The 115,343-nt window shown below is 72.3% G+C and carries 96 protein-coding genes, 1 tRNA gene and 1 pseudogene (2 of these 98 only partly in view); 61 read left to right on the top strand and 37 right to left on the bottom strand.

Going from position 1 to position 115,343, the window contains the following annotated elements:
• Positions 1–1,442, bottom strand: the 5' portion of a protein-coding gene (locus E2B92_RS06025) for a glycoside hydrolase family 35 protein (RefSeq protein WP_133087416.1). Its footprint begins 313 nt before the window's first position; only the first 1,442 of its 1,755 coding nucleotides appear in the window; its start codon is at positions 1,440–1,442; its stop codon lies beyond the left edge, outside the window.
• Positions 1,443–1,715: 273 nt separating this feature from the next.
• Here E2B92_RS06025 and E2B92_RS06020 point away from each other — a divergent pair, with 273 nt between their 5' ends.
• The 5 genes from E2B92_RS06020 to E2B92_RS06000 all read left to right on the top strand — a co-directional run bounded on the left by E2B92_RS06020 (position 1,716) and on the right by E2B92_RS06000 (position 9,016).
• Positions 1,716–2,603 carry a helix-turn-helix domain-containing protein gene (locus E2B92_RS06020; protein ID WP_126889524.1) on the top strand — a complete coding sequence of 296 codons (888 nt, stop codon included), beginning with the start codon at positions 1,716–1,718 and terminating at the stop codon, positions 2,601–2,603.
• Between the two features lie 11 nt (positions 2,604–2,614).
• Positions 2,615–2,941 (top strand): chorismate mutase, encoded by a 327-nt coding sequence (locus E2B92_RS06015; RefSeq protein ID WP_126889525.1) that lies wholly within the window; start codon positions 2,615–2,617, stop codon positions 2,939–2,941.
• 218 nt (positions 2,942–3,159) lie between these two features.
• Entirely contained in the window at positions 3,160–5,643 is a 2,484-nt protein-coding gene (gene pepN, locus E2B92_RS06010) for an aminopeptidase N (RefSeq protein WP_126889537.1), read from the top strand.
• 419 nt (positions 5,644–6,062) lie between these two features.
• The gene (locus E2B92_RS06005; RefSeq protein ID WP_133087415.1) at positions 6,063–7,580 is read left to right on the top strand and encodes a pyridoxal phosphate-dependent decarboxylase family protein; all 1,518 of its coding nucleotides are present in this window, start codon (positions 6,063–6,065) and stop codon (positions 7,578–7,580) included.
• Entirely contained in the window at positions 7,577–9,016 is a 1,440-nt protein-coding gene (locus E2B92_RS06000) for a lysine N(6)-hydroxylase/L-ornithine N(5)-oxygenase family protein (RefSeq protein WP_126886974.1), read from the top strand. The genes E2B92_RS06005 and E2B92_RS06000 overlap by 4 nt, the downstream gene beginning before the upstream one ends.
• Here the strand turns inward: E2B92_RS06000 and E2B92_RS05995 are convergent.
• Positions 9,013–10,800, bottom strand: a complete 1,788-nt coding sequence (locus tag E2B92_RS05995) for a bifunctional metallophosphatase/5'-nucleotidase (protein ID WP_126886973.1) — start codon at positions 10,798–10,800, stop codon at positions 9,013–9,015. The genes E2B92_RS06000 and E2B92_RS05995 overlap by 4 nt on opposite strands.
• A 154-nt stretch (positions 10,801–10,954) precedes the next feature.
• Here E2B92_RS05995 and E2B92_RS05990 point away from each other — a divergent pair, with 154 nt between their 5' ends.
• The gene (locus E2B92_RS05990) at positions 10,955–11,683 is read left to right on the top strand and encodes an SIMPL domain-containing protein (RefSeq protein WP_126886972.1); all 729 of its coding nucleotides are present in this window, start codon (positions 10,955–10,957) and stop codon (positions 11,681–11,683) included.
• 133 nt (positions 11,684–11,816) lie between these two features.
• On the top strand, positions 11,817–13,247 hold the full coding sequence (gene pyk / locus E2B92_RS05985; protein ID WP_126886971.1) for a pyruvate kinase: 1,431 nt from the start codon (positions 11,817–11,819) through the stop codon (positions 13,245–13,247).
• Between the two features lie 5 nt (positions 13,248–13,252).
• Here the strand turns inward: pyk and E2B92_RS05980 are convergent, their stop codons facing one another.
• Entirely contained in the window at positions 13,253–14,041 is a 789-nt protein-coding gene (locus tag E2B92_RS05980) for a helix-turn-helix domain-containing protein (RefSeq protein ID WP_126886970.1), read from the bottom strand.
• Positions 14,042–14,129: 88 nt separating this feature from the next.
• Positions 14,130–14,212: transfer RNA gene (locus tag E2B92_RS05975), tRNA-Leu, on the bottom strand.
• A 95-nt stretch (positions 14,213–14,307) separates the two neighbouring features.
• Between E2B92_RS05975 and E2B92_RS05970 the strand changes: the two genes are divergently transcribed.
• Complete coding sequence (locus tag E2B92_RS05970) at positions 14,308–14,964, top strand: ANTAR domain-containing response regulator (protein ID WP_126886969.1); 657 nt, start codon at positions 14,308–14,310, stop codon at positions 14,962–14,964.
• 71 nt (positions 14,965–15,035) lie between these two features.
• On the opposite strand, the gene E2B92_RS05965 is transcribed toward E2B92_RS05970, so the two are convergent.
• The 6 genes from E2B92_RS05965 to E2B92_RS05940 all read right to left on the bottom strand — a co-directional run bounded on the left by E2B92_RS05965 (position 15,036) and on the right by E2B92_RS05940 (position 21,614).
• The gene (locus E2B92_RS05965; protein ID WP_126886968.1) at positions 15,036–15,752 is read right to left on the bottom strand and encodes an ABC transporter ATP-binding protein; all 717 of its coding nucleotides are present in this window, start codon (positions 15,750–15,752) and stop codon (positions 15,036–15,038) included.
• Entirely contained in the window at positions 15,749–16,906 is a 1,158-nt protein-coding gene (locus E2B92_RS05960) for an ABC transporter ATP-binding protein (RefSeq protein ID WP_126886967.1), read from the bottom strand. The genes E2B92_RS05965 and E2B92_RS05960 overlap by 4 nt, the downstream gene beginning before the upstream one ends.
• Positions 16,907–16,908: 2 nt before the next feature.
• Positions 16,909–18,735, bottom strand: a complete 1,827-nt coding sequence (locus tag E2B92_RS05955; protein WP_126886966.1) for a branched-chain amino acid ABC transporter permease — start codon at positions 18,733–18,735, stop codon at positions 16,909–16,911.
• A 7-nt stretch (positions 18,736–18,742) separates the two neighbouring features.
• Positions 18,743–19,672 (bottom strand): branched-chain amino acid ABC transporter permease, encoded by a 930-nt coding sequence (locus E2B92_RS05950; protein ID WP_126886965.1) that lies wholly within the window; start codon positions 19,670–19,672, stop codon positions 18,743–18,745.
• A 94-nt stretch (positions 19,673–19,766) separates the two neighbouring features.
• Positions 19,767–20,999 carry a branched-chain amino acid ABC transporter substrate-binding protein gene (locus E2B92_RS05945; protein WP_126886964.1) on the bottom strand — a complete coding sequence of 411 codons (1,233 nt, stop codon included), beginning with the start codon at positions 20,997–20,999 and terminating at the stop codon, positions 19,767–19,769.
• 435 nt (positions 21,000–21,434) lie between these two features.
• Entirely contained in the window at positions 21,435–21,614 is a 180-nt protein-coding gene (locus E2B92_RS05940) for a hypothetical protein (RefSeq protein WP_126886963.1), read from the bottom strand.
• A 396-nt stretch (positions 21,615–22,010) separates the two neighbouring features.
• On the opposite strand from E2B92_RS05940, the gene E2B92_RS05935 reads away from it, so the two are divergent.
• Complete coding sequence (locus tag E2B92_RS05935; protein WP_235023708.1) at positions 22,011–23,984, top strand: Xaa-Pro dipeptidyl-peptidase; 1,974 nt, start codon at positions 22,011–22,013, stop codon at positions 23,982–23,984.
• On the opposite strand, the gene E2B92_RS05930 is transcribed toward E2B92_RS05935, so the two are convergent.
• Entirely contained in the window at positions 23,962–24,468 is a 507-nt protein-coding gene (locus tag E2B92_RS05930) for a PaaI family thioesterase (RefSeq protein ID WP_126886976.1), read from the bottom strand. The genes E2B92_RS05935 and E2B92_RS05930 overlap by 23 nt on opposite strands.
• Positions 24,469–24,531: 63 nt before the next feature.
• Positions 24,532–26,814 carry an FdhF/YdeP family oxidoreductase gene (locus E2B92_RS05925; protein WP_126886961.1) on the bottom strand — a complete coding sequence of 761 codons (2,283 nt, stop codon included), beginning with the start codon at positions 26,812–26,814 and terminating at the stop codon, positions 24,532–24,534.
• Between the two features lie 178 nt (positions 26,815–26,992).
• Between E2B92_RS05925 and polA the strand changes: the two genes are divergently transcribed.
• Positions 26,993–29,647: a DNA polymerase I gene (polA, locus tag E2B92_RS05920; RefSeq protein WP_126886975.1), complete on the top strand. Its 2,655-nt coding sequence runs from the start codon at positions 26,993–26,995 to the stop codon at positions 29,645–29,647.
• A 100-nt stretch (positions 29,648–29,747) separates the two neighbouring features.
• On the opposite strand, the gene E2B92_RS05915 is transcribed toward polA, so the two are convergent.
• The gene (locus tag E2B92_RS05915) at positions 29,748–30,575 is read right to left on the bottom strand and encodes a DUF4184 family protein (protein WP_133087414.1); all 828 of its coding nucleotides are present in this window, start codon (positions 30,573–30,575) and stop codon (positions 29,748–29,750) included.
• 206 nt (positions 30,576–30,781) lie between these two features.
• Here E2B92_RS05915 and E2B92_RS05910 point away from each other — a divergent pair, with 206 nt between their 5' ends.
• From E2B92_RS05910 to E2B92_RS05900, 3 genes and pseudogenes are all read left to right on the top strand, one after another.
• Complete coding sequence (locus tag E2B92_RS05910; protein ID WP_133087413.1) at positions 30,782–32,491, top strand: lytic transglycosylase domain-containing protein; 1,710 nt, start codon at positions 30,782–30,784, stop codon at positions 32,489–32,491.
• A gap of 128 nt (positions 32,492–32,619) precedes the next feature.
• On the top strand, positions 32,620–32,760 hold the full coding sequence (locus E2B92_RS05905) for an SPW_0924 family protein (RefSeq protein ID WP_126888932.1): 141 nt from the start codon (positions 32,620–32,622) through the stop codon (positions 32,758–32,760).
• Between the two features lie 13 nt (positions 32,761–32,773).
• Positions 32,774–33,736: pseudogene (locus E2B92_RS05900) on the top strand (DUF3068 domain-containing protein); the annotation flags it as partial.
• On the opposite strand, the gene E2B92_RS05895 reads toward E2B92_RS05900, so the two are convergent.
• The gene (locus E2B92_RS05895; protein ID WP_126888936.1) at positions 33,726–36,362 is read right to left on the bottom strand and encodes an ATP-dependent RNA helicase; all 2,637 of its coding nucleotides are present in this window, start codon (positions 36,360–36,362) and stop codon (positions 33,726–33,728) included. The pseudogene E2B92_RS05900 and the gene E2B92_RS05895 overlap by 11 nt on opposite strands.
• Positions 36,359–37,153, bottom strand: a complete 795-nt coding sequence (locus E2B92_RS05890) for a class I SAM-dependent methyltransferase (protein WP_126888933.1) — start codon at positions 37,151–37,153, stop codon at positions 36,359–36,361. The genes E2B92_RS05895 and E2B92_RS05890 overlap by 4 nt, the downstream gene beginning before the upstream one ends.
• 350 nt (positions 37,154–37,503) lie before the next feature.
• Between E2B92_RS05890 and rpsA the strand changes: the two genes are divergently transcribed.
• Positions 37,504–39,009 (top strand): 30S ribosomal protein S1, encoded by a 1,506-nt coding sequence (rpsA, locus tag E2B92_RS05880; protein ID WP_126888935.1) that lies wholly within the window; start codon positions 37,504–37,506, stop codon positions 39,007–39,009.
• A gap of 162 nt (positions 39,010–39,171) precedes the next feature.
• Here rpsA and E2B92_RS05875 read toward each other — a convergent pair whose 3' ends face one another.
• Positions 39,172–40,230 carry a right-handed parallel beta-helix repeat-containing protein gene (locus tag E2B92_RS05875; protein ID WP_133087412.1) on the bottom strand — a complete coding sequence of 353 codons (1,059 nt, stop codon included), beginning with the start codon at positions 40,228–40,230 and terminating at the stop codon, positions 39,172–39,174.
• 248 nt (positions 40,231–40,478) lie between these two features.
• On the opposite strand from E2B92_RS05875, the gene E2B92_RS05870 reads away from it, so the two are divergent.
• The 4 genes from E2B92_RS05870 to E2B92_RS05855 all read left to right on the top strand — a co-directional run bounded on the left by E2B92_RS05870 (position 40,479) and on the right by E2B92_RS05855 (position 43,519).
• On the top strand, positions 40,479–41,417 hold the full coding sequence (locus E2B92_RS05870; protein WP_126889456.1) for a PAC2 family protein: 939 nt from the start codon (positions 40,479–40,481) through the stop codon (positions 41,415–41,417).
• Positions 41,418–41,461: 44 nt separating this feature from the next.
• A complete protein-coding gene (gene coaE, locus E2B92_RS05865; protein WP_133087411.1) occupies positions 41,462–42,091 on the top strand; it encodes a dephospho-CoA kinase in 630 nt (209 codons plus the stop codon).
• Positions 42,092–42,292: 201 nt separating this feature from the next.
• Entirely contained in the window at positions 42,293–42,685 is a 393-nt protein-coding gene (locus E2B92_RS05860) for a tetratricopeptide repeat protein (protein WP_126889454.1), read from the top strand.
• Positions 42,686–42,796: 111 nt separating this feature from the next.
• On the top strand, positions 42,797–43,519 hold the full coding sequence (locus tag E2B92_RS05855; RefSeq protein WP_126889453.1) for a hypothetical protein: 723 nt from the start codon (positions 42,797–42,799) through the stop codon (positions 43,517–43,519).
• Between the two features lie 33 nt (positions 43,520–43,552).
• Here the strand turns inward: E2B92_RS05855 and E2B92_RS05850 are convergent, their stop codons facing one another.
• Positions 43,553–43,813, bottom strand: coding sequence for a DUF6343 family protein (locus E2B92_RS05850; protein ID WP_126889452.1), 261 nt, complete (start codon positions 43,811–43,813; stop codon positions 43,553–43,555).
• Between the two features lie 104 nt (positions 43,814–43,917).
• Between E2B92_RS05850 and E2B92_RS05845 the strand changes: the two genes are divergently transcribed.
• From E2B92_RS05845 to E2B92_RS05820, 6 genes are all read left to right on the top strand, one after another.
• Positions 43,918–44,625 carry a class I SAM-dependent methyltransferase gene (locus E2B92_RS05845; RefSeq protein ID WP_133087410.1) on the top strand — a complete coding sequence of 236 codons (708 nt, stop codon included), beginning with the start codon at positions 43,918–43,920 and terminating at the stop codon, positions 44,623–44,625.
• A gap of 64 nt (positions 44,626–44,689) precedes the next feature.
• The gene (locus E2B92_RS05840) at positions 44,690–45,115 is read left to right on the top strand and encodes a DoxX family protein (RefSeq protein ID WP_133087409.1); all 426 of its coding nucleotides are present in this window, start codon (positions 44,690–44,692) and stop codon (positions 45,113–45,115) included.
• A gap of 81 nt (positions 45,116–45,196) precedes the next feature.
• Complete coding sequence (locus E2B92_RS05835; protein WP_126888325.1) at positions 45,197–46,654, top strand: carboxylesterase/lipase family protein; 1,458 nt, start codon at positions 45,197–45,199, stop codon at positions 46,652–46,654.
• Positions 46,655–46,735: 81 nt separating this feature from the next.
• Positions 46,736–49,588 (top strand): DEAD/DEAH box helicase, encoded by a 2,853-nt coding sequence (locus E2B92_RS05830; protein WP_126888326.1) that lies wholly within the window; start codon positions 46,736–46,738, stop codon positions 49,586–49,588.
• Positions 49,585–51,147 (top strand): SWIM zinc finger family protein, encoded by a 1,563-nt coding sequence (locus E2B92_RS05825; RefSeq protein WP_235023706.1) that lies wholly within the window; start codon positions 49,585–49,587, stop codon positions 51,145–51,147. The genes E2B92_RS05830 and E2B92_RS05825 overlap by 4 nt, the downstream gene beginning before the upstream one ends.
• A 341-nt stretch (positions 51,148–51,488) precedes the next feature.
• Entirely contained in the window at positions 51,489–52,256 is a 768-nt protein-coding gene (locus E2B92_RS05820; RefSeq protein ID WP_327437485.1) for a chaplin, read from the top strand.
• 48 nt (positions 52,257–52,304) lie between these two features.
• On the opposite strand, the gene E2B92_RS05815 is transcribed toward E2B92_RS05820, so the two are convergent.
• Positions 52,305–52,973 carry a DUF2293 domain-containing protein gene (locus tag E2B92_RS05815; RefSeq protein WP_126888328.1) on the bottom strand — a complete coding sequence of 223 codons (669 nt, stop codon included), beginning with the start codon at positions 52,971–52,973 and terminating at the stop codon, positions 52,305–52,307.
• 1 nt (position 52,974) lies between these two features.
• Positions 52,975–53,421, bottom strand: a complete 447-nt coding sequence (locus E2B92_RS05810; protein ID WP_126888329.1) for a hypothetical protein — start codon at positions 53,419–53,421, stop codon at positions 52,975–52,977.
• Between the two features lie 58 nt (positions 53,422–53,479).
• On the opposite strand from E2B92_RS05810, the gene E2B92_RS05805 reads away from it, so the two are divergent.
• Positions 53,480–54,217, top strand: coding sequence for a DUF7873 family protein (locus E2B92_RS05805; protein ID WP_126888330.1), 738 nt, complete (start codon positions 53,480–53,482; stop codon positions 54,215–54,217).
• A gap of 391 nt (positions 54,218–54,608) precedes the next feature.
• On the opposite strand, the gene E2B92_RS05800 is transcribed toward E2B92_RS05805, so the two are convergent.
• Positions 54,609–55,820, bottom strand: a complete 1,212-nt coding sequence (locus E2B92_RS05800) for a pyridoxal phosphate-dependent aminotransferase (protein WP_126888331.1) — start codon at positions 55,818–55,820, stop codon at positions 54,609–54,611.
• Between the two features lie 85 nt (positions 55,821–55,905).
• Between E2B92_RS05800 and E2B92_RS05795 the strand changes: the two genes are divergently transcribed.
• Both E2B92_RS05795 and E2B92_RS05790 read left to right on the top strand, forming a co-directional pair.
• Entirely contained in the window at positions 55,906–56,586 is a 681-nt protein-coding gene (locus tag E2B92_RS05795) for a winged helix-turn-helix transcriptional regulator (RefSeq protein WP_126888332.1), read from the top strand.
• A gap of 269 nt (positions 56,587–56,855) precedes the next feature.
• Entirely contained in the window at positions 56,856–57,497 is a 642-nt protein-coding gene (locus E2B92_RS05790) for a uridine kinase (protein ID WP_133087408.1), read from the top strand.
• Between the two features lie 71 nt (positions 57,498–57,568).
• Here the strand turns inward: E2B92_RS05790 and E2B92_RS05785 are convergent, their stop codons facing one another.
• Both E2B92_RS05785 and E2B92_RS05780 read right to left on the bottom strand, forming a co-directional pair.
• Positions 57,569–58,465, bottom strand: coding sequence for a carbohydrate kinase family protein (locus E2B92_RS05785; RefSeq protein ID WP_126887051.1), 897 nt, complete (start codon positions 58,463–58,465; stop codon positions 57,569–57,571).
• Entirely contained in the window at positions 58,462–59,370 is a 909-nt protein-coding gene (locus E2B92_RS05780) for a pseudouridine-5'-phosphate glycosidase (protein ID WP_126887052.1), read from the bottom strand. The genes E2B92_RS05785 and E2B92_RS05780 overlap by 4 nt, the downstream gene beginning before the upstream one ends.
• Before the next feature lie 93 nt (positions 59,371–59,463).
• Between E2B92_RS05780 and E2B92_RS05775 the strand changes: the two genes are divergently transcribed.
• A complete protein-coding gene (locus E2B92_RS05775) occupies positions 59,464–59,820 on the top strand; it encodes a cupin domain-containing protein (RefSeq protein ID WP_126887053.1) in 357 nt (118 codons plus the stop codon).
• 117 nt (positions 59,821–59,937) lie between these two features.
• Here the strand turns inward: E2B92_RS05775 and E2B92_RS05770 are convergent, their stop codons facing one another.
• Both E2B92_RS05770 and E2B92_RS05765 read right to left on the bottom strand, forming a co-directional pair.
• The gene (locus tag E2B92_RS05770) at positions 59,938–61,320 is read right to left on the bottom strand and encodes an MFS transporter (protein ID WP_126887068.1); all 1,383 of its coding nucleotides are present in this window, start codon (positions 61,318–61,320) and stop codon (positions 59,938–59,940) included.
• Between the two features lie 59 nt (positions 61,321–61,379).
• Positions 61,380–61,922 (bottom strand): methylated-DNA--[protein]-cysteine S-methyltransferase, encoded by a 543-nt coding sequence (locus E2B92_RS05765; RefSeq protein WP_126887054.1) that lies wholly within the window; start codon positions 61,920–61,922, stop codon positions 61,380–61,382.
• A 258-nt stretch (positions 61,923–62,180) separates the two neighbouring features.
• On the opposite strand from E2B92_RS05765, the gene E2B92_RS05760 reads away from it, so the two are divergent.
• From E2B92_RS05760 to E2B92_RS05735, 6 genes are all read left to right on the top strand, one after another.
• Positions 62,181–63,056 (top strand): MHYT domain-containing protein, encoded by an 876-nt coding sequence (locus E2B92_RS05760; RefSeq protein WP_126887055.1) that lies wholly within the window; start codon positions 62,181–62,183, stop codon positions 63,054–63,056.
• Between the two features lie 79 nt (positions 63,057–63,135).
• Complete coding sequence (gene uvrB / locus E2B92_RS05755) at positions 63,136–65,301, top strand: excinuclease ABC subunit UvrB (protein WP_126887056.1); 2,166 nt, start codon at positions 63,136–63,138, stop codon at positions 65,299–65,301.
• A 136-nt stretch (positions 65,302–65,437) separates the two neighbouring features.
• Complete coding sequence (locus E2B92_RS05750; RefSeq protein WP_126887057.1) at positions 65,438–66,016, top strand: TerD family protein; 579 nt, start codon at positions 65,438–65,440, stop codon at positions 66,014–66,016.
• 188 nt (positions 66,017–66,204) lie between these two features.
• Positions 66,205–68,115 (top strand): TerD family protein, encoded by a 1,911-nt coding sequence (locus E2B92_RS05745; RefSeq protein WP_133087407.1) that lies wholly within the window; start codon positions 66,205–66,207, stop codon positions 68,113–68,115.
• 262 nt (positions 68,116–68,377) lie between these two features.
• Positions 68,378–69,367, top strand: coding sequence for a TerC/Alx family metal homeostasis membrane protein (locus E2B92_RS05740; protein WP_126887058.1), 990 nt, complete (start codon positions 68,378–68,380; stop codon positions 69,365–69,367).
• A 130-nt stretch (positions 69,368–69,497) separates the two neighbouring features.
• A complete protein-coding gene (locus E2B92_RS05735; protein ID WP_126887059.1) occupies positions 69,498–69,809 on the top strand; it encodes an RNA-binding protein in 312 nt (103 codons plus the stop codon).
• Positions 69,810–69,812: 3 nt separating this feature from the next.
• On the opposite strand, the gene E2B92_RS05730 is transcribed toward E2B92_RS05735, so the two are convergent.
• The 3 genes from E2B92_RS05730 to E2B92_RS05720 form a co-directional block, all read right to left on the bottom strand.
• Positions 69,813–71,096 (bottom strand): MFS transporter, encoded by a 1,284-nt coding sequence (locus E2B92_RS05730; protein WP_126887060.1) that lies wholly within the window; start codon positions 71,094–71,096, stop codon positions 69,813–69,815.
• A 216-nt stretch (positions 71,097–71,312) separates the two neighbouring features.
• Positions 71,313–71,969, bottom strand: a complete 657-nt coding sequence (locus E2B92_RS05725; protein ID WP_126887061.1) for an MBL fold metallo-hydrolase — start codon at positions 71,967–71,969, stop codon at positions 71,313–71,315.
• A 9-nt stretch (positions 71,970–71,978) separates the two neighbouring features.
• Positions 71,979–72,662 carry a maleylpyruvate isomerase family mycothiol-dependent enzyme gene (locus E2B92_RS05720; RefSeq protein WP_126887062.1) on the bottom strand — a complete coding sequence of 228 codons (684 nt, stop codon included), beginning with the start codon at positions 72,660–72,662 and terminating at the stop codon, positions 71,979–71,981.
• 195 nt (positions 72,663–72,857) lie between these two features.
• Here E2B92_RS05720 and uvrA point away from each other — a divergent pair, with 195 nt between their 5' ends.
• Positions 72,858–75,854, top strand: a complete 2,997-nt coding sequence (uvrA, locus tag E2B92_RS05715) for an excinuclease ABC subunit UvrA (protein WP_126887063.1) — start codon at positions 72,858–72,860, stop codon at positions 75,852–75,854.
• Positions 75,855–75,938: 84 nt separating this feature from the next.
• Here the strand turns inward: uvrA and E2B92_RS05710 are convergent, their stop codons facing one another.
• Entirely contained in the window at positions 75,939–76,835 is an 897-nt protein-coding gene (locus E2B92_RS05710; protein WP_126887064.1) for a carbohydrate kinase family protein, read from the bottom strand.
• Between the two features lie 123 nt (positions 76,836–76,958).
• Between E2B92_RS05710 and E2B92_RS05705 the strand changes: the two genes are divergently transcribed.
• The gene (locus E2B92_RS05705) at positions 76,959–77,387 is read left to right on the top strand and encodes a Rieske (2Fe-2S) protein (RefSeq protein ID WP_126887065.1); all 429 of its coding nucleotides are present in this window, start codon (positions 76,959–76,961) and stop codon (positions 77,385–77,387) included.
• Positions 77,388–77,402: 15 nt separating this feature from the next.
• Here E2B92_RS05705 and E2B92_RS05700 read toward each other — a convergent pair whose 3' ends face one another.
• The gene (locus E2B92_RS05700) at positions 77,403–78,329 is read right to left on the bottom strand and encodes a hypothetical protein (RefSeq protein ID WP_126887066.1); all 927 of its coding nucleotides are present in this window, start codon (positions 78,327–78,329) and stop codon (positions 77,403–77,405) included.
• A gap of 223 nt (positions 78,330–78,552) precedes the next feature.
• On the opposite strand from E2B92_RS05700, the gene E2B92_RS05695 reads away from it, so the two are divergent.
• The 16 genes from E2B92_RS05695 to E2B92_RS05615 all read left to right on the top strand — a co-directional run bounded on the left by E2B92_RS05695 (position 78,553) and on the right by E2B92_RS05615 (position 97,438).
• On the top strand, positions 78,553–79,167 hold the full coding sequence (locus E2B92_RS05695; protein ID WP_126887067.1) for a papain-like cysteine protease family protein: 615 nt from the start codon (positions 78,553–78,555) through the stop codon (positions 79,165–79,167).
• Between the two features lie 5 nt (positions 79,168–79,172).
• Positions 79,173–80,015, top strand: a complete 843-nt coding sequence (locus tag E2B92_RS05690; RefSeq protein ID WP_235023704.1) for a hypothetical protein — start codon at positions 79,173–79,175, stop codon at positions 80,013–80,015.
• A 155-nt stretch (positions 80,016–80,170) separates the two neighbouring features.
• Complete coding sequence (uvrC, locus tag E2B92_RS05680) at positions 80,171–82,168, top strand: excinuclease ABC subunit UvrC (RefSeq protein ID WP_126883569.1); 1,998 nt, start codon at positions 80,171–80,173, stop codon at positions 82,166–82,168.
• Positions 82,161–83,129, top strand: a complete 969-nt coding sequence (gene rapZ / locus E2B92_RS05675; protein WP_185923503.1) for an RNase adapter RapZ — start codon at positions 82,161–82,163, stop codon at positions 83,127–83,129. The genes uvrC and rapZ overlap by 8 nt, the downstream gene beginning before the upstream one ends.
• Positions 83,126–84,148, top strand: coding sequence for a gluconeogenesis factor YvcK family protein (locus E2B92_RS05670; RefSeq protein WP_126883571.1), 1,023 nt, complete (start codon positions 83,126–83,128; stop codon positions 84,146–84,148). The genes rapZ and E2B92_RS05670 overlap by 4 nt, the downstream gene beginning before the upstream one ends.
• Positions 84,139–85,128: a DNA-binding protein WhiA gene (gene whiA, locus E2B92_RS05665; RefSeq protein ID WP_064073084.1), complete on the top strand. Its 990-nt coding sequence runs from the start codon at positions 84,139–84,141 to the stop codon at positions 85,126–85,128. The genes E2B92_RS05670 and whiA overlap by 10 nt, the downstream gene beginning before the upstream one ends.
• Before the next feature lie 253 nt (positions 85,129–85,381).
• Complete coding sequence (locus E2B92_RS05660; RefSeq protein ID WP_126883572.1) at positions 85,382–88,345, top strand: M14 family metallopeptidase; 2,964 nt, start codon at positions 85,382–85,384, stop codon at positions 88,343–88,345.
• 231 nt (positions 88,346–88,576) lie between these two features.
• Positions 88,577–89,581 (top strand): type I glyceraldehyde-3-phosphate dehydrogenase, encoded by a 1,005-nt coding sequence (gene gap, locus E2B92_RS05655; RefSeq protein WP_126883573.1) that lies wholly within the window; start codon positions 88,577–88,579, stop codon positions 89,579–89,581.
• Between the two features lie 125 nt (positions 89,582–89,706).
• A complete protein-coding gene (locus tag E2B92_RS05650; RefSeq protein WP_126883574.1) occupies positions 89,707–90,918 on the top strand; it encodes a phosphoglycerate kinase in 1,212 nt (403 codons plus the stop codon).
• Positions 90,919–90,924: 6 nt separating this feature from the next.
• Positions 90,925–91,701 (top strand): triose-phosphate isomerase, encoded by a 777-nt coding sequence (tpiA, locus tag E2B92_RS05645; protein ID WP_126883575.1) that lies wholly within the window; start codon positions 90,925–90,927, stop codon positions 91,699–91,701.
• Between the two features lie 159 nt (positions 91,702–91,860).
• A complete protein-coding gene (gene secG, locus E2B92_RS05640) occupies positions 91,861–92,091 on the top strand; it encodes a preprotein translocase subunit SecG (RefSeq protein ID WP_126883620.1) in 231 nt (76 codons plus the stop codon).
• Between the two features lie 110 nt (positions 92,092–92,201).
• A complete protein-coding gene (locus E2B92_RS05635) occupies positions 92,202–92,537 on the top strand; it encodes an RNA polymerase-binding protein RbpA (RefSeq protein WP_003976875.1) in 336 nt (111 codons plus the stop codon).
• A 190-nt stretch (positions 92,538–92,727) separates the two neighbouring features.
• A complete protein-coding gene (gene pgi / locus E2B92_RS05630) occupies positions 92,728–94,380 on the top strand; it encodes a glucose-6-phosphate isomerase (RefSeq protein ID WP_126883621.1) in 1,653 nt (550 codons plus the stop codon).
• Between the two features lie 4 nt (positions 94,381–94,384).
• Complete coding sequence (locus E2B92_RS05625) at positions 94,385–94,885, top strand: PH domain-containing protein (RefSeq protein WP_126883576.1); 501 nt, start codon at positions 94,385–94,387, stop codon at positions 94,883–94,885.
• Positions 94,882–96,531, top strand: a complete 1,650-nt coding sequence (locus tag E2B92_RS05620) for a PH domain-containing protein (protein WP_126883577.1) — start codon at positions 94,882–94,884, stop codon at positions 96,529–96,531. Before E2B92_RS05625 ends, E2B92_RS05620 begins: the two co-directional genes overlap by 4 nt.
• A 58-nt stretch (positions 96,532–96,589) precedes the next feature.
• Entirely contained in the window at positions 96,590–97,438 is an 849-nt protein-coding gene (locus E2B92_RS05615; protein WP_126883578.1) for a poly-gamma-glutamate hydrolase family protein, read from the top strand.
• An 86-nt stretch (positions 97,439–97,524) separates the two neighbouring features.
• Here the strand turns inward: E2B92_RS05615 and pgl are convergent, their stop codons facing one another.
• From pgl to tkt, 5 genes are read right to left on the bottom strand one after another with little or no spacing between them, the layout of a single operon-like run.
• The gene (pgl, locus tag E2B92_RS05610; protein ID WP_126883579.1) at positions 97,525–98,331 is read right to left on the bottom strand and encodes a 6-phosphogluconolactonase; all 807 of its coding nucleotides are present in this window, start codon (positions 98,329–98,331) and stop codon (positions 97,525–97,527) included.
• Positions 98,328–99,407, bottom strand: a complete 1,080-nt coding sequence (gene opcA, locus E2B92_RS05605; RefSeq protein ID WP_126883580.1) for a glucose-6-phosphate dehydrogenase assembly protein OpcA — start codon at positions 99,405–99,407, stop codon at positions 98,328–98,330. Before opcA ends, pgl begins: the two co-directional genes overlap by 4 nt.
• Positions 99,404–100,936 (bottom strand): glucose-6-phosphate dehydrogenase, encoded by a 1,533-nt coding sequence (gene zwf / locus E2B92_RS05600; protein WP_126883581.1) that lies wholly within the window; start codon positions 100,934–100,936, stop codon positions 99,404–99,406. The genes opcA and zwf overlap by 4 nt, the downstream gene beginning before the upstream one ends.
• A gap of 3 nt (positions 100,937–100,939) precedes the next feature.
• The gene (gene tal, locus E2B92_RS05595; RefSeq protein WP_126883582.1) at positions 100,940–102,058 is read right to left on the bottom strand and encodes a transaldolase; all 1,119 of its coding nucleotides are present in this window, start codon (positions 102,056–102,058) and stop codon (positions 100,940–100,942) included.
• 35 nt (positions 102,059–102,093) lie between these two features.
• Entirely contained in the window at positions 102,094–104,181 is a 2,088-nt protein-coding gene (tkt, locus tag E2B92_RS05590; protein ID WP_126883583.1) for a transketolase, read from the bottom strand.
• A 336-nt stretch (positions 104,182–104,517) separates the two neighbouring features.
• On the opposite strand from tkt, the gene E2B92_RS05580 reads away from it, so the two are divergent.
• From E2B92_RS05580 to E2B92_RS05570, 3 genes are all read left to right on the top strand, one after another.
• Positions 104,518–105,480 (top strand): heme o synthase, encoded by a 963-nt coding sequence (locus E2B92_RS05580; protein WP_126883584.1) that lies wholly within the window; start codon positions 104,518–104,520, stop codon positions 105,478–105,480.
• 44 nt (positions 105,481–105,524) lie between these two features.
• Entirely contained in the window at positions 105,525–105,860 is a 336-nt protein-coding gene (locus E2B92_RS05575) for a hypothetical protein (RefSeq protein ID WP_126883585.1), read from the top strand.
• A 69-nt stretch (positions 105,861–105,929) separates the two neighbouring features.
• Positions 105,930–107,009 carry an amidohydrolase family protein gene (locus E2B92_RS05570; protein WP_126883586.1) on the top strand — a complete coding sequence of 360 codons (1,080 nt, stop codon included), beginning with the start codon at positions 105,930–105,932 and terminating at the stop codon, positions 107,007–107,009.
• Positions 107,010–107,040: 31 nt separating this feature from the next.
• Here the strand turns inward: E2B92_RS05570 and E2B92_RS05565 are convergent, their stop codons facing one another.
• The 3 genes from E2B92_RS05565 to E2B92_RS05555 are packed head-to-tail and all read right to left on the bottom strand — an operon-like array spanning position 107,041 to position 109,757.
• Positions 107,041–108,021, bottom strand: a complete 981-nt coding sequence (locus tag E2B92_RS05565) for a COX15/CtaA family protein (protein WP_126883587.1) — start codon at positions 108,019–108,021, stop codon at positions 107,041–107,043.
• A gap of 45 nt (positions 108,022–108,066) precedes the next feature.
• On the bottom strand, positions 108,067–108,834 hold the full coding sequence (locus E2B92_RS05560; protein ID WP_126883588.1) for an ABC transporter permease: 768 nt from the start codon (positions 108,832–108,834) through the stop codon (positions 108,067–108,069).
• Positions 108,831–109,757, bottom strand: coding sequence for an ABC transporter ATP-binding protein (locus E2B92_RS05555; protein ID WP_126883589.1), 927 nt, complete (start codon positions 109,755–109,757; stop codon positions 108,831–108,833). Before E2B92_RS05555 ends, E2B92_RS05560 begins: the two co-directional genes overlap by 4 nt.
• A 296-nt stretch (positions 109,758–110,053) precedes the next feature.
• Here E2B92_RS05555 and E2B92_RS05550 point away from each other — a divergent pair, with 296 nt between their 5' ends.
• The 6 genes from E2B92_RS05550 to E2B92_RS05525 form a co-directional block, all read left to right on the top strand.
• A complete protein-coding gene (locus tag E2B92_RS05550; protein ID WP_126883590.1) occupies positions 110,054–110,776 on the top strand; it encodes a helix-turn-helix transcriptional regulator in 723 nt (240 codons plus the stop codon).
• Complete coding sequence (gene sufB / locus E2B92_RS05545; RefSeq protein ID WP_126883591.1) at positions 110,773–112,188, top strand: Fe-S cluster assembly protein SufB; 1,416 nt, start codon at positions 110,773–110,775, stop codon at positions 112,186–112,188. The genes E2B92_RS05550 and sufB overlap by 4 nt, the downstream gene beginning before the upstream one ends.
• Before the next feature lie 137 nt (positions 112,189–112,325).
• Positions 112,326–113,507: a Fe-S cluster assembly protein SufD gene (gene sufD / locus E2B92_RS05540; protein ID WP_126883592.1), complete on the top strand. Its 1,182-nt coding sequence runs from the start codon at positions 112,326–112,328 to the stop codon at positions 113,505–113,507.
• Positions 113,507–113,824, top strand: coding sequence for a non-heme iron oxygenase ferredoxin subunit (locus E2B92_RS05535; RefSeq protein ID WP_126883593.1), 318 nt, complete (start codon positions 113,507–113,509; stop codon positions 113,822–113,824). The genes sufD and E2B92_RS05535 overlap by 1 nt, the downstream gene beginning before the upstream one ends.
• Before the next feature lie 7 nt (positions 113,825–113,831).
• Positions 113,832–114,596: a Fe-S cluster assembly ATPase SufC gene (gene sufC / locus E2B92_RS05530; protein ID WP_126883594.1), complete on the top strand. Its 765-nt coding sequence runs from the start codon at positions 113,832–113,834 to the stop codon at positions 114,594–114,596.
• Positions 114,593–115,343: the 5' portion of a cysteine desulfurase gene (locus E2B92_RS05525; protein ID WP_126883595.1), read on the top strand. 506 nt of this gene lie beyond the right edge of the window; the window shows 751 of its 1,257 coding nt (coding positions 1–751); it begins with the start codon at positions 114,593–114,595; the stop codon falls past the right edge of the window. The genes sufC and E2B92_RS05525 overlap by 4 nt, the downstream gene beginning before the upstream one ends.

Below are 115,343 nucleotides of genomic sequence, written 5' to 3'. Positions count from 1 at the left end.
AGCCCCCGCGCCCGCACCCCGTGCACGTACTGCCGCTCGTGCAGCACCCCGCCCGTGACGCCCTTCGCCTCGCCCAGCCGCGGCCCGTAATTGACCCGCCCCAGCGACTCCACCCACAGCTCCACCACCGCCGGCCCCGCCACCGGCTCCGGCAGCACCGCGTCCTCCGCCTCCAGCACCCCCGCCCGGACCCCGTCCACGTACACCACCGCCCGGTCCCTCAGACCCGTCACCCTCAGCGGATACGGCCGCCTCGGCCCCGGCACCCGCAGCCGGTAGCGGACCAGGCCCCGGTCCACCCCCAGTTCCTCGAACGACGGGGGCACCGGCCCGTCCCACTCCTCGTCGCCCAGCACGTCCAGGACGCCGTCCAGCGGAGCCCACTCGTGCGGCACCGCCGCCACCCGGCCCGCCAGTCGCGCGGGCGGCGGCGGAACGGGCGGCAGCGGACCGGTCGCGTACCGCTCCAGCACCGACCGGAACGCCCAGAACTTCGCCGTCGGCAGCCCCGCCTCGTCCACCGGGGCGTCGTAGTCGTACGACGTGACCGTCGCCTCCAGCGGCCCGTCGTGCAGCGCGCCGGCCCGGTTCGCCCCCGCCCACCCGCCGAAGTTCGTCCCGCCGTGCGCCATGTACACATTGACCGAGGCCCCGCACTCCAGGACCTCCGCCAGCGCCGCCGCCGCGTCCCGCGCGTCCCGCCCCGCGGGCGCGTCGCCCCAGTGCGCGAACCAGCCGCACCAGAACTCCATGCACATCAGCGGCCCGCGCGGCTGATGCCGGCGCAGCACCTGGAACGCCTCCCGCGCCCCCGACCCGAAGTTGACCGTGGCCAGCACCCCGGGGACCGACCCGCCCGTCAGCATGTGGTCCTCGGGCCCGTCCGAGGTGAACAGCGGCACGGTCACCCCGCACGCCTCCAGCAGATCGGCGACGTACCGCAGATAGCCGTGGTCGGAGCCGTAGCTCCCGTACTCGTTCTCCGCCTGCACCATGATCACCGGGCCGCCGCGGTCGATCTGCCGCGCCACCACCTCCGGCAGCAGCGTGCGGAACCAGCGGTTCACATGCACCAGGTACTCGGCGTCCTCCGACCGCACCCGCCGCCCCAGCCGCCCCGTCAGCCAGTGGGGGAGGCCCCCGTTCTCCCACTCGGCACAGATGTACGGGCCCGGCCGCACGATCGCCCACAGCCCCGCCCGCGCCGCCGCGTCCAGGAACCGCCCCAGCGCCCCCACGTCCCGGTACCGCCCGGGCTCCGGCTCGTGCAGGTTCCAGGGGACGTAGGTCTCCACGCAGTTCAGACCCATGGCGCGCAGCATCGCCAGCCGGTGCTCCCACTGACCCTCGTGCACCCGGAAGTAGTGCAACGCCCCCGACAGCAGCCGCACCGGCCTGCCGTCCAGCAGAAAATCGCGCTCACCCAGCGTGAACTCGGCCACGACCCCACCCATCTCCCGGTCACGTACTGCGACCAACTGTCGCCCTCTGGCGGTCGGCGGGTCCATGGACAAAGATCAGCGCTGATTGGACGCAAGAACGGTTCGTCGGTGCGCGGTCCGCAACGTGTGCCAGTACGCCGACCTGTCGGTTCGCCGGCAGGCCGGAACGCCGGTACGCCGGTACGCCGACGGGTCGGTTCGTCGGTTCGTCGACGGGTCGGTTCGTCGACGGGTCGGTTCGTCGACGGGTCGGTTCGTCGGGGAGGGCGGAGCATGTACCACACCTGGATGCGCTTCTTCACGCCGAGCCCGCTGCACACACGGCTCGGCCTCACCTGCCTCGGCGTCGGCCTCCAGCACGGCACCCTCCCCACGGTCGGCCCCCGCACCCTCGACCACCACGTCGCCGTCGTGATCAATGCGGGCGGCGGCTGGTACCGGTGCCCCGACGGACGGCGCCTGACCGTCACCGCCCCCGCCCTCCTCTGGCTCACCCCCGGTGTCCCGCACCACTACGCGCCCGACGCCGCCACCGGCTGGGACGAGGGCTTCGTCGACTTCACCGGACCGGTCACCGCCACCTACACCGAGCTGGGCTACATCGAACCCGACCGGCCCGTCGTCCCCCTCGCCGACGCCGGCCCGGCCCGCTCCGTCATCGGCCGCATCGCCCGGGCCGCCCGGCGCGGCAACCCGCTCCTCGAGGTCGAGACCGCCGCCGCCGTCCACGAACTGCTCGTCGCCCTCCGCCGCGCCCGCGCCGACACCAACGCCGACGGCGACCCCGTCCTCGAGGCCCTCGCCCGCGACGCCTTCCAGCCCCTGTCCGTCGCCGAACACGCCGCCCGGCACGGCATGACCCCCGCCGAGCTGCGCACCGCGGTACGCCGCAGCGCCGGATGCAGCCCCAAGGACTTCCTGCTCGGCATCCGGCTCGGCCGCGCCAAGGAGCTCCTCGCCGGCACCGAACTGCCGGTCGCCGCCGTCGCGCGCCGCGTCGGGTACGACGACCCCGCCTACTTCTCCCGGCTGTTCACCCGCCGTGTCGGCATGGCTCCCGTCCGCTTCCGCGAACAGCAGGGCCGCACGGTGCCGGGAGGCTGGAGCACCCGTGTCCCGGATGCCGAACACCCACCGACGATCATCACGGGACACGTCTAAGCTCGCTCACCATGAGCACCAGCGACACCAGCGGCACCGACGAATCCGTACGCGCCGAGCTGAACCGGCTCCGCGAAAGCATCGACAACATCGACGCCGCGGTCGTCCACATGCTGGCCGAGCGGTTCAAGTGCACCCAGCAGGTCGGCCACCTCAAGGCCCGCCACCACCTGCCCCCGGCCGACCCCGAGCGCGAAGCCCGCCAGATCGCCCGGCTGCGGCAGCTCGCCGAGAGCGCGAACCTCGACCCGGCGTTCGCGGAGAAGCTGCTGAACTTCATCATCGCCGAGGTGATCCGCCACCACGAGACGATCGCGGGCGGCCGCCCCCTCCCGTAGGGCGCGCCCCACCCGCGGCCGCCCCCTCCCCTGTGGCCCGCCCCCACACGGCAGGGACGGACCCGCCCACCCCCGGGCGGCCCGCCCCACCCCCGTAGGACGGACCCGGACCACCACCCCGGACGGCCCGCCCCACCCCCGGGGTCCGGCGCGCCACCGGATCAGCCCTGAGATGAACCCCCGTGCCTCGCCCCGGCCCGATCGGGCAGCATGGCCCCATGCCCGTACTGACGCGCGACGAAGCGCAGACCCGAGCCCGGCTCCTCGACGTCCACCGGTACACGGTCGACCTCGACCTGACCACCGGCGAAGAGACCTTCGACTCCACCACCGTCATCCACTTCACGGCCCGCACCACCGGGAACACCTTCGTCGAGCTCAAGCCGGCCACGCTCCGCTCCGTCACCCTCGACGGCGCGCCCGTCGACCCCGAGACCCTCACCGACAACCGGCTGCCCCTCAGCCTCACCGAGGGCGAGCACACCCTCCGCGTCGACGCCGCCATGCGCTACTCCCGCACCGGCGAGGGCATGCACCGCTTCACGGACCCCAGCGACGGCGAGACGTACCTCTACACCCAGCTCTTCATGGAGGACGTCCAGCGCGTCTTCGCCGCCTTCGACCAGCCCGACCTCAAGGCGGTCTTCGAGGTCGCCGTCACCGCCCCCGAGGCCTGGACCGTCCTCGCCAACGGCATCACCACCCACCAGGGCGGCGGACGCTGGCAGGCCGCCCCCACGCCCCCCGTCTCCACCTACCTCGTCGCCGTCGCCGCCGGCCCCTGGCACTCGATCCGCACCGAGCACGCCGGACTGCCCTTCGGCATCCACTGCCGCCGCTCCCTCGCCCCCCACCTCGACGCCGACGCCGACGAGATCCTCGAGGTCACCCGGCAGTGCTTCGACCGGTACCACGAGAAGTTCGACGAGCCGTACCCCTTCGACTCCTACGACCAGGCGTTCGTGCCCGAGTTCAACGCCGGCGCCATGGAGAACCCGGGCCTCGTCACCTTCCGCGACGAGTTCGTCTACCGCTCCGCCGTCACCGTCACCGAGCGCCAGACCCGCGCCATGGTCATCGCCCACGAGATGGCCCACATGTGGTTCGGCGACCTCGTCACCCTCAAGTGGTGGGACGACATCTGGCTGAACGAGTCCTTCGCCGAGTACATGGGCTACCAGATCATCAACGAGGCCACCAGCCGCTACCCCCACACCTGGGTCGACTTCGGCGTCGCCCGCAAGGCATGGGGCTACGACGCCGACCAGCGCCCCTCCACCCACCCCGTCGCCCCCGACCCCGACGCCGTCCCCGACACCGCCTCCGCGATGCTCAACTTCGACGGCATCTCCTACGCCAAGGGCGCATCCGCCCTCCGCCAGCTCGTCGCCTGGCTCGGCGAGAAGGAATTCCTGACCGGCATCAACACCCACTTCACCCGCCACAAGTTCGGCAACGCCACCCTCGCCGACTTCATCGACAACCTCGCCTCCGCCACCGACCGCGACGTCCACACCTGGGCCGAGCGGTGGCTGCGCACCACCGGCGTCGACACCCTCACCCCCGCGTACGACCGGACCGCCGGCACCCTCACCGTCACCCGCACCGGCGCCCGGCCGCACCGCATCACCGTCGGCCTGTACGACCACGACCTCGCCGACGGACGGCGCCTGGTGCTGCGCGACCGCCTCGAGCTCGACGTCCCGCAGGACACCCCCGTGAGCCTGCCCGGCCCCCGCCCGGCACTCGTCGTCCTCAACGACGGCGACCACACCTACGCCAAGGTCCGCTTCGACGAGCACTCCGAGGAACGCGCCCTGCGCAACCTCTCCGGCATCCCCGACGCCCTCACCCGCGCCGTCGTCTGGAACGCCCTGCGCGACATGGTCCGCGACGGCGAACTCGAACCCGTCGCCTACCTGGAGACCGCCCGCGCCCACCTCCCCGAGGAGAAGGACCTCGCGATCGTCCAGGGCGTCCTCGGCTTCGCGTCCGCCCACATCGCCGACCGGTACGTCCCCGCCGACGACCGCCCCGCCGCCCTCGCCCTGCTCACCGACCTCACCCGCGACCTCATCCGCCGCACCGAGGACGGCACCGACCCGGGCCTGCGCCTCACGGCCGTACGCCACTACATCGACGCCACCGACCGGCCCGGCACCCTCCAGGGCTGGCTCGACGAGGGCGGCGTCCCCGGCGGCCCCGAACTCGACCCCGAGCTGCGCTGGCGCATCCTCGCCCGGCTCGCCGTCCTGGGCGCCACCGACGAGGCCGCCATCGCGGCCGAACTCGACCGCGACCCCAGCGCCACCGGCCAGGAGGGCGCGGCCCGCTGCCGCGCCGCCCTGCCGACGCCCGAGGCGAAGGCCGCCGCCTGGGAGCGCATGTTCACCTCGGACGCCCTCTCCAACTACCTGTTCACCGCGACCGCGCAGGGCTTCTGGCAGCCCGAACAGGCAGAGCTGGTACGGGAGTACGTCTCCCGTTTCTACCCCGACGCCACCGCCCTCGCCGACCGCCGGGGCCCCGCCATGGCCGAGGCCGCCGGCCGCTACGCCTTCCCCGCCCACGCCGTCGACACCGCGCACCTCCGCCTCGCCGAGGAGCACCTGGCGTCCGACAGCCTCCTCCCGGCCCTGCGCCGCAAGCTCACCGACCAGATCGACGACCTGCGCCGCGCCCTCCGCGTCCGCAAGTCCTGACCCCGGCCCGCCCCGCCCCCGCCCCCCCGCCCCAGCCGCCACCCCGCCCGGGGCGGGGGACCCCCGGCCAGGCCCCGCGGCACTCCCGGCGCCGCCCCCGGGCCCCGGCCCCCTTCCCGGGCCGATCCCGGGCGCAACAACCCCGCCCGGGGCGGGGGACCCCCGGCCAGGCCCCGCGGCACTCCCGGCGCCGCCCCCGGGCCCCGGCCCCCTCCCCGGGCCGAGCCCGGGCGCAACAACCCCGCCCGCCCCGGGCCCCGGCCCCTTTCCCGGGCCGATCCCGGGCCCCCTCCCGGGCGGGGCCACCCGACCCCCCCATTAGCACGCCCGCACCGTCCCGCGGCGCACTTGTCCCCCTTTCGGGTTGCGCTCGGCCCACCCCGCAACCGCGTTCCGCCGGACGGGGACACGCTGACAGCATGACCAGCAGTCCGCGGACCACCCGGTGCAGCAGCCCATCGAGCACGCCGCCCCTCGCCGGAGGCCCCCAGGGCGCCGACGCCCTGCGGCCGCTCCTCGGCACCGTGCTGGACGCCCTGCGCGACGGCGCCCTCGCACGCGGCGGACCGCTCCCGCCGGGCGGCCCCGAGACCGTCACCGCCCAGGTGCGCAACGCCCTCGCGGAGGTCCTGCCCGAGACGGGCACCGGCGCGGAGGAAGCCCTCCGTACGCTGGTCACCGCCCTGGCGTACGGCGCGGCCGACCCCGCACACCCGCACTGCGCCGCCCACCTCCACACCCCGCCGCTCGCGGTCGCCGTCGCGGCCGACCTCGCCGCCTCCGCGCTCAACCCGTCCATGGACTCCTGGGACCAGGCCCCCGCCGCCTCCGCGCTCGAACACCTCGTCACCCGGGAACTGGCCACCCTGACCCACCCCACCGGCCCGGCCCCCGACGCCCTCGTCACCACCGGCGGCACCGAGTCGAACCACCTCGCGCTCCTCCTGGCCCGAGAGCACCACGGCCCCACCCTCCAGACGGTGTGCGGCGCGAATGCCCACCACTCCATCCGCCGCGCCGCCTGGCTCCTCGGCCTGCCCGAACCGGTCACCGTCCCCGCCCCCGGCGGCAGGATCGACCTGACCGCCCTCGCCGCCGTCCTCACCGACCTCCGCGGGCCCCTCCTCGTCGTCGCCACCGCGGGCACCACCGACACCGGCGCCATCGACCCACTGCCCGAGATCGCCGACCTGTGCGACACCCACGGCGCCGCGCTCCACATCGACGCCGCCTACGGCGGGCCGCTCCTGTTCAGCGACACCCACCGCACCCTCCTCACCGGCCTCGACCGCGCCCGCACGGTCACCCTCGACCTGCACAAGCTCGGCTGGCAGCCGGTCGCCGCCGGCCTCCTCGCCGTACCCGACACCAGGCTGCTCGACGCCCTCGCCCACACCGCGCCCTACCTCAACCCCGACGACGACACCCGCGCCGGCCTCCCCGACCTCCTCGGCCGCTCCCCGCGCACCAGCCGCCGCCCCGACATCCTCAAGATCGCCGTCACCCTCCGCGCCCTGGGACGCACCGGCCTCGGCCACCTCGTCGACCGCGTCCGCACCACCGCCCAGCAACTCGCCGACCTCGTCGAGAAGAGCCCCCACCTCGACCTCTACGAACGCCCCACCCTCACCACGGTCCTCTTCCGCCCCACCGACGCCCCAGGCGCCACCACCCCACCCCCCGTCACGCCCGGCGTCCCCCACCCCGCAGACCCCCCCACCGCCACCAGAAGCACCCCCCACACCACCGCCCCCACCGCGGACGACGCCGCCGTCGCCACCGCCCGGCGCGAGCTCCTCACCCAGGGCCTCGCCGTCCTCGGCCGCGCCCACGCCGACGGCCGCCTCTGGTTCAAGGTCACCCTCCTCAACCCCCACACCACCCCCACCGATCTCGACACCCTCATCGCTCTCGTGGAAGGCAGCACCACCCGATGACCGGCAGCACACCCCAGCGCGACGCCCAGCGCGACCCCGACCAGCCCCACGACCTGGTGGGCATCGGCATCGGCCCGTTCAACCTCTCCCTCGCCGCCCTCGCCCACGGCGTACCGGGAGGCCTCGCCACCGCGTTCTACGAGCAGCGCCCCGCCTTCCACTGGCACCCCGGCCAGCTCATCGACGGCGCCACCCTCCAAGTCCCCTTCCTCGCCGACCTGGTCACGCTGGCCGACCCCACCAGCCCCTGGTCGTTCCTCAGCTACCTCCGCAGCCGCGAGCGCCTCTACCCCTTCTACTTCGCCGAGCGCTTCCACATCCACCGCGCCGAATACGACGCGTACTGCCGCTGGGTCAGCGGCGGCCTCCCCGGCCTCCACTTCGGCCACCGCGTGGACGCCGTCCGCTGGAACCCCGAACGCGACCTCTTCGAAGTCGACCACACCCGCATCGGCACCGACGGCGAAGCCGAAGTCCTCGGCCGCACCCACACCCGCAACATCGCGCTCGGCGTCGGCACCGAACCGCACATCCCCGAGCCGCTGCGCCCCCTGACCGAACAGCCCACCGTCCCCGTCATCCACTCCGCCGACTACCTCCACCACCGCGACCGCCTCCTCGCCGCCGAACACGTCACCGTCATCGGCTCGGGACAGTCGGGCGCCGAAATCTTCCTCGACCTCCTCCGCGCCCGCCCCACCGGAGCCGAGAAGATCCACTGGCTCACCCGGACCGAGGCGTTCGCCCCCATGGAGTACTCCAAGCTGGGCCTCGAACACTTCACCCCCGACTACACCCGCTACTTCCACGCCCTCCCCGAACAGGTACGCGCCGACCTCGTCCCCCGCCAGTGGCAGCTCCACAAGGCCATCGACGCCGACACCATCGCCGCCATCCACGACGAGCTCTACCGCCGCACCCTCCACGGCGGCTGGCCCGACGCCGTCCTCACCCCCGGCGTCCGCGTCCGCACCGCCGGCCGCCTCGCCACCACCAAGGTCGAGCTCCACCTCGAACACCTCCAGCAGGGCACCCGCAGCCGCCTCACCACCGACGCCGTCATCCTCGCCACCGGCTACCGCGAGCGCCCCCTCGGCCGGCTGCTCGCCGGACTCGACCCCTACATGCGCCGCGACTCCGCCGACCGGCCCCGCGTCGACGCCCACCACCGGCTCGTCCTCGACCCGTCGGTCACCGGCTCCCTCTACGTACAGAACGCCGAAACCCACACCCATGGCGTCGGCGCACCCGACCTCGGCCTCGCCGCCTGGCGCAGCGCCGGCATCCTCAACCACCTCACCGGCAAGGAGCCCTACCCCCTCCCGCACCGCACCGCCTTCACCACCTTCGGCCTGGAACGCCAGGAGGCGCCCGGCATTCCCCGCCAGACGCCTCCCCTCCCCAGCCGGCGGACCGGCCGGACCGTGTCCCCCTAGAAGACCGGCACACCGTCCCGGGTCAGCTTCCAGTCCACCGACGCGAACCGGCCCGGGTCGACCGTCCCCTGCGCCTTCACCCACTGGATGATGGTGTTCCGGATCTCGTCCGAGTTCGCCCACACCTGCTTCGCCGCCGCCACGTGCGGGAACGCGCCACCACCGGACGCCCGGTAGTTGTTCACCGCCAGCACGAACTGGGCGGCCGGATCCAGCGGCTTGCCCTGGAACGACAGGTTCACGATCCGCGACCCCGCCGGCCGGGCGATGTCGATCTCGTACGACAGGCCGTACACCGCGTCATAGTTGTAGTCCGGCGTACCGCCCGCGTTCGTCAGCTTCGCCGGATCCACCGGCGCACCCGCCGGAGTCTGCGCGTAGTACCGCGCCGAGAACTCCAGGTAGTCCTTGAGCTGCGCACCCGTCAGCAGCCGCGCCTCCAGCGTGTTCTCGAACGGGTACAGCCCCGCCGCGTCCCGGATGGTCACCTCACCCGCCGGAATCCGCGCCGTACGGGAGAAGCACGACGCCTGCGAGAGCACCGGAAGCGACGCGTACGCGCCACCCGCCAGCGCCGCCTTCACCGTCTCGGCCTGGACGTGGTTGATCAGGTCGATGATCGGCTCGTCCTTCCACGGCGCCTCCGCCGTGGACATCACGGCCGTCGACGTGCCGATGACCTGGTTGACGTACGCCACGACCTTCTCGTGCTCGTCACCCAGCAGCTTGACGATGCCCGGGTCCTCCTCGACGGTGTTCGAGTTCAGCACCGACGCGCCGACCTTCTCGACCACCCAGCGGCCCTTCGACCACACCACCTCGAAGTCGAACAACGTCAGCCGCTGGCCCCACTTCAGCGGCTCCGACAGCACGACGTCCTTGCCGGTCTCCTTGTTCCGCACCCGGTACTCCGGGATCTCCGTGTGCGCGTGACCCACCAGGATCGCGTCGATGCCCGGCACCTGCTCCGCCACCAGAGCGGCCGCGTTCTCGATGTACGGGAGCTGATCCCCGTACGAGGACGTCCCGCTCGACCCCGAGTGCGCCGACACGATCACCACGTCCGCGCCCATCGACCGCAGCCTCGGCACCCACTTCGCGGCCTGCTCCTCCAGCCCGGGGAACACCATCCGGCCGCTGACGTTCGCCTTGTCCCAGATCGCGATGCCCGGGTTCGTCAGGCCCAGCACCGCCACCCGCACATCGCGCCCGCACGGCGTACGCAGCCGGTGCGTGCTGTACGGGGGGAACGCCGGGCGCAGCGTCTTCGCGTCCAGCGCGTTGGCACCCAGCAGCGGGAAGTCGCACTGCTCCTGGAACTTCCGCAGCACGGGTATGCCGTAGTTGAACTCGTGGTTGCCGAGGGCGGCGGCGTCGTACCCGATCGCGTTCATCGCCTGCGCCATCGGATGCACCGGACCGCTCTCGGCGGTGATCGGGTCGACCTTGGCGTAGTAGTACGAGAGCTGGGTGCCCTGGATGGTGTCGCCCGCGTCGATCAGCAGGGTGTTGCGGCGCCCCTTCTCCTCGCGCACCCGCTCCACCAGCGTCGAGATCTTCGCCAGGCCGACGTCGTTGCGGGCCTTGTCGTCGAACTCCTTGTCCGTGAAGTAGTCCCAGTTGAAGACGTTGCCGTGCAGGTCCGTGGTGCCCATCACCGTGAAGGAGTACCGCTTGGCCCGGGGTGCGGCGGCCGCCGCCGGTGCCCCGACCGTCCCGGCGATCGCCACACCGGCGCCGGCCACGGCCGAACTCCCCAGGAACGTCCTTCGATTGAGCGGCATGTGGTCTCCTTCGTTCAGTGCATGACGCGCGTAGATTCTGGCGCAGACACGCTGTTCGCAACAGCCCCGGCAGGTTTCGATCCGGTGACCGCCTGCGGAAGAGTGGAACCACACCGCCCCGGAACCGAAAGCCGAGCGAAGGAGCCCACCGGCGATGACCCAGCCCACCACGCCCACCGCCGCCACGACCACCACCACCGACCTGCCCTACGGCACCCCCCAAGCCCCCCGCGTCGCCGTGCGCGGCGAGGCCCACCTCGAAGTCGACCCCGAAATCGCCCGCATCGGCGTCACCGTCAGCGCACGCGGCACCGACCGGCGCAGCGCCCTCGACGACCTCACCCACCGCAACACCACCGTCCTCGACCTCATCAAGAGCTACGGCGACGCCGTCGAGAACCTCCAGACCGGCGCCTTCTCCATCACCCCCGAACTCTTCCGCCACGGCCGGGCCGAACGCGTCCGCGCCTACCACGGCAGCGTCCACATCACCGCCGAACTCACCGACTTCACCGCACTCGGCGAACTCACCACCCGCCTCGCCGACCTCGACCTCACCCGAGTCGACGGCCCCTGGTGGGCACTGCGCCCCGACTCACCCGCCCACGGCGAAGCCCGCCGGCAGGCGGTCAGGGAAGCCGTCCAGCGCGCCCGCGAGTACGCCGAAGCCCTCGGCACCCGCCTGGCCGCCCTCGTCGAACTCGCCGACCTCGGCGCCGAGAACGCCGCCCCCTCCTACCCGCCCGCCACCGGCGGCACCCGCATGGCCTTCGCCGCCGCGACCACCGAAACAGCCGCCCCGCCGCTCGACCTCGAACCCCAGCGCCAGACCGTCACCGCCCAGGTCAACGCCCGCTTCACCATGCACCCGCCCCAGCTCTGAACCCCCCGCGCACGCTCATCGGAGCAGCACCCCGCACACATTCAACACTTGTCAATAACGTTTCATGGAAAGGTCGTTGAGTAGTCACGCAGGACCAAATCCTCTACCCACCGGTAAGCCATAGGCTCGAACCATGCGCCGAGCCAAAATCGTCTGCACCCTGGGCCCAGCCACCGACACATACGACCAGATCAAGACACTGGTCGAAGCCGGAATGGACGTCGCCCGCTTCAACCTCAGCCACGGCAGCTACGCCGACCACGAGGAGCGCTACCAGCACGTACGCAAAGCCTCCGACGAGACCGGCCGCAACGTCGGCATCCTCGCCGACCTTCAAGGCCCGAAGATCCGCCTCGGACGCTTCCGTGAAGGCCCCGTACTCCTTGAACGCGGCGACAGCTTCACCATCACCGTCGAACCCGGCGTCCAGGGCGACCGCCACACCTGCGGCACCACCTATGAGGGCCTCGCCACCGACGTCACCCCCGGCGAGACCATCCTCGTCGACGACGGCCGCGTCACCCTCCACGTCACCGCCGTCGACGGCCCCCGCGTCCACACCACCGTCCTCGAAGGCGGCATGGTCTCCGACAACAAGGGACTCAACCTCCCCGGCGTCGCCGTCTCCGTGCCCGCCCTCTCCGACAAGGACGTCGACGACCTGCGCTGGGCGCTGCGCACCGGCGCCGACATCATCGCCCTGTCCTTCGTACGCAGCGGACGCGACATCGAGGACGTCCACCGCGTCATGGACGAGGAAGGCCGCCGCGTACCCGTCATCGCGAAGATCGAGAAGCCGCAGGCCGTCGACAACATCGACGACATCGTCGCCGCCTTCGACGGCATCATGGTCGCCCGCGGCGACCTCGGCGTCGAAATGCCCCTGGAACAGGTCCCGATCGTCCAGAAGCGCGCCATCAAACTCGCCAGGCGCAACGCCAAGCCGGTCATCGTCGCCACCCAGATGCTCGACTCGATGATCGACAACTCACGCCCCACCCGCGCCGAGGCCAGCGACGTCGCCAACGCCGTCATCGACGGCACCGACGCCGTCATGCTCTCCGGCGAGACCAGCGTCGGCCGCTACCCCGTCGAGACCGTCCGCACCATGAGCCGCATCGTCGAGGCCGCCGAGGAGGACCTCCTCGCCAAGGGCCTGCCGCCCCTGACGGAACGCAACAAGCCCCGCACCCAGGGCGGTGCCGTCGCCCGCGCCGCCGCCGAGATGGGCGACTTCCTCGGCGCCAGGTACCTCGTCGCCTTCACCCAGTCCGGCGACACCGTACGCCGCCTCTCGCGCTACCGCTCCCCGATCCCGCTCCTGGCCTTCACCCCCGACCCGGCCACCCGCTCCCAGCTCAGCCTCACCTGGGGCGTGGAGACCTTCCTCGGCCCGCACGTCGAATCCACCGACGCGATGGTCGCCCAGGTGGACGAGCACCTCCTCGAGATCGGCCGCTGCCGGAAGGACGACACCGTCATCATCACCGCCGGCTCCCCGCCGGGCGTCTCCGGCTCCACCAACCTGGTCCGCGCCCACCACATCGGCGAACCCCTGGCGTAACCCGCTCAGTACTTCGGCCCGACGTGCGCGTCCATCAACCCCACGGACGCGCGTCGGGCGACCGAGATGTTGTACGGGTTCCCGCTACGAGCGAGGGTCGTCCACTCGACGCCCACCTTGTCCAGCGCATCGGTGAACAACTGCCGGATGTCGTCCGACTTGTTGGAGAAGAAGTACCGGGGATACTCGTACCGCTTCCGCACCCCGCCCACGAGGCGCGTGGTCCAGTTCGTGATCCGGCACCCGTCGGAATGGATGAGCCCCCGGACGAACTCCCAGGGATGCTCGTCCACGATTCTCTGCTGCCAGGCTTCGAGGACGATGCGGCGCTCGTGCTTCTTGCCGGGACCGTGCTGGGGGAAGAGGCACTCCAGATGCTTCGAGTAGACCTTGACGTTGCGGCATCCTGTGCGGCGAACCCGGCACACCGCATTGCCCGGGAATACGGTGCGCATGGCCTTCTCGCAGTCGTCCATCAGCCCCGGCCACGTCTCATCGCAGGTGATCATGAGGTTGGGTACTCGGTGAGCCGAGTAGTGACTGATGTGACCGTCTCCGAGGTACAGGCCCAGAAGGTAGGAGTAGGCGGATGCGTCGAGGTCCCGCCCATGGCAACGTGGGCACTCCGGGTGGTGCCTGCCCGGGCACTCCCCGCGCTTGGAGCGATCCATGTGGAGCCAGTACGCGACCGTCCCGGGGGGTAGGTCGAGCCGTCGCGCCACGTCCGCGTTCCTGGCACCGCCGCGTAGGAGCGTCAGGGCCTGTTGTCGCACTGCTGTTCCGTGAAGGTTCATGCGACAACTCTGCGTGAGCGCGCGTGACAGTGAGCAGCGAAAAGCGGATGTTCACGAGAATGAGAACATCCGCTTGGAGGGTGAGTTGTGCCGGGTGCGGGATTCGAACCCGCACGCCCTTTCGGGCAGATGTGTTTGAGACATCAGCGTCTGCCGTTCCGCCAACCCGGCGAGGGTACTGGTCGGAGTGTACCCGGTGCCCATGATCCCTGACAGCTAGGTAGGCTCATGGGGAGCTGTACCTGCCCTTGGAACGAGGAGCCCACGTGACCGCCCCCGAGTCGCCCCAGCCCGACGCCGCCGACGACGACAAGTCGCACGTCCCGCCGCTGACGACCCGTGTCGTCATCGCCGAGGACGAGGCCCTCATCCGCCTCGACCTCAAGGAGATGCTCGAGGAAGAGGGGTACACGGTCGTCGGTGAGGCCGGCGACGGTGCCCGTGCCGTCGAGCTGGCCCGTGAGCACCGGCCGGACCTGGTCATCCTGGACGTGAAGATGCCCGTCCTGGACGGGATCTCCGCCGCCGAGAGGATCGCCGGCGAGTCCATCGCGCCCGTGCTGATGCTGACCGCGTTCTCGCAGCGCGACCTGGTGGAGCGGGCGCGGGACGCCGGTGCCATGGCGTACCTGGTGAAGCCGTTCAGCAAGAGCGACGTCGTGCCGGCCATCGAGATGGCGGTGTCGCGGTTCGCGGAGCTGAAGGCGCTGGAGAAGGAGGTCGCGGACCTCTCGCAGCGGCTGGAGACGCGGAAGCTGGTGGACCGGGCGAAGAGCATTCTCCAGACGCAGTACGGCCTGTCGGAGCCGGCGGCGTTCCGCTGGATCCAGAAGACGTCGATGGACCGGCGGATGTCGATGCAGCAGGTCGCGGAGGCGGTCATCGAGGACGCCGAGGAGAAGAAGGCCGCGAAGGGTCAGTAGGACGCGGTCGTAGGCGGACGACGAGGAGGGCCCACCCGTGACCGGGTGGGCCCTCCTCGTCCGTGTGCGGCTCAGTCCTCGCCGAGGTAGGCCTTGCGGACGGATTCGTCGTGCAGGAGGTCCCGTCCGGTGCCGGAGAGGACGATCTTGCCGATTTCCATCACGTGGGCCTGGTCGGCGAGCGAGAGCGCGGCCTGGGCGTTCTGCTCGACGAGCAGGATGGTGGTGCCCTGCGACTTGAGCTCGGCGATGGTCGCCATGATCTTCTGCATCATGATCGGCGAGAGGCCCATGGAGGGCTCGTCGAGCATGAGCAGTTTGGGCTGGGACATCAGGGCGCGTCCCATGGCGAGCATCTGCTGCTCACCGCCCGAGAGGGTGCCGGCGGCCTGCTTGCGACGTTCGCCCAGGATGGGGAAGAGGTCGTAGGCGCGCTGGATGTCCTTCTCGATGCCCGTCCGGTCGCTGCGGAGGAAGGCGCCGAGGCGGAGGTTGTCCTCGATCGTCATGCGGGGGAAGATGTGCCGCCCCTCGGGGGAGTGGGCGAGCCCGAAGGAGACGATCTTGTGGGCCGGGTACTTCCTCAGCGGCTTGCCGTCGAACTTGACCTGGCCGCCCACCGGCTTGAGCAGCCCGGAGAGGGTGCGCAGGGTGGTGGTCTTGCCGGCGCCGTTGGTGCCGATGAGGGTGACGACTTCGCCTGCGTCGACGGTGAAGGAGATGCCCTTGACGGCTTCGATCTTGCCGTAGGCGACGCGCAGGTCCTCGACTTCGAGCAGGGCGGTCATGAGTCGTTCTCCTTGCCGGTACCCGAGGTGCCCGAGGTTTCGGCGGCGGTGGTCGGGTCGGTGGTGCGGTCGGTGCCGCCGTCGGTGTCGTCCGCGGTGTCGGCGTCGGTGTCGCCCTCGGTGTCACCGTCGGCGTCCGTGGTGTCACCGTCGCCGTCGTCCGTGGTGTCGGCGTCCGTGGTGGCCTCAGCCTCGGCCTCGGCGTCGGCCGCGTCCGCCTCCGGGGCGTCGTCTCCGGTGCCGGTGCCGGTGCCGGTGCCGGTGGCTTCGTCCGCGTCGGTGGCCGTGGCCTCGGCGGCCTCCTCGGCCGCGGCGACCTCCGCCGCCTCGGCCTCGCCGGGCTCGCCCTCGAAGGGCTCGCCCAGGTAGGCGGCGATGACGCGCTCGTCGCGCTGGACGGTCTGGCCGTCGCCCTCGACGAGCTTCTGGCCCTGGACGAGCACGGCGACGCGGTCGCAGAGGTTCATGATGAACCGCATGTCGTGCTCGATGACCAGGATGGCGATGCCCATGTCCCGGATGGCGAAGACCAGTTCCTCGGTGGCGCGGGTCTCCTGCGGGTTCATGCCGGCGGTGGGCTCGTCGAGGAGCAGCAGGCCGGGCTCGCTGGCGAGTGCGCGGGCGATCTCGAGCTTGCGCTGCTCGCCGTAGGGGAGGTTGCGGGCGAGGTGGTCGGCCTTGGCGCCGAGGCCGACGAACTCGAGGAGTTCCATGGCGCGGGTGCGGGAGGCTGCTTCGGCCTTGTGGAAGCCGGGGCCGCGCAGGAGGGCGGACCAGAGCCCTTCCTTGGTGCGGGTGTGGCGTCCGACGAGGACGTTCTCCAGCACCGTCATGTTGCTGAAGAGCCGGATGTTCTGGAACGTCCGGGCGATGCCGGCGGCGGTGACCTTGAAGGACTTGGGCGGCAGGACCTGGCCCTTGTACCGGACTTCTCCCTCGGTGGGGATGTAGAGGCCGGTGAGGCAGTTGAAGAAGGTGGTCTTGCCGGCGCCGTTGGGTCCGATGAGGCCGACGATCTCACCGCTCTTGACCGTGAGGTCGACCGAGCGTACGGCGGTGAGGCCGCCGAAGCGCATGGTGACGCCGCGGGCGTCGAGGACGGTCTCGCCAGGAGCCGTGGCCGTGGCCGTGGTGGCCGTCTTGGTGGTGGTCATGTTCAGGCACCTGCCTTGGTGAGGGTGGCGGGCGCTTCCTCGTTCTCGTGGAATTCGAGCTGACGGCGGCGGTTGGGGATCATTCCCTCGGGGCGGAAGCGCATCAGCAGGACGAGCGCGACGCCGAAGGCGAAGAGCTGGTAGTCGCCGAGGAACTGCAGCTTGTTGGGGATGAGGAAGAGCAGCGCGCCGCCGACGAGGGGTCCGCTGATGGTGCCCATGCCGCCGAGGACGACGGCGGCCAGCAGGAAGGCCGAGTTGGGCGGGACCACGTGGGCGAACTGGTACTGCTCGGGGGTGACGGTGTAGGTCACGTGTGCCTGGACGGCGCCGGCGAGGCCCGCGAGGGTGGCGCCGAGGGCGAAGGCGACGAGCTTGACGCGGAAGCCGTTGATGCCCATGGCGAGCGCGGCGGTCTCGTCCTCGCGGATGGCGATCCAGGCGCGGCCGATGCGGGACTCGGAGCTGCGGCGGAACACCACGACCACGATCAGGGTGACCAGCAGCATGAGGAAGAAGTAGTTGGCGAACCGGCCGATGGTGAAGCCACCGATGGTGTGGACGGCGCCGAAGTCGAAGCCGAACATGTTGAGGTTCGGGATCGAGGAGATGCCGTTGGAGCCGTTGGTGACGTCGGGGCCGGAGGTGCCGTCGAGGTTGAGCACGGTGATGCGGAAGATCTCACCGAAGCCCAGGGTGACGATGGCGAGGTAGTCGCCGCGCAGCCGGAGCGTCGGGGCGCCGATGAGGACGCCGAAGATCATGGAGACGGTCGCGCCGACGAGGATGGCCGCCCAGAAGGGGAGGTGGACGTCGTAGGGCGAGGAGGGGGAGCCGGACACCATGGCCGCCGCGTAGGCGCCGACGCCGAGGAAGGCGACGTAGCCGAGGTCGAGGAGGCCGGCGAGGCCGACGACGATGTTCAGACCGAGGGCGACGGTGGCGAAGATGAGGATGTTGACGCCGATGGTGGCGTACTGGTCGTCGCTCTGGGTGAACGGGAAGGCCGCGGCGGCGACGAAGGCGCCGATCATGGCCACGTTGCGGTGGCGTGCGGTGAGTGCCGAGACGCGGGCGATGAGGCCGGCCTTGGCGAGCGCCGCGAAGCCGAAGCCGGCGGTCATCAGGAAGCCGAGGAACAGCTCGTCGTACTCGGTGCCGATGCCGTAGGTGAAGACGGTGAGGCCGAGGGCGAGTACGGCGGTGATGATGAGGATCTCGACGTACCCGGGCAGTTTGCGGGCCGGGGTGATCGGGCCGGTGGCGAAGGCGGCCTTGATGGTGGCCCACTGGTTGCCGGCGCGGTGCTTGAACTGGTCCCAGCCGGTGTCCTCCGGGTCGGCGGGCAGCAGGTGCGGCCGTTCGAAGGGGAGGGCCAGGGCGCCGAGGAGCGCCACGAGCGTGGTGAGGGCCGCGACGAAGCCGCCGGGCTCGAGGTTGATCAGGCCGCCGAGCTGGACGCTGATGGCGATGATCGTGTACCAGGCGGTGGCGAACGCGGCGAGGGCCGACAGCTTGATGGCGGAGTCGGCGCCGGCGGGGACGAGCCAGCGGGTGCCCTTGATGCCGTACGAGGCGAGTCCGAACAGGGCGGTCAGGGCGCCGCCGATGAGGACGAGCCACTGGAGGCCGCCGGGGTAGCCGTAGACGGTGAGGTCTCCGGGGAAGGCGGGGGTCCAGGTCCAGGCCAGGAACGCGGAGACGACGGTGAGCGCGCCGCCTGCGGTGGCGGTGGCCCGCGCGATGTGCGGGGGCAGGGCGATGAGCCCGGTGCGCTCGGCGGTCGTGGTGGTGTGCGGGGTGTCCGCGGTGGTGGTCTGTGTGGTCATGGTGGTGTCACGCCCTGTCCGCGACGCGCTCGCCCAGGAGGCCCTGTGGCCGGAAGAGGAGCACGAGGATGAGGAGTACGAACGCCCAGACGTCGGCCCAGGACTGGCCGCCGAGCTGCTGCATGCCGGGGATGTCGGCGATGAAGGCGGTGGCGAGGGTTTCGGCGAGGCCGAGCGCGAGACCGCCGATCATGGCGCCGTAGATGTTGCCGATGCCGCCGAGGACGGCCGCGGTGAACGCCTTGAGGCCGAGGATGAAGCCCATGCGGAAGTTCACTTCGCCGTACTTGAGGCCGTACGCGACGGCTCCGATGGCGGCGAAGGCGGCTCCGAGGGCGAAGGCGACCACGATGATGCGGTCGGTGTTGATGCCCATGAGCTTGGCGGTGTCCGGGTCCTGGGCGGTGGCCTGCATGCCGCGTCCGGTCCGGGTCTTCATGACGAAGTAGCCGAGGATCGCCATGGACAGGGGGGCGGCCAGGAGGAGGAAGACGTCACCGGTCTGGATGGTGACGCTGCCGAGGTGGAAGGGGCCGCCGGGGATTTCGGGGAAGGTGAGGGAGGAGGTGGCTCCCGGGTACCAGGCCCAGACGGCCTGCTGGAGTGCCAGCGAGATGCCGATGGCGGTGATGAGTGGGGCCAGGCGTGGCCCTCCGCGCAGAGGGCGGTAGGCGAATCGTTCGGTTCCGACCGCGATGGTGACGGCGACGATGATCGCCCCGATGATCATGAGTGGCAGGGCGAGCCACATGGTGGTGCCGCTGGGGAGTATCAGCCAGACCGTGAGGGCACCGAAGCCTCCGGTCATGAATATCTCGCCGTGGGCGAAGTTGATGAGCTGGACGATGCCGTAGACCATCGTGTAGCCAATGGCGACCAGCCCGTACATCGATCCGAGTAGCAGGCCGTTGACCAGCTGTTGCGGCAGTTCGTTCACCGCAGGTCCTCCGAAGTCTTTCGCCGGATGTGACACCGCGCGGGGCGCTTTGTGCAGCGTCCCGCGCGGCCAGGGATGTGATGCGGAGTCGTGATCAGCCGGAGTAGGTGCCGGACTTCACGGGCTTCCAGGCGCCGCCCTCGTAGCGGTAGACGGTGAGCTGCTTGTTCGTCGCGTCGCCGTACTCGTCGAAGGAGACCTTGCCGGTGACGCCCTCGAAGGAGACGCCCTTCATGGCCTCGAGGACCTTGGCGCGGGCGTCCTCGGGGAGCTTGCCGCCGTTGTCGTCGACGACCTTCTTGACGGCCTCGATGATCGACCAGGCGGAGTCGTACGAGTAGCCGCCGTAGGCCTCGAAGGCCTCCTTGTAGCCGGCCTTCTTGTAGTTCTCGACGAACTCCTTGGCCGAGGGGAGCGTCTCGACCGGGGCGCCGACGGAGGTGGCGAGGTCGCCCGCGCCCTCCTTGCCGGAGAGCTTGATGAACTCGGCGCTGTAGATGCCGTCGCCGCCGACGAGCGGGATCTTGGCGCCGGAGGCCTTGATCTGCTTGCTCAGCGGGCCGGCGGCGGGGTACTCGCCGCCGTAGTAGACGACGTCGGCGCCCGAGTTCTTGATCTTGGTGACGACCGCGGAGAAGTCCTTGGTGTCGGGGTTGACGTGGTCCTCGCCGGCGACCTTGCCGCCGAGCTTGGTGAACTCGGCCTTGAAGGTGGCGGCCAGGCCGGCGCCGTAGGTCTTCTTGTCGTCGACGACGAAGACCTTCTTCTTCTTGGCGTCGTTGAAGAGGTACTGCGCCGCGAAGGGGCCCTGGATGGCGTCCGTGGTCGCGGTGCGGAAGTAGGAGGCGTACGGCCGCTTCTTGGTGCCGCCGTTCCAGTCCTGGCCCTGGGTGAGGGCCGGGTTGGTGTTGGCGGGGGAGACCTGGACGAGCTTGGCGTCGTCGAAGACCTTCTGCATGGACTCGGCCACGGAGGAGTTCAGCGGGCCGACCACGCCGAGGACGTTCTTGTCGGCGACCAGCTTGGTGGCGTTCTGCTGGCCCGAGGAGGGCTGTGCCTGGTCGTCGAGCGCCTCGATCTTGAAGGTGACGCCGTCGACGTACTTCTTCTCGTTCGCCTGCTTGGCGGCGAGGTCGACCGAGTTCTTGATGCCAAGGCCCAGGGCGGAGAGGTCGCCGGTCAGCGGCGCGTCCACACCGATGACGACGGTGGTGCCGCCACCTCCGGCGGAGTCCCCACTCTTGTCGTCGCGCGAGCCACAGGCAGTGAGGGACAGTGCTCCGGTCGTGAGCACTGCGGTGAGTATGAGCAACGAACGCTGTCGCACGAAGGGGTCCTTTCCCTGGCGCGGCCTCCTCGGGTCGAGGAGCCGTGTCGAGCGCCGGGCCGTACATGGAGTGGTACGGCCGTGCAGTTGACGCGCCCGGCGGCGCGGTGACTGGCCGTGACTCTAAGCGCAGCCGGGGCGGCTCGGGGAGCGCCATCGGCAGGATGTGACTGTCTTGTTATGCCGTGGCCAAACGTTTCCGATGCGTGGCGCCTACACCCTTCATGCGCGATCCCAGGTTCCTCTCACATGTCGAGAACGCCCAGTTCCGCTAAGGGGCTTGGGTCGATCATGGTGCTTACGCGGCGGTCGGCCGCCGACGGTTCGGCGGGGTGCCCGGAGGGGTGTTCGGGCCGTCCGGGACCCGCCGGGGGTGGCGGGTATCACTCCCCTTGATCGTTACTCAGAGTGACGGTCGGCGGGTGGCGGAGCGGATCACTGCCAGGGGTGTCCGGTGGCTCCGCCGCTCCTCTGGCGCTCGGCGCACCGGCGTCGTGTCTCCCTCTCCACCACCCGGCCGGCCGCCTCCGGGCCGGCGCGCCGCAGCTCCTCGCGGGCATCGGCGACGACCGCCAGGAGGATCTCGTTCTGGGCCCCTGAGAGCCCCTTCTGCATGAAGTCCCCTTTCGCCCGCCCCGCGAGCTCTTCGCGGGCCCAGTGTCCGATCAGCGCGACGCAGAGTTCGATAGGTGAAGTGGCTTGTGGCGAGGGTGAGTTGGTCCGACCGTCGGCGCGATCGGTGGAGGCGCAGCCGACGGGCAGAACGGCGGCGACGAGCAGGGCGAGCGGTCGCCCGCGGCGTCGTCCGCGGCGCGGTGCACCGGGCGTCATGTGCCAGACGGTACGCGCGCCCCGGGTGTCCCGGCCAGGGACGTGCACCGTCAACTGTGCGTGAACGGGGCGGGGTTGGGCGGTCTGGTGTGACAGGTGTGCGGACGGTGGAATATGTGGGCGCTTCCCTTGTGCTCGTCACACCCCTCAGAACCCCCGGAGGCAGGCACGATGCCGAGAATGACCGTATTACGCACGACGTGGGCGACCCGCCCGCTCGCCCTGGGCGTGGCCGCGGCCGCGCTTCTGACGGCGCTCCCGCTGTCGTCCGCGCGCGCCGCCGACGAGCGTCCCGCGCTGCGGATCACGGGCGGGGCGACCCAGCCCGTCTTCTCCCGCGCGGAGGCCGTGTACCAGCATGTGGACATCGAGACCGCGACGGACAGCGACCAAGATGGCCGGCGCGACACGGTACGGATGCGCATCCTGCGGCCCCGGGAGACCGACGCCGGGCTGAAGGTCGCGACGATCGTCGAGGCGAGTCCGTACTGGGGCGGGGGCAATGACGTGCCCTTCCACAACGTCGACCTCGAGGAGGACGGACTGCCCGGCGGTAAGGGGCGCACCGGGCTTCCGGGCCTCTACGAGACGGCCGCCGGGGCGGATCCGGCCCCTCTGAACGCCTCCGCCGTGGTCTTCCCCGGGTACACCGACAATTACTTCCTGCCCCGTGGCTACGCCGTGGCCCAGCTCGACAGCGTCGGTACGGGCGGCTCGACGGGCTGCCCGGTGTCCGGGGGCCGCGCCGAGACGCTCGGCGCGAAGGCGGCCGTCGACTGGCTGAACGGCCGCGCGAGGGGCTGGGACCCCGAGGGCCGGCCGGTCGGCGCGGCCTGGTCGACCGGCGACGCGGCGCTCATGGGCATCTCGTACAACGGGACCCTGCCGACCGCGGTGGCCACCACGGGCGTCGAGGGCCTCAAGGCCGTCGTGCCGATCGCGGGGATCAGCTCCTGGTACGACTACTACCGGGCGGGCGGCGGAGTCGTGGCGCCCGGCGGCTACCAGGGCGAGGACGCCGACATCCTCGCCAGGGCCGTCAACAGCCGGGCCGGCCGGGACGTCTGCGCGCCCGTCCTGGACCGGCTCACCGCGGACCAGGGCCGGGCGAGCGGTGACTACACCGCCTTCTGGCGGGAGCGGGACTATCTGAAGGACATCGGGAAGATCAAGGCCGGTGTCTTCCTGGTGCAGGGCCTCAACGACTGGAACGTCAAGACCCGGCACGCGGCCCGGCTGTGGGAGGCGCTGGAGGAGCACGACGTGCCCCGCGCCCTGTGGCTGCACCGGGCCGGGCACAGCAATCCGATGCCGCTGCGGATGGAGGAGTGGCTCGCCAAGCTGCACCAGTGGTTCGACCACTGGCTGTACGGCCTGGACAACGGGGCCCTGGACGGGCCGAGGGCCGAAGTGGAGCAGGCCGACTTCACCTGGCGGCAGGAGCGCGACTGGCCCGCGCCGGGCACGCGGGACGTCGGCCTGCGGCTCACCGCGGACGGCGGCCTGTCGCCGGTGCCCGGCCGGACCGCCCGCCACACGCTCACCGACGCGGGCCGCACCCTGCGGGCGGAGCAGCTCGTGGCCGCTCCGGACGAGCGGAACCCGAACCGGCTCGCCTACACCACCGGGCCGCTCGGCGCCGACCTGCGGATCAGCGGGACGCCCACCGTGTCGGTGCGGGCGTCCCTGGACGGCACGTCCCCCTATGTGACGGCGTTGCTCGTCGACCACGGCACGGACACCAGGGCGACCGCCGGGACGGTGGCGGACACCTCGCAGCTCGTCTGCTACGGCGAGGGCGTCCCCGGCGACACCGGCTGCGCCCACCGGACCCGGCACCGGACGGAGACGGCCGACTTCAAGATCGTGTCGCGGGGGTGGCTGGACGTCCGCAACCGCGACTCCCTCGAGCGGCAGAGCCGGGTCGTGGAGGGCCGGGAGTACCGCCTGGAGTGGGAGATGCAGCCCCAGGACTACGTCTTCAAGAAGGGGCACCGGCTGGGTGTGGTGCTGATCTCGACCGACCACGACTACACCCTGCGGTACCCGGCCGGGACGCGGATGACGGTCCGGGCCGGGCTCAGCGGCATCACCCTGCCGGTCGCCCCGCCGGCGGCCGGTGTGCCGCCGGTCAGTCCTTGGCCGGGGCGGTGACCGCCCCGGGGACGTTCTCCGCGTCCTTGGGGGAGACGTCGCGCAGGAGGCAGGTCAGGCGGGCCGTGCAGACCCGCTTGTCCTGCTCGTCGGTGATGACGATCTCGTACGTCGCGGTGGAGCGGCCGCGGTGGACGGGGGTGGCCACACCGGTCACCAGTCCGCTGCGGACGCCCCGGTGGTGCGTGCAGTTCAGGTCCACGCCCACAGCGATCCTGGAGACGCCGCCGTGCAGCATGGAGCCGACCGAGCCGAGCGTCTCGGCCAGCACGGCGGACGCGCCGCCGTGCAGCAGCCCGTAGGGCTGGGTGTTGCCCTCGACCGGCATGGTGCCGACGACGCGGTCCGCGGACGCCTCGACGATCTGCACGCCCATGCGGTTGCCGAGGTGCCCGGCGGAGAAGAGGGCGGGCAGGTCCACGCCGAGTGAGGCGTACTCGTCGATGACCTCTTGAGGGAACTTCACCTGTGTCTGCTCGCCCATGGGGCCCGGCTCCGATCGTCGTGCGGTCATGTCCCTGGTCTGCGGCGCTTCCTAAGCGAACGCTCAGACGGTGGGTGATTGTTCCAGACGCACGATGACGGACTTGCTGGCGGGGGTGTTGCTGACGTCGGCGGTCGCCTCCAGCGGCACCAGGACGTTGGTCTCCGGGTAGTACGCCGCCGCGCAGCCGAGGGCGGTGGGGTAGTGGACGACGCGGAAGCCGGCCGCGCGGCGCTCGGAGCCGTCCGTCCACTCGCTGACCAGGTCGGCGTACGCCCCGTCGGCCAGGCCGAGCCGGCGGGCGTCGTCGGGGTGGACCAGGACGACGCGGCGGCCGCCCTTGATGCCCCGGTAGCGGTCGTCCAGACCGTAGATCGTGGTGTTGTACTGGTCGTGCGAGCGCAGCGTCTGGAGCAGCAGCCGGCCTTCGGGCACCCGGGGGTACTCGACGGGGGCGGCCGTGAAGTTCGCCTTGCCGGTCTTCGTGGGGAAGCGGCGCTCGTCGCGCGGGGCGTGCGGGAGGGTGAAGCCGCCGGGGTTCGCCGCCAGCCTGGCGTTGAAGTCCTCGAAGCCGGGCACCACGCGCGCGATGCGGTCGCGGATCGTGGCGTAGTCGTGTGCGAACTCCTCCCACGGTGTGGCCGACGCCTCGCCCAGCACCGCCCGCGCCAGGCGGGCCACGATCGCCGGCTCGGACAGCAGGTGCGGGCTCGCCGGCGGCAGGTTCCCCCGTGAGGCGTGGACCAGGCCCATCGAGTCCTCGACCGTCACGAACTGCTTGCCGCTCTTCTGCACGTCCTTGTCGGTGCGGCCCAGCGTGGGCAGGATCAGCGCGCGCGTGCCGGTGACCGCGTGGGACCGGTTCAGCTTGGTCGACACGTGCACGGTGAGCCGGGCGCGCCGCACGGCGGCCTCGGTGACCTCGGTGTCGGGCGTCGCGCCGACGAAGTTGCCGCCCATGGCGAAGAAGACCTTCGCCCTGCCGTCCCGCAGCGCCTCGATGGCACGGACCACGTCGAGACCGTGGTGGCGGGGCGAGGTGATCCCGAATTCCTTGTCCAGCGCGTCCAGGAAGGCGGGCGCCGGGCGCTCGAAGATGCCCATGGTGCGGTCGCCCTGCACGTTGGAGTGGCCGCGGACCGGGCACACGCCGGCCCCGGGGCGGCCGATGTTGCCCCGCAGCAGCAGGAAGTTGACCACCTCACGGATGGTGGGCACCGAGTGCTTGTGCTGGGTGAGGCCCATGGCCCAGCACACGATGGTGCGCCGCGAGGCGAGCACCATGCGCAGCGCCCGCTCGATCTCGCCGCGCTCCAGGCCCGTGGCGGCGAGGGTCTCGTCCCAGTCGGCGGCCCGGGCGGCGGCGGCGAACTCCTCGTACCCGTGGGTGTGCTCCCGTACGAAGTCCTCGTCGACCGCCCCTTCCGTCTCCAGGACCAGCTTGTTCAGCAGCCGGAAGAGGGCCTGGTCGCCGCCGATGCGGATCTGGAGGAAGAGGTCGGTGAGGGCGGCGCCCTTGAGCATGCCCTGCGGCGTCTGCGGGTTCTTGAACCGCTCCAGGCCCGCCTCGGGCAGCGGGTTCACCGAGATGATCCGTGCACCGGAGGCCTTGGCCTTCTCCAGGGCGGACAGCATGCGGGGGTGGTTGGTGCCCGGGTTCTGCCCGGCCACGATGATCAGGTCGGCGCGGTGCAGGTCCTCCAGCGAGACGCTGCCCTTGCCGATGCCGATGGTCTCGTTCAGCGCCGAGCCGGACGACTCGTGGCACATGTTGGAGCAGTCCGGCAGATTGTTCGTGCCGAACTCCCGGGCGAAGAGCTGGAGCAGGAACGCGGCCTCGTTGCTGGTGCGGCCTGAGGTGTAGAAGACGGCCTCGTCGGGGGAGCCGAGGGCGGTCAGCTCCTCCGCGATGATCTGAAAGGCCCGCTCCCAGCTCACCGGCTCGTACCGGTCGGCGCCCTCCGCCGCGTACATGGGGTGGGTGATGCGGCCCTGCTGGCCCAGCCAGTACCCGCTGCGGGTGGCCAGGTCCGCGATGGGGTGGGCGGCGAAGAACTCCGGGGTGACCCGGCGCAGCGTCGCCTCCTCGGCGACGGCCTTCGCCCCGTTCTCGCAGAATTCCGCGACGTGCCGCTTGTCGCCCTCGGGCCAGGCGCAGCCGGGGCAGTCGAAGCCGTCCTTCTGGTTGACCTTGAGCAGGGTGCGCGCGGTGCGGCGCAGCCCCATCTGGGCGTGCGAGACCTTGAGCGTGTGCCCGATCGCGGGGAGCCCTGCGGCGGCGTGCTGCGGCGGCGCGACCTGCGGCGCGTCCTGGACCGGGTCACCTGTGGGCGGCTTGCTGGCCATCACGCTCCCCCTTGAGCGGTTGTGTGGCGGGGTACGTCTCCGATCCTGTCACGTGGCACCGACAGCCGTCGCCGCCCCTCGGGCGGGAGCGGCATTGTCAGTGGGGCGTGGCAGGATCGTCCCCGTGGTAGAGACAGCATCGAAGAAGACCGACGACAACCGTCCGCGCCTGCTCCTCATGGACGGGCACTCCCTGGCGTACCGGGCGTTCTTCGCGCTGCCCGCGGAGAACTTCACGACCGCGAGCGGCCAGACGACCAACGCCATCTACGGCTTCGCGTCGATGCTGGCGAACACGCTGCGTGACGAGTCGCCGACGCACTTCGCCGTGGCGTTCGACGTGTCCCGCAAGACCTGGCGCTCGGCGGACTTCCCCGAGTACAAGGCGAACCGCTCCAAGACCCCCGACGAGTTCAAGGGGCAGGTGGAGCTGATCGGCGAGCTGCTGGACACGATGAACGCGGAGCGGTTCGCGGTCGACGGCTTCGAGGCCGACGACGTCATCGCCACCCTGGCCACGCAGGCCGAGGCGGCGGGCTTCGAGGTGCTGATCGTCACCGGTGACCGGGACTCCTTCCAGCTCGTCTCCGACCACATCACGGTGCTGTACCCCACCAAGGGCGTCTCCGAGCTGACCCGGTTCACCCCGGAGAAGGTCCAGGAGAAGTACGGACTGACCCCCTCGCAGTACCCGGACTTCGCCGCCCTGCGCGGCGACCCGTCCGACAACCTGCCGGGCATCCCCGGTGTCGGCGAGAAGACCGCCACCAAGTGGATCACCCAGTTCGGGTCCTTCGCGGAGCTGGTCGAGCGCGCCGACGAGGTCAAGGGCAAGGTCGGGCAGGCGCTGCGCGACCACCTGGAGTCGGTCAAGCTCAACCGCCACCTGACGGAGCTGGTCCGGGACGTCGAGCTGCCCAAGTCCGTCGCGGACCTGGAGCGCCGGCCCTACGACAGGACCGCGCTGAAGGGGTTCCTGGAGGTCCTGGAGATCCGCAACCCGAGCCTGCGGGAGCGGCTCCTCGCGGTCGACCCGGGCGCGGAGGAGGAAGAGGCGCCGGCCACGGCCGCCGGCGTCGAGCTGGACGGCACGGTCCTGGGCGCGGGGGAGCTGGCGTTCTGGCTGGAGCAGCACGGCAACCAGCCGCTGGGTGTGGCGACCGTCGCCACCTGGGCACTCGGCGTGGGCAACGTCAGCGAGGTCGCGCTCGCCGCCGCCGACGGCAAGGCGGCCTGGTTCGACACCACCCAGCTCGACGAGGCCGACGAGCGGGCCTTCTCCGCCTGGCTCGCCGACCCGGACCGCCCGAAGATCATGCACAGTGCCAAGGAGGCGCTGCGGGTCTTCCCCGAGCACGGCTGGCACATCGAGGGCATCACCATGGACACCGCCCTCGCCGCGTACCTGGTCAAGCCGGGCCGCCGGTCGTTCGCGCTGGACGCCCTGTCCGTCGAGTACCTGCACCGCGAGCTGGCCCCCGCCGCCGCCGACGGGCAGCTCGCCTTCGGCACCGACGAGCAGGCCGAGGCCGACGCCCTGATGGCCCAGGCCCGCGCGGTCCTCGACCTGGGCGACGCGTTCGGCGAGAAGCTCGGGGAGGTCGGTGCCACCGGGCTGCTGCACGACGTGGAGCTGCCCACTTCCCTGCTGCTCGCCCGGATGGAGCGGCACGGCATCTTCGCCGACCGCGCCCACCTGGAGGCCATGGAGCAGCAGTTCGCGGGCGCGGTCCAGCAGGCCGTGAAGGAGGCGCACGCCTCCGTCGGGCACGAGTTCAACCTCGGCTCGCCCAAGCAGCTCCAGGAGGTCCTCTTCGGCGAGCTGAACCTGCCGAAGACCAAGAAGACCAAGACCGGTTACACCACGGACGCCGACGCGCTGGCCTGGCTGGCCGGCCAGACCGAGCACGAACTGCCGGTCATCATGCTGCGCCACCGCGAGCAGGCCCGGCTGCGTTCCACCGTCGAGGGCCTGATCAAGACGATCGCGGCGGACGGCCGGATCCACACCACCTTCAGCCAGACCGTCGCGGCGACGGGCCGGCTGTCGTCCACCGACCCCAACCTCCAGAACGTGCCGGTGCGCACCGACGAGGGCCGCGCCATCCGGCACGGCTTCGTCGTCGGCGAGGGCTTCGAGTCCCTCATGACGGCCGACTACAGCCAGATCGAGCTGCGGGTCATGGCCCACCTCTCCGAGGACGCGGGCCTGATCGAGGCGTTCACCTCCGGCGAGGACCTGCACACCACCGTCGCCTCCCAGGTGTTCTCCGTGGAGCGCTCGGCGGTCGACGCCGAGATGCGCCGCAAGATCAAGGCCATGTCGTACGGCCTGGCGTACGGCCTGTCCGCCTTCGGCCTGTCCCAGCAGCTCAACATCGAGGCGGGCGAGGCGCGTGCCCTGATGGACACGTACTTCGAGCGGTTCGGCGGCGTGCGGGACTATCTGCGCCGGGTCGTCGACGAGGCCCGCGCCACCGGGTACACGGAGACGATGCTCGGCCGCCGCCGGTACCTGCCGGACCTGAACAGCGACAACCGCCAGCGCCGCGAGGCGGCCGAGCGGATGGCGCTGAACGCCCCGATCCAGGGCACGGCCGCCGACATCGTGAAGGTCGCCATGCTCAACGTCGACCGGGCGCTGCGCGAGGCGGGCCTGGCCACGCGCATCCTGCTCCAGGTCCACGACGAAATCGTCCTCGAAGTGGCCCCCGGCGAGCGTGAGCGCGTGGAGGAGATCGTCCGGCACGAGATGTCCACGGCGGTCGAGCTGCGCGCCCCGCTGGACGTCTCGGTGGGCGTCGGCGCGGACTGGGACTCCGCGGCGCACTGACGTGCCCCCGCCCCCGGTCGGCCCAGCACGGGCCGGCCGGGGCGCGGCCAGCCCGCCGCCCCTGCGCCGGCCCGGACACGCCCGCCCGGCCGGGGCGCGGCTAGCCCGCCGCCCCGCGTGCGCCCGCCGTGCGCAGGCGCATCCCCGCGCCGTACAGCAGCAGGCCCGCCGCCAGCCCGGCCCCCGCGCCGAAGCACGCCGTGGGGATGATGTCCAGCGGCGTGTCGATCCGCCCCCAGTACGCGTACCACCGCACGCACCGGTGCACGATCCCGGCCGCCACGCACCCCCCGAGCAGGCCCCCCGCCAGCCACCGCCCCCGCCGGTCCAGCACCGGCACCGACGCCGGAGCCCGCACCGCCGCCTCCGGCGGCACCCGCCGCAGCGCGCCGCCCACGAACCACACCAGCACCACCAGGGCCACGGCGGAGCCGCCGTACTGGGCGTACAGGTACACGGGGAAGCCGGCCACCACGTCGCCCAGTACCGGCAGCACCCTGGTGCCCCACCGGTCCGCGTGCGTGAAGGCGTCCCACCCCACGTGCGTCGCCGCCCCGATGGCGGCCGAGACGTAGAAGCGGACCGCGAGCCCCGCCGGATGCCGCTCGCGCCAGGACTCACCCCGCACCAGGGCGTGCGTCCGTCCCTGCCACCGGCCCGGCACCAGGGCCAGCAGCGGCTCACGCACCATCAGCCACACCGCCACGAGAGCGGCCGTGATCAGAACGTCGACGGTCAGGATGCCCATCAGGCCGTGGGTGACGTCCCCGAAGAGCATCGCCCCGGGGATCACGGTGTCCGCGAAGTACGTCATATCGGGCGAGAAGGACCCCATGACGAGCGCCGAGGCGACCAACGGCCCCCGCCCGGTGCCCGACTTCCGTATCCCCGGCAGGACCGCCGCGGCATGGCTGAGTGTGAACGGCATGGCTGTCGTGCCCCCCGACGTGCGAACCACGGATCAATGCCGCCCAGTATGCGTGACGTTCCTCCACCGGATTCCGGACGTCCAGGAGGTGACGAAAGCGTGAAAAGCGGTCAGGTGCCGGTGTGCCGGGGCGCCGAGTTGACGTAGGGTCGCCTGAGACCGCGCTGGGGAGCGCGAAGGGCCGTCTACGGGGAGGGACCGGACGTATGGCAGGGCACATCGGCCGTCGGTTGCGCAAGGGAGCCACCAGTACGGCGGTGGCAGCGGCGGCGGTGGCGGCGCTCTCCGCCTCACAGGCACCCGGCGTGACGCCCTCGGGCGGCGACCAGCAGCTCTCCGACACGACGCCACCGCCCACGGCCGACGGCTCGGCGACCGGCAACTCCCCGTACTACACCGATCTGCCGCCGCTCAACACCCCCGCCAAGCCCGGCGGTTCCCCGGACGCGCCCGTCGTCACCGGCCCGGCGGAAGCGGGCATACCCGCGACCGTGCTCGCCGCCTACAAGCAGGCCGAGCAGCACCTGAAGACCAACGACCCCGGCTGCAACCTCCCCTGGCAGCTCCTGGCCGGCATCGGCAAGGTCGAGTCCGGCCAGGCGCGCGGCGGCCGGGTCGACGCGAACGGCACGACCTTCTCGCCGATCCTCGGCCCCGTCCTCAACGGCGTCGGCTTCGCCAACATCTCCGACACCGACAAGGGCGCCTACGACGGCGACCGGACGCACGACCGGGCAGTCGGCCCCATGCAGTTCATCCCCTCCACCTGGGCGAGCTGGGGCCAGGACGCCAACGGTGACGGGCGCAAGGACCCGAACAACATCTACGACGCCGCACAGGCGGCCGGCATGTACCTGTGCGCCAACAACCGCGACCTCGCGGTCAAGGCGGACCTCGACAAGGCGATCCTCAGCTACAACCGCTCGACGGAGTACCTGCGCACCGTTCTGTCCTGGTTCGAGTACTACAAGAGCAACAGCCACCAGGTGCCCGACGGCACCGGGGTCCTGCCCGTCGACCGCAGCGACAACGGGACCGGCCGGACCGGCACGACCACGCCGACCCCGACGCCCACCCCCACCCCGACCCCGCCCCCGTCGGTCACGCCCACCCCCACGCCCCCGGCGACCGCGAAGCCCACGCCCACGCCGACCCCCAAGCCCCCGACGACGTCCCCCACCCCGACGCCGACGCCGACGCCGCCCCAGACGCCGACGCCCACCCCGACCCCGCCCTCGGCCACCGTCACGCGCCTCACGGCCGCGGGCACCGGGCCGCTGACCGCGACGGCCGGCACGCAGTTCGCCGAACGCCCCGCCGCCACCGCGCTCAACGCGACGGGCAAGCCGGTGGCCAGGGTCGCCGTGAAGTTCACCCTCGTCGGCGAGACCGACTCCCGCTTCCCGGACGGCGCCACCGGCGTCACCGTCCTCACGGGCACCGACGGCACCGCCACCGCCCCCGCGCTCCAGGCGGGCGAGCGGACCGGCGAGTTCACCGTCCGGGCCACCGTCGTGGGCCGCACGGTCACCCCGCTCGACCGCACCGCCACCGTCACCGCCCGCCAGGCCGACGCCCTCACCAGGACGGACGACAAGGCGCTGACGGCCGCGCCCGGCACCGAGTTCGCCGACCAGGTCCAGGTGAAGGCGACGTACAAGGGCGCCGCCGCCTCCGGCGTCGAGGTGACCGCCACCATGATCAAGGCGGCGGACGACGCGACCGTCACCGACCAGGGGCCCTTCTTCAAGGACGGGCAGGGCAACCCGCTCCGCACCCTGGAGGGCCTCAGGACCGACGCGAACGGCATGCTCACCCTGCCGAAGGTCTACGCCGACGGCCGGACCGGCACGTTCCTCCTGCGCCTCACCACCACCGGCGGCGCGACCCTGACCGTCGAGCTCACGGTCGCCTGACGGCCCACCGCACACCGCACGCACCGCCCCGCCGGCCACCGGCGGGGCGGTGCCGTGTGTTCTCATCTCGCAACGCGGTTGCTACGGTGCCAGCCACCTGACGGAGCATCAGACAGGGAGGCCGGTCCATGCGCGCCCTCATAGCCGCCGCCCTGGGGCTCGTCCCCGTCCTGCTCCTGATGCTGCTGCTGGCCGTCACCGACCCCGCGCCCGAGGGCCACACCTCACCCGAGCCGCTCCTCACCACGGTCCCCGGACCCAAGAAGTAGGAGGGCGACCGCCATGCGCCGCCGAGCCGGCCTCGTCCTCCTCTCCCTCGCGGTCTTCTTCACCGCCATGGCACCCACCCTGCGCTGGTACGCCTTCCCGCGGCTGGCGAAGATCCCGGCCGGCCAGTACCAGGAGATGGTCCTGGAGGCGAAACCGGCGACCCTCCTGGCGTACGACACCATGAAGGCCGAGCGGGTCGACAAGGTCACCATCGTCCAGACCCTCAAGGGCAACGTCGAGGAGTCCCGGCGCATCGAACGCGACGCGGGCCGCGACGTCGTCGTCTGGGACACCCTCTCCCACGTCGTCGGCCCCGACGGCGCGATGGTGTCCCAGATCCCCGAGCGCTACATCTTCGACGCCCACACCCAGCAACCCGTCCACGCCACCGGCGAATCGGTCGACGGCGACCCGGTCCGGCGCGAGGGCATCGAGTTCAAATGGCCCTTCCTCACCGAGAAGCGGGACTACACCTACTTCGACGCCCAGACCCGCACCTCCGCGCCCATCCACTACAAGGGCACCCGCACCTTCCGCGGCCTGGAGGTGTACTACTTCGAGCAGACCATCCCCTGGACCAAGGTGCCCTACCCCAGGAGAATGCCGCTCCCGGGCATCGACGCCACGACGCTCGAAGAGCGGACCGGCACCACCCGCTGGTACACCACCACGCGCATGTTCTGGGTGGAACCGGTCACCGGAGCCCCCGTCAACGGCGAGGAGATCCACCGGGAGGAGCTGCGCGGCGGCACCCTGCTGGGCGGACGCGCCAAGGTCACCGCCTTCGCCGGCCACGTCAGGATGCGCCAGGACTACCTGGAGCACACCGTCGACCTGGTGCGCTCACAGCGCCGCCTGGTGCTGCTGATGACGTCGTACCTCCCCTGGAGCTTCGTCCTCCTCGGTACGGGGCTGGCGGCGCTGTCCCTGTGGCTGGAGGCCCGCGCACGCCACCGCCCGGCCGTCACCGGCGCGCGTTCGTCCGCCGGGTCGGCTCCGCCGTCGCCGGGTCCTCCGGCCACGGATGCCTCGGGTACCGGCCGCGCAGCTCCGCGCGTACGGAGCGGTAACCGTCGCGCCAGAAGGACGCCAGGTCCGCCGTGACGGCAGCCGGGCGCCCGGCCGGGGACAGCAGGTGCACCAGCACGGGAACGCCCGCTATGGAGGGCGTTTCCGACAGGCCGAACATCTCCTGGAGCTTCACCGCCAGTACGGGCTGCTCGCCGCCGTACTCGACCCGCACGCGCGACCCGCTCGGCACCTCGATCCGCTCCGGAGCCAGCTCCTCGAGCCGGGCCGCCTCGCCCGTGGACCACGGCAGCAGCCGCCGAAGGGCCTGCCCCGCGTCGATCCGCCCCAGGTCCGCCCGGCGCCGCGCCCGCGACAGCTCCGGCTCCAGCCACTCCCGCGCACGCTCCAGCAGCGCGGCGTCCGACACGTCCGGCCACGGCGCGCCGAGGACCCGGTGCAGGAACGCCAGCCGCTGCCGCAGCTCACCCGACTCCCGCGACCAGCGCAGCAGGGCAGGCCCCTCGCGCCGCAGCCCCTCCAGGAGCGCCTCGCGCACCAGCGCGGGCTCCGGGTCCCTCAGCGGTCGTACGGCCGTCTCGACGGCGCCCAGCCGCTCCACCGACCGGGCGACCACGTCACCGTCCTCCCAGCGCACCTCCTCGCCCGCCACCAGCAGGTGCCGGGCCGCCTCCCGCGCGGTCTCCTCGTCCACCACGGCGGCCAGCCGCACGCGCGCGGAGGCGGCGTGCGACGGCCGGTCCGCCACCGCCACGGCCAGCCAGGGAGCCGCCCGCAGCCGCGACCCCTCCCCGAGCTCCGCGCCCGTACCCGAAGCCATCAGGAAGGCCCCCTCGCCCCTGGCCCGTGCCACCCGCTCGGGGAACGCCAGCGCGGCGACGAACCCGGTCACGGCATCGTCGTACGTCCCGTCGCCCCCTCCGCCGGGCGTGCCGTGCCGTGTCCCGGCCCTCCCGGGGACCGCCTCGTCGTGCGTCCCGCGCCGTCCGCCGGGCGTGCCGTCGTGCGTCCCGCCCCCGCCACCGGCCGCGCCGTCCCTCCGAGCGGCGTGCGCGGGGGCCCGGCCGGGGCCCGTGCCGCCCGCGCCGGCCGCCTCGAGCTGGCCCACCAGCCGCCGGGCCTCCTGGCGCCAGCGCGCCCCGTACGCGTCGCCGCCCCGCCGCGCCGCGCGCCACGCGGCCGACAGGTCGTCGCCGTACTCGCGCGGCGGCTCCTCGCTCAGCAGGGCCACCACCTCGGCGGCGCGCCGCGCACCGACCACCGGCGCCCCGTCCAGCAGTGCCCGGGCCAGCCGGGGGTGGAGTCCCAGCCGGGCCATCCTGCCGCCCCGCTCCGTCACCCGGCCCGCCCCGTCCACGGCGCCGACCGCCGCCAGCACCGACCGGGCGGCGGCCATGGCGCCCGCGGGCGGCGCGTCCAGCAGGGCCAGCCCCGCCGCGTCCGGATCGCCCCAGGCGGCCGCCTGGAGCGCGAACGCGGCCAGGTCGGCCACCTGGATCTCGGGCGCCGGGAAGCTCGGCAGCCGCCCGTCCTCCGCCTCGCTCCAGCACCGGTAGACCGTGCCCGGCGCCTCGCGCCCGGCCCGGCCCGCGCGCTGCCGGGCGGCCGCCCGGGACGCCCGTACCGTCGTCAGCGAGCCGAGGCCCCGCGCGTGGTCCACGCGCGGCTCCCGGGCGAGGCCCGAGTCCACCACCACCCGCACGCCCGGCACGGTCAGGGACGACTCCGCCACCGCCGTCGCCAGCACCACCCGCCGTCCATCAGCGGGCGAGAGCACCGCGTCCTGCACGGCCGCCGGAGCCCGCCCGTGCACTTGGAGAACCTCCGCCCCCACGGACGACAAGAGCCCCGCCACGCGCGCGATCTCGCCCACCCCCTGCAGGAAGCACAGGACGTCGCCCTCGCGCTCCGCCAGGGCCCGCCGCACCACCGCCGCCACGTGCGCCAGCAGCGCCGGGTCCACGCTCATGCCGTGCGGCGGCCGCACCGAGCCCGCCGGGGGAGCCCACACCACCTCCACCGGATGCGCCGTACCCGGTGCCTCCACCACCGGCGCGCCGCCCAGCAGGCGGGCCCAGCCCTCCGCGTCCGTCGTCGCCGAGGCGGCCACCAGCCGCAGCTCCGGCCGCAGGGCGGCCCGGACGTCCAGCAGGAACGCGGCGGCGGTGTCCGCGTCCAGGTGCCGCTCATGGCACTCGTCGAGGATCACCGTGTCCACCCCGGGCAGCTCCTGGTCCCGCTGGAGCCGCTGGAGCAGCACGCCCGTCGTGACCACCTCGACGACCGTCTCGCGCGAGACGACCCGCTCGCCGCGCACCGTGAAGCCCACCCGGCCGCCCACCCGCTCGCCCAGCAGCCACGCCATCCGCCGGGCGGCCGCCCGGGCCGCGATCCGCCGCGGCTCGGCCACCAGCACGCGCGCGCCCCTCTCCGCGAGCACCAGCGGCACCAGGGTCGTCTTGCCGGTCCCGGGCGGCGCGCACAGCACCGCCGCCCCGTGCTCGTCCAGCGCGCCCTCCAGGGCGGGAAGGGCGGCGCGTACGGGCAGCTCCAGCGCCTCGGCACGCATCACGCGCGCTCGCACACGAAGATCGCCGTCCCCGGGATCAGGTTGCCCCGCAGGGGCGACCAGCCGCCCCACTCCTGCGTGTTCCAGGCGGGCCACTCCGGCTCGACGAGGTCCACCAGCCGGAACCCGCCCGCCACGACGTCCCGCACCCGGTCCCCGAGGGTCCGGTGGTGCTCGACGTACACCGCGTCGCCGTTCTCGTCCTGCTCCACGTAGGGCGTGCGGTCGAAGTACGACGCGGACAACGACAGGCCCTCGGGGCCCGGCTCGTCGGGGAAGGCCCACCGGATCGGGTGGGTCACCGAGAACACCCACCGCCCGCCGGGCCGCAGGACCCTGCGCACCTCCCGGAAGACCCGTACCGGATCGGCCACGAAGGGCACCGCCCCGTACGCCGAGCACGCCAGGTCGAAGGAGCCGTCCCGGAAGGGCAGCGCACCGGCGTCCGCCTCCACCAGGGGCACGTCCGCCCCGATCCGCAGGGCGTGCTGGAGCTGCCGGTGGGAGAGGTCCAGCGCGACGGGACGGGCGCCCCGGGCGGCCAGCCAGCGGGAGCACTGGGCGGCGCCCGCGCCGATCTCCAGCACGTCCCGGCCGGCGACGTCCCCCAGGAGGCCCGCCTCGGCCTCGTCCAGCCCCTCCGGGCCCCACACGAAACGGTCGTCCCCGAGGAAGGCCCCGTGCTCGCTCTGGTACTCGTCCGCGTTCCGGTCCCACCACCCCCGGCTCGCCCGGCTGCTCTCCGTGTCACCGGCATGGCGCCGAGTGGCTTCAGGCTCGTACTCTTGGATCATCCCGCCCGCCGTTGTAGGTTGCGCACGGCTCCTCAGGAAGCGGCAGCCGCGGCCACTATGGCCTTGGCAAACTTTAAATGTGCCGGGTATGCGACGTTCTGCCCCGGGTGTGCGCCTTCGCGCATTGACCGTGTCCGGCCGTCCCCGTATGCTAAAGGTTGCGCTGCGGGCCTGCGCGCCTCAGACGGAGCAGGTCGCGCTCGCATCTGTTGTATGTCCCCTCGGTTCTCGAGGCGCCTCCCCTGGCGGGGTAGGGCGCTTCCTTGGCTGTCCGGCTTCTTCAGCTGCGATACGGGCTCTCGGCGTAGCAGTACCTACGACTTCATGTCCGTACCGGAGCCCTTTCCCACATGACGAGCAGCACCGAGACCACCGCCACCACCCCGCAGGTTGCGGTCAACGACATCGGTAACGAGGAAGCCTTCCTCGCCGCGATCGACGAGACGATCAAGTACTTCAACGACGGCGACATCGTCGACGGCGTCATCGTGAAGGTCGACCGGGACGAGGTCCTGCTCGACATCGGTTACAAGACCGAAGGTGTCATCCCGAGCCGCGAGCTCTCGATCAAGCACGACGTCGACCCGAATGAGGTCGTCAAGGTCGGCGACGAGATCGAGGCCCTGGTTCTCCAGAAGGAGGACAAGGAAGGCCGCCTGATCCTCTCGAAGAAGCGCGCCCAGTACGAGCGTGCCTGGGGCACCATCGAGAAGATCAAGGAAGAGGACGGCATCGTCACCGGTACCGTCATCGAGGTCGTCAAGGGTGGTCTCATCCTCGACATCGGCCTCCGTGGCTTCCTGCCGGCGTCCCTCGTCGAGATGCGTCGTGTCCGCGACCTCCAGCCCTACGTGGGCAAGGAGCTCGAGGCGAAGATCATCGAGCTGGACAAGAACCGCAACAACGTGGTCCTGTCCCGCCGTGCCTGGCTCGAGCAGACCCAGTCCGAGGTGCGCCAGACGTTCCTCACCACCCTGCAGAAGGGTCAGGTCCGCTCCGGCGTCGTCTCCTCGATCGTCAACTTCGGTGCCTTCGTGGACCTGGGTGGCGTCGACGGTCTGGTCCACGTCTCCGAGCTGTCCTGGAAGCACATCGACCACCCGTCCGAGGTTGTCGAGGTCGGCCAGGAGGTCACCGTCGAGGTCCTCGACGTCGACATGGACCGCGAGCGTGTCTCCCTGTCGCTGAAGGCGACGCAGGAGGACCCGTGGCAGCAGTTCGCCCGTACGCACCAGATCGGTCAGGTCGTCCCGGGTAAGGTCACCAAGCTGGTTCCGTTCGGTGCGTTCGTCCGCGTGGACGAGGGCATCGAGGGTCTGGTCCACATCTCCGAGCTGGCCGAGCGCCACGTGGAGATCCCGGAGCAGGTCGTCCAGGTCAACGACGAGATCTTCGTCAAGGTCATCGACATCGACCTCGAGCGTCGCCGGATCTCGCTGTCCCTGAAGCAGGCCAACGAGTCCTTCGGTGCCGACCCGGCGTCGGTCGAGTTCGACCCGACCCTGTACGGCATGGCCGCGTCCTACGACGACCAGGGCAACTACATCTACCCCGAGGGCTTCGACCCCGAGACCAACGACTGGCTTGAGGGCTACGAGACCCAGCGCGAGGCGTGGGAGACCCAGTACGCCGAGGCGCAGCAGCGCTTCGAGCAGCACCAGGCCCAGGTCATCAAGTCCCGCGAGGCCGACGAGGCCGCCGCTGCCGAGGGTGGCGCCGCCGCCGCCGCGGCCGGTGCCCCGGCGGGCGTCTCGGGTGGTTCGTACTCCTCGGAGTCGGACGACAACTCCGGCGCCCTGGCGTCGGACGAGGCCCTGGCTGCCCTCCGCGAGAAGCTGGCCGGCGGCCAGAGCTGAACCAGGCTCACCGCTGAACAGCAGCAGTAGCTGACGACTGTGGCCCGTCCCCGAAAGGGGGCGGGCCTCGGTCGTGCGTCGGGGGCCGTTTCCGGGACGCGCGCCGTCGGGCGCGGGCCGTGTCAGCCGGTGAGGGCCGTGCCGTGCGGACTGTGGGCCGTGTCAGCCGGTGACCGGGACGCCCGGCGTGACCAGGGCGCGGCCGCCGGTGCGGGTGTTGTCCGCGTACACCGTCGTCCGGCACGACGACGAGTGGTGGGGCGCGTGGATCGCGTACCGGTTCGGACCCGTCGCGCCGGTCAGGTCCGACCTGTTGGCGCGGAAGACGGTGCCGCAGCCCCAGCCGCTGAGCTGGGTGTGGACCTCGAAGCCGTTGTTGAGGGTGTCCCGTCCGGTGTTGTTCTCGACCAGGACGTCGTTGCCCTTCACGTCGACCCAGGAGTCGTCGTGGTGGACGCCGGTCATGCCGCGGCCCAGGAAGGTGTTGCCGATGATCCTCGCGCCGGTGGTGCCCTCCTTGATGTCGACGCTCTCCCCGCCGACGTCCGGGCCGATGACGTTGTTGAGGATCTGTACGTGGTCACTGCGGTCCGACACGGTGTTGGCCGTGCCCACGTAGATGCCCTCGCCCATGCCGCGGCCGTCGTTGCCGGTGTCGTGGACGCGGGAGTTCTTGATGACCCCGTTGGTGCTGGACTTGCGGAAGTGGACGCCCTCCATGTCCAGGCCGTGGACGGTGACGGAGTCGATGACGACACCGGTGGCGGTGTCGATCATGATGCCCTTCTGGCCGCCGGTGACGGTGATCCCCTTGACGGTCCAGTGGGACGCGCCGTCGAGGTGGAGGCCGTAGCCGCCGCCCGCCGTGAGGACGGCCCGGGAGGAGCCCGTGAGGGTGATCCGGGCGGAGGAGGCCGCGGGGGTGGTGGCCTTGAAGTTGCCGGTGTAGGTGCCGTCGGCGAGGCGGATCGTGTCGCCGGGGCGGGCGTCAGCCAGCGCCGACTTCAGTTGGGCGGCGGTCGCGACGTCGACGACCGCGGCCGGGGTGGCGCCGACGGCGACGGGGGAGGCCCCGGCGGTGGCCGGGCCGAGGAGGGTGAGCCCGGTGGCCAGGGCCGCGGCCAGGAGGCCGGCGAGGGGTGCGGGCCGGGCCGGAAGGGCGCGGGGCGCGGTGCGGCTTCGGGATGCGGGGTCGCGCGGGGCGGGGGTTCGGGTGCGCATGTGGGGGTGCCTTCCCGTGGGGGAGCTCGCGAGGGCAGATGTTCGCGTATGTGTACGCCGGGCGTGATGCTGAACCGGCGCGTTGCTCCGTGACGGTAGGGATGGGGTGTGGGCATGTCAAGGTCTGGACCAAGGCCGCTCGCGGCGCCCCCAGTCGGAACCGGCGCGCGACGGATCATGGCGCTCGGCGGGAATGCCGGTACGGCCTGTGACGTTCTTCCCTAGGAACACGAGGAGGAGCGGTAATCGTGGCTGATCCGCAGGATTTGTACGCATGGGAGCCGAAGGGCCTGGCCGTCGTCGACATGGCGCTGGCACAGGAGTCGGCCGGCCTGGTCATGCTCTACCACTTCGACGGATACATCGACGCGGGTGAGACCGGCGAGCAGATCGTCGACAGCCTGCTGGAATCGCTGCCCCATCAGGTGGTGGCCCGCTTCGACCACGACAGGCTCGTGGACTACCGGGCGCGCCGCCCGCTGCTCACCTTCCGGCGCGACCGCTGGACCGCGTACGAGACCCCCGCCATCGAGGTCCGCCTCCTCCAGGACGCCACCGGCGCGCCCTTCCTGCTGCTGTCGGGGCCGGAGCCGGACGTGGAGTGGGAGCGGTTCGCGGCAGCCGTGCGGCAGATCGTCGAACGGCTCGGGGTGCGGCTGTCGGTCAACTTCCACGGCATCCCCATGGGCGTTCCCCACACCCGGCCCGTCGGCCTCACGCCGCACGGCAACCGCACCGACCTGATGCCGGGGCACCGCAGCCCGTTCGACGAGGCGCAGGTGCCGGGCAGCGCCGAGGCGCTGGTCGAGTACCGGCTGATGGAGGCCGGGCACGACGTCCTCGGGGTCGCCGCGCACGTCCCGCACTACGTGGCCCGGTCCGCCTACCCGGACGCGGCGCTGACCGCCGTGGAGGCGATCACGGCGGCGACCGGTCTCGTCCTGCCCGGGATCGCGCACTCCCTGCGGACGCAGGCGCAGCGGACCCAGACCGAGATCGAGCGCCAGATCGGCGAGGGCGACGAGGAGCTGACCGCGCTCGTCCAGGGGCTGGAGCACCAGTACGACGCGATGGCCGGGGCCGAGACCCGGGGCAGCCTGGTCGCCGAACCGGTGGACCTGCCGTCGGCGGACGAGATCGGCCGCGAGTTCGAGCGCTTCCTCGCCGAGCGGGAGGGCGACCTCTAGGGGCCGTCCGCGGGGCGCGGAGAACAGGCCCTAGGCTTCGGCCCATGCTGAAGGTTGGGTTGACCGGCGGAATCGGCGCCGGAAAGAGCGAGGTGTCGCGGCTGCTCTCCTCCTACGGGGCGGTGATCGTGGACGCCGACAAGATCGCCCGCGAGGTCGTCGAGCCCGGCACGCCCGGGCTCGCGGCCGTCGTGGCGGCGTTCGGTCCGGAGATCCTGACGGCCGAGGGAACGCTCGACCGGCCCCGGCTCGGCTCGATCGTCTTCGCCGATCCGGAGCGGCTGGCCACCCTGAACGGCATCGTCCACCCGCTTGTCGGGGCCCGCTCGGCCGAGCTCGAAGCCGCGGCGGGGCCGGACGCGGTCGTCGTCCACGACGTACCCCTGCTCACGGAGAACGGCCTCGCACCGCTGTACGACCTCGTCGTGGTCGTCGACGCGTCCCCCGGGACACAACTGGACCGGCTGGTACGGCTGCGGGGCATGACGGAGGACGAGGCGCGGGCGAGGATGGCCGCGCAGGCCACCCGTGACCAGCGGCGCGCCGTGGCCGACCTGATCATCGACAACGACGGCCCGCTGGAGAAGCTGGAACCCCAGGTCCGCACCGTGTGGGCACGGCTCACCGAGCGTGCCGCCGCCACCCCGCCGCCGCCCGGCGGAGCGGACGTGTGAGCGGGCCCGGCAGGGGACAGGCGCCGGGACGAGCGGGCGGCGAACGGCTTCCGGCGGCGCTTGGCCGTGCCCGGCGGTGCCCGGACGGATGACCGCCGGTGGCCCCCGGCGGTGCCCGGCGGGACGGCTGCCGGAGGTGTCCGGAGGAATACCGTCCGCGCCCCGCATGTTGAACCGCCGCAGCGAGGGAAGGATGCGAGCGTGCCCGAGACCAACCCGGAGACCCACGTCATCGACTACCGCGCGGCCGAGCAGCTCCTCGCCGCCCGGGACCCGCGCGGGGCCGTGAAGCTGCTCGATTCCGTGATCGCGGCCCACCCCGAGAACACCGCAGCCCGCCTGCTGCGCGCCCGTGCCTTCTTCGCGGCCGCGCAGCTCCGTCCGGCGGAGCTGGAGTTCGAGCTGGTGCTGGAGCGCGAGCCGGACAACGCGTTCGCGCACTTCGCGCTCGCCCGCACGTTCCAGCGCTCCGGCCGCCCGGAGCAGGCCAAGCGGCACTTCCGCCTCGCCGCCGCTCTGGACCCCAAGCCGGAGTACCTGGAGGCGGCGCGCTTCCCGGTCGAGTTCCCGGCCGACCTCCCCACCGAGGAATAGCCCGTAGCCCCGCCCGGCCCCCTGTCGGCGGTGTTCGCGCAGGTCGGGCTGGTTGTCAGTGCGGCCCCGTAACGTCGTTGACGCAAGCTGACACGGGGGAAGGGCACGACGATGGGATTCACCTCGGCCTGGGCGATCACGGCACACACGGACGATGTCATGGCCGGTCTGCGGGCGCGGGTGCTGCCGCTGATAGAGCGCCACCGCCGGCTCCCGGAGGTCCGGCGGGCCTGGCTGGCCTGGTGCGCCGACCCGCTGCCGGACCACCGGGACTGGGACGAGCTGTGGGGGGTGCCGGAGAAGGGGCAGGCGATCGGCTCGTTCCTCCGCCTCACGTCCGAGGCCCCGCTGGACTACCTCCACTGCTCCCACGACCCCCACTCGTCCGACGACCCTCACTCGTCCGACGACCCTCACTCGTCCGACGACCCCCGCTCCTCCCAGGACGGCTCGGCCGGCTGCTCCGACGACACGGAGGTCCACCTGTACGACCTCTGGGAGACCTCGGCCGAGGAGGTCCGGCCGTACCTGGGCTTCTACCGCAAGGACTACGCCGTGAGCGCGCTGTTCCACGCGATAGGGCCCGAGCGGGCCGCCCTGCTGCCCGGCTGGTGCGGGGACTTCGCGCTGACGGCCGAGGAGGTGCGGCGCAGCCTGCCCGCCGTCGAGCGGGCTCTCGGGCTCACCCCCCTGGAGCGGGTGGCGGCCGAGGAGCGGATATGGCTGGACGCCGGGCCGGACGACGAGCCGGTGCTGGACGGGCCGCTGCGCTGCTGGCGCGAGGCCGCCGAGGCGGGCCTGGGGCTCCTGGGCGCCCACGTCCACCTGTACTGAGCACAGAGGGGGCGCACGGGCCGCGGCGGTGGACTAGGGCGTGTCGTCCGGTTCGTACGGGGGGATGTCGCGGCCCGGCTGGTAGTGCGGGCCCTGGCGGATGTGGCGCACGATGACCGCGAGGTCGACGAGGACGACCACGGCCAGCAGCCCGCAGGCCACCGCCCAGCCGGTGCGGCCCGCCAGGGCGAAGGCCGCGGTCCCGGCGCCCGCCCAGATCAGGCCCCACACGGCCAGCCAGAAGCGGATCCGCAGGGGACTGCGCGCGGTTCTCGGTTCACTGCCCGTACGCATGCCGATCGTTCTCCCACCCGATGTGTACCCGCCAGGGACCGTTCGATCCAGGCCAACGGCGTGCCGGACGGGAACGGGCCCGCACGGCCGGCCGTTCAGGTCGCATGGGCGGACGGACACGCGAGGGACACCGTGGCACGGGCCCGGGGGCGATCACCCCGGACGGTTGTGCCGTCGACCTGTACAGCAGGCTCGTCGCGGGCGCCGAGCCCGGCATCGTCGCCGCCGCCGTGCCGGCGCGGGCGACCCTGCTCGAACTCGGCAGCGGGGCGGGCCGGATGACCCGGCCGCTGGCCGATCACGGCCTGGTGGTGACGGCCGTGGACGAGTCGGCCGAGATGCTGGCACGGGTCCGTGAGCGGGTGCCCGGCATCAGGACCGTGCAGAGCCCGATCGAGACGCTGGACCTGGAAGAGCGGTTCGACGTCGTGCTGCTGGCGTCGTTCCTGGTGCACACGGCCGACCTGCGGGTGCGGGACGGGCTGCTCGCGGCCTGCCGCCGGCACGTCGAGGACGACGGGTGCGTGCTGATCCAGCGCGAGGGCCTGGACTGGCACACCCGGGTGCCGCGTGAGCGCGTGGACCCCTCCGGCTGCACGGTGCGGATCGCGTCGGCGGAACCGGTCGGGGACGGCGTGAACGCGGTGGTGGCCGAGTACGTCTTCCCGGACGCCCGCTGGACGCAGACGTTCCGGTCGCGGCCGCTGACGAAGGAGGAGTTCGAAGGCAGCCTGGACCGGGCCGGTCTCGCCGTAGAGACGTATCTGACGGACGACGGCACCTGGGTGCGGGCACGGCCGAAGGACCGATGAGTTTCGCGCGGCCCCCCGGTCCACCTCCATGACACTCGCGCAACGCCCCCAGGAGGAGACCGACATGACCGCCCCCGCCGCCCCCGCCACCACCACCCCCGTCCTGAGCCGCCGCGCCGACATCGGGGTGTGGGTGCTCCAGATCGTCCTCGCGCTCTTCTTCGCGATACCGAGCGCCGCCCCGAAGCTCGTCGGTCACTCGTCGGCGGCGGAGGCGTTCGACACGATCGGCTTCGGCGACTGGTTCATGTACCTGGTGGGCGCGCTGGAACTGGCCGGGGCCATCGCGCTGGTGGTCCCCGTCCTGTCCGGCGTGTCGGCGCTGGCGCTGATCGGCCTGATGGCCGGCGCGCTCCTGGCGCAACTGGTCTTCCTGGGCGCGGAGTACTGGTTCACACCGGTCATCTTCGCCCTGCTGCTGGCCGTCGTCGCACGGCACCGCCGCCACCACACCGCCCGCCTCCTGGAGTTGCTCCGCGCCGCACGGTGAGCCGCGAGCACGGCGGAGGAGGGCCTTTGCGCCGCGCCGGACGGAACGGTACGAGTGAGTCACCACGACGAAAGGACCCCGATGCGACCGGTGTGCAGGACCAGGCAGGGCGCGGTACGCGGCACCGTCTCGGCCGACGGGACCGCCTCCTTCCTCGGCATCCCGTACGCCGCACCGCCGTTCGGCGCCCTCCGCTTCCGGCCGCCGGCCGAGCCGGCCGCGTGGAGCGGCACCCGGGACGCGACGGCACACGGCCCCACCCCGCCCAAGGCGCCCTACGCCCCGCCGTTCGACGCGCTCATCCCGGAGGTGACGATTCCGGGCGAGGACCACCTCAACCTCAACGTGTGGACGCCCTCGCCCGGGCCCGGCGCCCGGCTGCCCGTCATGGTGTGGCTCCACGGCGGCGCCTTCACCAACGGGGCGGCGTCCTCGTCCGCGTACGACGGCAGCGCCTTCGCCCGGGACGGCGTGGTGTTCGTGTCGCTCAACTACCGCCTGGGCGCGGACGGTTTCCTGCATCTCGACGGCGTCCCGGACAACCGGGGCCTGCTGGACCAGATGGCGGCGCTGGAGTGGATACGCGACAACATCGCCGCTTTCGGTGGCGACCCCGACCGGATCACCCTCTTCGGCGAGTCGGCCGGCGCGATCAGCATCGGCGTCCTGCTGTCCCAGGCGCGGGCGCGCGGCCTGTTCCACCGCGCCATCCTCCAGAGCGGGGCGGCGCACCACTTCCTCCGCCCCGCGTCGGCCCGCCGGATCACCGCCCGCCTCGCCGAGAAGCTCGCGATCGCGCCGACGGCCGACGCCTTCGCCGCCGTACCGCTCGACCGGCTCGTCACCGCGCAGGCCGAACTGCGCAAGGAGATCGGCTCCCGCCCCGACCCCGCCGTATGGGGCGAGGCGGCACTCAACGCCATGCCCTTCGAGCCGGTCATCGAGGGCCCTGCGCTCCCGGGGCCCGACTGCGGCGTCGACCTCCTGATCGGCAGCAACCGCGAGGAGTACCGGCTCTTCCTCGTCCCCACCGAGCGGCTGCACCGCCTGCCGGAGGCGAAACTGCGCGCCACCGCCGAGGCCTACGGCCTGGACCCGGACAAGGCCCTGCCCGTCTACCGGGACGCGCGGCCCGGCGCCGTGCCGGGGGAGGTCTTCGACGCCATGGTGACCGACTGGTTCTACCGGATACCGGCCATCCGGCTGGCCGAGTCGGTGCCGGGGTCGTACATGTACGAGTTCGCCCGGCGCTCCTCCGCCTTCGACGGCCGGCTCGGCGCCTGCCACGGCGGCGAGCTGGCCTACGTCTTCGACCTGCTCGACGACCCGGCACACGCCCCGGTGATCGGCGACGACCCGGCGCAGTCCGTGGCGGACGCGATGCACGGGGCGTGGGTGGCGTTCGCGACGACGGGCGACCCGGGCTGGGCCGCGTACGACCTCCACCGCCGGGCCACCATGATCTTCGACGATGCCCGCCCGGGCGTGGTGGACGACCCGCGAGGGGCGGAGCGCGCCCTGTGGGAGGGCGTGCGCTGACCGCGCTCGGGCCGATTGTCAGACCCTCGCCGTAAGGTCGTAGATCCACGACACGACCAGCGTGAGGGGAGGCGACCGGCCATGGGACAGGTCCCGCTGCACACCTGTGCCGCCGTCTTCCTCCCGGCCGCGCTGCCCCGCGAGGGCCGCGTCGCCTTCTGGTCGCCGGACGGCCGCCCCCTGCCCCCGGGCCCGGCGCACGATCCGTCCCCGGGTGCCGCGGGCCCCGCCCGGCAGGGCGACGCCGACGGCGGCACGATCACGGTGGTGCGGGCGCACGGGGCGGGCGTCAGGAGCCGGACCGTCCCGGCGGTGCTGGTGCCCGTCGCCGACGCCCTGCCCGTGCTGGTCGCCGCGCGGCACGACCCGGCCGCCCACCCGGCCACCGCCTGCTGGGGCGCGGCCGCCCTGCACGCCCTCCACCTGGCCGGGCGCGGCCGGCTCCTGCCCGGGCTCACCGCCGACGACCGGGACGCCTGGCGGGCCGGGCCCCTGGACGCCGACGACATCGCCCACCTGCGGGCGGTCGCGGCGGCGATGCCGTACGAGGCCCATGCCGTGCCCGTCGCCGGCCTTCGCCCGCTCCGGCTTCCGGAGCCGGAGGCGCTGGTGCGGGCGTTCCTCGACGCGGTCGCCGACACCCTGCCCCGCACACCGGCCGCCGCCTACGCCGCCGGGGCGCCCTTCGCGGCCCGCGCGCCGCAGCACCTGCCACGCGCGCGTGCCTGGGCCGCCGAGACGGCCGCGGGCATGGACGCCGGCGTCCGTGTCTCCCTCCGCCTCGACCTGTCCGGGTACGAGCTGTTCGACACCGTCCACCAGGGCGGCGAGGAGCGGCAGGCCGCCGCCGCGCTGGTCCAGGTGCACAGCCTCGCCGACCCCACCCTCGTCGTCGACGCGGCCGCGCTGTGGGCGGGCGACGGCCCCGAGCACTTCGGGCCGCGCGCCCGCATCGACGCCGTACTGGCGCTGCGGCGCGCGGCCCGCGTCTGGCCCCCGCTCACCCGGCTGCTGGAGCGGGACGTCCCCGACGTCCTGTCGCTCACCGAGGACGAGCTGTACGAACTGCTCGGCCCCGCCGCGACCCGGCTCGGCGCGGCCGGCGTGACCGTGCACTGGCCCAGGGAACTGGCCCGGTCCCTCACCGCCACCGCCGTCGTCCGGCCCGCGCCCGGCTCGGCCACCGACGGCACCGCGTTCTTCGACAGCGAGGAACTGCTGAGGTTCAACTGGCAGCTCGCGCTGGACGGCGACCCGCTGACCGAGCGCGAGATGGACGCCCTCGCCGAGGCGCACCGCCCTGTCGTGCGGCTGCGCGACCAGTGGGTGGTCGTCGACCCCGCGCTCGTGCGCAAGGCGCGCAAGCGGGAGCTGGGCCTGCTGGAGCCGGCCGACGCGCTCGCGGTCGCCCTCACCGGCACCGCCGACGTGGACGGCGAGACGGTCGAGGCCGTCCCGACCGGCGCGCTCGCCGCCCTGCGCGACCGGCTCACCGCGGGCGCGGGCACCGTCGCCCCGCCGCCCGGCCTGAACGCCACTTTGCGCGACTACCAACTGCGCGGGCTCGCCTGGCTGGACCAGATGACGTCCCTCGGCCTCGGCGGCTGCCTCGCGGACGACATGGGCCTCGGCAAGACCGTCACCCTCATCGCCCTCCACCTGCGCCGCGCCCGCCGCGCCCCCACCCTCGTCGTCTGCCCGGCGTCCCTGCTCGGCAACTGGCAGCGCGAGATCGCCCGGTTCGCCCCCGGCGTCCCCGTGCGCCGCTTCCACGGCACCGACCGCACCCTGGACGGCCTCGACGGAGGCTTCGTCCTGACCACCTACGGCACCATGCGCACCAGCGCCGAGCGGCTGGCCGCCCATGAGTGGGGAATGGTCGTCGCCGACGAGGCCCAGCACGTCAAGAACCCGTTCTCCGCCACGGCCAGGGCACTGCGCACCATCCCCGCGCCCGCGCGCGTCGCGCTCACCGGCACCCCCGTCGAGAACAACCTCTCCGAGCTGTGGGCCCTGCTCGACTGGACCACCCCGGGGCTCCTCGGCCCGCTCAAGGCGTTCCGCTCCCGCCACGCGCGCGCCGTCGAGAACGCCGAACAGATCGAGAACGACGAGGCGGTCGAACGGCTGGCCCGGCTGGTGCGCCCCTTCCTGCTGCGCCGCAAGAAGTCCGACCCGGGCATCGTCCCCGAGCTGCCGCCCAAGACCGAGTCCGACCACCCCGTGCCGCTCACCCGCGAACAGGCGTCGCTGTACGAGGCGGTGGTGCGCGAGACCATGGCGCAGATCGAGGGCGCCGAGGGCATCGCGCGCCGAGGGCTCGTGATGAAGCTGCTGACGTCCCTGAAGCAGATCTGCAACCACCCCGCCCAGTACCTGAAGGAGGAGCCGGCCCGGCTGGCCGGCCGCTCCGGGAAACTTGCCCTCCTCGACGAACTCCTCGACACGATCCTGTCCGAGGAGGGTTCCGTCCTGCTGTTCACCCAGTACGTGACCATGGCGCGGCTCCTCACCGCGCACCTGGCGGCCCGCGCCATCCCCTCCCAACTGCTGCACGGTGGGACGCCGGTGGCGGAGCGGGAGCGCATGGTGGACCGGTTCCAGTCCGGCGAGGTCCCGGTGTTCGTCCTGTCCCTCAAGGCCGCGGGCACCGGGCTCAACCTCACCAGGGCCGGGCATGTCGTGCACTACGACCGCTGGTGGAACCCGGCCGTCGAGGAGCAGGCCACCGACCGCGCGTACCGCATCGGACAGACCCAGCCGGTCCAGGTCCACCGGCTGATCGCCGAGGGCACGGTGGAGGACCGCATCGCCGAGATGCTGCTGGCCAAGCGCGCCCTGGCGGACGCGGTCCTGGGCTCCGGTGAGGCCGCACTCACCGAGCTGACCGACCGCGAACTGGCCGACCTCGTCTCCCTGAGGAGGCAGTCATGACCCCCCACCCGGACCGCCCCGGTGGCTCCGATTCGCACCGGGACCCGCGCCTCGGCTCCGACCCGCGCCCGCACCCCGGCCCGGACCCGGACCGCCCCGGCGGCTCCGATCCGCACCGGGACCCGCGCCTCGGCTCCGACCCGCGCCCGCACCCCGGCCCGGACCCGGACCGCCCCGGTGGCTCCGACCCGTCCCCGGACCCGCGCACGGGCTCCCCTCCGTACCCCGGCTCCCACCAGGGCTCCGGTTCCGGCCGTCCAGGCCCGGGGGGCGGCCTCCCGCGCGGGGCCGGCCCCGCCTCCCGGCGCCGCCCCGGCACGCGGCGCGTGCCGCTGCACGACGACCGTCGCCGCGCGTTCCCGCAGCTTGCGCCCGCACAGGGCGCGGACGGGAGGTTCGCGGCCACCTGGTGGGGCAACGCCTGGGTGGAGGCGCTGGAGGACACCGCCCTGGACCCGGCGCGCCTCGCGCGCGGGCGGGCGTACGCCGCCACCGGGCACGTCGACGCGATCACCGTGACGCCGGGCCGGATCGTGGCGTACGTCCACGGCAGCCGTCCCCGCCCGTACCGCACGGAGATCCGGCTGCGGGTCCTCGGCGACGACGACTGGGAGCGGTTCCTGGACGCCGCCGCCGCGCGGCCGGACCACATCGCCGCCCTCCTCGACAAGGACGTGCCGCACGCCCTGGCGGCGGCGGTGGACCTGCTGCCCGGCCCCGGCGACCTGATCCCCGACTGCTCCTGCCCCGACCACGGCTACCCGTGCAAGCACGCGGCGGCCCTGTGCTACCAGGCGGCGCGGCTCCTCGACGAGGACCCGTTCGTCCTGTTCCTGATGCGCGGCCGGGGAGAGCAGGAGATCCTCGCGGCGCTCGGCCGGCGCAACGCCGCCCACGAAGCGGCCGAGACCACCGCCGCGCCGCCGCCCATGCCCACCGTGCCCGCCCGCGCCGCCGTCTCCTCGCCGCCCGCCGCGCCCCTGCCGCACCCGTTGCCGGCCCCGGACCGGCCCGGCCGCCCGCCCCTCTACCCCGAGGACCCGGACGCCCCGGACCCGCTGGCCCTCGAGATGCTGGCCACCGAGGCGGCCGCCCGGGCGCACACCTTCCTGACCACGGGGCACGACCCGGTCGCCGCCCTCACCCCCTGGCAGGACGCCGTCCGCCTCGCGGCCGCCCACCCGGGCTCCGGCCTGACCGCCTCCACCCGCGCCCTGTACCGGGACCTGGCCGCCGCCCTGAACCGCACGCCCGCGGACCTGGCCCGCGCCGTCGCCGCCTGGCGCCAGGGCGGACAGGCCGGGCTCGCCGTCCTGGAGGAGCCCTGGGACCCGCCGGCCGGCCCGTTCGACCGTGCCCGCCCGGCCCTGATCGCCGCCGACCTCCCGCACTTCCGCCCCTGGCGCAACCGCCTCTCCACCCGCTCCCTGCAACTGCGTTACGGCCGCGACGGGCTGTGGTACGGGTACGAATCCGACCCCGACCGCGAGGACTGGTGGCCCAGGGGCACCCCGGACGCGGACCCGGTCGGAGCGCTCACCGACCTGCTGGAGCGCTGATCGGTACGCTGCCCCGGTGCGCGGCGCGCGTACCTCCGGGCGAACCGGCGCCTCCGGGCGCCAGGGCGAACCGGCGTCAGTGCCTCCTGGCGCCGGGGCAGACGGGCGTCAAGACGGACGGCCGGAGGCCGAGTTGGCGGCGCCGGCCGACGGTCAGGGGGACGCCCGGTAAAGGGCCTGTGAGGGTTCGAATGAGGCGCCACTCGATGGAGTGAATGGCGGATGCGTCATAACCCCCCTTGGCTGTAACGCGTTAATTCCGGTGCGGGCGGGTGCCCGTGAAAGTCTCCGGAAGGCAGGAAGCCATGAGGCACACTCGCCGAAATGGTCTGGTCACACTGGTGGCCACGGGTGGCGCGCTCGCTATGGCGGCGGGTTATGCGCACGCGGACTCCGACGCGAAGGGCGTCACGGCCGGTTCGCCGGGGCTGATCTCCGGCAACACCGTGCAGCTCCCGGTGGACGTCCCGGTCAACGTCTGCGGGAACACGGTCAATGTGGTCGGCGTGCTCAACCCCGCGGCCGGCAACAGGTGCGAGAACAAGGACGGCGGTCACCACCACAAGGACCGCCCGGGCACGCCGCGCGACGATCACGGCGGCCACGGAAGCAAGAACGGGAAGCACGACGGAAAGCACGACGGCAAGAGCGGCGGAAAGCACGGCAGCGGTGGCGGCGGCGCCTCGGCGGACGGCGCCGCCGTGAAGTCGCCCGGCGTGATCTCGGGCAACGGCATTCAGCTTCCCATCGACCTGCCGGTCAATGTCAGCGGCAATTCCGTCAGCCTGGTCGGCATCCTCAACCCGGCCTTCGGCAACGCGTCCAGCAATGGGGGCAGCAAGCCGCCCGCCACGCCGGACAAGCCGTCGAAGCCGCAGAAGCCGAACGAGCCCGTCGCGCCGCCCGAGCACGACGAGCCCGCCGCCCCGGTGCCCGCCCCGGCCGACCGCGCCCCGTCCGCGCCGCTGCCCCAGACCAGCTCGACGTCGCTGGCCGAGACGGGCGCCGGCGCCGGCCTCATCGGCATGGGCGTGCCCGCCGCCATGGGTCTGATGATCGGCGGTGGCCTGCTCTACCGCCGCTTCCGCCCCACGTCCGACCGCGTGTAACGCCTCCCGGAGGCGGCCGGTCGCCCCGAGCACCGGGCCGCCCCGGAGTCACCGCCGCCAGGCGGCCAGCACCGACTCGATGACCGGTGCCACACGATGACGCGCCTGGCGGCGGGGGACACCGCGCATCAACAGGGCGTCGTACTCGGTGTCGAGGTGCCGCACCGACGCCCGCACCGCCGCCGTGACCGCGCCCGCGTCCAGCGCACGCCCCGCCGCCGTACGGCCCACGCGCCCGCTCCCACGCTCCCCGGCGTGCCCGGCGATCTCGGCCGCGCGCTCCGGGGGACAGCCGGGGAACAGCCGCAGGACCTCCGCCGCCAGGGCGGCCCTGAACCGCTCGTCCTCGGCGGCGCGGCGCACCGCGTCCCGGGCGCGGCGGCGGGCCCGTGCCTCCGCGTCGGCCAGGCACGCCGTCTCCGCCCGCGCCAGGGCGGCCTCCTCCACGAGGATGCCCTGGCGCTCGTACCGGGTGCGCCGCCGGTTGTGGCGTACGACCACCGCCCACAGGCCGCTCGCCTCCCTGGCCCGCCGGGTGAGCGCCGCGTCGCCGCGCGGCAGGTAGACGAGGTGGCCGAGGTCCGCGCAGTCCAGGCAGAGCGGGGCGTGGAACTCCAGGACCAGCCGGGCCAGCGGCCCGACCCGGCACTCCGCGCAGTGCCGCCGCTTGAGCGGCTCGATCACCACGAGCGGAGCCGGCACCACCGGGGCCGCCATGTCAGCGCACGCCGGGGGCGGCGGCCTCGATGAACGCGGCCAGCGCCGCCACGGCCTCGTCCGAGCGGCGTTCCCGCTCCCCCTCGTCCCTCGCCTCGTGCATGCAGTGCGTCACCTCGAAGGTCCTGCGGGCCAGCTCCACGGTCGCCGGGTCGTCGCACACGAGCTGCACCCGCACCAGCGCCTGCCGGGCGGCGGCGCGGCGGTCGTACGACTCCAGGCGCGTCTCCTCGGCGTGCGAACCGTTGCGCCGGTACCAGCGGGCGTTCTGCGCCTGCCGGTACTCGACGACCGCGTCGGCGAACGCGCTGTACGTCGAGATCCGCTCCTGGCGGAGCTGTTCGGCGCGCGTCAGGGCCGCGGTGCGCTGCGCCGCCCGGCCCTGGAAGAAGTGGGTGACGACCGCGCCGAGCAGTGTGCCGATCACGGCTATGAGCGCCGTCTCCATCGCTGCGTACTCCTAAAATCGTTCGATCCGAGCACACCGGTGCTGATTGAATTCCCCCGTGGCAACGACAAGACTCAATCAGATCATCGCCGTTGAGAAGGGCGTCAAGGCGAAGGCCCAGCAGGACCTGACCGCGGCGCACCACGGGCTCGCGAAGCCGGCGCTGCTCGCGGGCATCTCCCGGACGTACCAGCCGAAGGACGAGGAGGGTGAGCAGTTGCCGCCCGAGTCCACCCTGGTGCAGATCAAGGCCGAGGACGTGCTGCGGGACACGGCGAAGACGCTGACGAGGCTGTTCGACGTCACCGCCACCAAGGACTGGGCGAACTGCGCGGCGCGTGCGGACGTCACCGTGGACGGGCGCGTGATCGTCAGCCAGGTTCCCGTCGCGTATCTCCTCTTCCTGGAGAAGCAGTTGACGGACATCGCCGGTTTCATCCGCAAGCTGCCGGTGCTGGACGCGGCCGAGTCGTGGAGCCAGGACCCGTCGACCGACGCGTGGAAGACCGAGCCGGTACGGACGGTGCGGACGAAGAAGGTGCCGCGCAACCACGTGAAGGCGGAGGCGACCGACAAGCACCCGGCGCAGGTCGAGGTGTACTACGAGGACGTCCCGGTCGGCTACTGGACCACGGTCAAGTTCTCCGGCGCGCTGCCCGCGCGGCGCGTCAACGAACTGCTGGAGCGGGTGGACAAGCTCCAGCAGGCCGTGAAGTTCGCCCGCGAGGAGGCCAACAGCGCCGAGGTCACCGACCAGCGTGTCGGCGACGCCGTGTTCGGCTACCTGTTCGGGTAGCCGGGGCGCGGCACACAGAAGACTCCCCGGCCGTACGCACCGTAGGGCCGGGGTGCGCGAGGAGCGCAAAGCTGAAGCTGAAGCTTGTCGTGATGGAGCGGTTCCGGTAAGGCGCCGCCCTCAATCTCAGACTCTTGCTCCAGACTCAGCATTCGCCGCTCATCGCCGACACCGACCGGGCCCGGGCCCCGGTGCGTCGAAATGCCGGTTCGACTCCGGCCCGCGCAGCTCGATGTGCGGTCGTCTAAAGGCAGGACGCGGCGACATAACGACTGACCCGGGCACAACTGTGCCGGCGTGTGATGTGAGCGGTATCCACAGGGCTCGGGGGCCGGCTACGCCCCCGGGCCCGCTCCTTTTCCCGGCAACGGCGGTACCCGCTTCTCCGCGGCTACTGGCGGTACCCGCTCAGGAACCGGCCGATCCGGCTGATCGCCGCGTCGAGATCGTCGGCGTGGGGGAGGGTGAGGATGCGGAAGTGGTCGGGGCGGGGCCAGTTGAAGCCGGTGCCCTGGACGACCTGGATCTTCTCGCGCAGCAGCAGGTCGAGGACGAACTTCTCGTCGTCGTGGATGCGGTGCACCTTCGGATCGAGGCGCGGGAACGCGTACAGCGCGCCCTTGGGCTTGACGCAGGAGACGCCGGGGATCTCGTTGAGCTTCTCCCACGCCCTGTCGCGCTGCTCGTGGAGGCGGCCGCCGGGGGCGGTCAGTTCGCGGATGGACTGGCGGCCGCCGAGGGCGGCCTGGATGGCGTACTGGGCCGGCGCGTTGGGGCACAGGCGCATGGAGGCGAGCATGGTGAGCCCCTCCAGGTAGTTGCGCGCGTGCTGCTTGGGGCCGGTGACGACCATCCAGCCGGAGCGGAAGCCGGCCACGCGGTACGTCTTGGACAGGCCGGAGAAGGTCAGGACGACCAGGTCGGGGGCGAGGGCGGCGGCGGTGTGGTGCACGGCGTCGTCGTACAGGATCTGGTCGTAGATCTCGTCGGCGAAGACCATGAGCTGGTGGCGCCGGGCCAGGTCGAGGATGCCCTCGACGATCTCGCGCGGGTAGACCGCGCCGGTGGGGTTGTTGGGGTTGATGATCACGACGGCCCTGGTGCGGTCGGTGATCTTCGCCGCCATGTCGTCCAGGTCCGGGTACCAGTCGGCGGACTCGTCGCACAGGTAGTGCACGGGCCGGCCGCCGGCCAGGGTCGTCACGGCGGTCCACAGGGGGTAGTCGGGCGCGGGGACGAGTACTTCGTCGCCGTCCTCCAGGAGAGCCTGGACGGCCATGGAGATGAGCTCGGAGACGCCGTTGCCGAGGAAGACGTCGTCGACGTGCACATCCGTGAGGCCGATGGCCTGGTAGCGCTGGGCGACGGCGCGGCGGGCGGAGAGGACGCCCCGGGAGTCCGTGTAGCCGTGGGCGCGCGGGAGCATCCGGATCATGTCCTGGACGATCTCCTCGGGCGCCTCGAAGCCGAAGAGCGCCGGATTGCCGGTGTTCAGGCGCAGGACGCTGTGGCCGGCCTCCTCCAGGGCGTTGGCCTGTTCTATCACCGGGCCGCGGATCTCGTAGCAGACGTCGGTCAGCTTGCTCGACTGCCGGAACTCCATGCGCGACGACCTCCCAGAAGTGGTGTTGCTTGGTTTTACCAAGTACGAGCTTGGAAAGTCCAACAAATTGTCTAGACTGCGTCGCATGCCACGTCGACGAAGCTACGACCAGTACTGCGCCGCCGCCCGTGCCCTCGACGCCGTCGGGGACCGCTGGACGCTGCTGATCGTCCGCGAACTGCTCGCGGGTCCGCGCCGGTACACCGACCTGCACGCCGATCTCCCCGGCGTCAGCACGGACATGCTCGCCTCGCGGCTCAAGGACATGGAGCGCGACGACCTCGTCACACGGCGCCGCCTGCCGCCGCCCGCGTCGGCGTACGTGTACGAGCCGACCGACCGGGCCCGGGACCTGCTGCCGGTGCTCCGCGCCCTGGCGGCCTGGGGCGCCCCGGCGCTCGGCACGCCCGGCCCCACCGACGCCGTGCGGGCGCACTGGTTCGCCCTTCCGTTGCTGGACGCGCTGGAGGCCGCGGCCGCGGGGCCGGGGATCGTCGAGGTCCGTCTGGAGGAGGGGACGTTCCACCTGCGGGTGGGCGGCGCGGGCGGCGGTGCGGCGTACGCGGACGGCCCCGCCACCCAGGAACCGGACGTCGTCCTGCGCATGGACGCGGAGGCGTGCGCGGCCGTGGCGCGGGGGGACCTGCCCCTCGGGGAGGGCGTGCGGGCGGGGCGTATCGAGGTCGTGGCGGGGCGGATCGAGGCGGTGCTGGGCGCCGCGCCCGGAGCCGGCGGGACCGTGGGCGCGGACCCGGTGCGCGCGTGACGCATGGGGCGGGCCCGGCGGGCGTGACGCAGGGGCGGACCCGGTGCGCGCGTGACGCATGGGGCGAACTCGGCGGGCGTGTGACGCGGGGGCGGACCCGGTGCGCGCGTGACGCACGGGGCGGGCCTGCTCACACCGGAGCCGCCGCCCCGGTGGCCGCGGCTGAGGGGGCGGCCTCCAACGACCGGCCGACGCCCGGGACATGGGCGGCGCCGGGCGTGTCGGGCCCCCGTCCCCGGTGGCGCGGCCGGCTCGTGCAGCATGGAGCCGTGCGACTCGAACCGATCACCTGGGAACGGCTGGCCGACACCCTCGCCGCGCACGTGGACGGGCTCGGCCCGGGCGACGGCGGGCCGTGGCTGAAGATCGGCGTCGACGGGGCGCCCGCGTCGAGGCCCGCCGAACCGGCCGGCCTCCTGGCGGAGGCGCTGCGGCTGCGCGGGCGGGCGGTGATGACGGTGGGAACGGACGGGTTCCTGCGGCCGGCGTCGCTGCGGTACGAGTACGGGAAGCAGGACCCGGACGCGTACTACAGCGGCTGGTTCGACACCGGCGCGCTGTGGCGGGAGGTCTTCGGGCCACTGGAACCGGGCGGGAGCGGGCGGGTGCTGCCCGACCTGTGGGACCCGGTCACGGACCGGGCGACGCGCACGCCGTACGCCACGCTGCCCCCCGGCGGGGTGCTCGTCCTGCACGGGCCGTTCCTGCTCGGCCACTGGTTCCCGTTCGACCTGACGGTCCACCTGCGGCTGTCGCCCGGGGCGCTGGCCCGCCGCACGGAGGAGCCGTGGACGCTGCCGGCCTTCGAGCGGTACGAGGCCGAGGTCACCCCCTCGGACACCGCCGACGTCGTCGTACGCGCCGACGACCCCCGCCACCCCGCCTGGACCGGCCTGCCCCGGCCCCGGTGACCCCGCGGGCCGCCCGCCTCCCCCCCGTACCGCCGGCCACCCACCCCACCCCGTACCGCCAGCCGCAAGCCTCACCCCCGTACCGCCGGGCGTCCGCCCACGAATGTGACCGCCGTGGCGCCGGCGCGGCAGCCGGCCTCCGCGGCCGCCGTGGGGTCCGCGCCGGACAGGCGGGCCGCCAGGAACGCGCCGGTGAACGCGTCGCCCGCGCCGGTCGAGTCGACCGCCCGTACCGCGGGGGCCGCCACCCGGGAGACGACCCGCCCCGAGACCGCTACCAGAGCGCCCGACGAGCCGAGGGTCACCGCGACGAGGGGGAAGCGGCGGCTCAGTGCGGCGGCCGCGGCGGCGGGGTCGGCGAGACCCGTCAGCAGCGCCGCCTCGTCGGCATTGGGCAGGAACACGTCCACGCCCTCCACCGCCGTGAGGAAGGGCGCCACGCCCAGCTCCGAGACGAAGCCCGCCGACGCGGGGTCCACGCTCACCGGAACGCCCCGCTCCCGGGCTGTCGCCAGGGCCAGCCGCGCCGTCTCGCGGCTGGACCCGGCAAACAAGAGATACCCGGAGACGTGCAGGTGGGACACCCCGTCCAGCAGGGTTGGCGACCAGTCGCCAACCCCGAGCCGGAGCGCCGCCCCGCTGTCCGTGAGGAACGTCCGCTCGGCGGCCGCGTCGACCAGCGCCACCACCGTCGCGGTGGGCGCGTCCGGGTCCCGCACCAGCAGCGGCCGGACCCCCGCGTGCCGCAGCCGCTCCTCGTGCCAGGCCGCCCGGTCGGTGCCCACCCGCGCCAGTATCCGCACGTCCGCGCAGCCCGAACGCGCCGCCCAGCACGCCACGTTCGCCCCCGCCCCGCCCGGCAGCGTCCGGATGCGCGCGGCCGTGTCGGTGGCCGGCGCGAGCGGGGCGGCGTGCCGGGCCACCACGTCCGTGACCACGTCCCCGACCACGAGCAGCGCACCGCTCACAGCGCGGCCGCGATGCGCGCCGCCAACCGCACGTTGCCGCGCACCGCGGCCAGGTTGGCCTCCAGGGACGCCCCGTCGGTGTGCCGCATCAGGTACTCCAGCAGGAACGGCGTCACGCCCTGCCCGGTGATCCCCCGCTCCCGGCACTCGTCCAGCGCCCGCGCCAGCACCCGGTCGTGCAGGGCCGGGTCCAACTGCTCCTCCTCGGGCACCGGGTTGGCGACGATCAGCGCCGCCTCCGGACCGCCCAGCGCCTCCTGCGCCCGCATCACCGCCGCGACCTCCTCCGGCGACCGCACCGTCCAGTCGACCGGCTCGCCGGAGGACGCCAGGTAGAAGCCGGGGAAGTGCTCCGTCCCGTACCCGAGGACGCCGACGCCCAGCGTCTCCAGCCGCTGGAGCGTCGCGGGCACGTCCAGGATGGACTTGACCCCCGCGCACACCACGGCGATCCGGGTACGGGCCAGCAGCCGCAGGTCCGCCGACTCGTCCTGGGTCTGCGCCCATTCACGGTGGACGCCGCCGAGGCCACCGGTCGCGAAGACCCGGATGCCCGCCCTCGCCGCCAGGAACGCGGTGGCCGACACCGTCGTCGCACCGCTCGCCCCCGACGCCACGGCGGGCGCCAGGTCACGGTGGCCCAGCTTCCGTACGCCCGGACCGGACGCGACCCGCTCCAGTTGCTCCTTGTCCAGCCCCACCCGCGCCACGCCGTCCAGCACGGCGACCGTGGCCGGTACGGCCCCGCCGGCCCGTACGAGCGCCTCCAACTCCTCCGCCACGGCCAGGTTCCGTGGCCGGGGCAGGCCATGGGCGATGATCGTCGACTCCAGGGCGACGACCGGCCGGTGCGCGGCCATCGCCTCCCGTACCTCTTCCGACAGCGTCACTGTGGTCTCCGGCATGTCCCATCCCTGGCGCGACGGAACCCCGCGCAAACGTCCGAACGGTCACCTGTGTCGCAGGCCCCCCACGGGCCCCCGCTACAGTCACCGCCCATGACGACCATGGACCGACCCTCGTTCGCCGTGCACATTCCCGACGCCGAGCTGGAGCCCGAGCCGCTGGACCCCGCGCAGATCGTCTCCGGCGACCCCGTCGTGAGCGGCAAGGTGCTGTGGGAGTCCGCCGACGGCACCCAGGTGCGCGGCATCTGGCAGATCACGCCCGGCGTGGTGACGGACACGGAGGCCGATGAGCTGTTCGTGGTCGTCAGCGGCCGCGCCACCGTGGAGGTCGAGGGCGGCGACACGATGGAGCTCGGGCCGGGCGACGCCTGCGTCCTGCGCGAGGGCGACCGTACGACGTGGACGGTGCACGAGACGCTGCGCAAGGCGTACCACATCTGCCTCTGAGGCCGCCGCCCGTCACAGGGAGCACGGGGAGCACGGGGAGCACGGGGAGCACGGGGAGCACGGGGAGCACGGGGGCACAGCGGGGAGCACGGGGAGCACGGGGCGACCGGCGGCCGGTCAGGCCCGTTTCCGCCGGAGCGCCAGCGCGGCCAGCGGGAGCAGGAGCAGTGCTCCCACGGCGTTCAGCCAGCCGTACCCCGCCTGTGCGACGACCAGGCCGGCCCCCGCGCCACCGATGCCCGCCGCCGTATTCATGGTCAGGTCCGACAGACCCTGCACGGCGGCACGGGCGGCCTGCGGTACGGAGTCCGTGAGCAGCGCCGAGCCGGAGACCAGCCCCGCCGACCAGCCCAGACCCAGCACGAACAGTCCCGCCGCCGTGCGCCCGTGGCTGGACCCGGCCGTACCGGCCAGGAGCGCGGCGACCGCCAGCAGCCCCACCGCCAGCCCGATCACCGACAGCCGGCCGAGCCGGTCGGACAGCCAGCCCATCAGGGGCGAGAACGCGTACATGCCCGCGATGTGACCGCTGATGACGAGCCCGATCAGGGTGATGTCCGCCCCGTGGTGGCTGAGCGCCACGGGGGTCATCGACATGATCGAGACCATCGCGGTGTGCGAGACGGCCACGGTGACCAGCGCCAGTCGGGCGTGCGGCGACTTCCGCACCGCCCGCAGGCCCGCCCGCAGTGACCGGCCCCCGGGGTCGTCGGCCTCCTCGGTGCCGGCCGCCAGGGCCCGCGCGGTCAGCAGCGGATCGGGCCGCAGCAGGACCGCGACCAGCGCCGCCGACACGAGGAAGACCCCGGCCGCCCACAGGAACGGCCCGGCCGCCGCCGGTATCCCCAGCCCCGACACGCTCCGCCCGGCGGGCGCGGCGATGTTGGGCCCCAGCACCGCCCCGATGGTCGTCGCCCACACCACGGTGGAGATGGCCCTCCCGCGCCGCTCCGGCTCCGCCAGGTCCGCCGCCGCGAACCGCGCCTGGAGGTTGGCCGACGACCCGGCGCCGAACCCCGCCATGCCGGCCAGCAGCAGCGGGAAGCTGCCGAGGACGGCGGCCACCACCACGACGCCCGCCCCGGCCGCGCCGATCACATACGCCAGCACCAGCCCGGGCCGCCGCCCGCGCGAGGTCATCAGCGCGGCCAGCGGCACGGACAGCAGTGCCGTCCCGGCGACGGTCGCCGTCGGAGCCAGACCGGACAGCGCCTCCGTCCCGCTCACCTCCTGCGCCAGCACGGAGGCCAGCGCGATGCCGGTCGCCACTCCCAGCCCGCCGAGGATCTGGCTGAGGATGAGGACGGCGGAGATCCGCCGGCGGAGAGCGGGCAGACCGGCGGCCGTGACGGACGATGCGGCGGACGGGGCCCCGTCGGACGGGGGCGTGGGGGACGCAGGCGCGGCCGTCGGGGGCGCGGCCGTCGGACGGGCGCCCGAGGGGACGCCGGAGGACGTGCCGGAGGGGTCGGTCCCCGCCGGTCCGGCGGCCTGCGGCATGTCGGGGTCTGTAGTCACCGCAGCAGTGTGCCACCCCTTACAGCATCCGAACAGCGGCTTCAGAACAGCGGCTGTGGCAGCACCCCCTCCAGCGCGAGCAGCCGGCGCTTGGTCTCCAGCCCCCCGCCGAAACCGCCGATCCCCCCGTCGCTCTCCACCACGCGATGGCAGGGCACCACCACCGGCAGCGGATTGGCGCCCATCGCCATGCCGACCGCCTGCGCGGCGCCCGGCTGGCCCACCCGGCGGGCCAGGTCCCCGTACCCGACGACCGTTCCGTACGGCACGCCGGACGCCAGTTCGCGCAGCACCTGCCGGTTGAACCCGGCCGTCAGCGACCAGTCCAGCGGCAGATCGAAGTCGCGCAACGAGCCCGCGAAGTAGGCCTCCAGCCTGCGTATCGGCTCGGCCAGCCGCCCCGTCGCGCTCTCCACGAGCACCGCGCCGAGCTGCCCCTCCAGCCGCTTCAGCGTCCGGTCGCGCACCGCGTCGCCGGCGTGGAACGCCACACACACCAGCCCCTCGTCCGTCGCGGCGAGGAGCAGCGGTCCGATGTCGCTGCCGACGACGGCCCACTCCACGAACTGCCCGTTGCTGTCCATGCCGACCACCGTACGACCGGCCACTGACAACGCGGCCCGGTCGCGCCGGTCGGCGGGTGGCCGGAATGTGAACGGTGCGGCGCCCGACCCTCACGCCGCGGCCCCTCTGTCGACAAATCTCTGTGCAAATGTTTGTTCGGTCCTTGACGCGCCATAGCCTCGCTCCCGTACCAGCGGGTACACATGGCACCACCGGCGCCGCCGCACGGGCGCGAGGCTTCCGGGCGGCGGGGTACGAGGAGCGAAGGGCGTACGGGCATGCAGGGCACGGTCGACGGTTTCAGCTACGGCTTTGTCACACCCGTGGCCGCCTTTCTCATGGCGTGCCTCGGCGGCGCCCTCGGGCTGCGCTGCACCACCAGGTCGCTGCGCAGGCACGGCCCCGCCAAGCTCGGCTGGCTGGCGCTGGGCGCCACGTCCATCGGCTCGGGCATATGGACCATGCACTTCATCGCCATGATGGGCTTCACCGTCCAGGAGGCACCGGTCGGCTACGCCCCCTCCATCACACTGGCCAGCCTCGCGGTGGCGATCGTGATGGTCGGAGTCGGGATCTTCATCGTCGGATACCGGGGCGCCACGGCGATGGCCCTGGTCACCGGCGGCACCCTCACGGGCCTGGGCATCGCCACCATGCACTACCTCGGCATGGCTGGAATGCGCCTGCCGGGCCGGCTCCAGTACGACACCCTCACCGTCTCCCTCTCCGTCGTGATCGCGGTCGTGGCCGCGACCTCGGCGCTGTGGGCGGCCGTGTCGACCCGGGGCTTCCTGACCAGCCTCGGGGCCGCCCTGGGCATGGGGGTCGCGGTCACCGGAATGCACTACACGGGCATGGCCGCCGTCCGCGTCCACCTGCACGGCGACGGCGCCACGGCGGGCGGCGGCGACACCGCGACCTCGCTGCTGGCCCCCATGCTGATCGGCCCGGCGGTGTTCCTGCTGCTCGCGGCGTTCGTGGTGATGGTCGACCCGCTGCTGGTGACGGGCGGCCGCGACCGGCGGCCGCCCGCCGTCACCGCCTCCGCACGCCCCGGCGCGGCGGCCCACCGGCACAGCCACGCCCACCACGACCGGGCCGTCCGGTACCAGGTCCGCGCGCCCCGGCGCCGGCAGCGCACCGGCGACCGCTGACGGCCGCGACCGGCCGCGGACGGCCGCCGGGAATCCCACGCGACCCCCGACTGTCAGTGCCGGGTCGTACGGTGGTTGCATGCGGCCCGTTTCCAAGATCGAACGCTCGGTGGCGCCCTTCGAGGTCGTCAGCCCCTACCAGCCCAGCGGCGACCAGCCGACGGCCATCGCCGACCTGGCCCGGCGCATCCGCGCGGGCGAGAAGGACGTCGTCCTCCTCGGTGCCACCGGCACCGGAAAGTCGGCGACGACCGCCTGGATGATCGAGCAGCTCCAGCGCCCCACCCTGGTGATGGCGCCGAACAAGACGCTGGCCGCCCAGTTGGCCAACGAGTTCCGCGAGCTCCTGCCGAACAACGCAGTCGAGTACTTCGTCTCGTACTACGACTACTACCAGCCCGAGGCGTACGTCCCGCAGTCGGACACCTACATCGAGAAGGACTCCTCGATCAACGAGGAGGTCGAGCGGCTGCGCCACTCGGCAACGAACTCCCTGCTGACCCGCCGGGACGTCGTCGTGGTGGCCTCCGTCTCCTGCATCTACGGCCTGGGCACCCCCCAGGAGTACGTGGACCGGATGGTGCCCCTCAAGGTGGGGGAGGAGATCGACCGGGACCAGTTGCTGCGCCGCTTCGTCGACATCCAGTACACCCGCAACGACCTGGCCTTCGCCCGCGGCACCTTCCGGGTGCGCGGCGACACCATCGAGATCTTCCCGGTCTACGAGGAGCTGGCCGTCCGGATCGAGATGTTCGGCGACGAGATCGAGGCGCTGTCCACCCTCCACCCCCTCACGGGCGAGGTCATCAGCGACGACCGCGAGCTGTACGTCTTCCCGGCCAGCCACTACGTGGCGGGCCCGGAGCGCATGGAGAAGGCGATCAACGGCATCGAGCGGGAGCTGGAGCAGCGCCTGGCCGAGCTGGAGAAGCAGGGCAAGCTGCTGGAGGCCCAGCGGCTGCGGATGCGCACCACGTACGACATCGAGATGATGCGCCAGATCGGCTCCTGCTCCGGCATCGAGAACTACTCGATGCACTTCGACGACCGCGAGCCCGGCTCCCCGCCCAACACCCTCCTCGACTACTTCCCCGAGGACTTCCTGCTCGTCATCGACGAGTCCCACGTCACCGTGCCCCAGATCGGCGCCATGTACGAGGGTGACGCCTCCCGCAAGCGCACCCTCGTCGACCACGGCTTCCGCCTGCCGTCCGCGCTCGACAACCGGCCGCTGAAGTGGGAGGAGTTCCAGGAGCGGATCGGGCAGACCGTCTACCTGTCGGCGACGCCCGGACAGTACGAGCTCTCCCGCTCCGACGGCTTCGTCGAGCAGATCATCCGGCCCACCGGCCTCGTCGACCCCGAGGTGGTCGTCAAGCCCACCGAGGGGCAGATCGACGACCTGGTCCACGAGATCCGGCTGCGCACCGAGCGGGACGAACGGGTCCTGGTCACCACCCTCACCAAGAAGATGGCCGAGGACCTCACCGACTACTTCCTGGAACTGGGCATCCAGGTCCGCTACCTGCACAGCGACGTCGACACCCTGCGCCGTGTGGAGCTGCTGCGCGAGCTGAGGGCCGGTGAGTACGACGTGCTCGTCGGCATCAACCTCCTGCGTGAGGGACTCGACCTGCCCGAGGTCTCCCTGGTGGCGATCCTCGACGCCGACAAGCAGGGCTTCCTCCGCTCCGGGACCTCACTGATCCAGACCATCGGGCGCGCGGCGCGCAATGTCTCCGGCCAGGTGCACATGTACGCCGACACCATCACCCCGGCCATGGCGCAGGCCATCGACGAGACCAACCGCCGGCGCGAGAAGCAGGTCGCGTACAACACGGCCAACGGCATCGACCCGCAGCCGCTGCGCAAGAAGATCAACGACATCGTCGCGACCATCGCGCGCGAGGAGGTCGACACCGAGCAGCTCCTGGGCAGCGGGTACCGCAAGTCCAAGGACGGCAAGGGCGCCAAGGCCCCCGTCCCGTCGCTCGGCTCCGCCTCGGCCAGGACCGGCGCCGCGGCCGGTGCCAAGGCGGGCACGGCAGGTGGCAAGGCAGGCGGCAAGGGCGCGCTGGTGAGCGACCGTCCGGCGGCCGAACTGGCCGGGATCATCGAGGAGATGACCGAGCGGATGCGGGCGGCGGCCGCCGAGCTCCAGTTCGAGGTGGCGGCGCGACTGCGCGACGAGGTGGGCGAGCTGAAGAAGGAGCTGCGGCAGATGAAGGAGGCGGGCATCGCCTGACGCCGCCGCGGCCGGTGTGTTGCAACACCGCCACAAAAGGGGGCCTGGCCTGATGCCGTCTCGCGGCCCCTGCGTAGGGTGCTGGCAACCGCACTCTTAGACGGTCGCGGGGGTACGCAACGAGAGGGGACAGCGCGTGACGGTCAACATGACCAAGGGCCAGGCCATCAGCCTGCAGAAGAGCGACGGGGGTACTCTCACGGCGGTGCGGATGGGGCTCGGCTGGCAGGCGGCGCCGCGCCGCGGTCTGTTCGGCTCGCGCACCCGGGAGGTCGACCTGGACGCCTCGGCGGTGCTCTTCGCCGAGAAGCAGCCCGTGGACGTGGTCTTCTTCCGCCACCTGGTGAGCGACGACGGCTCGGTCCGCCACACCGGCGACAACCTGGTGGGCGGCGCGGGACAGGGCGGTGACGACGAGGCGATCCTCGTCGACCTGGAGCGGGTCCCAGTCCACATCGACCAGATCGTCTTCACGGTGAACTCGTTCACCGGCCAGACGTTCCAGGAGGTGCAGAACGCCTTCTGCCGCATCGTCGACGAGACGAACGGTCAGGAGCTCGCGCGCTACACCCTGGACGGCGGCGGCCAGTACACCGCCCAGATCATGGCCAAGGTCCACCGGGCGGGCTCCGGCTGGCGGATGACGGCCCTGGGCAGCTCGGCCAACGGCCGTACGTTCCAGGACCTGATGCCGTTCATCCTGCCGCACCTGTAGGCGCACGGCGCCTCCGCCGGCGCCGCACCCGCGGCGCGGTGCCACAGACACCGGCCGACGCACCACCACCACGCACCACCACCACGCACCACCACATGCACCACCACACGCAGCACCACCCGCAGCTCCCGGAGGCCAGGCCGCCGGGAGCTGCGGCCCACACCGAGGCAGCGAAGGGGACACAGGCAATGACGGCCGAGCTGGTCCGGGGGCAGAACCATCCCCTGCCCCACACCCGACTCGAGATCCGGGTGTCGGCCGGCGAACCGGTCATCGCCGGTGCCACGCTCGGCGACGAGAACGGCACGGTGGCCGGCGCCGAGTGGGTCGCCCACCCCGGCTCGCCCGCCCTGCCGGGCCTGGAGGTGTCCAGGCAGGCGGCGGCCGACCACCGGCTCGCCGTGGACCTCGGCGCCCTCCCCGAGGCGTGCCACCGGGTCACCGTGCTGCTCGCGCTGCCCGCCGGCACCGGCGGCCCCGCCCGGTTCGGCGCCGTCGCCGCCCCCTTCGCCGCCGTCACCGCCCTCGACGGCACCGGGGTCGCCAGCTACACCATCACCGGGCTCGACACCGAGTCCGCCGTCGTCGCCCTGGAGCTGTACCGCCGCCAGGGCGCCTGGAAGATGCGCGCCGTCGGCCAGGGGTACGCGGGCGGGCTCACCGCCATGCTCGCCGACCAGGGCATCGACCGCGCGGCCGAACTGGCGGACACCATCCAGGAAGCGGTCAGGGCCGGGCTGACCCGGTCGGTCGCCGCGCCGCCGCCCCGCACCGCCGAGGGGGACCGCGCCAGGCGGGGCGCCTCCCTCACCGCGTCCGGCGGCCCCGCCCCCGCGGCCGACACCGCCCCGGCCGCCCCCGTCTCGACCGGCCCCATCAGCTACGCCCACCCGCGCCGCGACGCCACCGCCCCGCCGCCCCCGGGCGCCGCCACCGGCCGTCCCGGTGTGCCGCCGGCCCCGCCCGGGCAGCCCGCCGCGCCGGTCGCCGGCGACGCCACCGGATGGTCCATGGACGAGCGCCTGTACAACCAGGTCTGGGGCATGTTCGAGGACCTGGCCCGCACCACGGCCGCGTACCGCAGCGCCGTCGACTTCGCCGAGTCGCGCATGGACCAGGAGCTGGACCGTGTGCTCTCCGACCCGCGCAGCCGCATCGGCTCCGCCGGTGACGCCGCCCGCGAGGCGGCCCGCGCCAAGAGCGACGAGCTGACCGCCCGGGCCCGCGCGGCGCTCGACCGGGACCTCGCCCAGCTCACCGCCGAGGCCGAGGTCGTCGAGCCCGCGCTGCCGGTCGCGTACGCGAACTGGGACAACCCGGTCTGGCACGGTTACCGCGTCCCCGCCGAGGCGCCCATGGCCGTGCGCCTCGGCGACCTCCACCTCCCCGAGAGCCCCGATCTGCGCATCCCCATGCTGGTGCGGCTCCCGCTGGAGCGCGGGCTGTGGGTGGACAGCGGCCGCTCCGGCTCCGAGGCCGCCGTCCTGATGGACGACGCCGAGCTGCGCCGGCTGGCGGTGGACACGGCGGTCCTGCACGCGGCCCGGCTGCTCGCGGTCCATCCGCGGGGCGCGTACACCGTCCACGTCATCGACCCGGCGGGTTCCGCGGCCGGGTCGCTCGCCCCGCTGGCCGGCTCCGGTGTGCTGGCCGCACCGCCGGCGGTGGGCGCCGGGGGAGTGGCCTCGGTCCTCGGCCGGCTCACCCAGCGCGTCGAGCTGGTGCGGATGGCCGTCAGCGGTGGCGCGACCGACGCCCTCCCGCCCGACCTGGACACGGCCGACCAGCTCCTGATCGTCAACGACTTCCCGCACGGTTTCGACGACCGGGCCGTCACCCAGCTCCGCTACCTGGCGGACGAGGGGCCGGCGGTGGGCGTCCATCTGCTGCTGGTCGCCGACCGGGAGGACGCCCGTGCCTACGGGCCGGTGCTCGATCCGCTGTGGCGGTCGCTGCTGCGCCTGACTCCCGTCCCGGACGACCACCTCGCCGACCCATGGGTGGGTCACGCCTGGACGTACGAGCCGCCCCGGCTGCCGGCCGGCAGCGGCATCCTCCGTCAGGTCCTGAGCCAGGTGGCAGCGGGCGGCCCCCACTGACCCCCGTACCTCCCTGACCTGCGTGCTTGGAGTTCCTTTTACTTTTCCCTTTACCTTTCTTTGGTCTTTACGGTAACGTTCTTGGTGCGGAGGGGAGTACTCCCGTGCGCGGCGTGCCCGTCAATACGGACGGTCGGACATGAGACCGGTCCCGGGGCGCCGGCCCGTGGCGCGCATCGGCGGACGACGCCGGGCGCCCCGGGTGGAAGAGACCTCCGGCAGCGACGACGCTGATCAGTAGCCGTACGACGCCGGAGGCGCAGTGGACGTTTCGATGAGCCTGTGGGTGGCGACCATTCTTGGTCTGTCCGCCCTGATCGCGGTCGACTTCTTCATCGGGCGCAAGCCCCATGAGGTGTCGATCAAGGAAGCCGGTACCTGGACGGTCGTCTGGATCGTCCTTGCGGCACTGTTCGGTCTGGGACTGCTGTTCTTCGGCGAGAGCCAGGCCTCCGGCGAGTTCTTCGCCGGGTACATCACCGAGAAGTCGCTCAGCGTCGACAATCTCTTCGTCTTCGTCCTGATCATGGCGAAGTTCTCGGTCCCCACCCACCTCCAGCAGCGGGTGCTGCTGATCGGTGTGCTGGTGGCGCTCGTCCTGCGCGCGATCTTCATCGCGGCGGGCGCGGCGATCATCGCCAGCTTCTCGTGGGTCTTCTACATCTTCGGCGCCTTCCTGATCTACACCGCCTGGAAGCTCATCCAGGAGGCGCGCGCCGACGAGCCGGAGGAGGAGTTCGAGGAGAACCGCCTCCTGAAGTCGATCGAGAACCGCTTCGGTGTCGCCGACAAGTACCACGGCACCAAGCTCTTCATCCGCGTCAACGGCAAGCGTGTGCTGACCCCCCTGATGGTCGTCATGCTCGCCATCGGCACCACGGACGTCCTGTTCGCCCTGGACTCCATCCCGGCGATCTTCGGCCTGACGCAGGACCCGTACATCGTCTTCACCGCCAACGCCTTCGCCCTGATGGGTCTGCGGCAGCTCTACTTCCTCATCGGCGGCCTGCTGAAGAAGCTGGTCCACCTGAGCTACGGCCTGTCGGTGATCCTCGGCTTCATCGGTGTGAAGCTGGTGCTGCACGCCCTGCACGAGTCCGGGGTGCACGTGCCCGAGATCTCCATCCCCGTCTCGCTCGCGGTCATCTGCGGCGTCCTGGTCATCACCACGATCACCAGCCTGATCGCCTCCAAGAAGCAGGCGGAGCGCGAGGCCGCCGAGGCGGCCGCGAAGGACAGCGTGGAGGCCTGATCCCCGGCTCTCCGGACACGGACGAACGGCACCGGCCGGTACGGGCTCGCATTGCGGCCCGCACCGGCCGGTGCTTCTTTGGACGGTGAACGCCCCCACCCGCGAGGGGCCGCCCCGGCGTGGAGTAACCATGAGGTTCACGCAGATCATCGACTTCGAGACCGAGCACATCGACGAGCTCGAAGCCTTCCTGGAAGAGCGCAGGACGGCGCTGGCCGACAAGGATTACGGCCCGGTCGACCGCATCCTGCTGCGCGACCGCGACCGCCCCAACCGCTACCTGGCCATCGTGGGCTTCGCGTCCCACGAGGACGCCATGCGCAACAACGACGACCCCGAGACCCAGAAGATCGCCGAGAAGATGGCCACGCTGTGCCCCAAGCCCCCGGTCTTCACCAACTGCGACCTGCTCGAACAGGAGGAGCTGGGCAAGCGCGCCTGAACCTCAGGCGGCGGCCGACTCCATCACCGGTTCCACCGACGGCCCGGGCAGCGTCTCCGGCAGCAGGGCGAAGCAGCCGAGGCTGAGCAGCGAGATCCCGGTCAGATACGCCGCGACGCCCCAGGGCGGCCCCGGGCCCCCGGCCGCGGCGGTGGCCACGATCGGCGTCACCGCCCCGCCCAGCACCCCGGCCAGGTTGTAGCCGACCGCCGCCCCGGTGCAGCGCACCCTGGGTTCGTACAGCTCCGGCAGGTACGCGGCGACCACGGCGAACATGGTGATGAACGCCAGCAGCGCCCCCGTGAAGCCCAGGAACATCAGCAGCGGCCGCCCCGTGTGCAGCAGGCCCACCATCGGGAACATCCACAGCGCGGCGGCCGCGCAGCCGGTCAGGCACAGCGGCCGCCGCCCGTAACGGTCGCCCAGCATCGCGGCGAACGGCGTGACCGCCCCCTTGATCGCCACCGCCGCCATCACGCAGACGAGCATCACCGTGCGGCTCACGCCGAGCTGCTCGGTGCCGTACGCCAGCGCCCACGTGGACACCGCGTAGAAGATCGCGTACCCGACCGCCAGCGCCCCGGCCGTCAGCAGCACCAGCCGCCAGTGGCCGCGCGCCACCTCCACCAGGGGCGCGCTCGCCCGATTGCCGCTCTCGGCCAGCTCCCGGAACTGGGGCGTCTCCGCCAGCGACGTCCGCAGCAGGAGCCCGCCGGCCGCCAGCAGCCCCGCCGCCCAGAACGGCACCCGCCACCCCCACTCACGGAACTGGGCGTCGCTCAGCCCCGCCGACAGCGCCAGCATCACCCCGTTCGCCAGCAGGAAGCCCACCGACGGGCCGATCTGCGGGAAGCTCGCCCACAGCGCGCGCCGCCGCTCGGGCGCGTGCTCCGCCGTCAGCAGGACCGCCCCGCCCCACTCCCCGCCGAGCCCCAGTCCCTGGAGGAACCGCAGCACCAGCAGCAGCACCGGAGCGGCCACGCCGAGCGTCTCGTACGACGGCACGCAACCCACCGCGACGGTCGCCGCGCCGGTCAGCACCAGGGAGGCGAACATCACCGGCCGCCGCCCGTGCCGGTCACCGATGTGCCCGAAGAGGATCGAGCCGAGCGGACGCGACAGGAAGCCGATCGCGAACGTACCGAAAGCCGCCAGCGTGCCGGCGACCGGGGAGAACGTGGGGAAGAACAGCGGGCCCAGGACCAGGGCGGCCGCCGTCCCGTAGACGAAGAAGTCGTAGAACTCGATGGCCGTGCCGGCGAGCGAGGCGGCGGCGAGCCGCACCATGGACGGCGTACGCGGCGGCGTGCCCGCCGAGGTGTCCGCGCACGTGCCCGAAGGCGTGCCCGAGGAGGGGTCCGGAGAGGCGTCCGAGGGAGGGGCCGGCGGTGTACCTGCCGGTGTGCGTTCCGGCGTCGGCGGAGTATGACTCTGGCGCATGTCGCGCCAACTACCCACGGCGCCCCCGGGTTACGGGGGCGCGCGAGGGTCGTACGGGAGTGTCTACCAGCCGCGCTCGCGCCACTCCGGGAGCTTCGGGCGCTCCTCGCCCAGCGTGGTGTCCTTGCCGTGTCCCGGGTAGACCCAGGTCTCGTCCGGCAGCACGTCGAACAGCTTGGTCTCGACGTCGAGGATCAGGCTGGCGAAGGCGTCGGGGTCCTTCCGGGTGTTGCCGACGCCGCCGGGGAAGAGGCAGTCGCCGGTGAAGACGTGCGGGTGACCGTGCGGGTCGTCGTAGACGAGCACGATCGAGCCGGGGGTGTGCCCCACCATCCGGCGGGCGGTCATCTCCACGCGGCCGACCCTGATCGTGTCCCCGTCGTCGACGGCGACGTCCGTCGGGACGTCGATGCCCTCGGCGTCGTACCGCCCCGCGTACGTGCGCGCGCCGGTGGCCGCCACCACCTCGGACAGCGCGTCCCAGTGGTCGCGGTGGCGGTGGGTGGTGACGACGGACGAGATGCCGTCGTCACCGATCAGCCGGAGCAGTGTCGCGGGCTCGCTCGCCGCGTCGATCAGGAGCTGCTCGCCGGTGGCCCGGCAGCGCAGCAGATACGCGTTGTTGTCCATCGGCCCGACCGCGACCTTGGAGATCATCAGGTCCGTCAGCTCGTGCACATCGGCGGGCCCGCCCACCTTCACCGCTCCGCTGTACGTCATGATTCCAGCCTATAGCGGGGGCAGTGCGGGAAGGGCGCCGCCGGTGACCTCCAGGGCGGCGCCGTCTCGGCGGCCCGCGAGCCAGCCGAGCAGGTCCGCCGCCGGGCCGGACACGGTCACGCCGGCGCCCGCGTCGCCGCCCGTGCGCCACTCCTGGCCGGCCGCCAGCAGTCGGGTCGGGGGCACGGTGGGGTGGCCGGTGAAGCGGTCCGCCAGGAACGCGATCTCGCGCCCCGTGAACTCCGCCGGCAGGTCCTCCAGCTCGTAGCCGATGCCCAGGTCCACGTGGTGCAGCTCCACCTCGACGAGGCGGCGGAAGGGCACCCGCAGGGCCTGGTCGGTCACCCCGTTGCGCAGCTCCACCGTGCGCCCCCAGTCGGCCGGCACCTCGCCCTGGGCCCGGAAGCGGGCGGCGCTCTCGCGTACGTCGTCGAGCTGGACCGCCAGCGGGCGGGGGGCGTCGCGCTCGATGTCGGCGTCGCGCGCCTCGGCGCTGACGTACATCGGGCGGCCCTGGAGAACATTTACGAGGGCGTCGGCGTTACGTGAGAGGTGGGCCAGCACATGGCCCCGCGTCCAGCCGGGGAGCCGGGAGGGCGCGGCGACGGCGGCGTCGTCGAGCTTGGCGGCCGCGGTGAGCAGCCGGTCGGTCGCCTCACGTACAGAGGCCAGGTCATGCACATGGTCGATCATGCTGCTGACCCTAGCGCCGCCACACGATCGGGTGAAGGTGGCGGAGCGCGGACGGAAATCGAATGCGCGTGCTATACGCTCGGTGGAGGCATCCTTGAAAGTCAGGCATCCATCCATTTGGCGGCCCCCCGTAGGCTTGAACAGTCTGGGACGGGGGCTGTGCCCCCGCTTCTCTCAAGAAAGGTGCGGACCGGCGTGGCCGACCGTCTCATCGTCCGTGGCGCGCGCGAGCACAATCTGAAGAACGTCTCGCTCGACCTCCCGCGCGACTCCCTCATCGTCTTCACCGGGCTCTCGGGGTCGGGCAAGTCCTCCCTCGCGTTCGACACGATCTTCGCCGAGGGGCAGCGCCGGTACGTCGAGTCGCTCTCCTCCTACGCCCGGCAGTTCCTCGGCCAGATGGACAAGCCGGACGTCGACTTCATCGAGGGCCTCTCCCCGGCCGTCTCGATCGACCAGAAGTCGACCTCGCGCAACCCGCGCTCCACGGTCGGCACGATCACCGAGGTCTACGACTACCTCCGGCTGCTCTTCGCGCGCATCGGCAAGCCGCACTGCCCCGAGTGCCGCCGGCCCATCTCGCGCCAGTCGCCGCAGGCCATCGTCGACAAGGTGCTGGAGCTGCCCGAGGGCAGCCGCTTCCAGGTCCTGTCGCCGCTGGTGCGCGAGCGCAAGGGCGAGTTCGTCGACCTCTTCGCCGACCTCCAGACCAAGGGCTACAGCCGGGCCCGGGTGGACGGCAGGACCATCCAGCTCGCCGAGCCGCCCACGCTGAAGAAGCAGGAGAAGCACACCATCGAGGTGGTCGTCGACCGCCTCACGGTCAAGGACAGCGCCAAGCGGCGGCTGACCGACTCCGTGGAGACCGCGCTGGGCCTGTCCGGCGGCATGGTCGTGCTCGACTTCGTCGACCTCCCCGAGGACGACCCCGAGCGCGAGCGGATGTACTCGGAGCACCTGTACTGCCCGTACGACGACCTGTCCTTCGAAGAGCTGGAGCCCCGCTCCTTCTCCTTCAACTCGCCCTTCGGCGCCTGCCCCGAGTGCACCGGCATCGGTACCCGCATGGAGGTCGACCCGGAGCTGGTGGTCCCCGACGAGGAGCGCTCCCTCGACGAGGGCGCCATTCACCCCTGGTCGCACGGCCACACCAAGGAGTACTTCGGGCGCCTGATCGGCGGCCTCTCCCAGGCCCTCGGCTTCCGTACCGACATCCCGTGGGCCGGGCTGCCCGCCCGTGCCAGGAAGGCGCTGCTGTACGGACACAAGACCCAGGTCGAGGTCCGTTACCGCAACCGCTACGGCCGGGAGCGGGCGTACACCACGCCCGCCTTCGAAGGCGCCGTCTCCTTCGTCAAGCGGCGGCACAGCGAGGCCGAGAGCGACTCCAGCAGGGAGCGCTTCGAGGGCTACATGCGCGAGGTGCCCTGCCCCACCTGTGAGGGCACGCGGCTCAAGCCGATCGTCCTCGCGGTCACGGTCATGGAGAAGTCCATCGCGGAGGTCTCCGCGATGTCCATCAGCGAGTGCGCCGACTTCCTCGGCGAGCTGAAGCTGAACGCCCGCGACAAGAAGATCGCCGAGCGGGTGCTCAAGGAGGTCAACGAGCGGCTGCGCTTCCTGGTCGACGTGGGCCTGGACTACCTCTCGCTCAACCGCGCGGCCGGCACGCTGTCCGGCGGCGAGGCCCAGCGCATCCGGCTCGCCACCCAGATCGGCTCCGGCCTGGTGGGCGTGCTCTACGTGCTGGACGAGCCGTCCATCGGCCTGCACCAGCGCGACAACCACCGGCTGATCGAGACCCTGGTGCGCCTGCGCGACATGGGCAACACGCTCATCGTCGTCGAGCACGACGAGGACACCATCAAGGTGGCCGACTGGGTCGTCGACATCGGCCCCGGCGCGGGCGAGCACGGCGGCAAGGTCGTGCACTCCGGCCCGTTGAAGCAGCTCCTGGCCAACAAGGACTCCATGACCGGCCAGTACCTGGCCGGGAAGCGGTCCATCCCGTTGCCGGACGTCCGCCGTCCGGTGGACCCGGCCCGGCGGCTGACCGTCCACGGCGCCCGTGAGAACAACCTGCGGGACATCGACGTCTCCTTCCCGCTCGGCGTGCTGACGGCGGTCACCGGTGTGTCCGGTTCCGGCAAGTCGACGCTGGTCAACGACATCCTGTACACGCACCTGGCGCGCGAGCTCAACGGCGCCAAGTCCGTTCCCGGGCGCCACACGCGCGTGGACGGCGACGACCTGGTCGACAAGGTCGTCCATGTCGACCAGTCGCCGATCGGCCGGACGCCCCGGTCCAACCCGGCGACGTACACCGGTGTCTTCGACCACGTCCGCAAGCTGTTCGCCGAGACGATGGAGGCGAAGGTCCGGGGCTACCTGCCGGGCCGGTTCTCCTTCAACGTCAAGGGCGGCCGCTGCGAGAACTGCGCCGGTGACGGCACCATCAAGATCGAGATGAACTTCCTGCCGGACGTGTACGTCCCGTGCGAGGTCTGCCACGGTGCGCGGTACAACCGGGAGACCCTGGACGTCCACTACAAGGGCAAGTCCATCGCCGAGGTGCTGGACATGCCGATCGAGGAGGCCCTGGAGTTCTTCGAGGCCGTCCCGACGATCGCCCGCCACCTGCGCACCCTCACCGAGGTCGGCCTCGGGTACGTCCGGCTCGGCCAGCCCGCGCCGACGCTCTCCGGCGGCGAGGCGCAGCGCGTGAAGCTCGCGTCCGAGCTCCAGAAGCGGTCGACGGGCCGCACGGTGTACGTCCTGGACGAGCCGACCACCGGTCTGCACTTCGAGGACATCTCCAAGCTGATCACCGTGCTGTCCAACCTGGTCGACAAGGGCAACTCGGTGATCGTCATCGAGCACAACCTGGACGTCATCAAGACCGCCGACTGGGTCGTCGACATGGGTCCCGAGGGCGGCAGCGGCGGTGGCCTGGTCGTCGCCGAGGGCACGCCCGAGCAGGTCGCGAGCGTCCCCGCCAGCCACACCGGCAAGTTCCTCCGGGACATCCTGGGCGCGGACCGCATCAGCGACGCGGCCGCGACGGTACCGGCCGCCCGGAAGCGGACGGCCGCCAGGAAGACGGTCTCGGCGGCGGACGGCGTGGCCCGCTCGACAGCCACGGCGAAGACGACCAAGCCGAAGAAGCGCACGGCACGGTCCGCCACGTCCTGACCGCCCATCCCCGGCCCGGGCCACCCGGGCCGGGGCCGGGGCGGTCGCCCCGCGTCTGGGCGGGTGAGGGCGGGAGGACCGCCGTCAGAGTTCGGTCGCGTACGGAGGCTCCGCGCCCGGGCGGGAGCAGGTGATCGCCGCCGCCCGGGCGGCGAAGGACAGCAGGTCCGCCCAGGCCGGGGCGTCCAGCGAGGTCAGGGACCGGGCCACCAGCCCGTGCAGCAGCGCGGCGTTCACCGTGTCGCCCGCGCCGATGGTGTCGGCGACGGCCACCGGCACGGCGGGCACCGAGACGGTGAAGCCTCCCGTGTACACCGTCAGCCCCTCGCCGCCCCGGGTCAGCACCACCGCCGTCGGCCCCTTCGCCAGCCACTCCTCCGGCGAACCGCCCAGCCACCGGGCGTCCTCCTCGGACAGCTTCAACAGGGACACGTACGGCAGCAGGCCCAGGAACCGCGCCCGGTGGGCGTCCGCGTCCGGGATCAGCCCCGGCCGGACGTTCGGGTCCAGCAGCGTGAGCACCCCGCGCCCCGCTTCCCGCCGCAGCAGCGCCTCGTACGCGGAGGCGCCCGGTTCCAGGACCAGCGAGCACGTCCCGAAGGCGATGGCCCGTACCGCTTCCGGCAGCCGCTCGGGAAGCTCGAAGAGCCGGTCGGCGGTGCCCTCCGCGTAGAAGGAGTACCGGGCGGAACCGTCCGCCCCCACCGTGGCCACCGCCAGCGTCGTCGGCTCGGGACCGCGCTGGACCAGTCCGGTCGCGACGTCCGCCGCGCGCAGGCCCTCCAGCAGCGCCTCCCCGAAGGCGTCCGTGGAGACCCTCGAGCAGAAGGCGGCCTCGGCGCCCAGCCGGCCGAGCGCCACCGCCGTGTTGTACGGCCCGCCGCCCCGGCGCGGCACCAGGGCGGACAGCGGCCCGGCCCCGTCACGGGCGTCCGTCCGGGGCACGAGGTCGATCAGGGACTCTCCGGCGGCGACGATCACAAGCCCGAACGTAACCCATGGCCCACGCCCACGACAGCCCCCGCACCCGGCCGAAGGGCCGCCGATCTACCCCGGTATCGTCGGTTCCGTCACCGATACCTCCCAGCCCACCGTGGAGCCCCCATGCCCGGCCAGCCGACCGCCCGCCGTACCGTGCTGAAAGGCGCCGCCCTCGCCGGTGCCGCCGGGCTCGGCGCGGCCGCCTGCTCCACCGAGTCGAAGCTGGGGCACGCCAAGAACCCCACCCCGACCGCGCCCGTGGACCTGGGCGCGGCGGACGCGGTGCCGGTCGGCGGCGCCAAGCTCTACCGCGAGCAGCGCCTGGTGGTGAGCTGCCCGGCGAAGGGCCAGTACAAGGCGTTCAGCGCCCAGTGCACCCACGCGGGCTGCGTCTTCGACAAGGTCGAGGGCATCGAGGGCAACTGCCCCTGCCACGGCAGCCGGTTCGACGTCACCACCGGCCAGGCGCTCAAGGGACCGGCCACCGCCGCGCTGCCCGAGGTCCCGGTCAAGGTCACCGACGGCAAGCTCGTCGCCGGCCCCGACGCGTAACCGCGCCGGGCGGCGTCACGCCCAGTCCCAGTCGATCCCCAGGATGCCGGGCCGCACGCCCTGCTCCACGAAGTGGACCGTACGGTGCCGCCCGCTCAGCGTCAGGTCGCCGCGAGCACCGCGCGGCGCGCCCGCCGACGTCTGGGCGAAGCGCCGGCACCGTACCGGCAGGGCGTCCTCGTGGAACCGCACCTGAAGGACGTACTGCCCGCCCGCGAAGCTGAAGCCGCGCACGTACTCGCCGCTCACCCCGCCGGTGCCGTCCTCGAAGCCGTACCCGAAGAAGTACGTCTCGCCCGCCCGCAGCCGCGCGTCGAACAGCAGCTCCGCGACCACCACCCCGGTCTCCCCGTGCCGCCGCACCCGGCCCGTGCGGCAGTTCTCGCCCGCCCGCACCGCCACCCGCTCCGGGTCGCAGCCGGGGTCCCCGTGGTGGATGGCGAGGTAGCGGTCGACGCCGTCCCGGTGGGCCCGCACGACCTGCTGGGAGTCCCGCCCGGCCAGCTCCCGCCCCGCGCCTATCCGCACCCGCTCCTGGTGTCCGACCGTGTGCAGCCCGCCGTCCGCCGGCGCCTCCAGCTCCGCGATCAGTTGCTCCACCGCGCCGGAGGCCTCCACCAGTGACCGGTACGAACGCCCCGCCGGCCTGGTCGCCGTCCCCTCCGGCGCAGGGTCGCCGAGCAGCCGGATGAGGGACTCGCCGGGCAACTGGAGCAGCTCCTCCAGGGCCCGTACCGCCTTCAGCGACTCCGGCCGCTGGGGGCGGCGGGCGCCCTGCTGCCAGTAGCACAGGCTGGTCACCCCGACCTTGATGCCGCGGTGCGCGAGATGGTGCTGGACCCGCTGGAGCGGCAGCCCGCGCACCGCCAGCGCCGCGCGCAGCGCCAGGTGGAAGGGGCCGGTGTGCAGGATCTGCGCCAGGTCGGTCTCGGTGTGTGCCATGGGAGTCCTCGGTGAACGTTCACGACGGGGCGGTGCGACTCCGGGCCGGTGGTGACGGGCGGGCTGGTGGGGGCGGGGATCCGTTCACTCGTCAACCAGTGGCGTTCACAGCGCGGTGTCACCCCGCATTGAAGCGTGTTGACCTGCCCCCGACAACGATCGATGCTCCCAGCAGCGTCCGGACGCGATCCTCCCTCCCCACATCCCCAGCCGGAGGAACGCGATGCGCGATCCGCACAACCCCCCTGGAAAGGCACGGAAGTTCGTCCTCGCGGTGCTCCTCGCCGCCACCACCGTCCTCTCCCTCCCGGTGACCGTGACCGCCGCCACCGCCGAGGGGAACCCCGGGACGGCACTCGCCGCCAAGCGCCTGAACATCACCATGCAGGCGCAGGCCAGGACCAACTGGTGCTGGGCCGCCGGCGGCAACACCATCGCCGCCTGGTTCGGCCGCTCGTACACGCAGAACCAGTTCTGCAACGCCGCCTTCAACCGGCAGCAGGGCACCGACTGCCCCAACTGGCAGGCGACCCTCGGCAACGTGCAGAACGGGCTGCGCTGGGCCGGCGTGACCCCCGGCTCGTACGTCGACGGCTGGCTGCGCTACGCGACGGTGCAGAGCGAGATCAACGCCAACCGTCCCGTCGAGACCCGCATCCAGTGGTCGAGCGGCGGCGGCCACATGCACGTGCTGTACGGCTACGACGACGCCAACGGCTGGGTGTACTGGGGCGACCCGTGGCCCTCCAGCGACCGCTACAACTGGGCGTCGCACGCCTGGTACGTCGACAACGGCTCCTTCTCCTGGACCCACTCGCTCCACCGGATCGGGGCGTGAGACCGATGACCCCACGTCCGCTGCTCGCGGCCACCGCCCTCGCCCCCGCGCTCCTCCTCCTCGCCGCCCCCGCCGCCACGGCCGCCGACACCCCCGGCGCGGCGGTCACCGCCCCGGCGACGCTCGACACCCTGTCCCGGTTCTTCGCCCGTGACGGTGCCGTCGCGCCGGCCGGCGCACGGCCCCGCGTGGAGGGCTCCACCGTCCCCGTACGCGTCCTCGCGCCCGACTTCGTGGCGGGCAGGGCGGGCGCGCCGGTGGCGCGGGTCGCCTTCCACGCGGCGGAGGCGGTCGCCCCGGACGGGCGGAAGGCGTCCGTGTGGACCGTCCGCCGCGGCACCGGGGGCTGGCAGGTGGTGAACATCGCCACCGGCGACGACGAGATGCGGTACGCCCGTGAGGGCGCCCGCAGGCTCCCCGGCGGGACGGTCTTCCGGGAGCCCCAGATCGACGCCTGGTACGTCCACGGGGGAGGCCGGGTGCTGCCGCTGGACGAGGACGCGGTACGCGCGGTCGGCGCGCGGGGCACCACGCTCGCCGCCTACCGGGCCCGGGTCTCGGCGGCGTACGGGGACAAGCTCCCCGGCTCCGCGTACGCCCGCAGGGGCGCCGCTGGCGGCTACGCGGAACCCGCCGCCCCCGCCGCCCCCACCGCCCCCGCCGCCCCAGCGGCCCCGGACGCCGACGGCGCCCGTCCCGCGGCCGGCACCCCGGCCGCCGCCCCCGGCGGGGCCGCCGGTGACGGTGCCGGCGCCCCGCCGGGGCCCGCGGTGGCCGCCGCACTCGCCGCCCTGGCGCTCGCGGTCGCCGCGGGCGCCCGGACACTGCGGCGCCGCCGTCGCGCCTGACCCCCGCCCCGCCGGGCACGGCCCTCCGGGCCCCCGCCCCACCCCCGGCCCCCGGCCGGGGCCGGGCACGGCGGTCACCGTGGAGCGCCTCCGTCCCCACCGGGGGCGCTCCACGGACACCCGTGGTGTCAGTGGACGCCAGTAGGGTGTGAGGCATGGCAGACCCCTCCAGCTACCGCCCCAAGCCGGGACAGATCCCCGACTCGCCGGGGGTCTACAAATTCCGTGACGAGCACCGCCGGGTGATCTACGTCGGGAAGGCGAAGTCCCTGCGCCAGCGGCTCGCCAACTACTTCCAGGACCTGGCGGGCCTGCACCCGCGTACGCGCACGATGGTCACCACGGCCGCCTCCGTCGAGTGGACCGTGGTCTCCACCGAGGTCGAGGCGCTCCAGCTCGAGTACTCGTGGATCAAGGAGTTCGACCCGCGGTTCAACGTCAAGTACCGCGACGACAAGAGCTATCCGTACCTGGCCGTCACCCTCAACGAGGAGTTCCCGCGCGTGCAGGTCATGCGCGGCCAGAAGAGGAAGGGCGTGCGGTACTTCGGCCCGTACAGCCACGCGTGGGCCATCCGCGACACGGTCGACCTGCTGCTGCGCGTCTTCCCCGTGCGCACGTGCTCGGCCGGGGTGTTCAAGAACGCCGAGCGCACCGGCCGCCCCTGCCTGCTCGGGTACATCGGCAAGTGCGCGGCACCCTGTGTGGGCCGGGTCGGGCCGGAGGAACACCGGGAGCTGGCCGAGGAGTTCTGCGACTTCATGGCCGGCCGCACCGGCACGTACATCCGCCGCCTGGAGAAGGACATGATGCTGGCGGCCGAGGACATGGAGTACGAGAAGGCCGCCCGGCTCCGTGACGACATAGGGGCCCTGAAGCGGGCCATGGAGAAGAGCGCCGTCGTCCTCGCCGACGCCACCGACGCCGACCTGATCGCCGTCGCCGAGGACGAGCTCGAGGCGGCCGTGCAGATCTTCCACGTCCGCGGCGGCCGGGTGCGCGGCCAGCGCGGCTGGGTCACCGACAAGGTCGAGGCCGTCGACACGGCGGGCCTGGTCGAGCACGCGCTCCAGCAGCTCTACGGCGAGGAGAGCGGCGACGCCGTCCCCAAGGAGGTCCTCGTCCCGGCCCTCCCCGAGGACCTGGACGCCGTCACGCAGTGGCTCGGCGGACGCCGCGGTTCCCAGGTGTCCCTGCGCATCCCGCAGCGCGGCGACAAGAAGGCGCTGATGGAGACCGTCGGCCGCAACGCCCAGCAGGCCCTCGTCCTGCACAAGACCAAGCGCGCCAGCGACCTGACCACCCGCTCGCGCGCGCTGGAGGAGATCGCCGAGGCCCTGGACCTCCCGGCGGCGCCGCTGCGCATCGAGTGCTTCGACATCTCCCACCTCCAGGGCGAGGACGTGGTGGCGTCCATGGTCGTCTTCGAGGACGGCCTGCCCCGCAAGAGCGAGTACCGCCGCTTCCAGATCAAGAGCTTCGCGGGCCAGGACGACGTCCGCTCCATGCACGAGGTGATCGGCCGCCGCTTCCGGCGCTACCTCGCGGAGAAGGAGAAGACGGGGGAGTGGGCCGTGGAGGAGGCCGACGGCGAGGTGCCCGCGGGGTCGCCGGAGGACGACGGGCGGCCGAAGAAGTTCGCCTATCCGCCGCAGCTCGTCGTGGTCGACGGCGGGCAGCCGCAGGTCGCGGCCGCCCGGCGGGCGCTCGACGAGCTGGGCATCGACGACATCGCCGTGTGCGGCCTCGCCAAGCGCCTGGAGGAGGTCTGGCTGCCCGGCGACGACGACCCCGTCGTCCTGCCCCGCTCCAGCGAGGGGCTGTACCTCCTCCAGCGGGTCCGTGACACGGCGCACGACTTCGCCATCCGCTACCAGCGCACCAAGCGCCACAAGCGGATACGGGTCAGTCCGCTGGACGCGGTCCCTGGCCTCGGCGACGCCCGCAAGCAGGCCCTGATCAAGCATTTCGGCTCGTTGAAGCGGCTGAGGCAGGCGACAATCGAGCAGATCTGCGAGGTGCCGGGGTTCGGCCGGAAGACCGCCGAAGCCGTGGCCGTGGCCCTCGCCCAGGCGGCCCCGGCCGCCCCCGCCGTGAACACGGCGACAGGAGAGATCATGGAAGACGACGACGGGGGAAACGGAAATGTCTGAGCACCACCCGACGGCGGAACCAGAGCCGACAGCGCGAGAAGACGGAGCAGCACACGTGAGTACGGGCACGACGATCGAGGCCGGAGAGGCCGCCGAGGCGGCCATCCCCGAGCTGGTGATCATCTCCGGCATGTCCGGCGCCGGGCGCAGCACCGCCGCCAAGTGCCTCGAGGACCTCGGCTGGTTCGTCGTCGACAACCTGCCGCCCGCGCTGATCCCCACCATGGTGGAGCTCGGCGCCCGTTCCCAGGGCAATGTGGCGCGCATCGCCGTCGTCGTCGACGTGCGGGGCCGCCAGTTCTTCGAGAGCCTGCGCGAGTCGCTCGCGGTCCTCGACGCCAAGCAGGTCACCCGCCGGATCGTCTTCCTGGAGTCGTCCGACGAGGCCCTGGTCCGCCGCTTCGAGTCGGTGCGCCGCCCGCACCCCCTCCAGGGCGACGGCCGGATCGTCGACGGCATCGCCGCCGAGCGCGACCTGCTGCGCGAGCTGCGCGGCGACGCCGACCTGGTGATCGACACCTCCAGCCTCAACGTCCACGAGCTGCGCGCCAAGATGGACGCCCAGTTCGCCGGCGACGAGGAGCCGGAGCTGCGGGCCACCGTCATGTCCTTCGGCTACAAGTACGGCCTGCCCGTCGACGCCGACCTGGTCGTGGACTGCCGCTTCCTGCCCAACCCGCACTGGGTGCCGGAGCTGCGTCCGTTCACCGGCCTCAACGAGGAGGTGTCGGGCTACGTCTTCAACCAGCCCGGCGCCAAGGAGTTCCTCGACCGCTACACCGAGCTGCTCCAGCTCGTCTCCGCCGGCTACCGCCGCGAGGGCAAGCGGTACGTGACGATCGCCGTCGGCTGCACGGGCGGCAAGCACCGCTCCGTCGCCATGTCCGAGAAGCTCGCCGCCCGGCTCGCCTCGGAAGGGGTCGAGACCGTCGTCGTCCACCGGGACATGGGGCGCGAGTGAAGCAGTACCGTCGGCGTACGCGGTCCCTGTCGCCGCGTACGCTCCGCAGACGCGGCGCCCAGCCCAAGGTCGTCGCCCTCGGCGGCGGCATGGGCCTGTCCGCTTCCCTCGCCGCGCTGCGCCGCATCACCGGCGACCTGACCGCCGTGGTCACGGTCGCCGACGACGGCGGGTCCAGCGGCCGCCTCCGCGAGGAGCTCGGCGTGCTGCCGCCCGGGGACCTGCGCAAGGCCCTGGCGGCGCTGTGCGGGGACGACGACTGGGGCCAGACCTGGGCCCGCGTCATCCAGCACCGGTTCCAGTCCCGGGGCGACCTGCACGAGCACGCCGTCGGCAACCTGCTGATCGTCGCCCTGTGGGAGCAGCTCGGCGACCACGTCCAGGCCCTGGACCTGGTCGGCAAGCTGCTCGGCGCGCACGGCCGGGTGCTGCCCATGTCGGCCGTGCCGCTGGAGCTCCAGGCGCTGGTCAAGGGCCATGATCCCGAGCGCCCGGAGGACGTGGACACCGTCCGCGGCCAGGCGACCGTGGCGCTCACGCCGGGCGAGGTCCAGTCGGTGCACCTGGTGCCGAACGACCCGCCGGCCGTGCCCGAGGCGGTCGCGGCCGTGCTGGACGCCGACTGGGTGGTGCTCGGTCCCGGCTCGTGGTTCTCCTCGGTCATCCCGCACCTGCTGGTGCCCGAGCTGCTGGAAGCCCTCGTCGAGACCAAGGCGCGCCGGGTGCTGTCGCTGAACCTCGCGCCGCAGCCGGGAGAAACCGAGGGCTTCTCCCCGCAGCGTCATTTGGAGGTTTTGGGGCGACACGCCCCTAAACTCGCCCTGGACGTGGTGCTGGCCGACGAGGCCGCCGTACCCGACCGCGAGTCCCTCGCAGATGCCGCCAAGCGGCTCGGTGCCGCGGTCGAGCTGGCCCCGGTGGCCAGGAAGGACGGCTCGCCGAAGCACGACCCGGAGCTGCTGGCCGCCGCGTACGACCGTATTTTTCGGATGCATGGAAGGATCGGCCCATGGCGATGACGGCAGCGGTGAAGGACGAGATCTCCCGGCTCCCCGTCACCCGGACCTGCTGCAGAAAGGCGGAGGTCTCGTCGATCCTGCGGTTCGCCGGCGGGCTGCACCTGGTCAGCGGGCGGATCGTGATCGAGGCGGAGCTGGACACCGCGATGGCGGCGCGCCGCCTGAAGCGGGACATCGCGGAGATCTTCGGGCACGGCTCCGAGCTGATCGTGATGGCGCCGGGCGGGCTGCGCCGCGGCTCGCGCTTCGTGGTGCGGGTGGTGGCGGGCGGTGACCAGCTCGCCCGTCAGACCGGACTGGTGGACGGGCGGGGGCGTCCCATCCGGGGCCTTCCGCCGCAGGTCGTCTCCGGTGCCACCTGTGACGCCGAGGCCGCCTGGCGCGGTGCGTTCCTGGCGCACGGCTCGCTGACCGAGCCGGGGCGCTCCTCCTCGCTGGAGGTGACCTGCCCGGGGCCCGAGGCCGCGCTGGCCCTGGTCGGCGCCGCCCGGCGGCTGTCCATCGCCGCCAAGGCCCGCGAGGTGCGCGGCGTGGACCGGGTGGTCGTACGGGACGGTGACGCGATCGGGGCGCTGCTGACCCGGCTCGGGGCACACGAGTCGGTGCTGGCCTGGGAGGAGCGGCGGATGCGCCGCGAGGTGCGCGCCACCGCCAACCGGCTGGCCAACTTCGACGACGCCAACCTGCGCCGCTCGGCGCGTGCCGCGGTCGCGGCCGGCGCCCGGGTGCAGCGCGCCCTGGAGATCCTCGGCGAGGAGGTCCCCGAGCACCTGGCGGCGGCCGGGCGGCTGCGCATGGAGCACAAGCAGGCCTCCCTGGAGGAGCTCGGCGCCCTCGCCGACCCGCCGCTGACCAAGGACGCGGTCGCCGGCCGCATCCGCCGCCTGCTGGCCATGGCCGACAAGCGGGCCCAGGACCTGGGCATCCCCGGCACGGAGTCCAACCTCACGGAGGAGATGGCCGACGGCCTCGTCGGCTGACCCCCTCGTACGGGCCGCCGCCCCCGGGCGGCGGCCGTGCCCAGGCCGGCCCCCGGCGCCCGCCGCCCCCGGCGCCCGCCGCCCCCCGCGCCGACCGGCACCCGCGCCCACCGGCACCCCGCCTCACGTCCCCGCACCACCCCGCCCCCACAGCACACCGGCCATGGCCGCCGAGGCGGTATTGACATGATCATGAGGTGTCACAAGCCTGGCGCCTGTCCACTTCCGTGGCAGACAACAGCAAGGGGGGCACATGAGACGCAGGGCGAGATCGATCCTCGCAGCGGCTTCACTGCTGATGGCCGGACTGGCGGCGGCACCCGTCGCCGGGGCGGAGCAGAAGGACGGGCGGGACAACGGGGGCGGCGACAGCCTCTCCGTGTGGCACGCGAAGGTCGGCAAGGAGCAGGTCCCGCTCCTCCTCGAAGCCGGTGCCGACGGCCATGAGCTGAGCGAACGCGTTCCCGAGAAGGGCACCGCCACCGTCGAGCTGTACCTCACCGACCGGCAGGCACGGGCGCTGCGGGACAAGGGCGTCGGCGTCACCGAGCACGAGCTGACCGCCACCGCCGAGAAGCGCGTCGCGGCCGCCGGCGACGGCGTGTTCCGCCCGTACGGCGGCAAGGGCGGGCTCAAGGAGGAGATCCTGGCGGCCGCCCGGGCCCACCCGGCCCTCACCAAGGTCGTCAGCATCGGCAAGACGGTCAGGGGCCAGGACATCCTCGCCCTCAAGGTCTCCAAGGGCGCCAAAAGGTTCAAGGACGGCTCCAGGCCCGCCACCCTGTACCTCTCCAACCAGCACGCCCGCGAGTGGATCACGCCCGAGATGAACCGGCGGCTGCTCCACCACTACCTGGCCGGATACGGCAAGGACCCGCGCATCACGAAGATCGTCGACACCACCGAGCTGTGGTTCGTGCTCTCCGCCAACCCCGACGGCTACGACCACACCCACGCCGACCCCGCCCACCGCCAGTGGCGCAAGAACCTCCGCGACAACAACGGCGACGGCAGGATCGCCCCCGGCGACGGCGTCGACCTCAACCGCAACTTCTCCTACAAGTGGGGCTACGACGACGAGGGCTCGTCGCCCGACCCCGCCGACGAGACCTACCGCGGCACCGGCCCGATGTCCGAACCCGAGACGAAGGCCCTGGACGCGTTCCAGAAGCGGATCGGTTTCCAGTACGGCATCAACTACCACTCCGCCGCCCAGCTCATCCTCTACGGCGTCGGCTGGCAGGTCGCCACCGACACCCCCGACGACGTCCCGCTCAAGGCGCTGGCCGGCACGCCCGCCAAGCCCGCGATCCCCGGCTACCGCCCGCAGGTCTCCTCCGAGCTCTACACCACCAACGGGGAGGCCGACGGCCACGCGGCCAACGTCAACGGGATGCAGATGTTCACCCCGGAGATGTCGACCTGTGCCACCGCTTCCCGCGTCGACCCGAACGACGCCTGGGAGCCGTCCGACTGTGCCTCCGTCTTCACCTTCCCCGACGACGAGAAGCTGATCCAGCAGGAGTTCGCCAAGAACGTCCCGTTCGCCCTCGCCGTCGCCGAGTCCTCCGCCCGCCCCGACGACCCCGTCTCCCCGGTCGGCGCCGACGCCCCCGCCTTCGTACCGGACGCGTTCACCACGTCGTACGCGTACGACGGCGACGACCAGGAAGTCGCCGTCACCGCCCGCAAGTCGCTGCGCGACAAGGAGCTCAAGTACCGGGTCAACGGCGGCCGCACCCACGACCAGCGCCTCGAGGCGTGGGAGGGCGGCGAGACCTACGGCGGCGAGGACAACCTCTACTACGACGAGTACCGCGCCGAGGTCCAGGACGGCGAGCCCGGCGACACCGTGGAGGTCTGGTTCACCGGCCGGACCCGCGACGGCAGGGCCGTGTCCTCCACACCGTTCACCTACACCATCGCCGAGCGGCCGCGCGGTGACGTCCTGGTGCTCTCCGAGGAGGGCGGCACCGCTCCGGCCCGGCACACCGCCGCGTACACCAAGGCGCTGAAGGACACCGGCCGCGGGGCCGCCGTCTGGGACGTCGCCACCCAGGGCGCGCCGCACCCGCTGGGGGTGCTCGGCCACTTCGGCGCGGTCGTGTGGCACACGGGTGCCGAGCGCCCCTCCGGGCCCACCACGCTCGCCGTGCGCGAGTACCTCAACGAGGGCGGCAAGCTGATCAACGCCGGTGAGCACTCCGGCGGGCTCGTCGACATCGGCCGCGCCGACTCCGACGACTTCGCCCAGTACTACCTCGGCGCCCACCGCCGCACCGGCATGGCGGCCCCCGGCACGTTCGAGGGGACGGGCCGCCTCGCCGGTACGGGCACCTCCCTCACCGACGCGCCCGGCAACCCGCTCGACAGCGCCGGCGCCTACACCGTCACCTCCGACACCCTCGACCCGCGGCGGTTCCCGCAGTTCCGCAGCGCGGCCGCGGGCGACTACCCGGACGTGCGCACGCCCTTCGAGCCGTACGAGGGCGAGACCTTCGCCGCGGCCCGGCACGCCGACAACGCCTGGATGCGGCTCACCCGGACCGTCGACCTGACCGGCACGGCCGCCTCGGCGAAGCCCACCCTCCAGTTCCGGCTCAGCCACGACGTCGAGCCCGGCTACGACAACGTGGTGGTCGAGGCGCACACGGTGGGCCAGGACGACTGGACGACCCTGCCCGACGCCCACGGCCGCTCCTCCAGCGAGGTCCCGGCCGACTGCGCCGAGGGCTTCCACCTCGGTGCGCACCCCTTCCTGGCGCACTACCTCACCGACGGCGGGGACACCTGCACGCCGACCGGCACCACCGGCGCCTGGCACGCCTTCACCGGCACCTCGGGCGGCTGGCAGTTGGTCGCCGTCGACCTGAGCGCCTACGCGGGCAAGCGGGTGGAGCTGTCCGTCTCCTACATCTCCGACTCCGGGGTCGGGGAGACGGGCGTCTTCGTCGACGACACCCGGCTCGTCACCGGCGGCGCGACCCGGGACAGCGAGGGGTTCGAGACCTCGTTCGGCGCCTGGACCGTCCCCGGCCCGCCGGCCGGCAGCCGGGCCAACGCCACCGACTGGACCCGGGCGCCCGCGCTCTACCACTCCCGGGCCGCCGTCACCACCCGTGACACCGTGCTCCTCGGCTTCGGTCTGGAGCACGTACCCGACACCGCGCAGCGCAAGCGGCTGCTCGGCACGGCGCTCGCGGCACTACGGCGCTGACGAGCGCGCCCGTGCACCGAAGAGCGCTCCGGGCTGACGCTCGGTAGCCGGACGAACGCCCCGGTGAACCGTACTGTCCAGTAGGACAGGGGTTGCGGTTCACCGGGCTCGTCCGGGTGCGCTAGATGTCACTCCGCCGCCGGGAGGGAGGTAGGGTCGTAAGCGGTCGGGGACATCCCAATACATCTCGCCGGCGTCGAAACCCGGCGTACCTAACGAGGAGATCGGTTCGTGACGATCCGCGTAGGCATCAACGGCTTTGGCCGCATCGGTCGTAACTACTTCCGCGCGCTGCTGGAGCAGGGTGCAGACATCGAGATCGTGGCTGTCAACGACCTGGGTGACACCGCGACCACGGCGCACCTCCTGAAGTACGACACGATCCTGGGCCGTCTCAAGGCCGAGGTCAGCCACACCGCCGACACCATCACGGTCGACGGCCACACCATCAAGGTGCTCTCCGAGCGCAACCCGGCCGACATCCCGTGGGGCGAGCTGGGCGTCGACATCGTCATCGAGTCGACCGGCATCTTCACCAAGAAGGCCGACGCCGAGAAGCACATCGCCGGTGGCGCGAAGAAGGTCCTCATCTCGGCTCCGGCCACCGACGAGGACATCACCATCGTCATGGGCGTCAACCAGGACAAGTACGACGCGGCCAACCACCACGTCATCTCCAACGCCTCCTGCACCACCAACTGCGTGGCGCCGATGGCCAAGGTCCTCGACGAGAACTTCGGCATCGTCAAGGGCATGATGACCACCGTCCACGCGTACACCAACGACCAGCGCATCCTGGACTTCCCGCACAAGGACCTCCGCCGCGCCCGCGCCGCCGCGGAGAACATCATTCCGACGTCCACGGGCGCCGCCAAGGCCACCGCGCTGGTCCTCCCGCAGCTCAAGGGCAAGCTGGACGGCATCGCCATGCGCGTCCCGGTCCCGACCGGCTCGGTCACCGACCTCGTCCTGGAGCTGGACCGCGAGGTCACCAAGGACGAGATCAACACCGCGTTCCAGAAGGCCGCCGAGGGGCAGCTCAAGGGCGTCCTGGAGTACACCGAGGACCCGATCGTCTCCTCGGACATCGTCAACTGGCCGGCCTCGTGCACCTTCGACTCGAAGCTCACCATGGTCCAGGGCAAGCAGGTCAAGGTCGTCGGCTGGTACGACAATGAGTGGGGCTACTCCAACCGCCTCGTGGACCTCACCGTGTACGTCGGCGGCCAGCTCTAGGAAACTGGTCGGCGAGGGCACAAGGGCAGGCACCTCGATGTGAGCAGCAGGGCTCGGGCAGCGCAACGCCGCGCTGTACGAGCCCTGTCGCTTGCGTCGGTTCTTCCAAGGAGCAACAGGGACAGATGAAGACGATCGACGAACTCCTCCGTCAAGGGGTCGAAGGCAAGCGCGTATTCGTCCGCGCCGACCTCAACGTGCCGCAGGACGGCACCACCATCACCGACGACGGCCGCATCCGCGCCGTGCTGCCGACCGTCAAGGCGCTGACCGAGGCCGGCGCCAAGGTGGTCGTGGCCTCGCACCTCGGCCGCCCCAAGGGCGAGCCGGACCCCGCGTTCACGCTGCGGTTCGCCGCGTCCCGGCTCGGCGAGCTGCTCGGCCGGCCCGTCGCCTTCGCCGGCGACACCATCGGCTCCGAGGCCCACGCGGCCGTCGCGGCCCTGGGCAACGGCGAAGTCGCCGTCCTGGAGAACCTCCGCTTCCACCCCGGCGAGACCTCCAAGGACCCCGCCGAGCGCGCGGAACTGGCCGCCCGCCTCGCCGCCTTCGCGGACGTGTACGTCGGCGACGGCTTCGGCGCCGTGCACCGCCAGCACGCCTCGGTGTTCGAGCTGCCGCGCCTGATGCCCCAGTACGCCGGCTACCTGATCGTCACCGAGGTCGGCGTCCTGAAGAAGCTCACCGACGACGTCAAGCGCCCCTACGTGGTCGTGCTCGGCGGCGCCAAGGTCTCCGACAAGCTGGGCGTCATCGACCACCTGCTGGAGAAGGCCGACCGCATCCTCATCGGCGGCGGCATGGCGTACACCTTCCTCAAGGCCAAGGGCCACGAGGTCGGCATCTCGCTGCTCCAGGAGGACCAGGTCCCGGCCTGCCTGGAGTACCTGGCCCGGGCCGAGAAGAAGGGCGTGGAGTTCGTCCTCCCCGTCGACGTCCTGGTCTCGGCCGAATTCCCGGACCTGAAGACCAAGGCTCCGGCCCACCCGACGCTGGTCGCCTCGAGTGCCATCCCGGCCGACCAGGAGGGTCTGGACATCGGTCCCGAGACCCGCAAGCTGTACGCATCGAAGCTCGCCGACGCGGCCACCGTCTTCTGGAACGGCCCCATGGGCGTCTTCGAGCACCCCGACTACGCCGAGGGCACCAAGGCCGTCGCCCAGGCGCTCGTCGACTCCCCGGCCTTCACGGTCGTCGGCGGTGGCGACTCCGCCGCCGCCGTCCGGACCCTGGGATTCGACGAGAACGCATTCGGCCACATCTCGACCGGCGGCGGCGCGAGCCTCGAGTACCTCGAAGGCAAGACGCTTCCCGGCCTCGCCGCACTGGAGGACTGACCCTCAATGACCGCCCGTACCCCGCTGATGGCGGGCAACTGGAAGATGAACCTCAACCACCTCGAGGCCATCGCCCACGTCCAGAAGCTCGCCTTCGCCCTGAACGACAAGGACTACGAGGCCGTCGAGGTCGCGGTCCTCGCGCCCTTCACCGACCTGCGGTCCGTGCAGACCCTGGTCGACGGCGACAAGCTGAAGATCAAGTACGGCGCCCAGGACATCTCGGCGCACGACTCCGGCGCGTACACCGGTGAGATCTCCGGCGTGATGCTGTCCAAGCTGAAGTGCACCTACGTCGCCGTCGGGCACTCCGAACGCCGCCAGTACCACGGCGAGAGCGACGAGCTGTGCAACGCCAAGGTCAAGGCCGCCTTCCGCAACGGCCTGGTGCCGATCCTCTGCGTCGGCGAGGGCCTGGACATCCGCAAGGCCGGTGACCAGGTCTCCTACACGCTCGCGCAGCTCGACGGTGGCCTCAAGGACCTGCCCGCCGAGCAGGCCGAGACGATCGTGATCGCCTACGAGCCGGTGTGGGCCATCGGCACCGGCGAGGTCGCCACCCCCGAGGACGCGCAGGAGGTCTGCGGGGCGATCCGCGGCCGGCTCGCCGAGCTGTACTCCAAGGAGCTGGCCGACAAGGTCCGCATCCAGTACGGCGGCTCCGTGAAGGCCTCGAACGTGGCCGCGATCATGGCGCAGCCCGACGTCGACGGCGCCCTGGTCGGCGGCGCGGCGCTGGACGCGGACGAGTTCGTCAAGATCGTCCGGTTCCGGGACCAGTGAGTCCGGTTCCGCGACCGGTGAGTATGCGGTAGGGCGGAATCGTCGTACCCTTGCGGGGGCCGGGGCTCTTTCCGTGGGAGCCTGGGCCCCCGTCGTCCGTAGACGTCCGACAGTCCGTGTAATCCGAGAATTGCCAGGAAGTAGGGTCCAGCCGTGGTTATGGGGTTCTCGATCGCCCTCATCGTCTTCAGCGCGCTGCTGATGCTGCTGGTGCTGATGCACAAGGGGAAGGGCGGCGGCCTCTCCGACATGTTCGGTGGCGGCATGCAGTCGTCCGTCGGCGGCTCGTCGGTCGCCGAGCGCAACCTGGACCGCATCACCGTGGTCGTCGGTCTGCTGTGGTTCGCGTGCATTGTCGTACTTGCTCTTCTGATGAAGCTGGACAACTGACGTCTCGGTTCCGCGTCCCGGGGAGGGGTGTAACTCCAATCACTGGACGCGCGTTGGGCCTTACGTAGACTGGGGCATCTTCGAGCACCATCACGCAGGGAGTTACAACCGTGGCAAGTGGCAACGCGATCCGGGGAAGCCGGGTCGGCGCGGGGCCGATGGGGGAGGCCGAGCGGGGCGAGTCCGCGCCGCGACTCCGCATCTCCTTCTGGTGCTCGAACGGGCACGAGACGCAGCCGAGCTTCGCGAGTGACGCACAGGTCCCCGAGACCTGGGACTGCCCGCGGTGCGGGTTCCCGGCCGGCCAGGACCGGGACAACCCGCCGGACCCACCGCGCACCGAGCCGTACAAGACGCACCTCGCGTACGTCCGGGAGCGCCGCAGCGACGCGGACGGCGAGGCCATCCTCGCCGAGGCGCTGGCCAAACTCCGCGGCGAGATCTGAACACTTGAGGGCCCTGTCGGTGGATTCCACCGGCAGGGCCCGCTCCGTTTTTCCGGGCGTTGTCAGTGGCGCCCTTTGCCGGCTCGTGGCGTCGCCCGGGCGGCGGCCTCGTGGGCGCCGCAGATCAATTAGGTTGGAGGGGCAGCGGGGCAAGCAGGCAGGTACGAGAAGAAGTGGGCTGATGTCCGAGATGAATGCAGAAAGCCGCGCGAGGCTCAACCGGATGCCCGAGTGGACGGCCCTCGGCAAGCACCGGGAGCAGCTCGGGCAGACGCATCTGCGCGAACTGTTCGCCGCCGACCCGGCGCGGGGCACCGCGTACACGCTGCGGGTCGGCGACCTGTATCTGGACTACTCCAAGCACCTGGTCACCGACGAGACGCTGCGGCTGCTGCGCGAGCTGGCCGGCGCGACCGGGGTGGCGGAGCTGCGGGACGCCATGTTCCGCGGAGACAAGATCAACACCACGGAGGACCGGGCGGTCCTGCACACGGCGCTGCGCGCCCCCCGTGAGGCCGTGGTCGAGGTCGACGGCGAGAACGTGGTGCCCGCGGTGCACGCGGTGCTCGACCGGATGGCCGCCTTCTCGGAACGGATCCGCTCCGGCGAGTGGACCGGCCACACCGGCAGGCCCATCAAGAACGTCGTCAACATCGGTATCGGCGGCTCCGACCTCGGCCCGGCGATGGCGTACGAGGTGCTGCGCTCCTACACCCGGCGGGACCTGACGTTCCGTTTCGTCTCCAACGTGGACGGCGCCGATCTGCACGAGGCGGTCCGGGACCTGGACCCGGCCGAGACGCTGTTCATCATCGCCTCCAAGACGTTCACCACCATCGAGACCATCACCAACGCCACCTCCGCCCGCGACTGGCTCCTGACGGGGCTGGGAGCCGGTCAGGAGGCCGTCGCCAAGCACTTCGTGGCCCTGTCGACCAACGCCGGCAAGGTCGAGGACTTCGGCATCGACACGGCCAACATGTTCGAGTTCTGGGACTGGGTCGGCGGACGCTACTCGTACGACTCGGCCATCGGGCTCTCCCTGATGATCGCTATCGGTCCCGACCGGTTCCGGGAGATGCTCGACGGCTTCCACCTCGTGGACGAGCACTTCCGCACCGCCCCGCCCGAGGAGAACGCGCCGCTGCTTCTCGGCCTGCTGGGCGTCTGGTACGGGGCCTTCTTCGACGCCCAGTCCCACGCCGTCCTGCCGTACAGCCACTACCTGTCGAAGTTCACGGCGTACCTCCAGCAGCTCGACATGGAGTCCAACGGCAAGTCGGTCGACCGCGACGGCAACCCCGTGGACTGGCAGACCGGCCCGGTCGTCTGGGGCACCCCGGGTACGAACGGGCAGCACGCCTACTACCAGTTGATCCACCAGGGCACCAAGGTCATCCCGGCCGACTTCATCGGCTTCGCCAGGCCGGTCGCCGACCTGGCGCCGGGGCTGGTGCCCCAGCACGACCTGCTGATGGCCAACTTCTTCGCCCAGACCCAGGCGCTCGCCTTCGGCAAGACGCCCGACGAGGTCCGTGCCGAGGGCGTGGCGGAGGAGCTGGTGCCGCACAAGACCTTCCGCGGCAACCACCCCACCACCACGATCCTCGCGGACGAGCTGACGCCGTCGGTGCTGGGCCAGCTCATCGCGCTGTACGAGCACAAGGTGTTCGTCCAGGGCGCCATCTGGAACATCGACTCCTTCGACCAGTGGGGCGTCGAGCTCGGCAAGGTGCTGGCCAAGCGGATCGAGCCCGTGCTGACCGCCGGCGAGGGCGGCGAGCGGCTGGACAGCTCGACCGCGGCGCTGGCCGACCGGTACCGGACGCTGCGCGGCAGGTGATCCGGTGACGGGGGAGGACGCGGTGCGGCTGCGGCCGCCGAAGAACACGCTCGACCGGCGGGCCGTCGGCTGGTGGCGGACGCAGTGGCTGCTGCTGACCGCCGTGGGCGTGGCGGTACCGGCCGTGCTGGGCGCGCTGATCGGGCCGGCCCGGTTCTGGCTGTGGCTGCCCGCCGGGATCGTGGCCGTGGCCGGGCTCGCCTGCACCGCGTTCCTCCCCCGCTGGTGGTTCCGGGTCCACCGCTGGGAGGTCACGGACGACGCCGTCTACGTCAGGACCGGCGCCTTCTGGCAGGAGTGGCGGGTCGCCCCCATGTCCCGCATCCAGACCGTGGACACCGTACGCGGGCCGCTGGAGCAGGCGTTCGGGCTGGCCACGGTCACCGTGACCACCGCTTCCGCCAAGGGCGCCATCCGGATCGAGGGCCTCGACCACGAGCTGGCCGCGGGGCTCGCCGAGCGGCTCACCCGCATCACCCAGGCCACGCCCGGGGACGCGACATGAGCGGCCCGAACACCGGTACCGGCGGCACGGCACGTTACGACGGTACGGCCGGCGCGGGGGCGGCGCGTGACACGGCCGGCCCGGAGGGTACGCGCGGTCCTTCCGGCCCGGGGGAGGGTTCGCATGGGACCGAAGGGTGGCTGCGGCTCGACAGGCGGGCCGTGCCCCTGACCGCGCTGGTCATGGCCGGGGTCGCCTGCGGTGTCTGCGTGCCGGTCCTGTTCGGGCTGAGCGGCGGTGCCTGGTTCGGTGCCGGACACGGCACGCGCACGCTCCTGCTGCTCGCCGGGGGCGTGCTGCTCGTGGTGGGCGGGGCGGCGGTGGAGTACCTGCGCTGGAGCCGCACGCGCTACCGCATCGGCCCCGAGCGCGCCGAGCTCCACACCGGGCTGCTGCTGGTCAAGCGCCGCTCCCTGGCCCGGGAACGCATACGCAGTGTCGACCTGACGGCCAGTCCGCTGCTGCGCGTCCTCGGCCTGGTGAAGGTGCGGATGGGGACCGGCGAGCACACCGGTGGGGGCGAGTCCACGCTGGAACTGCACCCGGTCAGCAGGGCGGAGGGCGAGCGGCTGCGCCGCGAACTGCTCGGGCGGCCGCCGGCGGCGGACGGGGACGGCCACCGGGACGGCGAGCTGGCGGCCCTGGACCCCCGCTGGCTCCGGTACGCCCCGCTGTCCTTCGTCGCCCCGCTGCTCGGCGGTGCGGCGGCGGGTGGCGTGATGCAGGTCAGCGAGTGGTTCGGCGCCCAGGACGAGGTCATCGACTGGGTGGGCGACCGGTTCCGGGGCACGCCCGTCGGGTGGATCGTCCCGGCCGTCGCCGCGGTCGTCCTGCTCGCGGGCGCTGTCGGCGCGCTCGGCCTGTGGGTCGAGATGTGGTGGAACTACCGGCTGGAGCGCGAGCCGGGCGGCACGCTCCGGGTGCGGCGCGGACTGCTCACCACCCGGTCGATATCCATCGAGGAGCGGCGCCTGCGCGGAGTGGAGCTGGTCGAACCGCTGGGCGCCCGGCTCAGCGGGGCCGCCCGGGTCGACGCGGTCGCCACCGGCCTCGCCGAGGCCGAGGAGGACCAGCACGCCGACCACAGGACGCTGCTCCCCGCCGTGCCCCGCGCCGTGGCGGACGACGTGGCCGCGCGGGTGCTCCGCGAGGCGGCCCCGCCCACCGGCGCGCGGCTCACCAGCCATCCCCGCGCGGCCCGCACCCGGCGGCTGCGGTGGGCCGTGGCGGCCGCGCTGCTTCCCGTCGTGGTCCTCGCCGTCCTCGGTGCCCTGCTCACCGATGTCCTGCTGTACGTCGCCGGGGCCTGCGCCCTGGTGCTCCCGCCCCTCGCGGTGCTCCTCGCCCTCGACGCGTACCGCGGCCTGGGCCACGGGCTCAGCGGCGCGTACCTGGTCACCCGCTCCGGGACCGCCCGCCGTGCCACCGTGGCCCTCCAGCGGGGCGGCGTCATCGGCTGGACGGTCAGGCAGTCGTACACCCAGCGCCGCGCCGGCCTGATCACGCTGACCGCCACGACGGCGGCGGGAGCGGGCGCGTACGACGTGCACGACGCGGACGCGGGCGAAGGGCTCGGCTTCGCCGCCACGGCCGTCCCCGGTCTGCTGGAGCCGTTCCTCGAACGGGACGCACCGCACGGCCGGTGACGCACCGCACAGCGCCGGCGGTCCCCGGAACGGGTCCGGTGCGATGATCATGACGGGTATGACCCACACCAACCGTCGTACGGTCCTCGCCGCACTCGCCACCGCCGCCGTCAGCGGCCCGCTGCTGGGCGGCGTGGCCGCCTCCCCGGCGTACGCGACCGACGAGTTCGACCTCTACACCTCCAACACCGACCTCTACACCAAGCTGGCCGGCAAGGAGGGCACCGAGTTCGCCCGCCGCTACAAGCGGCACGAGTGCCTGGACACCGGTCTCGCCGAGAGAAGCCCGTACCAGCGCACCACGATCATGGCCATGCACGGGGGCGGCATCGAGACGGGCACCTCCGAACTGTGCCTCGGCATCGCCGGGTACCACCCCGCCACCCTCGCGCCGCTCCAGGACGGCCTCGGGGTGCACGACTACTGGATGTTCGAGGGCCTGCGCTCCTCCAACAACCGTGAGCTGCACGTCACGGCGAAGAACAACGACGACCACGTCGCCCTCTCCATGGCGCGCGGCAGCCTCAACGTCCTGAGCCTGCACGGCTGCACGGCGGCCCAGGCGGGGACCGCCGACCCGCGGGCGGTGGTCGTCGGCGGGCTCAACGAGCGGTTCAAGACGCTCCTGAAGGCGGAGTTCGGCAAGGCCGGGATCGCCTGGCGGGACGGCAACGACCCCGAGGTCCGCGACCTGGCCGGCATCAACCCGGACAACCCCTGCAACCGCACCATGCTCGCCAAGGGCGGCCAGTTGGAGCTGACCACCGAGCTGCGGGCCGCGATGTTCACCGTCAACACCCGCGCGGGGCGGGCCGGCAGCACGACGGAGGTCTTCGACCGGTTCGTCGGGGCGTGCCGTGCCGCGATCGCCACCCTCGAGAAGGACGCCGACCAGGTCGTCCTCTGACCCCGCCGACGACCGAGGCCCGGCCCGCCACGAAGGGTGAGCCGGGCCTCGTCGCCCACGGGCGAACCACCGTCAGGGACGTACCGTCACGGAGTCGCCGGCGAGTACAGGGCGCCCGGGAGCCGCGCGGCCGCCGCCCGGTCCAGCAGCCACAGCGTCCGCGACCTGCCGTACGCGCCGGCGGCCGGGGCCTGGACCTCGCCGGCGCCCGACAGCGCGATCGCCGCCGCCTGCGCCTTGTCCTCGCCCGCCGCCAGCAGCCACACCTCACGCGCCGCCCGGATGGCCGGGAGCGTCAGCGATATGCGGGTCGGCGGCGGCTTGGGCGCGCCGTGGACGCCCACCACCGTCAGCTCGGTCTCCCGTACCGCCGGAAGCTCCGGGAAGAGGGAGGCCACATGGGTGTCGGGCCCGACGCCCAGCATCAGGACGTCGAACTCCGGCACCGGGGCGCCCGCGGCGGCAGCCGCTGATCGACAGGGCTCCGGCCCGGCCGCGGCGGCCAGTTCGGCCGCGTACGCGGCGGCCGCGGCGTCCGCGTCCATGCCGTGCGCGCCGCCCGCCACCGGCATGGTGTGCACCCGCGCCGGGTCCAGCGGGACGCTGTCGAGCAGCGCCTGGCGGGCCTGGGTGTCGTTCCGGTCGGGGTCGCCCTCCGGGAGGAACCGCTCGTCACCCCACCACAGGTCCAGGCGCGACCAGTCGACCGCGTCCCGGGCGGGGGACGAACGCAGCGCGGCCAGCAGGCCGTTGCCGTTGCGGCCACCCGTCAGGACGACCGAGGCGGTGCCGCGGGCGGCCTGGGCGTCCACGATCCTCGTGATCAGCCGGGCCGCGGCTGCCTGGGCCATCAGCTCCTTGTCGCGGTGCACGACGAGCTGCGGAGCGCTCACTTGGCCGCCGCCTTCTTGGCCGGCGACTTGGCCGCGGCCTTCTTCGCGGCGGGCTTCGCCGACGACTCCTCCGACGGGGCCGACGCATCGTCGGCGGACCCCTCGGGCGCGGACGACCCATCCGGGTCCCCGGGCTCCTCCGGCCGGTCCGCCTGGTCCAGCCGCTCCACGCCGTACCGCAGCACCGACGCGTAGGTGTCGTCCGGGTCCAGGCGCCGCAGTTCCTCGGCGATCAGCTCGGACGTCTCGCGGCGCTTGAGCGCCACCGCGCGGTCCGGCTGCCCCTCGATGCACAGCGTGGCCAGCGAGGCGTCCGGCCGGTGCAGCACGATGGGGCCGCAGGTGGTCTCCATCCGTACGGCGGTCAGACCGGGCCCGGCCGACGCCGAACGCTTCACCCGGATCTTCAGCCGGTCCGCCAGCCACATGGCCAGCAGCTCGACGCTCGGGTTGAACCCCTCGCCCTCCACCTCGGCCGAGGTGACCTCGCAGGTGACCTGGTCCAGGGCCGCCGCCAGCATCGAACGCCACGGGGTGATCCGGGTCCAGGACAGGTCCGTGTCACCCGGCGTGTAGGCGGCGGCGCGCGCCGCGAGCTCGCGCACCGGGTGCTCGGAGGCGTACGTGTCGGTGACGCGCCGCTGCCCGAGGGAGCCCAGCGGGTCCTTCGCCGGGTCGGTGGGCGCGCCCACCGGCCACCAGACGACCACCGGGGCGTCCGGCAGCAGCAGCGGCAGCACCACGGACTGGGCGTGGTCGATGACCTCGCCGTACAGCCGCAGTACCACCGTCTCGCCGGTGCCCGCGTCGGCGCCCACCCGCACCTCGGCGTCCAGGCGCGCCTTGGCCCGGTCGCGCGGCGAGCGCGAGACGCGCTTGATGACGACCAGGGTGCGCGACGGGTGCTCGCGGGACGCCTCGTTGGCGGCCTTGAGCGCGTCGTACGCGTTCTCCTCGTCCGTGACGATGACCAGGGTGAGCACCATGCCGACGGCCGGGGTGCCGATCGCCCGCCGCCCCTGCACCAGCGCCTTGTTGATCTTGCTGGATGTGGTGTCCGTAAGGTCGATCTTCATGGCCGGCGCCAGCTCCGTCCGTCTCGTGCGAGCATTTCGTCCGCCTCGACCGGACCCCAGGTCCCGGACTGGTACTGCGCGGGCTTGCCGTGCCGGTCCCAGTACTGCTCGATCGGGTCCAGGATCTGCCAGGACAGCTCGACCTCCTCCGTGCGCGGGAAGAGGTTGGCGTCACCGAGCAGGACGTCGAGGATGAGCCGCTCGTACGCCTCGGGGCTGGACTCCGTGAAGGACTCGCCGTACGCGAAGTCCATCGACACGTCCCGGACCTCCATCGAGGTCCCCGGCACCTTCGAGCCGAACCGCATGGTCACGCCCTCGTCCGGCTGGACGCGGATGACCAGGGCGTTCTGTCCCAGCTCCTCCGTCGCCGTGTGGTCGAACGGGGAGTGCGGGGCGCGCTGGAAGACGACCGCGATCTCGGTGACCCGGCGGCCGAGCCGCTTGCCGGTGCGCAGATAGAAGGGGACACCCGCCCAGCGGCGGTTGTCGATCTCCAGCTTGATGGCCGCGTAGGTGTCGGTCTTCGACTGCGGGTCGATGCCCTCCTCCTCCAGGTAGCCGACGGCCTTGGCGCCGCCCTGCCACCCGGCGGCGTACTGGGCGCGCACCGTCGACTTGCCGAGGTCCTTGGGCAGCCGCACCGCGCCGAGGACCTTGGTCTTCTCGGCGGCGAGCGCGTCCGCGTCGAAGGAGGCCGGCTCCTCCATGGCGGTCAGCGCGAGCAACTGGAGGAGGTGGTTCTGGATGACGTCACGGGCGGCGCCGATGCCGTCGTAGTACCCGGCGCGGCCGCCGATGCCGATGTCCTCGGCCATCGTGATCTGCACGTGGTCGACGTACGACCGGTTCCAGATCGGCTCGAAGAGCGTGTTGGCGAACCGCAGCGCCAGGATGTTCTGGACGGTCTCCTTGCCCAGGTAGTGGTCGATGCGGAAGACCTGGTCGGGGGAGAAGACCTCGTGGACGATCTCGTTGAGCTCCTTGGCGGAGGCCAGGTCGTGCCCGAACGGCTTCTCGATGACCGCGCGCCGCCAGGAGTCGCCCTTCTCGTCGGCCAGGCCGTGCTTCTTGAGCTGCTGGACGACGACGGGGAAGAACTTGGGCGGTACGGAGAGGTAGAACGCGAAGTTGCCGCCGGTGCCCTGCGCCTGGTCGAGCTCCTCCATCGTCTTCTTCAGGGTCTCGAACGCCTCGTTGTCGTCGAAGTTGCCCTGGACGAACCGCATGCCCTGGCTGAGCTGCTGCCACACCTCCTCCCGGAACGGCGTACGGGCGTGCTGCTTGACGGCCTGGTACACCTCGTCCGCGAAGTCCTCGTCCGCCCACTCGCGGCGGGCGAACCCGATCAGCGAGAAGCCCGGCGGGAGCAGACCCCGGTTGGCGAGGTCGTATACGGCAGGCATCAGCTTTTTCCGGGACAAATCGCCCGTGACGCCGAAGATCACCAGACCCGACGGCCCCGCGATGCGCGGGAGCCGTCGGTCTGCGGCGTCACGGAGCGGATTCGCTCCATGAACTGCGTTCAAGGTTTACGCCTCCGAAGGGGCGAGGCGCTTGAGCTCCGCCTCGGTCGACTTGAGCAGGTCGTTCCAGGACGCCTCGAACTTGTCGACGCCCTCGTCCTCCAGGAGCTGCACGACGTCGTCGTAGCTGATGCCGAGCTTCTCGAGGGCCGCGAGGTCGGCGCGCGCCTGGTCGTACGTCCCCGCGATCGTGTTGCCGGTGATCGAGCCGTGGTCGGCGGTGGCCTCCAGGGTGGCCTCCGGCATGGTGTTCACCGTGCCCGGGGCGACCAGGTCGTCGACGTACAGCGTGTCCTTGTACGCCGGGTCCTTGACGCCCGTCGAGGCCCACAGCGGACGCTGCTTGTTGGCCTGCGCCCTGTCCAGCGCCGCCCAGCGCTCGCCGCCGAACACCTCCTCGTACGCCTCGTAGGCCAGACGCGCGTTGGCGAGGGCGGCCTTGCCGCGCAGCGCCTTGGCCTCGTCGGTGCCCAGGGAGTCCAGGCGCTTGTCGATCTCGGTGTCCACGCGGGACACGAAGAAGGACGCCACGGAGTGGATCTTCGACAGGTCCAGGCCGCGCTCCTTGGCCTTCTCCAGACCGGCCAGGTAGGCGTCCATCACCGCGCGGTAGCGCTCCAGCGAGAAGATCAGCGTGACGTTGACGCTGATGCCCAGGCCGATGACCTCGGTGATCGCGGGCAGGCCCGCCTTGGTCGCCGGGATCTTGATGAGCGTGTTCGGCCGGTCCACCAGCCACGCGAGCTGCTTGGCCTCGGCAACGGTCGCCTTGGTGTTGTGCGCCAGGCGCGGGTCCACCTCGATCGACACGCGACCGTCCTGGCCCTGCGTCGCGTCGAAGACCGGCCGCAGGATGTCGGCGGCGTCGCGCACGTCCGCCGTGGTGATCATGCGGATGGCTTCCTCGACGGTCACCTCACGGGCGGCCAGGTCCGAGAGCTGCTGGTCGTAGCCGTGGCCCTCGGAGATCGCCTTCTGGAAGATCGACGGGTTGGTGGTGACGCCCACCACGTGCTGCTGGTCGATCAGCTCGGCGAGGTTGCCGGTGGTGATCCGCTTGCGGGACAGGTCGTCCAGCCAGATCGCGACGCCTTCGTCGGAGAGGCGCTTGAGTGCGTCTGTCATGAGAATTGCATCTCCTACTAGTTCGTATACCGGCGTCAGCGCGCTGCGGCTTCGATCGATTCCCTGGCCGCGGCGGCGACCGCCTCGGCGGTGAAGCCGAACTCCCGGAAGAGCACCTTGCCGTCGGCCGAAGCGCCGAAGTGCTCCAGCGAGACGACACGGCCGGCGTCACCGACGTACCGGTGCCAGGTCAGGCCGATGCCGGCCTCGACCGCGACGCGCGCCTTGACCGACGGCGGCAGCACCGCATCCCGGTACCCCTGGTCCTGCTCCTCGAACCACTCGACGGACGGCATCGACACGACCCGGGTCGGGATGCCGGCGGCCTGGAGCTCCTCGCGCGCCTGGACGGCCAGGTGCACCTCGGAGCCCGTGGCGATCAGCACCACCTGCGGCTCGCCGCCTTCGGCGTCGAACATCACGTAGCCACCGCGGGCGGCGTCGTCGTTCCACTCGTACGTCGGCACGCCCTGGCGGGTGAGCGCCAGACCGTGCGGGGCGCCCTTGCCGAACTCCTTGGTCCAGCGGCGCAGGATCTCGCGCCAGGCGATCGACGTCTCGTTGGCGTCGGCCGGGCGCACGATGTTCAGGCCCGGGATGGCGCGCAGCGAGGCCAGGTGCTCGACCGGCTGGTGCGTCGGGCCGTCCTCGCCGAGGCCGATGGAGTCGTGCGTCCACACGTACGTCACCGGCAGGTGCATCAGCGCGGACAGGCGGACGGCGTTGCGCATGTAGTCGGAGAACACCAGGAAGGTGCCGCCGAAGATGCGGGTGTTGCCGTGCAGCGCGATGCCGTTCATCTCCGCGGCCATGGCGTGCTCGCGGATGCCGAAGTGGATCGTGCGGCCGTACGGGTCGGCCTCGGGCAGCGGGTTGCCCTCGGGGAGGAACGACGACGTCTTGTCGATCGTCGTGTTGTTCGAGCCGGCCAGGTCGGCGGAGCCGCCCCACAGCTCGGGGATGACCGCGCCCAGCGCCTGGAGCACCTTGCCGGAGGCGGCGCGGGTGGCGACGCCCTTGCCGGTCTCGAAGACCGGGAGCTTCTCCTCCCAGCCCGTGGGCAGCTCGCCCGCGGCGATGCGGTCGAACTCGGCGGCGCGCTCCGGGTTGGCCGCGCGCCACTCCTGGAACCGCTTCTCCCACTCCGCGCGGGCCTCGCGGCCGCGGTCGAGGGCCTGGCGGGTGTGGCCGATGACTTCGTCCGAAACCTCGAAGGACTTCTCGGGGTCGAAGCCCAGGACGCGCTTGGTGGCCGCGACCTCCTCGTCGCCGAGCGCCGAGCCGTGGGCGGCCTCGGTGTTCTGCGCGTTGGGCGCGGGCCAGGCGATGATGGAGCGCATCGCGATGAACGACGGGCGCGAGGTCTCCGCCCGCGCGGCCTGGATCGCTGCGAAGAGGGCCTCGGGGTCGAGGTCGCCGTTCTCCTTCGGCTCCACGCGCTGGACGTGCCAGCCGTACGCCTCGTACCGCTTCATCGTGTCTTCGGAGACGGCGGTCTCGGTGTCGCCCTCGATCGAGATGTGGTTGTCGTCCCACAGCAGGATCAGGTTGCCGAGCTTCTGGTGGCCGGCCGTGGACGACGCCTCCGCGGAGATGCCCTCCTGGAGGCAGCCGTCACCGGCGATGCAGTAGACGAAGTGGTCGAACGGCGAGGTGCCGGGCGCCGCCTCGGGGTCGAACAGGCCGCGCTCGTAGCGGGCGGCCATGGCCATGCCCACCGCGTTCGCCACACCCTGGCCCAGCGGACCGGTCGTCGTCTCGACGCCGACCGTGTGACCGTACTCGGGGTGGCCCGGGGTCTTGGAGCCCCAGGTCCGGAACGCCTTCAGGTCGTCCAGCTCCAGGCCGAACCCGGCCAGGTAGAGCTGGGTGTACAGCGTCAGGGACGAGTGTCCGGCGGACAGCACGAAACGGTCGCGCCCGGTCCAGTCGGCGTCCGCCGGGTCGTGCCGCATCACCTTCTGGAAGAGGGTGTACGCGGCCGGGGCCAGGCTCATCGCCGTACCGGGATGGCCGTTGCCGACCTTCTGTACGGCATCGGCGGCCAGGATGCGGGCGGTGTCGACGGCCCGCTGGTCCAGCTCGGTCCACTCGAGGTCTGTGGTGGTCGGCTTGGTGCTCACCCTGGGTCAGGGCTCCTCTCCACATGTCGAATGCCGGCGGCGTCAGATCCCACCGGCCGCTGTTGAGCCTACCCCCGCGAGAACGTCCAATTTTTCGAGTCATTCCAGAGTGCCGGGATCGGTCACGATCCGCCTCCTGACTGGGCTCCGCGGCTTTCGGCAAGTGAATACGGAGGCGCTCATCCGATCGCTCATCCGAGCGTGGAATCCACCCTTTGCGGTGCCCTCCCCAACACGACCCACCCCCGCGAAGAGCGAGGTATGGGCAACGTCTAGAGTGGCGTGGTACGCGCGAGTCTTTACCGGGCCTTCACGCCCGGGAGGCGACTCGCTGGGATGTCTCTGTCAGGGGTGTGCGTGACGGCCGTCGAATCCCGTCCGGCGGGTGTGCTCGGGACGAGCACGGGGAAGCGGCCATTCGGGGCCCGCGTCAAGGGCTTCGTCGCCCTGACCAAGCCCCGGATCATCGAGCTGCTGCTGATCACCACCGTCCCCGTCATGTTCCTGGCCGAACAGGGCGTGCCCGACCTGTGGCTGGTGCTCGCCACCTGCCTCGGCGGCTACCTGTCGGCCGGTGGCGCCAACGCGCTGAACATGTACATCGACCGCGACATCGACGCCCTCATGGACCGGACGTCGCAGCGGCCGCTGGTCACCGGCATGGTCTCGCCGCGCGAGGGGCTGGTCTTCGGCCTCACCCTCGCCGTGGTCTCCACGCTCTGGTTCGGGCTGACCGTCAACTGGCTGTCCGCCTGGCTGTCACTCGGCGCGCTCCTCTTCTACGTGGTCGTCTACACGATGATCCTCAAGCGGCGCACCTCGCAGAACATCGTCTGGGGCGGCATCGCCGGCTGCATGCCGGTGCTGATCGGCTGGTCCGCGGTGACCGACTCGATGTCCTGGGCGGCCGTCATCCTCTTCCTGGTCATCTTCTTCTGGACGCCGCCGCACTACTGGCCGCTGTCGATGAAGGTGAAGGAGGACTACGCGCGCGTGGGCGTGCCCATGCTCCCGGTCATCGCCTCCAACAAGGTGGTGGCCCGGCAGATCGTCCTCTATAGCTGGGTGATGGTCGCCGTCTCCCTGCTGCTGACGCCGCTCGGCTACACCGGCTGGTTCTACACGGCGGTGGCGCTGGCGACGGGCGGCTGGTGGCTGTGGGAGGCGCACGCCCTCCAGAACCGCGCCAAGGCGGGCGAGACGGGCGTCAAGCTCAAGGAGATGCGGCTGTTCCACTGGTCGATCACCTATGTGTCGCTGCTGTTCGTGGCCGTGGCGGTCGACCCGTTCCTGCGGTAGACGGACCCTGGCGGGTTTTACTACCGGTGGGTAGCATCCTGTTCATGGCAGACACCAAGCAGGGCGACACCAAGCGGGCCGAGGCCAGGGCCTCCAAGCTCGCCAAGCAGATCCAGGCGTTCTCCAAGGAGCACGGCGGCGCCGAGGGCCAGCTCGCGTACATCGGCCAGATGGGCACCCGCATCGTGCTCGTCGGCGAGGACGGCGGCTGGGGCGACCTCGTCGCCCCCACCCACGAGGTCGCGAAGAGCGCCGCCGAGAAGGCGGGCCTCACGCTCCACGAGGCCTTCGACGGCGACTTCGCCGCCAAGGTCCGCACCGGCCCGTACGAGTGGACCCGCATGGCCGGCATCCAGATCGGCGGCCCCTCGAACGACTGAGGCAACACCTTGGGCGGGGCTCACCCGTTAGGACCTGTGACGGTTCAGCCATCGCAGGGAGCCCCCGCAATGATCGACACCCCGACGCTGGTGGACCAGTACTGCCACGGGGTGCTCCGCACGGAGCTGGGCCTGGGCACCTTCGAGACCCTGCTCGGCAGGGCGGAGGGGCCCCCGGCGGCCGGGACGACCTTCTTCGACACCCAGACCGGCTTCGCCGTACGCCGCTGGTGCCCGCCCCTGCTCGGCCTCGAGCCGCACTGCCCGCCCGCCCGCTACCTGGCCCGCCGCCGGGAGCTCGGCGTGCTGGAGTCGGGCCGCCGGCTGCTGCGCTCCACCGGAATCTCCACCTACCTGGTGGAGACCGGGCTGCCCGGCGACCTCACCGGCCCGGTCGAGATCGCCGCCGCGGGCGACGCCCAGGCCCACGAGATCGTCCGCCTGGAGCTGCTCGCCGAGCAGGTCGCCGACACGTCAGGCACCGTCGACGCCCTGCTCGCCAACCTCGCCGAGGCCGTGCACGGGGCGGCCGTCTCCGCCGTCGCGTTCACCTCCGTCGCGGCGGTACGCCACGGGCTCGCCCTCGCGCCCGCGCCGCCCGGGCCCGGTGAGGTGCGGGGCGCGGCAGGGCGCTGGCTGGCCGGCCGCCGGGTCGGCGGGGCGCTCACCGACCCCGTACTGCTGCGGCACCTGCTGTGGATCGCCGTCGCGTCCGGGCGGCCGCTCCAGTTGCACGTGGGCGTGGACGACCCCATGACGCTGCGGGACTTCGCGGCGGCCACCGCCGGGCTCGGCACCGACCTGGTGCTGCTGCACGGCTACCCCCACCACCGGCAGGCCGCCCATCTGACGAGCGTGTTCCCGCACGTGTACGCGGACCTGGGGCCCGCGCTCGCCCGGACGGGCGCGCGGGCGGCGGCCGTGCTCGCCGAGACCCTGGAGCTCGCGCCGTTCGGCAAGCTGCTGTTCTCCAGCGGCGCCCGCGGGCTGCCCGAGCTGCACGTGGTGGGCGCGCGGGTGTTCCGTGAGGCGCTCGGCCGGGTGCTGGCCGACTGGGTCTGCGACGGCTCCTGGTCGCGGCACGACGCCCAGCGGGTCGCCGACATGATCGCGGCCGGGAACGCCCGGCGGGTGTACGGGCTGGGCTAGCCGGCCGGGAACGGCGGGTGTACGGGCCGGGTCAGCCGGCCGGGCTCAGTGCCGCGTCCGGTGCCTGGGCGGGGATGCCGGTGGCCGGCGCCCCGGCCGGGCGCTCGCGCAGGCTCAGGGCGAGGCGGAGCACCGCGATCCACATCAGGGACGAGCCCAGCATGTGCAGGCCCACCAGGATCTCCGGGACGCCCGTGAAGTACTGCACGTACCCGATGCCGCCCTGCGCCAGCAGCACCAGCAGCAGGTCGCGGGCGCGCGCCCGGGTGTCGTCGGGGGCGTCCACCACGCGCAGCACGAAGAACAGCGCGAGCGCCAGGGCGCACACCGCCCAGGCGAAGAGCGCGTGGATCTGGGCGACGGAGGCGTAGTCGAACGGCATGCGCGGCACGTCGCTGCTGTCGCCCGCGTGCTTGCCCGAGCCGGTCACCGCCGTACCCGCCGCGACCAGCAGAGCGGCCACGACCACCAGCGTCCAGCCCAGCTTGCGCACCGGCCCCGGCACCCGCGGGCGCCGGGCACCGTCCCCCTCACCGGTGCGCAGCCAGCTCACCGTGGTCACCGTCAGCAGCGCGTTGGCGGCCAGGAAGTGGACGGCCACGGTCCACGGGTTGAGCTCCAGCCGTACCGTGATGCCGCCGATGACCGCGTTGAGCGCCACGATCCAGAACTGGAGCCAGCCCAGCCGGCTCAGCTCCCGCCGCCACGGCTTGGCGCAGCGCGCCGCGACGATGAACCAGCCCACGGCCGCCGACACCACGTACGTCAGCATCCGGTTGCCGAACTCGATGGCACCGTGGATGCCCTGCTCGGAGGTGGTGAACAGGCTGTCGTCCGTGCACTTGGGCCAGGTGTCGCAGCCGAGCCCCGAACCGGTGAGCCGGACGGCGCCGCCCGTCACGATGATGACGACCGTCATGATCATGGCGGAGAGGGCGGCGCGCCGGACCGTTCGGGGGGAGGGGGTCCAGCGCTGGGCGATAAAGGCGAGGGGGGTCAACACGGACACCATCGTAGGCGGCCGCTTGTGCATCCGTTCACGAGGCCCCCCGCTGCGCTACTCCCAGCGGAAGAACCGCGCCGCCGCGCCCAGCCCGAGCACCGCCCACACCGTAAGGACGCCCACCGCGCCCCACGGCATCGGCGCCCCGCCCTGGAGCACGTCCCGCAGCCCGTCCGACAGCGCCGAGATGGGCAGCAGCTCCAGCACCGCGCGCGCCGCGTCCGGGAACCGGTCCAGTGGCACGATCACCCCGCCCCCCACCAGGAGCAGCAGGAACACCAGGTTCGCGGCGGCCAGCGTCGCCTCGGCCCGCAGCGTGCCCGCCATCAGCAGGCCGAGCCCCGAGAAGGCCGCCGTGCCGAGCAGGAGGAGCACGAGCACCGGCAGGACGCCGCCCCGCGGGGACCAGCCCAGCGCCAGCGCGATCACCGTCAGCAGCGCGACCTGGAGCACCTCGGTGACCAGGACCGCCCCCGTCTTGGCCGTCATCAGCGCCCAGCGGGGCAGCGGTGAGGCCCCGAGGCGCTTGAGCACCCCGTACCGCCGCTCGAAGCCGGTCGCGATGGCCTGCCCGGTGAAGGCGGTCGACATCACGGCCAGCGCGAGCACGCCGGGGGCCAGGAAGTCCACGGCCCTGCCGCCGCCGGTGTCGACGATGTCGACCGTCGAGAACAGCACCAGCAGCAGCGAGGGGATGATGACGGTGAGCAGGAGCTGCTCGCCGTTGCGCAGCAGCATCTTCGTCTCGAACGCGGCCTGGGCGGCGATCATCCGTCCGACCGGTGCCGCTCCGGGCGCCGGTGTGTAGGTCCCGCCGCTCATGGGCGCAGCTCCTTGCCGGTCAGTTCCAGGAAGACGTCCTCGAGGGTGTGGCGCTCGACCGCGATGCCGTCCGGCATCACCCCGTGCTGCGCGCACCAGGTGGTGACCGTGGCGAGGAGCTGGGGGTCGACCGTGCCGCTGATGCGGTACGCGCCCGGGGTCAGCTCGGCGGCGGCGGTGCCGTCCGGGAGGGCCTTGAGCAGGGAGCCGAGGTCCAGGCCCGGGCGGCCGGTGAAGCGGAGGGTGTTCTCGGCCCCGCCCCGGCACAGCTCCTCGGGGCTGCCCTGGGCGGCGACCCGGCCCGCGTCGATGATCGCGACGTCGTCGGCCAGCTCCTCGGCCTCGTCCATGAAGTGAGTGGTCAGGACGGTCGTGACGCCGTCGGTGCGCAGTTCGCGGATGAGCTGCCAGGTGGCGCGGCGGGCCTGGGGGTCGAGGCCGGCGGTCGGCTCGTCGAGGAAGACCAGCTCGGGGCGGCCGACGACGGCCATGGCGAGCGCCAGGCGCTGCTGCTGGCCGCCGGAGAGCCGCCGGTAGGTGGTACGGCCGCAGGAGCCGAGCCCGAGGCGCTCGATCAGCGCGTCCACGTCCAGGGGCTGGGCGTGGAGTTTCGCCATGTGGCGGAGCATCTCGTCGGCGCGGGCGCCGGAGTAGACGCCGCCGGACTGGAGCATCACGCCGACGCGGGGGCGCAGCGCGGCGGCGTCGGCGACCGGGTCGAGGCCCAGGACGCGGACGGTGCCGGCGTCGGGGCGGCGGTAGCCCTCGCAGGTCTCGACGGTGGTGGTCTTGCCGGCCCCGTTGGGGCCCAGGACGGCGGTGACGGTGCCCGCCCGGACGTCGAGGTCGAGGCCGTCCACCGCGGTCTTCGTCCCGTACCGCTTGACCAGGCCCCGGACCTGGACGACGGACTCGTATCGCATGGCAGTGAAGTCTAGGCAGCGGCGCGGCGTCCCCCGTCCGGCGGGTCGTCCCGGGCGCACGGGAGGGGCCCCCGGGCCGGTCCCGGGAGGCTCTTTACCGGGCGCCGCGCCGGGGGGCGACGGTGCCGCCGATCGGGCAAAACGGGCAGGTCAGGCGCGGCCGCGGCCGCTCGCGTGCCGCTCGAGCGCTGATCGTTTCCGCAGGTCAGGTTAGGTTTCCCTTAGTGATGTACGGCACCGTCCACCGGTCGGGACCTCGCTTGTCAGGCTCTGAGGAATTACGCAACAATGGCGTTGTGAAAAACGTCGGTGAGGCTCCCGCGGCTCCAGCGGAGGAACTCGCGACCGGGGAGCGCTCCACGCGCAACCGGGTCGCGCGCTCCATCCTGGATCACGGCCCGTCCACCGTGGCCGAGCTCGCCAAGCGGCTCGGCCTCACTCAGGCCGCCGTCCGTCGGCACCTGGACGCGCTGGTCGCCGACGACGTCGTCGCCCCGCGTGAACAGCGTGTCTACGGCGCCCGCACCCGGGGCCGCCCCGCCAAGGTGTTCGCCCTGACCGACTGCGGCCGGGACGCCTTCGACCAGTCGTACGACGCGCTCGCCGTCGACGCCCTGCGCTGGATCGAGCAGAACGCGGGCGGCGAGGCCGCCGTCGCCGCGTTCGCCCGGGACCGGATCGAGGCCCAGGCGGAGGCGTACCGGGAGGCGGTCGAGGCCGCGGCGCCGGAAGCGCGCGCCGAGGCGCTCGCCAAGGCCCTGAGCGCGGACGGGTACGCTGCGACGGCGCGCAACGCGCCGGTCGGACAGCAGCTCTGCCAGCACCACTGCCCGGTCGCCCACGTCGCCGAGCGGTACCCGCAACTGTGCGAGGCTGAGACGGAGATCTTCAGCCGTCTGCTCGGCACCCACGTGCAGCGACTGGCGACCATCGCGCACGGCGACGGGGTCTGCACGACGTACATCCCGCACACCACACCATCAGCATCTGCAAGCACGGCCGGGAGGAACCCCGCATGACCACCGAGATCAGCCACCCCGAGCTCGAGGGCCTGGGTCGGTACGAGTACGGCTGGGCCGACTCGGACGCGGCCGGTGCCGCCGCCAAGCGCGGTCTCTCCGAGGACGTCGTCCGCGACATCTCCGCGAAGAAGAACGAGCCGGAGTGGATGCTGAAGCTGCGGCTGAAGGGTCTGCGCCTCTTCGACAAGAAGCCCATGCCGAACTGGGGCTCCGACCTGTCGGGCATCGACTTCGACAACATCAAGTACTTCGTCCGGTCCACCGAGAAGCAGGCCGCCTCCTGGGAGGACCTGCCCGAGGACATCAAGAACACGTACGACAAGCTCGGCATCCCCGAGGCGGAGAAGCAGCGCCTCGTCGCCGGTGTCGCGGCCCAGTACGAGTCCGAGGTCGTCTACCACCAGATCCGCGAGGACCTGGAGGAGCAGGGCGTCATCTTCCTCGACACGGACACCGCGCTCAAGGAGCACCCGGAGCTCTTCCAGGAGTACTTCGGCACGGTCATCCCGGTCGGCGACAACAAGTTCGCGTCGCTGAACACCGCGGTGTGGTCCGGCGGCTCGTTCATCTACGTCCCGAAGGGCGTGCACGTCGAGATCCCGCTCCAGGCCTACTTCCGGATCAACACCGAGAACATGGGCCAGTTCGAGCGGACGCTGATCATCGTCGACGAGGACGCCTACGTCCACTACGTCGAGGGCTGCACCGCCCCGATCTACTCCTCGGACTCCCTCCACTCCGCCGTGGTCGAGATCATCGTGAAGAAGGGCGCCCGCTGCCGCTACACGACGATCCAGAACTGGTCGAACAACGTCTACAACCTGGTCACCAAGCGTGCCGTGGCCTACGAGGGCGCGACCATGGAGTGGGTCGACGGCAACATCGGCTCCAAGGTCACGATGAAGTACCCGGCCGTCTACCTGATGGGCGAGCACGCCAAGGGCGAGACCCTGTCCATCGCCTTCGCGGGCGAGGGCCAGCACCAGGACGCCGGCGCCAAGATGGTCCACATGGCCCCGAACACCTCCTCCAACATCGTCTCCAAGTCGGTGGCGCGAGGCGGCGGCCGCACCTCCTACCGCGGTCTCATCGAGATCGGCGAGGGTGCCCCGGGCGCCAAGTCCAACGTGCTGTGCGACGCGCTGCTCGTCGACACGATCTCCCGCTCGGACACCTACCCCTACGTGGACGTCCGCGAGGACGACGTGTCCATGGGCCACGAGGCGACCGTCTCCAAGGTCTCCGAGGACCAGCTCTTCTACCTGATGAGCCGCGGCCTGTCGGAGGACGAGGCGATGGCGATGATCGTGCGCGGCTTCGTCGAGCCGATCGCCAAGGAGCTGCCCATGGAGTACGCGCTGGAGCTCAACCGGCTGATCGAGCTGCAGATGGAAGGCGCCGTGGGCTAGTCCCGCCCCGCCGCATCGATCACGTCCCCGGGCTCACCCGGTGAGCCCAGTGAGCGGCCCGCGGCACGACCGGCCCCGGCCGGCCGTCCCGCGGGCGGCGAACGCACCGAACGCAGAAAGCGAGCAGACCGACAGCCATGGCTGAGGCTCAGAATCTCCCGGCGGGCTCCACCACCGCCGGCTCCATCGCGGTGGCCGCCGAGTCCACCGTCGCGACCCGCATGAGCGCCCCCCCGTCCTTCGACGTCGCGGACTTCCCCGTCCCGCACGGCCGTGAGGAGGAGTGGCGGTTCACGCCGCTGGAGCGCCTGCGCGGGCTGCACGACGGCACCGCGATCGCCACCGGCGACGGCGTACGCGTCGAGGTGGAGGCGCCCGAGGGCGTCACCGTCGAGACCGTCGGCCGTGACGACGCCCGGCTCGGCAAGGCCGGCACGCCGGTGGACCGGATCGCCGCCCAGGCGTACTCCGCCTTCGAGAAGGCCTCGGTCGTCACCGTGCCCAAGGAGACCGTGCTCACCGAGCCGATCCGGATCTCCGTGCACGGCGAGGGCGGCACCGCCTTCGGCCACCAGGTCGTCGAGCTCGGCGCGTTCGCCGAGGCCGTCGTCGTCATCGACCACACCGGTGACGCGGTCCTCGCCGCCAACGTCGACTACCTGCTCGGCGACGGCGCCCGGCTCACCGTCGTCTCCATCCAGGACTGGGACGAGAAGGCCGTCCACGTCGCCCAGCACAACGCGCTGGTCGGCCGTGACGCCTCCTTCAAGTCGGTCGTCGTCACCTTCGGCGGTGACGTGGTCCGCCTGCACCCGCGCGTGAAGTACGCCGCGACCGGCGGCGAGGCCGAGCTGTTCGGCCTGTACTTCACCGACAAGGGCCAGCACCAGGAGCACCGCCTCCTGGTCGACCACAACACCCCGCACTGCAAGTCCAACGTCGCCTACAAGGGCGCGCTCCAGGGCGACGAAGCGCACGCCGTGTGGATCGGTGACGTCCTCATCCAGGCCGCGGCCGAGGGCACCGACACCTACGAGATGAACCGGAACCTGGTGCTCACGGACGGCGCCCGCGTCGACTCCGTGCCGAACCTGGAGATCGAGACCGGCGAGATCGCCGGCGCCGGTCACGCCTCGGCCACCGGCCGCTTCGACGACGAGCAGCTCTTCTACCTGATGGCTCGCGGTATCCCGGAGGCCGAGGCCCGCCGCCTCGTCGTCCGCGGCTTCTTCGCCGAGCTCGTCCAGCAGATCGGCCTGCCGGACGTCGAGGAGCGCCTCATCGCCAAGATCGAGGCCGAGCTGGAGGCGTCCGTCTGATGCCCTTCGTCCGAGCCTGTGGGCTGAGCGAGCTGGAGGAGGACACCCCGAAGCGGGTGGAACTCGACGGCACGCCCATCTCCGTCGTGCAGACCGAGGGCGAGGTGTTCGCGATCCACGACATCTGCTCGCACGCGAACGTCTCGCTGTCGGAGGGCGAGGTCGAGGACTGCCAGATCGAGTGCTGGCTGCACGGGTCCGCCTTCGACCTCCGCACCGGCAAGCCGTCCGGCCTTCCCGCGACGCGCCCCGTCCCCGTATACCCCGTAAAGATCGAAGGGGACGATGTGCTCGTCTCCGTCACCCAGGAGTCCTGAGTCACCCATGGCAACGCTTGAAATCCGCGACCTGCACGTCTCCGTCGAGGCCGACAACGCCACGAAGGAGATCCTCAAGGGCGTCGACCTGACCGTGAAGCAGGGCGAGACCCACGCCATCATGGGCCCGAACGGCTCCGGCAAGTCGACGCTCGCGTACTCGCTCGCCGGGCACCCCAAGTACACGATCACCGGCGGCACCGTCACCCTCGACGGCGAGGACGTCCTGGAGATGTCCGTCGACGAGCGCGCCCGCGCCGGCGTCTTCCTCGCCATGCAGTACCCGGTCGAGGTCCCGGGCGTCTCGGTGAGCAACTTCCTGCGCACCTCCGCCACCGCCGTCCGCGGCGAGGCCCCCAAGCTGCGCACCTGGGTGAAGGAGGTCAAGGAGGCCATGCAGCGCCTCAACATGGACCCGTCCTTCGCCGAGCGCAACGTCAACGAGGGCTTCTCCGGCGGTGAGAAGAAGCGCCACGAGATCCTCCAGCTCGAGCTCCTCAAGCCGAAGATCGCGATCCTCGACGAGACCGACTCCGGCCTGGACGTCGACGCGCTGCGCATCGTCTCCGAGGGCGTCAACCGCGTCCGCGAGAGCGGCGAGGTCGGCACCATGCTGATCACGCACTACACGCGCATCCTGCGCTACATCAAGCCGGACCACGTCCACGTCTTCGCCGGCGGCCGCATCGTCGAGTCGGGCGGCCCCGAGCTGGCCGACAAGCTCGAGGCCGAGGGCTACGAGTCGTACACGAAGGGTGGCGCATCCGCGTGACACAGTTGCCGGGCCTCCTCGACACCGAGGCGCTCCGCAAGGACTTCCCGATCCTCGACCGGGTACTCCACGACGGCAAGAAGCTCGTGTACCTGGACAACGCGGCGACCTCCCAGACGCCGCGCCAGGTCATCGACGTGCTCAGTGAGTACTACGAACAGCACAACGCCAATGTGCACCGCGGCGTGCACGTGCTGGCCGAGGAGGCCACGGCGCTGTACGAGGGGGCGCGTGACAAGGTCGCCGCCTTCATCAACGCGCCCAGCCGGGACGAGGTGATCTTCACCAAGAACGCCTCGGAGTCGCTCAACCTCGTCGCCAACATGCTGGGCTGGGCCGATGAGCCCTACCGCGTCGACCGTGAGACCGAGATCGTCATCACGGAGATGGAGCACCACTCCAACATCGTTCCGTGGCAGCTCCTGTCGCAGCGCACCGGTGCGAAGCTGAAGTGGTTCGGGCTGACCGACGACGGCCGCCTCGACCTGTCGAACATCGAGCAGGTCATCACGGAGAAGACGAAGATCGTCTCCTTCACGCTGGTCTCCAACATCATGGGCACCGTCAATCCGGTCGAGGCGATAGTGCGCCGCGCCCAGGACGTCGGCGCGCTCGTGCTGATCGACGCCTCGCAGGCCGCCCCGCACATGCCGCTGGACGTGCAGGCCCTCCAGGCCGACTTCGTCGCGTTCACCGGCCACAAGATGTGCGGCCCGACCGGCATCGGCGTGCTGTGGGGCCGCCAGG

The sequence above is a fragment of the Streptomyces sp. WAC05374 genome (genome assembly GCF_004353505.1).
In the GTDB taxonomy this organism is placed as follows: Bacteria; Actinomycetota; Actinomycetes; order Streptomycetales; family Streptomycetaceae; genus Streptomyces.
Note: the sequence above shows the minus strand (reverse complement) of the source record. Positions and strands in the feature narration are given on the sequence as shown.

What these genes read in the sequence shown, in the direction of transcription:
- E2B92_RS06020 (WP_126889524.1), top strand. Translation starts at nt 1,716, where the DNA reads ATGTACCACACCTGGATGCGCTTCTTCACGCCGAGCCCGCTGCACACA.
- E2B92_RS06015 (WP_126889525.1), top strand. Translation starts at nt 2,615, where the DNA reads ATGAGCACCAGCGACACCAGCGGCACCGACGAATCCGTACGCGCCGAG.
- pepN (WP_126889537.1), top strand. Translation starts at nt 3,160, where the DNA reads ATGCCCGTACTGACGCGCGACGAAGCGCAGACCCGAGCCCGGCTCCTC.
- E2B92_RS06005 (WP_133087415.1), top strand. Translation starts at nt 6,063, where the DNA reads ATGACCAGCAGTCCGCGGACCACCCGGTGCAGCAGCCCATCGAGCACG.
- E2B92_RS06000 (WP_126886974.1), top strand. Translation starts at nt 7,577, where the DNA reads ATGACCGGCAGCACACCCCAGCGCGACGCCCAGCGCGACCCCGACCAG.
- E2B92_RS05995 (WP_126886973.1), bottom strand. Translation starts at nt 10,800, where the DNA reads ATGCCGCTCAATCGAAGGACGTTCCTGGGGAGTTCGGCCGTGGCCGGC.
- E2B92_RS05990 (WP_126886972.1), top strand. Translation starts at nt 10,955, where the DNA reads ATGACCCAGCCCACCACGCCCACCGCCGCCACGACCACCACCACCGAC.
- pyk (WP_126886971.1), top strand. Translation starts at nt 11,817, where the DNA reads ATGCGCCGAGCCAAAATCGTCTGCACCCTGGGCCCAGCCACCGACACA.
- E2B92_RS05980 (WP_126886970.1), bottom strand. Translation starts at nt 14,041, where the DNA reads ATGAACCTTCACGGAACAGCAGTGCGACAACAGGCCCTGACGCTCCTA.
- E2B92_RS05965 (WP_126886968.1), bottom strand. Translation starts at nt 15,752, where the DNA reads ATGACCGCCCTGCTCGAAGTCGAGGACCTGCGCGTCGCCTACGGCAAG.
- E2B92_RS05960 (WP_126886967.1), bottom strand. Translation starts at nt 16,906, where the DNA reads ATGACCACCACCAAGACGGCCACCACGGCCACGGCCACGGCTCCTGGC.
- E2B92_RS05955 (WP_126886966.1), bottom strand. Translation starts at nt 18,735, where the DNA reads ATGACCACACAGACCACCACCGCGGACACCCCGCACACCACCACGACC.
- E2B92_RS05940 (WP_126886963.1), bottom strand. Translation starts at nt 21,614, where the DNA reads ATGCAGAAGGGGCTCTCAGGGGCCCAGAACGAGATCCTCCTGGCGGTC.
- E2B92_RS05935 (WP_235023708.1), top strand. Translation starts at nt 22,011, where the DNA reads ATGACCGTATTACGCACGACGTGGGCGACCCGCCCGCTCGCCCTGGGC.
- E2B92_RS05930 (WP_126886976.1), bottom strand. Translation starts at nt 24,468, where the DNA reads ATGGGCGAGCAGACACAGGTGAAGTTCCCTCAAGAGGTCATCGACGAG.
- E2B92_RS05925 (WP_126886961.1), bottom strand. Translation starts at nt 26,814, where the DNA reads ATGGCCAGCAAGCCGCCCACAGGTGACCCGGTCCAGGACGCGCCGCAG.
- polA (WP_126886975.1), top strand. Translation starts at nt 26,993, where the DNA reads ATGGACGGGCACTCCCTGGCGTACCGGGCGTTCTTCGCGCTGCCCGCG.
- E2B92_RS05915 (WP_133087414.1), bottom strand. Translation starts at nt 30,575, where the DNA reads ATGCCGTTCACACTCAGCCATGCCGCGGCGGTCCTGCCGGGGATACGG.
- E2B92_RS05910 (WP_133087413.1), top strand. Translation starts at nt 30,782, where the DNA reads ATGGCAGGGCACATCGGCCGTCGGTTGCGCAAGGGAGCCACCAGTACG.
- E2B92_RS05905 (WP_126888932.1), top strand. Translation starts at nt 32,620, where the DNA reads ATGCGCGCCCTCATAGCCGCCGCCCTGGGGCTCGTCCCCGTCCTGCTC.
- E2B92_RS05890 (WP_126888933.1), bottom strand. Translation starts at nt 37,153, where the DNA reads ATGATCCAAGAGTACGAGCCTGAAGCCACTCGGCGCCATGCCGGTGAC.
- rpsA (WP_126888935.1), top strand. Translation starts at nt 37,504, where the DNA reads ATGACGAGCAGCACCGAGACCACCGCCACCACCCCGCAGGTTGCGGTC.
- E2B92_RS05875 (WP_133087412.1), bottom strand. Translation starts at nt 40,230, where the DNA reads ATGCGCACCCGAACCCCCGCCCCGCGCGACCCCGCATCCCGAAGCCGC.
- coaE (WP_133087411.1), top strand. Translation starts at nt 41,462, where the DNA reads ATGCTGAAGGTTGGGTTGACCGGCGGAATCGGCGCCGGAAAGAGCGAG.
- E2B92_RS05855 (WP_126889453.1), top strand. Translation starts at nt 42,797, where the DNA reads ATGGGATTCACCTCGGCCTGGGCGATCACGGCACACACGGACGATGTC.
- E2B92_RS05850 (WP_126889452.1), bottom strand. Translation starts at nt 43,813, where the DNA reads ATGCGTACGGGCAGTGAACCGAGAACCGCGCGCAGTCCCCTGCGGATC.
- E2B92_RS05845 (WP_133087410.1), top strand. Translation starts at nt 43,918, where the DNA reads ATGGGCGGACGGACACGCGAGGGACACCGTGGCACGGGCCCGGGGGCG.
- E2B92_RS05840 (WP_133087409.1), top strand. Translation starts at nt 44,690, where the DNA reads ATGACCGCCCCCGCCGCCCCCGCCACCACCACCCCCGTCCTGAGCCGC.
- E2B92_RS05835 (WP_126888325.1), top strand. Translation starts at nt 45,197, where the DNA reads ATGCGACCGGTGTGCAGGACCAGGCAGGGCGCGGTACGCGGCACCGTC.
- E2B92_RS05830 (WP_126888326.1), top strand. Translation starts at nt 46,736, where the DNA reads ATGGGACAGGTCCCGCTGCACACCTGTGCCGCCGTCTTCCTCCCGGCC.
- E2B92_RS05825 (WP_235023706.1), top strand. Translation starts at nt 49,585, where the DNA reads ATGACCCCCCACCCGGACCGCCCCGGTGGCTCCGATTCGCACCGGGAC.
- E2B92_RS05815 (WP_126888328.1), bottom strand. Translation starts at nt 52,973, where the DNA reads ATGGCGGCCCCGGTGGTGCCGGCTCCGCTCGTGGTGATCGAGCCGCTC.
- E2B92_RS05810 (WP_126888329.1), bottom strand. Translation starts at nt 53,421, where the DNA reads ATGGAGACGGCGCTCATAGCCGTGATCGGCACACTGCTCGGCGCGGTC.
- E2B92_RS05800 (WP_126888331.1), bottom strand. Translation starts at nt 55,820, where the DNA reads ATGGAGTTCCGGCAGTCGAGCAAGCTGACCGACGTCTGCTACGAGATC.
- E2B92_RS05795 (WP_126888332.1), top strand. Translation starts at nt 55,906, where the DNA reads ATGCCACGTCGACGAAGCTACGACCAGTACTGCGCCGCCGCCCGTGCC.
- E2B92_RS05780 (WP_126887052.1), bottom strand. Translation starts at nt 59,370, where the DNA reads ATGCCGGAGACCACAGTGACGCTGTCGGAAGAGGTACGGGAGGCGATG.
- E2B92_RS05775 (WP_126887053.1), top strand. Translation starts at nt 59,464, where the DNA reads ATGACGACCATGGACCGACCCTCGTTCGCCGTGCACATTCCCGACGCC.
- E2B92_RS05770 (WP_126887068.1), bottom strand. Translation starts at nt 61,320, where the DNA reads ATGCCGCAGGCCGCCGGACCGGCGGGGACCGACCCCTCCGGCACGTCC.
- E2B92_RS05765 (WP_126887054.1), bottom strand. Translation starts at nt 61,922, where the DNA reads ATGGACAGCAACGGGCAGTTCGTGGAGTGGGCCGTCGTCGGCAGCGAC.
- E2B92_RS05760 (WP_126887055.1), top strand. Translation starts at nt 62,181, where the DNA reads ATGCAGGGCACGGTCGACGGTTTCAGCTACGGCTTTGTCACACCCGTG.
- uvrB (WP_126887056.1), top strand. Translation starts at nt 63,136, where the DNA reads ATGCGGCCCGTTTCCAAGATCGAACGCTCGGTGGCGCCCTTCGAGGTC.
- E2B92_RS05745 (WP_133087407.1), top strand. Translation starts at nt 66,205, where the DNA reads ATGACGGCCGAGCTGGTCCGGGGGCAGAACCATCCCCTGCCCCACACC.
- E2B92_RS05735 (WP_126887059.1), top strand. Translation starts at nt 69,498, where the DNA reads ATGAGGTTCACGCAGATCATCGACTTCGAGACCGAGCACATCGACGAG.
- E2B92_RS05730 (WP_126887060.1), bottom strand. Translation starts at nt 71,096, where the DNA reads ATGGTGCGGCTCGCCGCCGCCTCGCTCGCCGGCACGGCCATCGAGTTC.
- E2B92_RS05725 (WP_126887061.1), bottom strand. Translation starts at nt 71,969, where the DNA reads ATGACGTACAGCGGAGCGGTGAAGGTGGGCGGGCCCGCCGATGTGCAC.
- E2B92_RS05720 (WP_126887062.1), bottom strand. Translation starts at nt 72,662, where the DNA reads ATGATCGACCATGTGCATGACCTGGCCTCTGTACGTGAGGCGACCGAC.
- E2B92_RS05705 (WP_126887065.1), top strand. Translation starts at nt 76,959, where the DNA reads ATGCCCGGCCAGCCGACCGCCCGCCGTACCGTGCTGAAAGGCGCCGCC.
- E2B92_RS05700 (WP_126887066.1), bottom strand. Translation starts at nt 78,329, where the DNA reads ATGGCACACACCGAGACCGACCTGGCGCAGATCCTGCACACCGGCCCC.
- E2B92_RS05695 (WP_126887067.1), top strand. Translation starts at nt 78,553, where the DNA reads ATGCGCGATCCGCACAACCCCCCTGGAAAGGCACGGAAGTTCGTCCTC.
- E2B92_RS05690 (WP_235023704.1), top strand. Translation starts at nt 79,173, where the DNA reads ATGACCCCACGTCCGCTGCTCGCGGCCACCGCCCTCGCCCCCGCGCTC.
- uvrC (WP_126883569.1), top strand. Translation starts at nt 80,171, where the DNA reads ATGGCAGACCCCTCCAGCTACCGCCCCAAGCCGGGACAGATCCCCGAC.
- rapZ (WP_185923503.1), top strand. Translation starts at nt 82,161, where the DNA reads ATGTCTGAGCACCACCCGACGGCGGAACCAGAGCCGACAGCGCGAGAA.
- whiA (WP_064073084.1), top strand. Translation starts at nt 84,139, where the DNA reads ATGGCGATGACGGCAGCGGTGAAGGACGAGATCTCCCGGCTCCCCGTC.
- E2B92_RS05660 (WP_126883572.1), top strand. Translation starts at nt 85,382, where the DNA reads ATGAGACGCAGGGCGAGATCGATCCTCGCAGCGGCTTCACTGCTGATG.
- E2B92_RS05650 (WP_126883574.1), top strand. Translation starts at nt 89,707, where the DNA reads ATGAAGACGATCGACGAACTCCTCCGTCAAGGGGTCGAAGGCAAGCGC.
- tpiA (WP_126883575.1), top strand. Translation starts at nt 90,925, where the DNA reads ATGACCGCCCGTACCCCGCTGATGGCGGGCAACTGGAAGATGAACCTC.
- secG (WP_126883620.1), top strand. Translation starts at nt 91,861, where the DNA reads ATGGGGTTCTCGATCGCCCTCATCGTCTTCAGCGCGCTGCTGATGCTG.
- pgi (WP_126883621.1), top strand. Translation starts at nt 92,728, where the DNA reads ATGAATGCAGAAAGCCGCGCGAGGCTCAACCGGATGCCCGAGTGGACG.
- E2B92_RS05620 (WP_126883577.1), top strand. Translation starts at nt 94,882, where the DNA reads ATGAGCGGCCCGAACACCGGTACCGGCGGCACGGCACGTTACGACGGT.
- E2B92_RS05615 (WP_126883578.1), top strand. Translation starts at nt 96,590, where the DNA reads ATGACCCACACCAACCGTCGTACGGTCCTCGCCGCACTCGCCACCGCC.
- opcA (WP_126883580.1), bottom strand. Translation starts at nt 99,407, where the DNA reads ATGAAGATCGACCTTACGGACACCACATCCAGCAAGATCAACAAGGCG.
- tal (WP_126883582.1), bottom strand. Translation starts at nt 102,058, where the DNA reads ATGACAGACGCACTCAAGCGCCTCTCCGACGAAGGCGTCGCGATCTGG.
- E2B92_RS05580 (WP_126883584.1), top strand. Translation starts at nt 104,518, where the DNA reads ATGTCTCTGTCAGGGGTGTGCGTGACGGCCGTCGAATCCCGTCCGGCG.
- E2B92_RS05575 (WP_126883585.1), top strand. Translation starts at nt 105,525, where the DNA reads ATGGCAGACACCAAGCAGGGCGACACCAAGCGGGCCGAGGCCAGGGCC.
- E2B92_RS05570 (WP_126883586.1), top strand. Translation starts at nt 105,930, where the DNA reads ATGATCGACACCCCGACGCTGGTGGACCAGTACTGCCACGGGGTGCTC.
- E2B92_RS05565 (WP_126883587.1), bottom strand. Translation starts at nt 108,021, where the DNA reads ATGGTGTCCGTGTTGACCCCCCTCGCCTTTATCGCCCAGCGCTGGACC.
- E2B92_RS05560 (WP_126883588.1), bottom strand. Translation starts at nt 108,834, where the DNA reads ATGAGCGGCGGGACCTACACACCGGCGCCCGGAGCGGCACCGGTCGGA.
- E2B92_RS05555 (WP_126883589.1), bottom strand. Translation starts at nt 109,757, where the DNA reads ATGCGATACGAGTCCGTCGTCCAGGTCCGGGGCCTGGTCAAGCGGTAC.
- sufB (WP_126883591.1), top strand. Translation starts at nt 110,773, where the DNA reads ATGACCACCGAGATCAGCCACCCCGAGCTCGAGGGCCTGGGTCGGTAC.
- sufD (WP_126883592.1), top strand. Translation starts at nt 112,326, where the DNA reads ATGGCTGAGGCTCAGAATCTCCCGGCGGGCTCCACCACCGCCGGCTCC.
- E2B92_RS05535 (WP_126883593.1), top strand. Translation starts at nt 113,507, where the DNA reads ATGCCCTTCGTCCGAGCCTGTGGGCTGAGCGAGCTGGAGGAGGACACC.
- sufC (WP_126883594.1), top strand. Translation starts at nt 113,832, where the DNA reads ATGGCAACGCTTGAAATCCGCGACCTGCACGTCTCCGTCGAGGCCGAC.